This is a genomic window from Candidatus Nanosynbacter sp. HMT-352 (genome assembly GCF_022819385.1).
In the GTDB taxonomy this organism is placed as follows: Bacteria; Patescibacteriota; Saccharimonadia; order Saccharimonadales; family Saccharimonadaceae; genus Nanosynbacter.
In genome coordinates this window covers 628,916-743,851 of record NZ_CP089290.1, presented here as the reverse complement: position 1 = coordinate 743,851, position 114,936 = coordinate 628,916, and the positions used below count along the sequence as shown (strand labels likewise).

The 114,936-nt window shown below is 43.3% G+C and carries 119 protein-coding genes, 11 tRNA genes and 1 pseudogene (2 of these 131 only partly in view); 100 read left to right on the top strand and 31 right to left on the bottom strand.

From position 1 onward, the window contains the following. From LRM44_RS03950 to LRM44_RS03915, 8 genes are all read left to right on the top strand, one after another. Positions 1–1,195, top strand: partial view of a peptidoglycan recognition protein family protein gene (locus tag LRM44_RS03950; protein WP_243803835.1) — the 3' portion only. The gene continues 56 nt to the left of window position 1, outside the view; the window shows 1,195 of its 1,251 coding nt (coding positions 57–1,251); its start codon lies beyond the left edge, outside the window; its stop codon occupies positions 1,193–1,195. A 16-nt stretch (positions 1,196–1,211) separates the two neighbouring features. Further along, positions 1,212–1,394, top strand: coding sequence for a hypothetical protein (locus LRM44_RS03945; protein WP_243803834.1), 183 nt, complete (start codon positions 1,212–1,214; stop codon positions 1,392–1,394). 1 nt (position 1,395) lies between these two features. After that, complete coding sequence (locus tag LRM44_RS03940) at positions 1,396–1,920, top strand: hypothetical protein (protein WP_243803833.1); 525 nt, start codon at positions 1,396–1,398, stop codon at positions 1,918–1,920. Then, positions 1,917–2,462, top strand: coding sequence for a hypothetical protein (locus LRM44_RS03935; RefSeq protein WP_243803832.1), 546 nt, complete (start codon positions 1,917–1,919; stop codon positions 2,460–2,462). Before LRM44_RS03940 ends, LRM44_RS03935 begins: the two co-directional genes overlap by 4 nt. After that, on the top strand, positions 2,459–2,935 hold the full coding sequence (locus LRM44_RS03930; protein WP_243803831.1) for a hypothetical protein: 477 nt from the start codon (positions 2,459–2,461) through the stop codon (positions 2,933–2,935). The genes LRM44_RS03935 and LRM44_RS03930 overlap by 4 nt, the downstream gene beginning before the upstream one ends. 386 nt (positions 2,936–3,321) lie before the next feature. Beyond that, complete coding sequence (locus LRM44_RS03925) at positions 3,322–3,708, top strand: hypothetical protein (RefSeq protein WP_243803830.1); 387 nt, start codon at positions 3,322–3,324, stop codon at positions 3,706–3,708. A 295-nt stretch (positions 3,709–4,003) separates the two neighbouring features. Next, a complete protein-coding gene (locus tag LRM44_RS03920) occupies positions 4,004–4,939 on the top strand; it encodes a tyrosine-type recombinase/integrase (protein WP_243803829.1) in 936 nt (311 codons plus the stop codon). A 152-nt stretch (positions 4,940–5,091) separates the two neighbouring features. Next, complete coding sequence (locus tag LRM44_RS03915) at positions 5,092–5,928, top strand: PH domain-containing protein (RefSeq protein ID WP_243803828.1); 837 nt, start codon at positions 5,092–5,094, stop codon at positions 5,926–5,928. Positions 5,929–5,932: 4 nt separating this feature from the next. Here the strand turns inward: LRM44_RS03915 and LRM44_RS03910 are convergent, their stop codons facing one another. After that, positions 5,933–6,325, bottom strand: a complete 393-nt coding sequence (locus LRM44_RS03910; protein ID WP_129635074.1) for a type II secretion system protein — start codon at positions 6,323–6,325, stop codon at positions 5,933–5,935. Positions 6,326–6,392: 67 nt separating this feature from the next. Between LRM44_RS03910 and recA the strand changes: the two genes are divergently transcribed. The 3 genes from recA to LRM44_RS03895 are packed head-to-tail and all read left to right on the top strand — an operon-like array spanning position 6,393 to position 8,669. Beyond that, positions 6,393–7,448 (top strand): recombinase RecA, encoded by a 1,056-nt coding sequence (gene recA, locus LRM44_RS03905; RefSeq protein ID WP_259373133.1) that lies wholly within the window; start codon positions 6,393–6,395, stop codon positions 7,446–7,448. Then, positions 7,448–7,972 carry a 2'-5' RNA ligase family protein gene (locus tag LRM44_RS03900; protein ID WP_243803827.1) on the top strand — a complete coding sequence of 175 codons (525 nt, stop codon included), beginning with the start codon at positions 7,448–7,450 and terminating at the stop codon, positions 7,970–7,972. Before recA ends, LRM44_RS03900 begins: the two co-directional genes overlap by 1 nt. Positions 7,973–8,015: 43 nt before the next feature. Further along, the gene (locus LRM44_RS03895; RefSeq protein WP_243803826.1) at positions 8,016–8,669 is read left to right on the top strand and encodes a regulatory protein RecX; all 654 of its coding nucleotides are present in this window, start codon (positions 8,016–8,018) and stop codon (positions 8,667–8,669) included. Here the strand turns inward: LRM44_RS03895 and LRM44_RS03890 are convergent. The 7 genes from LRM44_RS03890 to LRM44_RS03860 form a co-directional block, all read right to left on the bottom strand. Beyond that, positions 8,666–9,253 (bottom strand): PRC-barrel domain-containing protein, encoded by a 588-nt coding sequence (locus tag LRM44_RS03890; RefSeq protein ID WP_243803825.1) that lies wholly within the window; start codon positions 9,251–9,253, stop codon positions 8,666–8,668. The two genes, LRM44_RS03895 and LRM44_RS03890, sit on opposite strands and share 4 nt — an antisense overlap. 24 nt (positions 9,254–9,277) lie before the next feature. Continuing rightward, on the bottom strand, positions 9,278–9,490 hold the full coding sequence (locus tag LRM44_RS03885) for a hypothetical protein (RefSeq protein WP_129635067.1): 213 nt from the start codon (positions 9,488–9,490) through the stop codon (positions 9,278–9,280). A gap of 68 nt (positions 9,491–9,558) precedes the next feature. Continuing rightward, positions 9,559–10,152 (bottom strand): hypothetical protein, encoded by a 594-nt coding sequence (locus tag LRM44_RS03880; protein WP_243803824.1) that lies wholly within the window; start codon positions 10,150–10,152, stop codon positions 9,559–9,561. After that, complete coding sequence (locus tag LRM44_RS03875) at positions 10,149–10,724, bottom strand: PilN domain-containing protein (RefSeq protein ID WP_243803823.1); 576 nt, start codon at positions 10,722–10,724, stop codon at positions 10,149–10,151. Before LRM44_RS03875 ends, LRM44_RS03880 begins: the two co-directional genes overlap by 4 nt. Further along, positions 10,717–11,769, bottom strand: coding sequence for a type IV pilus assembly protein PilM (gene pilM / locus LRM44_RS03870; protein WP_259373132.1), 1,053 nt, complete (start codon positions 11,767–11,769; stop codon positions 10,717–10,719). Before pilM ends, LRM44_RS03875 begins: the two co-directional genes overlap by 8 nt. A gap of 57 nt (positions 11,770–11,826) precedes the next feature. Further along, positions 11,827–13,053, bottom strand: a complete 1,227-nt coding sequence (locus tag LRM44_RS03865) for a type II secretion system F family protein (protein ID WP_243803821.1) — start codon at positions 13,051–13,053, stop codon at positions 11,827–11,829. Between the two features lie 4 nt (positions 13,054–13,057). Continuing rightward, positions 13,058–14,836, bottom strand: coding sequence for a GspE/PulE family protein (locus tag LRM44_RS03860; protein WP_243803820.1), 1,779 nt, complete (start codon positions 14,834–14,836; stop codon positions 13,058–13,060). 60 nt (positions 14,837–14,896) lie between these two features. Between LRM44_RS03860 and tsaE the strand changes: the two genes are divergently transcribed. The 5 genes from tsaE (at position 14,897) to LRM44_RS03835 (ending at position 18,532) form a co-directional block, all read left to right on the top strand. Further along, entirely contained in the window at positions 14,897–15,355 is a 459-nt protein-coding gene (gene tsaE, locus LRM44_RS03855; RefSeq protein WP_243803819.1) for a tRNA (adenosine(37)-N6)-threonylcarbamoyltransferase complex ATPase subunit type 1 TsaE, read from the top strand. Next, positions 15,352–15,726 (top strand): tRNA threonylcarbamoyladenosine biosynthesis protein TsaB, encoded by a 375-nt coding sequence (locus tag LRM44_RS03850; RefSeq protein WP_243803818.1) that lies wholly within the window; start codon positions 15,352–15,354, stop codon positions 15,724–15,726. The genes tsaE and LRM44_RS03850 overlap by 4 nt, the downstream gene beginning before the upstream one ends. A gap of 153 nt (positions 15,727–15,879) precedes the next feature. Beyond that, a complete protein-coding gene (gene rny / locus LRM44_RS03845; protein WP_129635283.1) occupies positions 15,880–17,370 on the top strand; it encodes a ribonuclease Y in 1,491 nt (496 codons plus the stop codon). Then, positions 17,370–17,897: an NUDIX domain-containing protein gene (locus LRM44_RS03840; RefSeq protein ID WP_243803817.1), complete on the top strand. Its 528-nt coding sequence runs from the start codon at positions 17,370–17,372 to the stop codon at positions 17,895–17,897. Before rny ends, LRM44_RS03840 begins: the two co-directional genes overlap by 1 nt. Beyond that, positions 17,897–18,532: a 2,3-bisphosphoglycerate-dependent phosphoglycerate mutase gene (locus LRM44_RS03835; protein ID WP_243803816.1), complete on the top strand. Its 636-nt coding sequence runs from the start codon at positions 17,897–17,899 to the stop codon at positions 18,530–18,532. Before LRM44_RS03840 ends, LRM44_RS03835 begins: the two co-directional genes overlap by 1 nt. Here the strand turns inward: LRM44_RS03835 and LRM44_RS03830 are convergent. The 4 genes from LRM44_RS03830 to LRM44_RS03815 form a co-directional block, all read right to left on the bottom strand. After that, positions 18,529–19,860 (bottom strand): NUDIX domain-containing protein, encoded by a 1,332-nt coding sequence (locus LRM44_RS03830; RefSeq protein WP_243803815.1) that lies wholly within the window; start codon positions 19,858–19,860, stop codon positions 18,529–18,531. The genes LRM44_RS03835 and LRM44_RS03830 overlap by 4 nt on opposite strands. A 7-nt stretch (positions 19,861–19,867) precedes the next feature. Next, a complete protein-coding gene (pncB, locus tag LRM44_RS03825) occupies positions 19,868–21,109 on the bottom strand; it encodes a nicotinate phosphoribosyltransferase (protein WP_243803814.1) in 1,242 nt (413 codons plus the stop codon). Then, positions 21,110–21,724, bottom strand: coding sequence for an isochorismatase family protein (locus tag LRM44_RS03820; RefSeq protein WP_243803813.1), 615 nt, complete (start codon positions 21,722–21,724; stop codon positions 21,110–21,112). Between the two features lie 122 nt (positions 21,725–21,846). Beyond that, positions 21,847–22,521 carry an NUDIX hydrolase gene (locus tag LRM44_RS03815; protein ID WP_243803812.1) on the bottom strand — a complete coding sequence of 225 codons (675 nt, stop codon included), beginning with the start codon at positions 22,519–22,521 and terminating at the stop codon, positions 21,847–21,849. 143 nt (positions 22,522–22,664) lie between these two features. On the opposite strand from LRM44_RS03815, the gene LRM44_RS03810 reads away from it, so the two are divergent. Next, positions 22,665–22,741: transfer RNA gene (locus tag LRM44_RS03810), tRNA-Pro, on the top strand. A gap of 43 nt (positions 22,742–22,784) precedes the next feature. Here the strand turns inward: LRM44_RS03810 and LRM44_RS03805 are convergent. Genes LRM44_RS03805 through LRM44_RS03795 form a run of 3 tightly spaced genes read right to left on the bottom strand, consistent with a single transcriptional unit; the run spans position 22,785 to position 26,284 of the window. Then, positions 22,785–24,296, bottom strand: coding sequence for a glycosyltransferase family 39 protein (locus tag LRM44_RS03805; RefSeq protein ID WP_243803811.1), 1,512 nt, complete (start codon positions 24,294–24,296; stop codon positions 22,785–22,787). Between the two features lie 3 nt (positions 24,297–24,299). Continuing rightward, positions 24,300–25,022 (bottom strand): type 1 glutamine amidotransferase, encoded by a 723-nt coding sequence (locus LRM44_RS03800; RefSeq protein WP_243803810.1) that lies wholly within the window; start codon positions 25,020–25,022, stop codon positions 24,300–24,302. Further along, positions 25,022–26,284: a Mur ligase family protein gene (locus LRM44_RS03795; RefSeq protein ID WP_243803809.1), complete on the bottom strand. Its 1,263-nt coding sequence runs from the start codon at positions 26,282–26,284 to the stop codon at positions 25,022–25,024. Before LRM44_RS03795 ends, LRM44_RS03800 begins: the two co-directional genes overlap by 1 nt. 44 nt (positions 26,285–26,328) lie before the next feature. Here LRM44_RS03795 and LRM44_RS03790 point away from each other — a divergent pair, with 44 nt between their 5' ends. Continuing rightward, positions 26,329–26,709 carry a hypothetical protein gene (locus tag LRM44_RS03790; protein ID WP_243803808.1) on the top strand — a complete coding sequence of 127 codons (381 nt, stop codon included), beginning with the start codon at positions 26,329–26,331 and terminating at the stop codon, positions 26,707–26,709. Then, positions 26,700–29,150, top strand: coding sequence for an AAA family ATPase (locus LRM44_RS03785; protein WP_243803807.1), 2,451 nt, complete (start codon positions 26,700–26,702; stop codon positions 29,148–29,150). The genes LRM44_RS03790 and LRM44_RS03785 overlap by 10 nt, the downstream gene beginning before the upstream one ends. A gap of 70 nt (positions 29,151–29,220) precedes the next feature. Here the strand turns inward: LRM44_RS03785 and LRM44_RS03780 are convergent. After that, positions 29,221–29,297: transfer RNA gene (locus LRM44_RS03780), tRNA-Arg, on the bottom strand. 54 nt (positions 29,298–29,351) lie between these two features. Here LRM44_RS03780 and murB point away from each other — a divergent pair. The 6 genes from murB (at position 29,352) to LRM44_RS03750 (ending at position 34,445) form a co-directional block, all read left to right on the top strand. After that, a complete protein-coding gene (murB, locus tag LRM44_RS03775; RefSeq protein WP_243803806.1) occupies positions 29,352–30,380 on the top strand; it encodes a UDP-N-acetylmuramate dehydrogenase in 1,029 nt (342 codons plus the stop codon). A gap of 38 nt (positions 30,381–30,418) precedes the next feature. Beyond that, positions 30,419–30,904, top strand: a complete 486-nt coding sequence (locus tag LRM44_RS03770) for a prepilin-type N-terminal cleavage/methylation domain-containing protein (RefSeq protein ID WP_129635478.1) — start codon at positions 30,419–30,421, stop codon at positions 30,902–30,904. Continuing rightward, the gene (locus tag LRM44_RS03765; protein WP_129635480.1) at positions 30,892–31,341 is read left to right on the top strand and encodes a type IV pilus modification PilV family protein; all 450 of its coding nucleotides are present in this window, start codon (positions 30,892–30,894) and stop codon (positions 31,339–31,341) included. The genes LRM44_RS03770 and LRM44_RS03765 overlap by 13 nt, the downstream gene beginning before the upstream one ends. Then, positions 31,328–32,173 (top strand): hypothetical protein, encoded by an 846-nt coding sequence (locus LRM44_RS03760; protein ID WP_243803805.1) that lies wholly within the window; start codon positions 31,328–31,330, stop codon positions 32,171–32,173. Before LRM44_RS03765 ends, LRM44_RS03760 begins: the two co-directional genes overlap by 14 nt. Then, positions 32,170–33,933 carry an RCC1 domain-containing protein gene (locus LRM44_RS03755; RefSeq protein ID WP_243803804.1) on the top strand — a complete coding sequence of 588 codons (1,764 nt, stop codon included), beginning with the start codon at positions 32,170–32,172 and terminating at the stop codon, positions 33,931–33,933. Before LRM44_RS03760 ends, LRM44_RS03755 begins: the two co-directional genes overlap by 4 nt. A gap of 77 nt (positions 33,934–34,010) precedes the next feature. Further along, positions 34,011–34,445, top strand: coding sequence for a type II secretion system protein (locus tag LRM44_RS03750; RefSeq protein WP_243803803.1), 435 nt, complete (start codon positions 34,011–34,013; stop codon positions 34,443–34,445). A gap of 67 nt (positions 34,446–34,512) precedes the next feature. On the opposite strand, the gene LRM44_RS03745 is transcribed toward LRM44_RS03750, so the two are convergent. Continuing rightward, the gene (locus LRM44_RS03745; protein WP_243803802.1) at positions 34,513–35,781 is read right to left on the bottom strand and encodes a serine hydroxymethyltransferase; all 1,269 of its coding nucleotides are present in this window, start codon (positions 35,779–35,781) and stop codon (positions 34,513–34,515) included. Between the two features lie 69 nt (positions 35,782–35,850). Here LRM44_RS03745 and LRM44_RS03740 point away from each other — a divergent pair, with 69 nt between their 5' ends. Continuing rightward, a complete protein-coding gene (locus tag LRM44_RS03740; protein WP_445083034.1) occupies positions 35,851–37,371 on the top strand; it encodes a helix-turn-helix domain-containing protein in 1,521 nt (506 codons plus the stop codon). Here LRM44_RS03740 and LRM44_RS03735 read toward each other — a convergent pair. Further along, positions 37,361–39,166: a glycogen/starch/alpha-glucan phosphorylase gene (locus LRM44_RS03735; protein WP_243803800.1), complete on the bottom strand. Its 1,806-nt coding sequence runs from the start codon at positions 39,164–39,166 to the stop codon at positions 37,361–37,363. The two genes, LRM44_RS03740 and LRM44_RS03735, sit on opposite strands and share 11 nt — an antisense overlap. A gap of 32 nt (positions 39,167–39,198) precedes the next feature. Continuing rightward, positions 39,199–39,273 (bottom strand) — tRNA-Gly (locus LRM44_RS03730). Positions 39,274–39,316: 43 nt separating this feature from the next. Between LRM44_RS03730 and LRM44_RS03725 the strand changes: the two genes are divergently transcribed. Both LRM44_RS03725 and LRM44_RS03720 read left to right on the top strand, forming a co-directional pair. Further along, positions 39,317–39,393, top strand: a tRNA-Arg gene (locus LRM44_RS03725). 24 nt (positions 39,394–39,417) lie between these two features. Continuing rightward, positions 39,418–39,831: a hypothetical protein gene (locus tag LRM44_RS03720; RefSeq protein WP_243803799.1), complete on the top strand. Its 414-nt coding sequence runs from the start codon at positions 39,418–39,420 to the stop codon at positions 39,829–39,831. Between the two features lie 35 nt (positions 39,832–39,866). Here the strand turns inward: LRM44_RS03720 and LRM44_RS03715 are convergent. Both LRM44_RS03715 and LRM44_RS03710 read right to left on the bottom strand, forming a co-directional pair. Next, positions 39,867–39,943 (bottom strand) — tRNA-Lys (locus tag LRM44_RS03715). A gap of 85 nt (positions 39,944–40,028) precedes the next feature. Then, positions 40,029–40,106, bottom strand: a tRNA-His gene (locus LRM44_RS03710). A gap of 76 nt (positions 40,107–40,182) precedes the next feature. Between LRM44_RS03710 and LRM44_RS03705 the strand changes: the two genes are divergently transcribed. Continuing rightward, complete coding sequence (locus LRM44_RS03705) at positions 40,183–40,995, top strand: bifunctional 5,10-methylenetetrahydrofolate dehydrogenase/5,10-methenyltetrahydrofolate cyclohydrolase (RefSeq protein WP_243803798.1); 813 nt, start codon at positions 40,183–40,185, stop codon at positions 40,993–40,995. Here LRM44_RS03705 and LRM44_RS03700 read toward each other — a convergent pair. After that, positions 40,992–41,363 carry a response regulator gene (locus LRM44_RS03700; protein ID WP_129635371.1) on the bottom strand — a complete coding sequence of 124 codons (372 nt, stop codon included), beginning with the start codon at positions 41,361–41,363 and terminating at the stop codon, positions 40,992–40,994. The two genes, LRM44_RS03705 and LRM44_RS03700, sit on opposite strands and share 4 nt — an antisense overlap. Before the next feature lie 40 nt (positions 41,364–41,403). On the opposite strand from LRM44_RS03700, the gene LRM44_RS03695 reads away from it, so the two are divergent. Together LRM44_RS03695 and LRM44_RS03690 are read left to right on the top strand one after the other, a co-directional pair. Continuing rightward, on the top strand, positions 41,404–42,753 hold the full coding sequence (locus tag LRM44_RS03695; protein ID WP_243803797.1) for a class I SAM-dependent methyltransferase: 1,350 nt from the start codon (positions 41,404–41,406) through the stop codon (positions 42,751–42,753). A 26-nt stretch (positions 42,754–42,779) separates the two neighbouring features. Beyond that, complete coding sequence (locus LRM44_RS03690; protein ID WP_243803796.1) at positions 42,780–44,939, top strand: sensor histidine kinase; 2,160 nt, start codon at positions 42,780–42,782, stop codon at positions 44,937–44,939. Here LRM44_RS03690 and LRM44_RS03685 read toward each other — a convergent pair. Beyond that, positions 44,936–45,151, bottom strand: a complete 216-nt coding sequence (locus LRM44_RS03685; protein WP_243803795.1) for a hypothetical protein — start codon at positions 45,149–45,151, stop codon at positions 44,936–44,938. The two genes, LRM44_RS03690 and LRM44_RS03685, sit on opposite strands and share 4 nt — an antisense overlap. Positions 45,152–45,242: 91 nt before the next feature. On the opposite strand from LRM44_RS03685, the gene LRM44_RS03680 reads away from it, so the two are divergent. The 11 genes from LRM44_RS03680 to rsmA all read left to right on the top strand — a co-directional run bounded on the left by LRM44_RS03680 (position 45,243) and on the right by rsmA (position 56,547). Next, positions 45,243–45,317, top strand: a tRNA-Glu gene (locus tag LRM44_RS03680). 194 nt (positions 45,318–45,511) lie between these two features. After that, entirely contained in the window at positions 45,512–46,240 is a 729-nt protein-coding gene (locus tag LRM44_RS03675) for a hypothetical protein (RefSeq protein ID WP_243803794.1), read from the top strand. Continuing rightward, positions 46,227–46,487, top strand: coding sequence for a hypothetical protein (locus LRM44_RS03670; protein WP_243803793.1), 261 nt, complete (start codon positions 46,227–46,229; stop codon positions 46,485–46,487). Before LRM44_RS03675 ends, LRM44_RS03670 begins: the two co-directional genes overlap by 14 nt. A gap of 125 nt (positions 46,488–46,612) precedes the next feature. Next, entirely contained in the window at positions 46,613–48,034 is a 1,422-nt protein-coding gene (gene pyk / locus LRM44_RS03665) for a pyruvate kinase (protein WP_243803792.1), read from the top strand. 11 nt (positions 48,035–48,045) lie between these two features. Continuing rightward, positions 48,046–49,284 carry a phosphoglycerate kinase gene (locus tag LRM44_RS03660; protein ID WP_129635416.1) on the top strand — a complete coding sequence of 413 codons (1,239 nt, stop codon included), beginning with the start codon at positions 48,046–48,048 and terminating at the stop codon, positions 49,282–49,284. A gap of 24 nt (positions 49,285–49,308) precedes the next feature. After that, positions 49,309–50,067: a triose-phosphate isomerase gene (tpiA, locus tag LRM44_RS03655; protein ID WP_243803791.1), complete on the top strand. Its 759-nt coding sequence runs from the start codon at positions 49,309–49,311 to the stop codon at positions 50,065–50,067. A 14-nt stretch (positions 50,068–50,081) separates the two neighbouring features. Further along, a complete protein-coding gene (locus tag LRM44_RS03650; protein ID WP_243803790.1) occupies positions 50,082–51,320 on the top strand; it encodes a hypothetical protein in 1,239 nt (412 codons plus the stop codon). Between the two features lie 4 nt (positions 51,321–51,324). Next, positions 51,325–53,427, top strand: a complete 2,103-nt coding sequence (locus LRM44_RS03645) for an ATP-dependent helicase (RefSeq protein ID WP_243803789.1) — start codon at positions 51,325–51,327, stop codon at positions 53,425–53,427. Between the two features lie 35 nt (positions 53,428–53,462). Then, on the top strand, positions 53,463–54,653 hold the full coding sequence (locus LRM44_RS03640; protein ID WP_243803788.1) for a resuscitation-promoting factor: 1,191 nt from the start codon (positions 53,463–53,465) through the stop codon (positions 54,651–54,653). A gap of 91 nt (positions 54,654–54,744) precedes the next feature. Further along, positions 54,745–55,770, top strand: a complete 1,026-nt coding sequence (locus tag LRM44_RS03635; RefSeq protein ID WP_243803787.1) for a resuscitation-promoting factor — start codon at positions 54,745–54,747, stop codon at positions 55,768–55,770. Then, a complete protein-coding gene (gene rsmA / locus LRM44_RS03630) occupies positions 55,771–56,547 on the top strand; it encodes a 16S rRNA (adenine(1518)-N(6)/adenine(1519)-N(6))-dimethyltransferase RsmA (protein WP_243803786.1) in 777 nt (258 codons plus the stop codon). Positions 56,548–56,645: 98 nt separating this feature from the next. Here the strand turns inward: rsmA and LRM44_RS03625 are convergent, their stop codons facing one another. After that, positions 56,646–58,067: an N-acetylmuramoyl-L-alanine amidase family protein gene (locus LRM44_RS03625; protein ID WP_243803785.1), complete on the bottom strand. Its 1,422-nt coding sequence runs from the start codon at positions 58,065–58,067 to the stop codon at positions 56,646–56,648. A gap of 101 nt (positions 58,068–58,168) precedes the next feature. Here LRM44_RS03625 and metG point away from each other — a divergent pair, with 101 nt between their 5' ends. The 17 genes from metG (at position 58,169) to LRM44_RS03540 (ending at position 76,439) form a co-directional block, all read left to right on the top strand. Then, positions 58,169–59,680: a methionine--tRNA ligase gene (gene metG, locus LRM44_RS03620; protein WP_243803784.1), complete on the top strand. Its 1,512-nt coding sequence runs from the start codon at positions 58,169–58,171 to the stop codon at positions 59,678–59,680. Between the two features lie 3 nt (positions 59,681–59,683). Then, entirely contained in the window at positions 59,684–60,502 is an 819-nt protein-coding gene (locus tag LRM44_RS03615) for a TatD family hydrolase (protein ID WP_243803783.1), read from the top strand. An 11-nt stretch (positions 60,503–60,513) separates the two neighbouring features. Continuing rightward, positions 60,514–60,834, top strand: coding sequence for a hypothetical protein (locus tag LRM44_RS03610; protein ID WP_243803782.1), 321 nt, complete (start codon positions 60,514–60,516; stop codon positions 60,832–60,834). After that, positions 60,831–61,268, top strand: a complete 438-nt coding sequence (locus LRM44_RS03605) for a hypothetical protein (protein ID WP_129635393.1) — start codon at positions 60,831–60,833, stop codon at positions 61,266–61,268. Before LRM44_RS03610 ends, LRM44_RS03605 begins: the two co-directional genes overlap by 4 nt. 12 nt (positions 61,269–61,280) lie before the next feature. Then, positions 61,281–62,438 (top strand): cysteine desulfurase family protein, encoded by a 1,158-nt coding sequence (locus tag LRM44_RS03600; protein ID WP_243803781.1) that lies wholly within the window; start codon positions 61,281–61,283, stop codon positions 62,436–62,438. Beyond that, positions 62,435–63,031: a YdcF family protein gene (locus LRM44_RS03595; protein ID WP_243803780.1), complete on the top strand. Its 597-nt coding sequence runs from the start codon at positions 62,435–62,437 to the stop codon at positions 63,029–63,031. The genes LRM44_RS03600 and LRM44_RS03595 overlap by 4 nt, the downstream gene beginning before the upstream one ends. Continuing rightward, on the top strand, positions 63,028–64,080 hold the full coding sequence (gene mnmA / locus LRM44_RS03590) for a tRNA 2-thiouridine(34) synthase MnmA (protein ID WP_243803779.1): 1,053 nt from the start codon (positions 63,028–63,030) through the stop codon (positions 64,078–64,080). The genes LRM44_RS03595 and mnmA overlap by 4 nt, the downstream gene beginning before the upstream one ends. Before the next feature lie 76 nt (positions 64,081–64,156). Next, positions 64,157–64,504: a 30S ribosomal protein S16 gene (gene rpsP, locus LRM44_RS03585; protein ID WP_129634821.1), complete on the top strand. Its 348-nt coding sequence runs from the start codon at positions 64,157–64,159 to the stop codon at positions 64,502–64,504. A gap of 73 nt (positions 64,505–64,577) precedes the next feature. Continuing rightward, positions 64,578–66,461 (top strand): alanine--tRNA ligase, encoded by a 1,884-nt coding sequence (locus tag LRM44_RS03580; RefSeq protein WP_129634823.1) that lies wholly within the window; start codon positions 64,578–64,580, stop codon positions 66,459–66,461. A gap of 49 nt (positions 66,462–66,510) precedes the next feature. Then, entirely contained in the window at positions 66,511–67,773 is a 1,263-nt protein-coding gene (locus LRM44_RS03575) for a cell division FtsA domain-containing protein (RefSeq protein ID WP_129743692.1), read from the top strand. Between the two features lies 1 nt (position 67,774). Further along, entirely contained in the window at positions 67,775–69,406 is a 1,632-nt protein-coding gene (locus LRM44_RS03570) for a hypothetical protein (protein WP_243803778.1), read from the top strand. After that, positions 69,396–69,809, top strand: coding sequence for a Holliday junction resolvase RuvX (ruvX, locus tag LRM44_RS03565; RefSeq protein WP_129631399.1), 414 nt, complete (start codon positions 69,396–69,398; stop codon positions 69,807–69,809). Before LRM44_RS03570 ends, ruvX begins: the two co-directional genes overlap by 11 nt. Then, positions 69,796–70,872 (top strand): endolytic transglycosylase MltG, encoded by a 1,077-nt coding sequence (gene mltG / locus LRM44_RS03560; RefSeq protein ID WP_243803777.1) that lies wholly within the window; start codon positions 69,796–69,798, stop codon positions 70,870–70,872. Before ruvX ends, mltG begins: the two co-directional genes overlap by 14 nt. A gap of 189 nt (positions 70,873–71,061) precedes the next feature. Next, positions 71,062–72,249, top strand: a complete 1,188-nt coding sequence (locus LRM44_RS03555) for a CHAP domain-containing protein (RefSeq protein ID WP_243803776.1) — start codon at positions 71,062–71,064, stop codon at positions 72,247–72,249. A gap of 60 nt (positions 72,250–72,309) precedes the next feature. Continuing rightward, positions 72,310–73,632 carry a GTPase ObgE gene (gene obgE, locus LRM44_RS03550; RefSeq protein ID WP_243803775.1) on the top strand — a complete coding sequence of 441 codons (1,323 nt, stop codon included), beginning with the start codon at positions 72,310–72,312 and terminating at the stop codon, positions 73,630–73,632. A gap of 46 nt (positions 73,633–73,678) precedes the next feature. After that, positions 73,679–75,097: an exodeoxyribonuclease I gene (gene sbcB, locus LRM44_RS03545; RefSeq protein ID WP_243803774.1), complete on the top strand. Its 1,419-nt coding sequence runs from the start codon at positions 73,679–73,681 to the stop codon at positions 75,095–75,097. Positions 75,098–75,161: 64 nt separating this feature from the next. Next, positions 75,162–76,439 carry a WD40/YVTN/BNR-like repeat-containing protein gene (locus tag LRM44_RS03540; RefSeq protein ID WP_243803773.1) on the top strand — a complete coding sequence of 426 codons (1,278 nt, stop codon included), beginning with the start codon at positions 75,162–75,164 and terminating at the stop codon, positions 76,437–76,439. A gap of 2 nt (positions 76,440–76,441) precedes the next feature. Here the strand turns inward: LRM44_RS03540 and LRM44_RS03535 are convergent, their stop codons facing one another. Further along, positions 76,442–76,828 carry a hypothetical protein gene (locus LRM44_RS03535; RefSeq protein WP_243803772.1) on the bottom strand — a complete coding sequence of 129 codons (387 nt, stop codon included), beginning with the start codon at positions 76,826–76,828 and terminating at the stop codon, positions 76,442–76,444. A 121-nt stretch (positions 76,829–76,949) separates the two neighbouring features. Between LRM44_RS03535 and uvrA the strand changes: the two genes are divergently transcribed. Beyond that, a complete protein-coding gene (gene uvrA / locus LRM44_RS03530) occupies positions 76,950–79,763 on the top strand; it encodes an excinuclease ABC subunit UvrA (RefSeq protein ID WP_243803771.1) in 2,814 nt (937 codons plus the stop codon). A gap of 2 nt (positions 79,764–79,765) precedes the next feature. On the opposite strand, the gene LRM44_RS03525 is transcribed toward uvrA, so the two are convergent. Together LRM44_RS03525 and LRM44_RS03520 are read right to left on the bottom strand one after the other, a co-directional pair. After that, entirely contained in the window at positions 79,766–80,416 is a 651-nt protein-coding gene (locus tag LRM44_RS03525; protein ID WP_243803770.1) for a DedA family protein, read from the bottom strand. A 37-nt stretch (positions 80,417–80,453) separates the two neighbouring features. Then, entirely contained in the window at positions 80,454–82,226 is a 1,773-nt protein-coding gene (locus LRM44_RS03520) for an ABC transporter ATP-binding protein (RefSeq protein ID WP_243803769.1), read from the bottom strand. 199 nt (positions 82,227–82,425) lie between these two features. On the opposite strand from LRM44_RS03520, the gene LRM44_RS03515 reads away from it, so the two are divergent. From LRM44_RS03515 to leuS, 23 genes and pseudogenes are all read left to right on the top strand, one after another. Next, positions 82,426–82,818 carry a transcriptional repressor gene (locus LRM44_RS03515; protein WP_243803768.1) on the top strand — a complete coding sequence of 131 codons (393 nt, stop codon included), beginning with the start codon at positions 82,426–82,428 and terminating at the stop codon, positions 82,816–82,818. After that, on the top strand, positions 82,818–83,147 hold the full coding sequence (locus LRM44_RS03510) for a thioredoxin family protein (protein ID WP_129637096.1): 330 nt from the start codon (positions 82,818–82,820) through the stop codon (positions 83,145–83,147). The genes LRM44_RS03515 and LRM44_RS03510 overlap by 1 nt, the downstream gene beginning before the upstream one ends. A 19-nt stretch (positions 83,148–83,166) precedes the next feature. Further along, a complete protein-coding gene (locus LRM44_RS03505; RefSeq protein ID WP_243803767.1) occupies positions 83,167–83,562 on the top strand; it encodes a cupin domain-containing protein in 396 nt (131 codons plus the stop codon). A gap of 32 nt (positions 83,563–83,594) precedes the next feature. Next, a complete protein-coding gene (locus tag LRM44_RS03500) occupies positions 83,595–84,059 on the top strand; it encodes an NUDIX hydrolase (protein ID WP_243803766.1) in 465 nt (154 codons plus the stop codon). Positions 84,060–84,075: 16 nt separating this feature from the next. Then, a pseudogene (locus LRM44_RS04220) lies at positions 84,076–84,195 on the top strand (WCX domain-containing protein); the annotation flags it as partial. Positions 84,196–84,258: 63 nt separating this feature from the next. After that, a complete protein-coding gene (locus LRM44_RS03495; RefSeq protein WP_243803765.1) occupies positions 84,259–84,873 on the top strand; it encodes a GyrI-like domain-containing protein in 615 nt (204 codons plus the stop codon). 85 nt (positions 84,874–84,958) lie between these two features. Then, positions 84,959–85,678 carry an HD domain-containing protein gene (locus LRM44_RS03490; protein WP_243803764.1) on the top strand — a complete coding sequence of 240 codons (720 nt, stop codon included), beginning with the start codon at positions 84,959–84,961 and terminating at the stop codon, positions 85,676–85,678. Positions 85,679–85,744: 66 nt separating this feature from the next. Next, complete coding sequence (locus LRM44_RS03485; RefSeq protein ID WP_243803763.1) at positions 85,745–86,092, top strand: DUF488 domain-containing protein; 348 nt, start codon at positions 85,745–85,747, stop codon at positions 86,090–86,092. Positions 86,093–86,148: 56 nt separating this feature from the next. Then, positions 86,149–87,726, top strand: a complete 1,578-nt coding sequence (locus tag LRM44_RS03480) for a helix-hairpin-helix domain-containing protein (RefSeq protein WP_243803762.1) — start codon at positions 86,149–86,151, stop codon at positions 87,724–87,726. Between the two features lie 51 nt (positions 87,727–87,777). Further along, complete coding sequence (locus tag LRM44_RS03475) at positions 87,778–88,152, top strand: phage holin family protein (RefSeq protein WP_129634579.1); 375 nt, start codon at positions 87,778–87,780, stop codon at positions 88,150–88,152. Between the two features lies 1 nt (position 88,153). Then, the gene (gene secG / locus LRM44_RS03470; RefSeq protein WP_129631344.1) at positions 88,154–88,390 is read left to right on the top strand and encodes a preprotein translocase subunit SecG; all 237 of its coding nucleotides are present in this window, start codon (positions 88,154–88,156) and stop codon (positions 88,388–88,390) included. Between the two features lie 10 nt (positions 88,391–88,400). Continuing rightward, complete coding sequence (locus tag LRM44_RS03465) at positions 88,401–90,191, top strand: peptide ABC transporter substrate-binding protein (protein ID WP_243803761.1); 1,791 nt, start codon at positions 88,401–88,403, stop codon at positions 90,189–90,191. Positions 90,192–90,215: 24 nt separating this feature from the next. Further along, positions 90,216–90,303, top strand: a tRNA-Leu gene (locus tag LRM44_RS03460). Positions 90,304–90,371: 68 nt separating this feature from the next. Next, positions 90,372–90,445: transfer RNA gene (locus tag LRM44_RS03455), tRNA-Cys, on the top strand. Between the two features lie 125 nt (positions 90,446–90,570). Beyond that, a tRNA-Leu gene (locus LRM44_RS03450) sits at positions 90,571–90,656 on the top strand. 47 nt (positions 90,657–90,703) lie between these two features. Beyond that, positions 90,704–91,273, top strand: a complete 570-nt coding sequence (locus LRM44_RS03445) for a LemA family protein (RefSeq protein WP_243803760.1) — start codon at positions 90,704–90,706, stop codon at positions 91,271–91,273. A gap of 63 nt (positions 91,274–91,336) precedes the next feature. Further along, positions 91,337–92,212, top strand: coding sequence for a M48 family metalloprotease (locus LRM44_RS03440; RefSeq protein WP_243803759.1), 876 nt, complete (start codon positions 91,337–91,339; stop codon positions 92,210–92,212). A 2-nt stretch (positions 92,213–92,214) separates the two neighbouring features. Further along, positions 92,215–93,312 (top strand): hypothetical protein, encoded by a 1,098-nt coding sequence (locus LRM44_RS03435; protein ID WP_243803758.1) that lies wholly within the window; start codon positions 92,215–92,217, stop codon positions 93,310–93,312. After that, positions 93,287–95,305, top strand: coding sequence for an NAD-dependent DNA ligase LigA (gene ligA / locus LRM44_RS03430; RefSeq protein ID WP_243803757.1), 2,019 nt, complete (start codon positions 93,287–93,289; stop codon positions 95,303–95,305). Before LRM44_RS03435 ends, ligA begins: the two co-directional genes overlap by 26 nt. Positions 95,306–95,324: 19 nt before the next feature. Beyond that, entirely contained in the window at positions 95,325–96,023 is a 699-nt protein-coding gene (locus LRM44_RS03425) for a histidine kinase N-terminal 7TM domain-containing protein (RefSeq protein ID WP_243803756.1), read from the top strand. A 159-nt stretch (positions 96,024–96,182) separates the two neighbouring features. After that, complete coding sequence (locus LRM44_RS03420) at positions 96,183–97,472, top strand: glutamate ligase domain-containing protein (RefSeq protein ID WP_243803755.1); 1,290 nt, start codon at positions 96,183–96,185, stop codon at positions 97,470–97,472. Positions 97,473–97,513: 41 nt separating this feature from the next. Continuing rightward, the gene (locus LRM44_RS03415; protein ID WP_243803754.1) at positions 97,514–98,602 is read left to right on the top strand and encodes a hypothetical protein; all 1,089 of its coding nucleotides are present in this window, start codon (positions 97,514–97,516) and stop codon (positions 98,600–98,602) included. A gap of 65 nt (positions 98,603–98,667) precedes the next feature. Further along, on the top strand, positions 98,668–101,169 hold the full coding sequence (leuS, locus tag LRM44_RS03410) for a leucine--tRNA ligase (RefSeq protein WP_243803753.1): 2,502 nt from the start codon (positions 98,668–98,670) through the stop codon (positions 101,167–101,169). An 8-nt stretch (positions 101,170–101,177) separates the two neighbouring features. On the opposite strand, the gene LRM44_RS03405 is transcribed toward leuS, so the two are convergent. After that, positions 101,178–101,708 (bottom strand): hypothetical protein, encoded by a 531-nt coding sequence (locus tag LRM44_RS03405; RefSeq protein WP_243803752.1) that lies wholly within the window; start codon positions 101,706–101,708, stop codon positions 101,178–101,180. 135 nt (positions 101,709–101,843) lie between these two features. Between LRM44_RS03405 and LRM44_RS03400 the strand changes: the two genes are divergently transcribed. The 7 genes from LRM44_RS03400 (at position 101,844) to LRM44_RS03370 (ending at position 105,951) form a co-directional block, all read left to right on the top strand. Then, complete coding sequence (locus LRM44_RS03400) at positions 101,844–101,990, top strand: hypothetical protein (RefSeq protein WP_164999843.1); 147 nt, start codon at positions 101,844–101,846, stop codon at positions 101,988–101,990. 24 nt (positions 101,991–102,014) lie between these two features. Then, positions 102,015–102,473 carry a transcription antitermination factor NusB gene (nusB, locus tag LRM44_RS03395; RefSeq protein WP_129631319.1) on the top strand — a complete coding sequence of 153 codons (459 nt, stop codon included), beginning with the start codon at positions 102,015–102,017 and terminating at the stop codon, positions 102,471–102,473. Then, positions 102,454–102,951 carry an NUDIX hydrolase gene (locus tag LRM44_RS03390; RefSeq protein WP_164999994.1) on the top strand — a complete coding sequence of 166 codons (498 nt, stop codon included), beginning with the start codon at positions 102,454–102,456 and terminating at the stop codon, positions 102,949–102,951. Before nusB ends, LRM44_RS03390 begins: the two co-directional genes overlap by 20 nt. Continuing rightward, positions 102,952–103,668, top strand: a complete 717-nt coding sequence (gene rnc, locus LRM44_RS03385; RefSeq protein ID WP_146422716.1) for a ribonuclease III — start codon at positions 102,952–102,954, stop codon at positions 103,666–103,668. It begins immediately after the preceding gene. 70 nt (positions 103,669–103,738) lie between these two features. After that, entirely contained in the window at positions 103,739–104,128 is a 390-nt protein-coding gene (locus LRM44_RS03380; protein ID WP_243803751.1) for a KH domain-containing protein, read from the top strand. A 221-nt stretch (positions 104,129–104,349) separates the two neighbouring features. After that, complete coding sequence (locus tag LRM44_RS03375; protein ID WP_243803750.1) at positions 104,350–104,991, top strand: hypothetical protein; 642 nt, start codon at positions 104,350–104,352, stop codon at positions 104,989–104,991. A gap of 156 nt (positions 104,992–105,147) precedes the next feature. Further along, a complete protein-coding gene (locus tag LRM44_RS03370) occupies positions 105,148–105,951 on the top strand; it encodes a hypothetical protein (protein WP_243803749.1) in 804 nt (267 codons plus the stop codon). Between the two features lie 143 nt (positions 105,952–106,094). Here the strand turns inward: LRM44_RS03370 and LRM44_RS03365 are convergent, their stop codons facing one another. Continuing rightward, positions 106,095–106,655, bottom strand: coding sequence for a helix-turn-helix domain-containing protein (locus LRM44_RS03365; protein ID WP_243803748.1), 561 nt, complete (start codon positions 106,653–106,655; stop codon positions 106,095–106,097). 85 nt (positions 106,656–106,740) lie between these two features. Here LRM44_RS03365 and trmD point away from each other — a divergent pair, with 85 nt between their 5' ends. Further along, positions 106,741–107,409 (top strand): tRNA (guanosine(37)-N1)-methyltransferase TrmD, encoded by a 669-nt coding sequence (gene trmD / locus LRM44_RS03360; RefSeq protein ID WP_243803747.1) that lies wholly within the window; start codon positions 106,741–106,743, stop codon positions 107,407–107,409. A gap of 178 nt (positions 107,410–107,587) precedes the next feature. Then, on the top strand, positions 107,588–108,007 hold the full coding sequence (locus LRM44_RS03355) for a hypothetical protein (protein WP_243803746.1): 420 nt from the start codon (positions 107,588–107,590) through the stop codon (positions 108,005–108,007). A gap of 21 nt (positions 108,008–108,028) precedes the next feature. Here the strand turns inward: LRM44_RS03355 and LRM44_RS03350 are convergent. Beyond that, a tRNA-Gln gene (locus LRM44_RS03350) sits at positions 108,029–108,103 on the bottom strand. 79 nt (positions 108,104–108,182) lie between these two features. Between LRM44_RS03350 and LRM44_RS03345 the strand changes: the two genes are divergently transcribed. From LRM44_RS03345 to LRM44_RS03335, 3 genes are read left to right on the top strand one after another with little or no spacing between them, the layout of a single operon-like run. Next, entirely contained in the window at positions 108,183–108,665 is a 483-nt protein-coding gene (locus LRM44_RS03345; RefSeq protein WP_243803745.1) for a phosphatase PAP2 family protein, read from the top strand. Between the two features lie 45 nt (positions 108,666–108,710). Next, positions 108,711–109,205, top strand: coding sequence for a hypothetical protein (locus LRM44_RS03340; RefSeq protein ID WP_243803744.1), 495 nt, complete (start codon positions 108,711–108,713; stop codon positions 109,203–109,205). A gap of 18 nt (positions 109,206–109,223) precedes the next feature. After that, on the top strand, positions 109,224–110,294 hold the full coding sequence (locus tag LRM44_RS03335) for a DNA recombination protein RmuC (RefSeq protein ID WP_129635359.1): 1,071 nt from the start codon (positions 109,224–109,226) through the stop codon (positions 110,292–110,294). A gap of 52 nt (positions 110,295–110,346) precedes the next feature. Here LRM44_RS03335 and LRM44_RS03330 read toward each other — a convergent pair whose 3' ends face one another. Further along, entirely contained in the window at positions 110,347–111,282 is a 936-nt protein-coding gene (locus tag LRM44_RS03330) for an MIP/aquaporin family protein (protein WP_243803743.1), read from the bottom strand. Between the two features lie 57 nt (positions 111,283–111,339). Between LRM44_RS03330 and LRM44_RS03325 the strand changes: the two genes are divergently transcribed. From LRM44_RS03325 to LRM44_RS03305, 5 genes are all read left to right on the top strand, one after another. Continuing rightward, a complete protein-coding gene (locus LRM44_RS03325; RefSeq protein WP_129631287.1) occupies positions 111,340–111,576 on the top strand; it encodes a hypothetical protein in 237 nt (78 codons plus the stop codon). A gap of 1 nt (position 111,577) precedes the next feature. Continuing rightward, on the top strand, positions 111,578–112,621 hold the full coding sequence (gene pheS, locus LRM44_RS03320; protein ID WP_243803742.1) for a phenylalanine--tRNA ligase subunit alpha: 1,044 nt from the start codon (positions 111,578–111,580) through the stop codon (positions 112,619–112,621). Between the two features lie 5 nt (positions 112,622–112,626). Continuing rightward, positions 112,627–113,259, top strand: a complete 633-nt coding sequence (locus tag LRM44_RS03315) for a DUF998 domain-containing protein (protein WP_243803741.1) — start codon at positions 112,627–112,629, stop codon at positions 113,257–113,259. A 216-nt stretch (positions 113,260–113,475) separates the two neighbouring features. Then, positions 113,476–114,798 carry an FAD-dependent oxidoreductase gene (locus LRM44_RS03310; RefSeq protein WP_243803740.1) on the top strand — a complete coding sequence of 441 codons (1,323 nt, stop codon included), beginning with the start codon at positions 113,476–113,478 and terminating at the stop codon, positions 114,796–114,798. Positions 114,799–114,808: 10 nt separating this feature from the next. Next, on the top strand, positions 114,809–114,936 hold the 5' end (the start) of the coding sequence (locus LRM44_RS03305) for an HIT family protein (RefSeq protein ID WP_243803739.1). Its footprint extends 334 nt past the window's final position; the window shows 128 of its 462 coding nt (coding positions 1–128); the start codon lies at positions 114,809–114,811; the stop codon falls past the right edge of the window.

Sequence of the window (114,936 nt, the reverse complement as noted above, 5' to 3'; positions counted from 1 at the left end):
AGTATCAGCGGTGTATGGCATGGCACGAGTCGTAGAGGGTGTAACGTATCACTGGTGGGGCAGTAATTCAGACTTTATGTCGATAGTGAATTATCTATGCCGCGCTAATGGTAATACCTCAGCGCACACTGTCGGCGAGGCGGGCAGAGTGGCATGGATTATAGATGCTGTAAACGCCGCTTGGCACGCTGGTAATGCTAGAGGTAACGCTACAACGGTCGGTTATGAATGTAATACACGCCTTAGCGATGGTGATTATGAGACGATGGGCGAGTTCCACTACGATATGGAGAAAGCTTACGGCCGCCGCCTAAATATTTACGTGCATAAAGAATGGTTCAACACTAGTTGCTCACCAATCGACAAGAACCGTATCCGTGCAATCGCTGATCGCTATCACGCTGGCGGCGGTTCGCGTCCGACAGTCAACGAGACGCAGATTCGCGAAGTGTTCCGCTCAATTTTAGGGCGTGAAGTTGACCCAGAGGGTTTACAACACTACTTGGGGCAAGCTGCTAAGGGATGGTCAATCGACCAAATTCGTGCTGATGTAAATAACTCTCAGGAGGCGCACCAACGACGTGCAGAGCTGGCTCGCCAAGCGGAAGAATTGAAACAAAGCGAGTGGGTGCGTAACCTGAACGATATTGAAGATATAAAACTGGTCGTCGCACCAGTCGCAGGACTACGTGCCGTCAATATGGTAACCATGGAAGCGTTTGGTAACGTGATTCCTAGAGGGACGGTTATCGATATCGCCAAGGAGACGATAGTGCAGGGCAAGAAATACTACCTATCGCAGTACGCCGTTAAGAATAGCAAGCCGTTCGGCATCGCGGCGACAGAGCTAGTTGCGCCAGCTGATCCAAATAAAGATAAGCCGGCATGGCAAAAGAATCTGAAGGATATTGCCGACCAAGACTTCTGGACGCGTTCAGAGTGTGAGGTTACTGACCTAACTACTGGAAAATTAGCAAAGAAATTACCAATGGGAACAAAGGTTCGCGTCACTCATGTTACGAGACTGGTTGATGATGACTTGATGGTGTTAGAGGGCGGTACGCTAGCAATCGATAAGCTGTATCTAAGCGATAAGCCAATCGATAGCCTAGAAAAGCGAGTTTCGGCGCTGGAGGTGCTCGTCAATAAGATCATCGAATTTTTAACCAATTTATTCAAAAATTTTAATAAATAATAAGGAGGACAATGATATGAAATTGACTAAAGAACAATTACTCAAAATATTAAAAGTTGCGCTGTATGTGGGAGTTTCAAACGCGCTGGGCGCGCTAGCGGCGTTCGTGCAGGGTAACCCTGATGCGTTCGGCATTTATGGCCCGATTATTAACGTGTTGCTGGTTACCGCTATACAGTTGTTTAAGACGGAGGAATAAGATGCTGAGACAGGTCGTGCCAGTTCGCGGTTCAATCGTCGGACACTGCTATTACGATGCAACTGAGCGCGACCTGTCTGTCGGAGCAGAAGATAAGGCGGAAGGGTCTCGAGCTGGCGACGTTGCCAAGTATATATCACTAGGCAATCAATCGTCGGCAGTGCTGTATATCCGCATGCTTATGCCTCACTATGCGCAGATAGTTGAGGCTTATTTGGATTTGTGGTGCGTAGTGGCTGGTAACAATGGTGTACGTGCGGTTTTTGCGCCAGTTGATGGTTTAACGCCAGTAGCATTATTAAGTGATCAGATTGACGAGATGTGGCGTAGACTGTATGGTAAGAGCGATTCAATAAAAGCAGAGAACGGCAGGATTCGAATTGCTGGACTTAATATGAAGCCAGTCATTCCTGAGAGAACGCGCGAGAGCGAGCTAATGGCGTTGGTGTTAGCGTTTGACACACCGCCGCATAGCTTTAAGTTGGAGCGATTAAATTTGCTACTGGGAACGGAGATATTGGTATGATTGGCGATAGGCAAGAGAAGGGTTATCGAACTGGGCAAATAAAAGGCAATGATTATATTTATATAACTGGCACGCCTGGTATGGGCGGTAGCGCCGGCAATAAAGGCGGCGCACCTTTTAGATATTTATGGTGGGCGGTAGAAGCTCACAAGTTGGCAGTATTAAACACCAAACTGGAGATCGTCAATGATAACTTTGAACTATTTGACCACTACATCGATCCAAATGCCGGAATCACCACAAATACTGCTCAAGCCTACCGAATATTATTGTCAACGAAAGCGCCCGTTGGCGACGTGGTGGATTATTCGGCGGTTAAAAGTAATACCGATGTAGTAGCTGGATCCGGCATTGGCAAGATGCTGGTAGCTGACGAGACTATGCTACCGCAACCAACAGATGTTGGATACAACGGCAAAATCTATGTAATTATCGATATGATTAGCACTGGTAAGGCGCCATTAGGAGATAAACTGCTAAACAATAGCCCTGAATATGAAGCTATGCGAACTAAAGTGTATGATTACGAGGCGCGTCTATGATTGGTAGCAGAAATCAGGAATATCCTTACCAGTGCAAGACCGTGTCGCTGGCGGATGCGCAGTGCAGATGGCTGGAGGCACATACGCTGGTGGTATTTTTACCAAGGGATTTGATAGAGATAAAAAACCTGTTTGTTTATCTGGCAATTGGTTTTGACAAAATTGAACAGCTGGGACAAATGATAGAGAACACTACGCCGCCAGAGCTGCGTAAAATTGGCTGGATAGGCGGTAGCGGCGGACGTAAGATATTTAATACTGGATTGGAGGGTGATGCCGCTAGTGTAAAATATGATTTCTCAAATGAACTGGAACTATTTGGACTAGTAAAGGGCAAGCCAACAGAAGTTAACGGCACAAAAACACTTAGATTGGAGTTTGGCTGCGGTAATTCAAGTAGCAATGGAATGTTGTATGGAAAGGTAAGATTATGGAAAGTGGACATGGTTTATACTACGCAAGGAATACGGTAGAGCCGCCACGTCCGAGCCAGAAGCGATTGAAAAAGAATGCCATGGCGGAGATGGGTGAAGTTATCATGACTGACAGGCAGATCGAGCACAGCCCAAAGGTGTGTGCGACGTATCAATGTGTGTGGTGCGGCATCACAAGTGAAACACCGACGATTATTTGCAGGCACTGTCATAATTGTCAATATTGCGGACAGTATCAGGGCGGCGGATATGATCATGAGTGTATTCGTTGCGGTAATCATCTTTCTTGATTTCGCTATCATAATTTGCTATATTAATAGAGAACAACAATCGAGCAAGGGAGACCTCAGTAAAATAGTAATGTTTTTTGCTGGGGTTTTCTCTTTTTTGACCTCAAACTTATATCAAAAATAAGTGAGGGTAATATGTTCGTTGTAGACAATAAACGAATCGCCACGATGCGCAAACACCTCGGCAAAGCGTCAGAACTAATCAAAGACGACGCATATTTGCCAATGTTTCGTAATCGGCAAAAGAAATATAAACAAGAGTTCGACGAATCAGTTGAAGTAGCAAAAACTAAACGCGACCCTGAGAGGTACCTCGCGTCAATTTGGTCGCTAAAAAATCTGGAGAAGTCGCTATTGTGGATGCGCGGTCGAATTGCCAGAGCGATCAATGAACTGGCGCGGCAGCGGCAAGAGAAGAAACAACGGAAAATGGAGGAAAGAGCCAGACGAGATATGAATTATAGCGGTAGAGCGAAGATATCGCAGATGTATGGCGATATGGGTATTTGTCTAAAAAGCTAGCTTGGCTTGAAAAATGGAGGGTAGCGCCCGGAGAAATCTAGCGGCGTGATTTTTGCGTGTCTACTGCTAGATATTAGATAACCAATAACACTATTTGTAAAGCAAATAACATCAGCTGGCACGAATTAGGTGAATAATTTTGCCTAAAAAGCTAGCTTGGCTTGAAAAATGGAGGGTATAGTGGGTGATTTTTCATAATAATTAACCAGAAACGGTCTATATAGACTTGGAATAAATATTCCAATGATTATAACGATCTATATAGACACGAGGTGGGAGATTTAGGAGTTTTACGATGAAGATAAAGCGAACGCCAGCAGAGAATCAGTTGCGAGTTTACTTGAAGTGGTGTATGAATGTGAAGCAACTAACCCCTTCAACTATGGCAACAAAACGTAGTGTCTTAAGTAGATTTATTGCCCAGACAAATATTGAAGATATGTCGCAATTAACTAATAAAAAGCTTGATCGATGGATTGAGAAAAAGGCATTGGGACAGCTCGGTTCGAGGTGTAATTCTACAACGATACGCACTAATGTTGCTACGGTGATATCGTGGATAGCTTGGCTGCGAGACATGAACTATCCGATGAAAATCAAAACCCGGATGGTAGTAAAGCCAAAGCCTGCACCATGCCGCCGAAAATGGTATACATCGGAGCAGATTGCAATGGTGCTGAGTGGTTGCGATGATTTGCTTACTGAGGTGATGATTCGTGTACTGTTTGATACGGGGATGCGCGCACAGGAGTTTGCGAACTTACGCCTGAACGACTTGAATGGACGAACGATCTATACAGTGGGCAAAGGACGAAAGGACGGCTGGGTGTACATTTCTGACACGACCCGCGAGCGGCTAGACACATGGATCAGGGCGGCTGGCGTGATCGACTACATGTGGATTAAGACGACAAGGCGCAACTACTTTGAGCCGCTAACGGTTGACGGTATCCGCAAGAAAATACAGCGGCAATTTCGCGAGGCGGGGCTGGAGGGGTTTCAGCTACACGAACTGCGCCATAGTTTCGCCACTGACGTGCGCAAGCGTGGTGCTGACGTCGATGTAGTGCGGAGATTATTGCGGCATTCGAGCCTACAAGTAACGCAGCGGTATTTACATAATTTGGACGGCGATATGTGTGAGATTTGGGACGAAATCAAGAATTATAAGTTGGCGGCAAATGCGCATGCTGGGACGGCTTGTATAAGAGGCGAGATTGTGAATGTTTAGCCGACATATTGACAAAACGCTTTAGGTTTGCTACAATGAAAACATCAAGGTAAGGACAGCAAGGATTGCCGCCATGAACCTTTCACTTTAACAATCTGGAAATTACGATTTATGAAGTAATTAACAGATTGTTTCTATGGTATAATATAGGCATGAATCCGCAAACATCCTCGTCAGAAGATTTAACGCAGCCTGTTGCGTACGATGCTGATGGTCGACCACTATATCATCATCCACCGCAGACTGGTCGTCCAGCTCCGGTTGTGGCGCAGACGAATTCTTATGTGACGGCAAAACCGGAAATTATTGATGGGGAGAATTTTGATCCGCGATTGCGTAGTCAATATGCTAATGAACCGCAAGTCGTACATGTTGCGCGAGATATTGACCCGAAGCCGTTTACTATTAGCGATGACCTGAGGCAAAAGCATGAAAAATCAGTTCAACAATACCCGAATCTCAATTTGAGCGAAGGCGAATATATCATTTTGGATATTAAACGCCATCCAATTGGTATGCTAATTCCGACGGGAATCTCGGTTTTCTTGGTGGTGATGATCATGGTGTTTGTGATGTTTTATCCGTCAATTGCTCGTGACGCAATTATCTCGCCGATGCCTTCGCTGACCGATGTATTTGGCGTGGCGATGTTGCTTATCGGGCTGGTTGCGCTTGGTGGTGCGGTGTCTTTGTGGATATATTTGCAAAATCATTTTTACATGACCAACGAAAGTGTAATTCAGGAAATCCAGGGTAGCTTATTTTATAGGCACGAGCAAACGGTGAGCTTAGGCAGTATTGAAGATGCAAGCTTCCTCCAATCTGGAATTATTCAGACTCTTTTCAATTATGGCACGATTCGCCTCAGCACTGAGGGTGAAGAAACGACATATATATTCCATTTTGTGGCAAATCCACGCAAGCAGATTGCGATAATCAATAATGCCATTGAAGACTTCAAGAATGGCCGCCCTGTTTGTGATGATTAGCTAATTATTTATGGCGACTTTCTTTTATGTAGTCATCTTCATCGACAAGCGTCGCGACAAGTTTGTATGACTTACATTTTCCGTCATTACAATTTGAAGATTCATAACGATAACTGCTGTCTTTTTCGCCAATTTTCTTACCTTGTGGATCTTTTAATAATGCGGGATCCATAGTCGAAAGCGTACCTTCTTCTAACTTTTCTGGGTAATAGCCATTTTTAACGTAAAAACCTTCTTCCAGGCTATAATGCATAGCGTTAATCGCGGTGCGTTTTTTGGCGTTGTTTGATTCGTTGGTCAATTTTGTATATTGTGAGAAACCTAAGATTGCAATGATAATCAAGAAAGTTGCTACAACCAAAAGTTCAATAATAGTGAAACCGTTTCGCTTATTCATGAATGTAATTATAGCAAATCTTGCGACAAATCGGTATAATAAAGGAAGTAACTAAGGAGGGAGTGCTATGGCAAAATCAGACAGTAAAACAGTAAATCCAGAAAAGTCAAGTCAGGCATCGGATAAAAAAGTTGATGAAGGCAAACTTAAGGCGCTTGGTCTAGCGATGGATCAAATCACCAAGCAATTTGGTGACGGATCAATTATGAAATTGGGCGAGGCTCATAAAGTCGATGTTGAAGTAATTCCTTCTGGTGCTTTGAGCTTGGATTTGGCGCTCGGTGGCGGATATCCAAAAGGTCGTATCATAGAAATTTATGGGCCAGAAAGCTCGGGTAAGACAACATTGACGCTTCACGCTATTGCAGAAATTCAGAAGCAGGGTGGAACGGCAGCGTTTATTGATGCCGAGCACGCGCTTGATCCAGCATACGCTAAGCGTCTGGGTGTGGACACGGAAAATTTGTTGGTTTCTCAGCCAGATAACGGCGAGCAAGCATTGGAAATTACGGAGACGTTGGTCCGTTCTAACGCGGTGGATTTGGTGATAGTTGACTCGGTGGCTGCCTTGACGCCACAGGCTGAAATTGATGGCGATATGGGTGATTCTCATATGGGTCTTCAGGCTCGATTGATGAGCCAGGCTCTACGTAAATTGACAGGAATTATCAATAAATCAAAAGCTACGGTTATCTTTATCAATCAGATCCGTATGAAAATTGGCGTGATGTTTGGTAATCCTGAAACGACAACTGGCGGTAATGCGTTGAAATTTTACGCGTCGCAGCGAATTGATATTCGTCGAATTGGTCAGATTAAAGTTGGCGATGATATTATTGGTAACCGCACGAAAATTAAGGTCGTGAAAAATAAGATTGCGCCGCCGTTCCGTGTGGCTGAATTTGATATTATGTACAACGAGGGAATTAGTAAAACTGGCGATATCCTGGATTTGGCGGCAACGCACGGTATAGTTGAAAAGTCGGGTGCGTTTTATAAATATAACGGCGAAACGATTGGTCAGGGGCGCGATAAAACGAAGACTTATTTGAAAGAAAATCCTGAAGTCCTGGCAGAAATTGACCAGAAGGTACGTGATAAGGTAAAAGAAGTAGAAAACTAATGCGCGCAGCAGATACTGCATATCCAGTCGAAAAACATATGGCGTCAGTCAGTCTCGTCTTTGATGATGAGCAAAATGCGTATCTTCGCGAGTTGTCAGAAACAATGAACCTTGACTTTGGTGAGTTTATCCCACACGTGACACTGATTAATGTAACTGAGCAGGATATACCGCGTCTCAAGTTAGCTGCCGCCGCGCTGCCGTCTCTAGACAAACTGGTACTTGACGGTGTCAACTTCTTGCCAGATGAAGCTGGTAACTGTGTTTGGGTTGAACTGCGCGTACAGAAAACCTCCTGGATGATTGAAGTACGTCGGAAGTTGCTTGAAATGCTGGATGATATTCATCCGGGGCTGGATATCGATGGATTTCGCCCACACATTACGCTTGGCATTGTTGAGGCTGGTACGCTTGGCGATGTCGATATGAGCGCTATTCCGCGCCAACTGCCGGCTATTACTAAGCCGCGTGCCGCTGCTTGTTATAACGGCGTACATGGCAAAGTGGTTGAGGTGATCGAATAGTCCACCAGTAGCTAGCGTATAATTTTAGCGTTATAATAGTTTTATGAAAATCACCGATATTTCTCTTCAGGCTCGTGATAAAAATCGTGTCAATGTAAGCGTTGACGGGAAATATCGTTTTAGCTTGGACGTATTTCAGGTCGGCGAGCTGGGTATTAAGATTGGTCGCGAATATACGGAAGAGGAAATTTCGAAACTAGAAGACGATAGCCAGTTTGGCAAGTTGTATGCTAGGTCTATAGAATACTGCTTAATGCGTCCGCGAGCCATCAAAGAAGTGCGCGATTATCTGCGCAAGAAGACACTAACCACTCGTCGACGTTCAGCGAAAACTGGAAAAATTATTGAACGCCCCGGAGTGAAGCCGGAGATTACTGAGCGCGTCTTGGATCGTCTTATTGAGAAAAAATATTTGGACGATGAAAAATTTGCTCGATTTTGGTTTGAGCAGCGGTTCATGAAAAAAGGCGCCAGTATTCGCCGTTTGAAATTGGAACTGGCGCAAAAGGGAATTGATAATACAACGATTGAGTCGTTAGTTAAAGAGAATATTCGCTCTGATGACGAGGAATTGCGGAAGATTATTACTAAAAAACGTTATCGATATAGCAACCAACAGAAGTTTATGCAATATTTGGCTAGGCAGGGTTTTTCTTACGACGACATTAAGAAGGCTCTTGAAAACCCAAATGATTAATCGACTTTTGTAGATTCTGGTTGCGGACGAGGCTGCTTGCGAAATGGATTTTCGTATGAATTTATCTGCGGAATAGGTGTTTTTTCGGCTATGTGCGAGATGGTTGCTGATTTTACAACAATTTTATCGTCGGTTACTTTTACAATCTGAGAATGATGAATAAGCAATTCTGTGTCGCCAAAACTTTTCAAGAACGGTCGCCGAACTCGGAGTTGTTGTATAATAAAATTCCCAGCCGCCAACGTATATCCGATAACTTTTCCGATTTTCTTATTTTTTTCATCAATAACCAACTTGTCTTTTAATGTAAAATTGATGTCATAAATTTCTTTTATAGCAATCACGTCATCAATGCCAATGATCTCATCGGTTGAATCGATAATCATACCGAGCGGCCCAATTTCTCTGACGTCGTCAATACGAAGCAGGCTAGGATGTTGGTCCAAAAGTCGCCCCTCGAGCTCATATGCGATTATGGACAAATTCTTCGGATTGATAATTTCCCGCGATGTTCGCGCCAGTTCGGAGCCCGTCTGAAGACTCATGACGGGAATATCAAGGAAGCGATCTGCGGATATAAGCATAACTATATTATAAACGGTTACGTTCTATTCGGCAAATGGATTGGAGCGACCAGCTGGCAGACTAAATGAGTCGTTTGCTGAAGTTGACGGTCGGAAGTCTTTAATAATTTGCATGGTTTTTTTATCGAAGCTTATTGATGCGGTTTGTGGTTCTTCGGTAGGAACCGCTAAAAGTCCGCTTAAAAGAAATATCGCGATTGCTACGCCTCCGATTACGACAACGCTATATATTATCACATGAAATCGCCACAGGAATTTAGATAGTGATTTTACGATTGGTTCGAGCTGTTCTGATATTGATGGACTCATCGTGTATAAACCTTTACTTCAAGTGATTGGATTGATATTTCATGATTATTTGCACCTCTGGAAATTGACACGCCTAAAAGCTGCATTCGGGTGACATTTTTTTCAATAAGACTAAGGAAATGTAGGAATTTCGTGTAATCTATATGATCTCCCAATTGAATTGATACGAAGGTGCTTTTCACCCCAGCAGGGCTGGCGGGTGTCCGCTTGCTAGATTTCGCTGTCTTAGCAGAAGTTGTTGGTTCGTTTTGGAAAGAGAAAGCTTTAATCGGAATGCCGGCGCGGTCGGCGTAGGTATTTAGATCTTGGATGATCTGATTTTGATATTGATAAAGTTTCGATTCTGAGACGATATTCTTTGCTTTTTTAACCGTGTCGGAATTGCGATTGAGCTGAGATTTCGACGCTAGCAAACTTTGTATTTTTGCATCAACTGCAGTTGCTTCTGTTTGCATTTTCCCAACTTCTTCTGATGTTTTGCTTAGGAATGAGTAGGCGAAAATAACTAGTCCTACCATTGCTGACAATATTATGAGCAATAATAACGACAGGACAATTCGCGCGATACTGGCATTTAGAACTTTTTTCATTGTTTTAAGACCTCTGGCTTTGGTGTAACGCTAATTGTTATAGTGATTGGATAATCCGCAGGTTTGTCTGACGATTGGTTGCCGCCGCTGTAAACAACGGTCTCCAGGTGAACGTCGCTAAATATCTCTGATTTTTCTAAACTAGTTTTTATTCGAATAGCATCATCCTTATTTTTTCCAAGAGCTGTTAATGACAATGGTTTATCTAACGCTGAAGTGTCTAGTGTTAGAGAATCCAAAACCATGCCTGATGGTATATATTGTGCAATTTTTGGAATAATTGTAGAGTAATGGGCCTCGCTGCTAATGATCGCCTTAGCTGAGTCGAGGTCTTTCTTAAACTCGCTAACTTCTTTTTGTGTCGATTGGTATTGAGCAAGCTTAGCGTTTCCTTCGTCGATGTTAGCTTGAGCTGAGGTGCGACTATTTTCTAAGAACAGATAAAATCCGCCAATAGTTAAGAATAGCAAGCCCGCAAATATCAATGATATGATGCAGTACCGTCTTAAGATGACATTTACTCGTCCGGCGCTGATTTGCTTTTTTTCTTGAGGAGGGAGAAGGTTAATCATAAATATCCTCCTGCTTGATTAAGGCTAGTCCTGCGACTGGTGATAGCTGAGAACGGAGCTGTTTTGCCGGCTGCTCTAGTCCATCGAAATTCAGCATTTGCCACGGACTTGCCACGCGTGCTGGCATTAATAATTCGTTTGTGAAAAAATCACCGATTCCTGGTAAGTTGCCGCCACCGCCAACGATGAGAACTTGTTCAATTTTTTTCTCATCAGGGAAGCGGTCTGTGTAATATCGCATAACGCGCTTAACTTCATTGGTCATTTTTTCCAAACTTGGGCGCAAGGCTCCTGCGATTCTGGCTTGCCTTGGGCCGGGATTTAATCCGTTTAATACCTTAAATTGATGAGCTGTCTCAATTGGTACATTCATTTTTTTAGCTAAATTTAAGGTGAGCGAATAGCCGCCAACATTTAGGCCGCCAGTCACTCGTATGTCAGAATCTAGAATCGCGATATCTGTAGTTGATGTGCCTATGTCGACGATAATAGTGGGGAGCATTCCCTCTTCCGTGCGCTTCAGAAGCCTAGCGATCGCACTGATGTTTGGCTCAATTATTGCAACTTCCAGGCCGCATTGTTTTGTGGCATCCAGCATACTGTCGATCATTTTCTTCGGTGCGGCACACATTAGCACACTAAGTTCATCTTTCGTGCGATTGATGATTCGATAGTCCAAATAAAGAGAGTCTAATGGAGCTGGAATGTATTGTTCGGCTTCCAAATTTACCGCACTGCGAATATTACTTTCTTCTTTCACAGGCAGGCTAAATGTCCGCGAAAATGTTCGGTTAGTTGGTATACCCAGCGCTACGCGATTGCTGTTAATTTGTCCTACGACGTTTTTCTTCAATAATGTTTTGATATTCTGCGCCAAATATTCAGTGTTGTCTGCAGAATTTCCGTCGCTTTTTTGAGAATCGAGGTTGATCGATCCATATCCATGAACCAGCATCCGATTTCTATCAATCGACATTACTTTTATGCTTGTTCGGCTGATATCTAGGCCGATGATTGGTTTTTTTCTATAAAATATGCTCGACACGTTATTATTTTCCCACCTATATATCGGTATTATAGCATAAGCTTTTTTGAAAAACTATTATTCCTTAACTTGACCCGCCATACTTGTAATTGGACCCATAACACTAACCGCCACCAGGGCAATAACAATACCCATAGCAACGATCATCACCGGCTCAATAATAGAGCTAACGCCGTCAATCGCGGTATCGACCTCTTCCTCGTAAAAGTCAGCGACTTTAACCAGAACCTTGTCTGTTTGTCCAGTTTCTTCACCGACAGACAACATCTGTGCTACGATTGGCGGATATAAATCGTCCTGCTCTGCGATAATTTTTGATAAAACTTCACCGTTTTGGACTCGCCTGGTGGCTTCTTTTAGGGACTTTTCGTAGGCGACATTTCCGACAGCGCGCGAAGTTACATCCAGCGCTTCAAGTACAGCCACACCCGCACCAATAAGAGCGGAGAAGGTTCGAGTAAAGCGGGCGATTGCCACCTTCTTAACAATTGGACCGACAGCTGGAACTTTGATGATAATATTGTGAAATTTTACGCGACCTTTTGGAGTTTTAATATAGCGAATCAATAGCCAAATGCTTCCGGCAAATATTGGAATGATTATATACCAAAACGACACTACAAAATCGCTAATTCCGAGCATAATCTCAGTAAGAAGTGGCAATTTGGCGTCAGGTCCGCCCATGTCTTTAATGGTTTTACCGATGACTGGAATAATGAAGATCATCAGGATAAAGAAGGCAATAATCGTAATGATTAAAAGTACGATCGGGTACGTCATGGCGCCTTTAATTTTTTTCTTCATGGATGAGTTTTTTTCTTGTTGTAGGGCCAGGCGCTTTAAGATGTCATCCAAAATACCTCCAGTTTCACCCGCAGCAACCATGTTCACGTAAATATCATTGAAGGTTTCTGGGTGTTTGCTCAGGGCATCCGCAAAAGACATACCACCTTCAATGTCTTTAATCACGGCGTTGATCGTGTCTCGGAAATTGGCGCTTTCGGCGTGTTTTGCCATAGAGTTAAGGGAACGAAGAATAGGAACGCCAGCTGAAACCATGGCGCTTAATTGGCGAGTAAACATCACCAATTCTTCGGTCTTGGCGCCTTTCTTTTTCTTGCCGAAAGAAAAACTAAGCTCTTTTTTTGCGCCTTTTTCTTCAATTTTTATCAATTGTCCGCGTGACCTCAAATTGTTAATAGCAGACAGTTTGTCGGCCGCTTCAATCGTTGAAGAGACGGTCTCTTTCTTTTTATTGACAAGCAAATATTCAAAAATTGGCATAATGTTACTCCCTTGTTGCCCTCAAAACTTCGTCCACGGTGGTGATCCCGCGCAGTGATTTAATAAGTCCGTCCATCTGCATTGTCACCATGCCTTCGGAAATCGCTTGGTCTTGAATATCGTTGCTGGTGGCATTGGCGGTAATCATTTTTTGGATAGGGATGGATATTCCCAGAACCTCATAAATACCAACACGCCCCTTGAATCCATTATGTCCACATTCATCGCAGCCTTCTGGGTTCGGCCTCCATAATCGTTCAATTCCTGAATCGGTTGACCCCATAGGCGTGTCGCCACCAATTTTATCCTCAAAAGCCTGTTCTTCGAGATTGTGGATTTTCTTAATTGACTTGTCGTCTATCTTAAACATCTCGGTGATATACTTTATTTCTTCTTCGTTTGGAGTATATTCTTGGCGGCAATTCATACACAGGCGCCTAACTAGTCGCTGTCCAATCACCGCCTTCACGGTTGAAGCGATCAAAAATGGTTCAATTCCCATATCCAGCAGACGTGGCAAACATGTTGCAGCGTTATTTGTGTGTAGAGTGGAGAACACTAAGTGTCCAGTCAGCGCCGCCTGAACACCAAGGTTTGCGGTTTCGCCATCGCGAATTTCTCCGACCATAATGATATTTGGGTCTTGGCGAAGTAGTGCCCTTAGTCCTGAGGCGAAAGTCATCCCGGCTTTGGCATTGGTCTGGGTTTGATTTACGCCAGGAATTTTATATTCTACTGGGTCTTCAATTGTGGAAATATTGACATCTGGAGTATTGAGTTCAGACAAGACGCTAAACAAGCTGGTTGATTTTCCCGATCCAGTCGGCCCAGTCACCAGGATCATTCCGTTCGGCTGGGCCATTGCATCCTTTACCGTTGCGAGCGACAGACCCCAATAGCCAAGCTGATCCAGTTTAACAGCCTGGTTCGATTCGTCCAAGATACGCATGACCACTTTTTCGCCGTCAGCGATTGGCAATGTCGAAACGCGAAGCGCGTATTGTTTTCCTGAAACTTTTATCTTAAATCGACCGTCCTGCGGCACGCGGCGTTCGTCAATTTTCAGATTGGAGAGGATTTTAATGCGGCTCACCAAAGCGCCGTGAACGTTTCGTGGCAATTTATTAACTTCCTTCAAAACACCGTCAATTCGATAACGAACCTGAACATAATCTTCGCGCGGCTCAATGTGAATGTCGGAAGCGTTGGATTTTATGGCATATTCCAGCAACAAATTAACAGTTTGGGCAATTGGTGAATTTTCCGCAAAATCATCTTGGCTAACGTTTTGGTCTTCGGCGGAAGCGTCTTTTTGCACTGCAATAACTTCGTCGAGCTCGGCATTGATATTGCCGCGATAATTTTCCAAACAGTCCAAAATGTTGCTTTTTGTCGCTAGGAAAACCTTAGTGTTGTAGACAATTTCTTTCTGAATAAAGTTAAGCGCCTGTACGTCGTCTGGGTCTTCCATCGCAAGCGACAAACTATCGTCCTCGTTTTTTTCAAAAAGCACAACATTATACTGGCGCGCGATATGTTCAGGAATTCGTTTCAATACATCTTCGGGAATATCCTTTGGCTCAATTCGCACGAAAGGCACACCGATATAATCGCCGATCAACTTTGTCAAATCTTCCTCAGAAATGACTTTTTGTTCAATAGCGGTCTCTTGCAATGTTTGCTTCGACCGTTCAGCGATCAATTTCAAATCAGCAAGCTGCGGCTCATCAACAACCCCACCTTGTTTCAGAATACTCTCAATTGTCTGGTCTGAAACACGCATAACTCTTATGGTTATTGTACTATCATCGCCAAAAAAAAGCTAGCATAGTATAATAAAAGAGTGAATATTTCTAGTGAAGAGAAAATGCGAGAATTGGGCGCGGCAATTGGTCGGGCTGTTTCTGGTGGAGAAGTTTTGGAATTGGTTGGTGATATTGGCGCAGGGAAAACCACGTTGACGAAGGGAATTGCGCAAGCTTTAGAGATCAACGAGCCAGTTCAGAGTCCAACTTTCACGATTTCGCGTGTGTACGATTCGCCTCGCGGTTTGAGTTTGGCGCATTACGATTTTTATAGATTGGGAAATGCTGGAATTATGAGCGAGGAGATTCGCGAAGTGGCGGCTTCTAATTCGGTGGTTGTAGTTGAATGGGCTGGCGCTGTCGATGATGCATTACCGAGTGATCGGTTGGTGATAAAAATTACTGCGACTAGCGAAGAAGGGCGGCTTGTGGAATTTCATCCTGGCGGCAAAAAATCTGATGAACTTTTTGGAAAAATAAAGGAGAATATGGCGTGATAATTTTATTGGACACTTCAACATCAACATGTTTTTTGACAATAGTCAATGGAGAAAATCGTCAGGATTTTGAATGGGAAGCTGGGCGAACGTTGGCGCGGAATTTGTTGAAATTTTTGGAAGAAAAGACTGGCGATTTGCACCTGATAAGCGGCATTGGCGTGATGAAAGGACCAGGAAGTTTTACGGGGCTGAGAATTGGTTTGACGGTTGTGAATACCTTGGCGGACAGCTTGGATATTCCTATTGTTAGTGCGATGGGCGACAATTGGCGTGATTTGGCTTTGGATAAATTGAGTTCTGGTGAGAATGAAAAAATTGTTATGCCAGAGTACGGTGCTGCTGCGAATATCACTGCGCCGCGAAAATAATTTTTATCGCCCAAACCGTCAAAACCGTGTATAATTAAATTACGGCGGTTTGTGATTTTTGATTCGCCGAATTAGATAGTTTGAAGTTGATTGGCTGTTGATATTTTTCCTTGAGACGAATACTCAGGGGCGGCTGATCGGAAAGGAATGATAATGATAGAAGTAATTATTGCCGCGGCTGTTGGAGCTGGCGCGGGTGCTGCTGGTCTTGTTGGATACCAGAGAACTCGCCAAATTAACGGTAAAAATCAGATTGAGCGAGATCTGGCAGATGCGAAAACTAAGGCGAGCGACATCGTCCTTAAGGCTAAGGATGAGGCGCTTAAGATTGAAAATGAACGTCGCAAGGAGTGGCAAAAGACCGAAAATCGTTTGGCGGATCGCGAGAAGACTCTGGACAATAAGCTGGAAGAGCTTGATCGACGAGCAGAAAAATTGCGCGCGCATGAGGATGAAGTTGATAATCTTAAAAATGAAATTCGCGACATCCGCTCCAGGCAGCAGGAAAAGCTTGAAAAAATCGCTGGCCTGAAAAAGAAGGATGCCGCAGATAAATTGATGCAGATGACCGAGCGCGACATTAAGCAAGACTTGGTCGGTTTGGTGTCGAAACTACAACATGACGCAATGGATGACGCTGAAGAACGGGCGCAAATGATCCTCGTGACCGCAATGGAGCGAATGAGTAGTGAAGTGACTGCTGAGCGCACGGTGACTGCGGTCAAGTTGACTGATGACGAGATGAAGGGTCGAATTATTGGTAAGGAAGGGCGTAATATTCAGGCGCTGCAGCGCGAAACTGGCGTCGATATTTTAGTTGACGATACACCTGGCATGATTATTTTGTCGAGTTTTGATCCTGTTCGCCGACAAGTGGCTCGCTTGAGTCTTGAGATGTTGATGAAGGATGGTCGTATTCATCCTGCGCGCATTGAAGAGGTGGTTGCTAAAGCTAAAAAACAGATTGAAAAAGAGGTTCGACAAGCCGGTGAAGATGCTATGCGCGAAACTGGTGTAGTTGGAATTCCGAAGGAAATGCTGCTATTGCTTGGTGAATTGAAGTTTCGTACTAGCTTCGGTCAGAACGTTTTGAAGCATTCGACTGAGATGGCGCAAATTGCTGGAATGATTGCTGAGGAAATTGGTGCGGACGTGCGCATTACGAAAATTGCTACACTTCTTCATGATGTCGGTAAGGCGGTGTCGCATAAAATTGAGGGCAAGCATCATCACATTGGGGCGGAATTGGCTCGTAAATATGGCATGGATGAGAGAATTGTCCACGCAATCGAAGCGCACCACGATGATATCGAAGCGACGACTCCAGAGGCAATTATTGTTCGAGTTTGTGACGCGGCTTCGGCTGCGCGTCCAGGTGCGCGTAACGTTTCTGCTGAGAATTTTGCAGAGAGAATGCGCGATTTGGAAAATGTCGCTACCAGCTTTGAGGGAATTGATAAAGCCTATGCAATTTCTGCTGGTCGTGAAGTTCGTGTGATCGTGAAGCCTCAGACGATTGATGATTTGTCGGCGATTAAATTGGCGCGAGATATTGCGACGAAAATTGAGTCGACAATGCAATATCCTGGCACAATTAAGGTTAACGTGATTCGCGAAACGCGAGCAATTGAGTTTGCTAAATAATGAAATTTACAGATGAAGAGCGACGGGCTTGGCTGGCAAGTTTGGACAGACGTTTTTCCAGTGCGGCGGTGTTAATTGAAAATGAGCAGGGCGAACTATTGATCGTCAAGGCTGGCTATAAAGACCATTGGTCGCTGCCTGGTGGCATTGTTGATGCTGGAGAATCTCCGTTGGAAGCAGCAGTGCGCGAGGTAAAAGAAGAAGTTGATATTCAAGTCGATCCTAAGGATCTAAGTCTTGCGATGGTCGCTTCGCGTCATTCTGATGAGTTTTTGACACATCAATTTGTGTTTTTTACGAAGCTAGAAAACGATGCTTTTTCTGAGATAAAATTGCAGGAATCGGAAATTGTGGCTAGTAAGTTTATTGCCAAAAATGAGGTTGATTTTGAAGATATGTCACTGCTCTGGGCAATCAGATTTTGGGCAATTGATAAATTCGGTTACGTAAATACGAAAATTATTGATAATGACGGCGTGAAAAAAGAAGTTGTAGATTTTTTTGCGCCGATGATTGGAGGTAAATAATGGGAATATTAGTTATTAGTCGGCACGGTGAGAGCGAGTGGAATCTGCTTGGTAAATGGACTGGCTGGACGGATGTTAATTTGACGGAAAAAGGTCACGATGACACCGTGCGATTAGGTGCTTTATTGAAAGGTCTGTCGTTTAATGAGGCTTACACTTCGTCATTAAAACGTACACAACAAACTTTGGCGGCGCTACTCGAAGGGTGCGGTGTTGAAAATCTACCGACAACGCATGCAACTGAACTAAACGAGCGTGATTATGGTGATTTGACTGGAAAAAATAAATGGGAAGTTAAAGCGGAGATTGGCGAAGAGGCTTTTAATGGTATTCGACGCGGTTGGGATTATCCAGTGCCGGGCGGCGAAACTTTGAAAGATGTTTATGCACGGGTTGTTCCATATTTTGAGCAAGAGATTTTGCCGAAATTGCAGAATGGTGAGAATATTCTATTGGTGGCTCACGGCAATTCTATTCGGGCTTTAATTAAACATCTTGACCAAGTTCCAGAAGCCGAGATGGCGAATGTAGAGATGCCATTTGGTCAATTACTGGTTTATACGTTCGAGCCTGGTCAATCTTTGCCAATCAAAAAAGAAGTGCTGTCGGTTGAGATTGAAGCCGTGAATGCTTAAACAGTTGTATATATTTCGTATGCACTTAACGCCGATAAAAATTGTTGAAATCTAAGAGTGTCGTCGCCATGATATGGCCACGTCGCATGGTTTAGCCAGAAACCCATTAAGGTTAGGCAATGATCTAAATTTATTTCTTTGTAATAGTTTGAAATATTATAACCGCTTTTATGTAGGTCAATTAATAGGCTAGTGATATCACTGCCAGATTCTCCAGGTCCAGACCAACTCCAGTCGATTAACTTAGTGCCGCGTTTGGGATGCCAAGCCATATTTGATTGTCGAATGTCGTGATGACAAAAAACTAATTTTTTTATATCGCTATGTCGACCTCCGGCATTTAGTAAGGCGGGTAAGTCTGCCAATAATTTCTTAGTTATATTTTGGCTATGGGGCGTTAATCTATCCAAGAATCCTAATGACAACTCTCTCAATTTAGCTATTTTCTGCTCGTCTAACGAAGCCCACCCCTCCTTAATAAAGCTATCGCGTGACGATTCGATATCAAAAGTATCAGGCGGCAATGGTATATTTTCCAACTCGTTAAATTTTTCCTTCGCTGATTTGATATAAGCGTCTAGCGTTTCTTTCTTTGCTCGCCATAGCCAACCTTCATCTGGCGTCATTGCCTCCATGATGAAAGTGTCATCGTCTCGCAGTATTGATCTGGATGGGATTCCACTATATCCATGACAGCGCAGATAGGATATCGTGAACGCTTCTTTTCTTAGATATTGGCGCAGTCTATTTCGTTTTACGTCGCCATATTTAGTAGATGTTTGTTTAATAAATACCGAATGACCATTTTTTGTGGCGATAATTTTGTCGTATTGCATATGACCGCCGTTAATATTGCGATAATTTTCGGAAAACTCTGCTATCTTAATTAGCGACCGACAAGACAAATAATCAATAGCCCTGGTTACTATTTCATCATGCGATGCGTATAATTTAGGCAAATTATTGAGGGGTAGCCAGGCTGCGTCGATAGCATCGTCTCGTCCTGACACCTCTGATAGTTCGTTGACTATGAACAGATACGCGCTGGTTTCGATCCATGACGCCTGACTGTTGCGTGGATCGTTAACCAGTCCTTTATATATTAATATTGGATTGCCACCAATTATTGTTCCAGTTTCTTCTTTTGTTTCGCGAATTGCTGCGGTAAAAGAATCTTCTTTGGAATTGATGAACCCTCCAGGCAATGCCCATTCACCACTGGATCGTTTTATCAAAAGAATTTTTTGTGCGATTGGGTTGATTATTACACTGTCTGCAGTGTAATTTGGACCGTTATACCATAATTTACGATTTATAGATATTGGCATTGTTTTTTCATACAGCAACTAGAGTGTTATTCAGTGCATTTTCCGCCAAAGCTGCTTTTACACGTTCACTATACTCTCTAATTTTATCACCTGAACCTGTATGTTTGCCAGGGGTGTCGCTCAATTTGACCGTAGATACCCCATCAACCTCTGTAGCTTTCATAACAAAGTTATTTGGTGTAATTCCAAGGTCGTTAGTCAAAGTTGTACCCCAGCCAAATGTTACATTTATCTTTCCCTTAAAGTAATCAGCTATCCTAATAATTTCGCCCACATCAAGTCCGTCACTAAAGACGATAGTTTTCTCCAAAGGATCAATTCCGTTCTTTTTGTAAATTTCAATAGCCTTATTTCCAAATTCTATTGGGTCGCCAGAATCGTGTCGTAGTCCTTTCCATGAAGTCATTTGTTCGGGCGTAAAGTCAGCAAAGAAGAAGTCGGTTGTAAATGTGTCTGTTAGGGCAATTGATAGCTCGTCGCCGTATGTGTCTTGCCAGTCTCTTAGTGTCTGATTGTGACCACTTAGTGGGTTGTTTCCGGCTTTATCTGCCAGTGCAGCGTAAACCATTGGCATTTCGTGTGCAAAAGTTCCAATTGGTTTTAATCCTAGTTTATGCGCCAAGTATATATTTGAAGTTCCGACAAAATTATTGGGGAGTTCATTTGCAACTCGTTCAATTACGTGCCTATGCCAATCATAGCTAAAACGTCGCCTTGTGCCGAAATCAGAAAATTTAATATCTGGGCGGCTTTTTAATAATTTGATCTTTTCGTCTAATCGGCGATCTCCTTCGGCATATACTTCTTCCAAAGAGCGACCTTCACATGCGAGTTTATTACGAAAATATATTTCATTTATCTCGCTCATGATAACGGTTTCCCAGAATGTAACTAGGGGCCATTTTCCCGTAGCCTCAACCGCTAGATCACCGCGCTTATCATGTCCGATCTTGACCGGAGGCAAGGGGTTACTCATTAGAAAATCAAGGTATTCTTGCGAAAACGTCGCTTTACCATCTTGGTTTTGCAGTCCGGCTAAGTAGGCTATTTCATCAGGCCGCCATCCTTCAGCTAGCTTATTTAGTCTATCCTGTAATTCTACTGGGGATACAAATTCGGATAATAGATTAGGGGAGCGATTTTTCAATGTGAAAGTAACTTCTACTTCAGGATGTTTTAAGAACTCGTTCATCCCCATAGTTATTTTGTAATAATCTAATCCTTGTGATATTTTTGAGCCCTTCTCCATTTAAATTGTCTCCTGAATCATCTTCTTTGCTTCTTCGGTTGATATTGCTAATATTCCAGCCTCCTTCATTGCGGACAATGCTTCTTCTTCGGCTGTTGGAGTTAATCCTACAGCGCGGATGGCATCTATAAGTAGGTATGTAGTAACACGTCTGTCATCTTTGAAATGTTCGGCGATATCTCGGGCGGTAGATTTTACACAAAAATCTGTTGCTAATCCGCCGAGAAATACTTTAACTTTTTCATGGGGTGTTTTTGGCTCTATGATAGATTCTAGTGTTTCGCCCTTGTCGCTTCTACCTTCCCACCCAGAGTATCCGTCTGTCTGACCGGTGCCTTTATTGATGATGATGTCATCAGGCTGAATATTTAGGTCTTCGTGAAAATTAGCTCCTCTAGTGTTGGCTACGCAGTGAACTGGCCATTTGTCAAAATGCGGTGTTTTTTCGGGGTGCCAGTCTCGGGTGAATACAACCGTGCCGTCGTGTTTTCGTATCTCGTCGGCAATGGAGTTGATAGGTTTGATGATTTGCTCTGCTTCGGCAACGGCAAGACTCCCATCGATAAAATCATTTTGTGGGTCAACCCCGACAAATATATAGTTAGACTTTTCCATAATGTTAAGATCCTCCTTACTTAATGTATAGCTTACACTTACTATCTAGTCTAATAGCCAGTTATTGTATTGTCAACACTAATTTATGAAAAATATAAATTTTTTAGATTTTTACAGGGAGGTTAGTCTAAACTACGATCTAAATTCTCGAGCTTGCTTGAATTGAACTCATATAATTTTGCTGGACGATGTGCGCCGTCTCGCCACAACTCATTAGTTTCATGAATTAAGTTTAAGCTGAGGAATTTTTTTCGAAAATTACGCTTGTCAAATTCACGACCAAAAACTATCTCGTAAACTGTTTGCAGTTGCGTTAAGGTAAATCTTCGATCCAGAAAAGCAAATGCCGAATTGGTGTATGTCATTTTTGCAATTAGGCGTTCTTTGGCGTATTTAATGATGTTGGTGTGATCGTATGCCAGCTTTGGTATTTTATTTACATCAAAAAATGCCACTTCTAAATCTTCATTGTATGTAATATTGCGTCCACAACCCATGTAGGTTACAGACACTGCATGTCCTCGTGGATCACGATTGATCGTATCGAAAGTGTAAAGCTGTTCAATATATCGTAGGTCGTCTTTAATTTTTACGCCTGTCTTTTGGAAAACTACACGTTCGAGCGCATCTGTAGTCGTCTCTCCTTCGGCATTATATCCTCCAGGAAGAGCCCATTCTCCTTTAAAAGGTTCGTTTGGTCGTTTTAATAATAACACTTCCAGGGTATTGTTGTTTACTTGAAAAATTACTGCGTCTACAGTTAGAGTTGGAGGTGTATACGGTTTTGTGTAATTCATACAATATATCTTATCCTGAAGTAGGCTACTTGCCAAGTTATTTTTATGATTCGCAAAGTATAGAAATTTGTTTGCAAATTTATTCTGTACTTATTTAGTGATATATGTTAAGATAGATCAGAGCGAATGATAGAGATATCTTTCGGGGTGTGGCGCAGTTGGCTAGCGCGCGCGGTTTGGGACCGTGAGGTCGAAGGTTCGAGTCCTTTCACCCCGACCAATTGAAATCATTCAGTGTATTAAAATAACTGGCATTCGACCAGTTATTTTTTATTTTCGTACAGTCCGATAATCAAGTCGCCGTCATGGAATTCTTGCTTTAATTGCCAATAGGGTGGAACTTGTTTTTTATATTCGTCATATGTTTTTTCGCGAAGAATAAGCCAGATTCTTGGAGATTTTACCGACTCTAAAGAACTAATTTCTGGAGTATTCAATTTTTTAATTAATCCCCATTCGCCAACCCAGCCCAGCTCTTCTTTCGGCTTCAGAAGTATAATTTCTTTATTTGTGCAGTTGTAATAGGAAGTGTGAAAATAAGTATAGATCTCGCCAGAGATAATAGCATCACTACTCCGGATATTTCCATTTATATGATTCATGGCTGTGTTGGTGTTATTCCAAGACGATTCTGCAATGTTTTTACTGCCGATATGCCACATGTAATGACCGATAAATAATGTCAGGACGATAGATATTCCAATAGGCCACCATTTTTTATTAGAAAAAATAAGCCCGATGAATATCGCAATCAAGCCGTAAAACGCCGGCGCTGAATAAGTGAAATATCGATCTAAGTAAACTGGTCGACCCTGGCTGAGTATGTAAACGATGATCATCGGCAGCAGCAGCCAAATTGTTAAAATCCAAATTGCTGCTTGGTATTTTGGGCATTTTTTGGCTAGGATGAATGAAATTGCGATTATAATTGGCAGCAGTAGCAACCCAAAATAGCAGACAATTCTGTCGTCATAAGTTAAGAACATCGATAGTGTTGTCGGGATGGTGAATTTGGTGACTTCGGGGATCCAGAAGCCGCCACTTACTCGGCTGGTTTGGGAGATCATAACTGGTAACCAGGGAAGGAATAGTAAAAAGCATGTTCCTGCGGCCAGCCAAACGTTTTTATCCTTAAATATATTTTTTATGGCAGTGTGATTTCCGCCAAGTTTTAGCCAAATATATACGAAATGCGCGGGTAGTATTAATGCTAGAAAATATTGTGTATAAAGACCGAGCGCTACTAAAATTCCATATAGCGCCCACCAAAACTTCTTATTTTTGTGCTCGACTGCCACGACAAATGCGTATGTCATTGCTACGACCAAAAGTGCCGCCAGTGCATACATTCGGGCTTCGTCGCTATAGCGAATTAAGAACGGTCCTAGCGCTGCTAAAAAACTTCCAAATACGGCGATTCTTTTAGAAAAAAGTTTTTGGAGTAATAGAAATAATAGAGCAATCGTCAGAACTCCACACGTAACGCTAAATCCTCTGAGCGAAGCTACGGAATTGCCGAAAATCAATTGCCAAACGTGCATAATAACGTAATAAAGCGGCGGGTGGACGTCCGTGGTCGTAATGGCGATAATTTCTCTGATTGGCTGCTGAATGATGGCCGCCGTATATCCTTCGTCATGCCAAATGTCGGCTTTTGTTAAATAGGTAAGTCGAACGTTGATGGCTAAGATTAAGATTGGAATTAGCCAAATCCAACCGGGCATTTTATGAAGAAATGCATATAGCTTTTTAAGATATACACGGATTTTTTTCATGAATTATCTGGATAATTTTAACGCTATCTCTCTCGCTTTATCCGCCAAAGTATCGTCAATTTTTTCCAGCCCCGAATCTGCGCTTACACCACGTCGCTCTAGTGCTTCGCCGATAAGAAAGTCTGCAATTTGCGGGTTTTTGGGTAGAATCGGGCCGTGGAGGTAAGTGGCAATGATGTTGTTATAGCGAACACCCTCATTTGCGTCAGTCATATTATTGCCGGCGCCTTTAATAACTTGCCCAAGAGGTTTGGCGGTCTTATCTAAGAAAGTTTGTCCGCTGTGATTTTCATAGCCAACGATATCTCTAAATTCCTGACTTTTGATGACAATGTTACCAATCATCCGCTCGTCGCCAGCAATTGTTTCAATTGGCAGTATGTTAGCGCCAACAATTTCCTCGCCCTTGAGCGTTCGGAAAAACCGACCAAATAATTGGTACATTCCGCAAATCATCAGCATCGGCACGCCGTCTTTTGCTAATTGTCGCAGTTCATCGGCTCGCGCCAGAAGATCGTTTTGGATAATCGTCTGCCCAGAATCTTGTCCGCCGCCGCCAACAAAAATATCAATTTTAGAAAAATCCGTTGAATCGCCCGGATTGTGATCGATAATCTCAACATCGAAGCCGCGTCGCTCTAGTCGTTTTCTCAGGACTAGCGTATTACCCCAGTCGCCATAAAGATTCATATCTCGCGGGTAAAGTTGCGCAATTGTTATTTTCATTATGATATTTCCTCCACGTCGGTTTTTTCGCTCAGCAGGCGACGAATCGCTGTCATGGCCGTGTAGCTACAAAAAATCTGTTTCGGCTCATCGGGATTAGTATTAATGAAATCCTCCAGGGCTTTCGAAATATTGGTGTCAATTTTCCCAATTAAAATGTCGTCATATTGAAGTCGCAAAGCCATATCGTAAGCACGCGCACCGCTGATCATCGCTACGTTTTTTAATAGCGAAAAATCGACGTCCCAGAACCAACTTACATCTCGTCCGTCGGCGTAATTGTCATTAACAGCGATCATCGTAGCACTATTATTTTTGGCAAACGACAGAAGCGCCAACCGAAAGCCACTTGGATTTTTCACTAAAATAAGCTCAATTGGCGTGCCATTCAGGTAGATCGTTTCGCCACGACCAAACGCCGGCTTTATGTTTTTCAACGCAGATAAAATCGTATCGGTAATTTCCGGTCCCGCTATTTGTCGAGCCAGGGCAACCGCTGCCGCCGCATTGAGAAGATTGTAAACTCCAGTGAGTTGCAGATCTACGTCAATTTCTTTATTGTCAATTTGAAAAGTAGCCTGTTGAGCGTTAATCTTTTTCAATAAAACATCGGCCGTCACGCTTTGATTTGCGACTGCGTTTCCGTATTTTAGGGTGTCGTCCGTTGGCATCAATTGAAGTAATTCGCTGGTTGTACCGAAGAAAACTTTTTTAGCCTGAATATGTTCGCTAATCTTAAAAATTCGCGGATCGTCGCGGTTGAGAACGACAGTGTCGCTAGTGGCTTCAGCTATTTTTTGGAGCAGTGCGGCTGTATTGTCGATTTCTCCAAATCTGTCCAATTGATCGCGCATAACATTCAGAAGCAGGGAAAAGCGCGGACGAACAATCTGCACGAATTTAACCGCCCAAGCCTCGTCCAGTTCCAGAACTGCAATGTCGGCGTCCAGCTTGCCGCGGATATTGACCTCATCGAGCAGCGCCGCTGCCACACCTCGGGAAAAATTGCTACCAGTGCGATTCGTGAAGACTTTCAATCCGACTGATTCCAACAATTCTACGACGATTTTTGTCGTCGTCGTTTTCCCATTCGTTCCGCTGATAATCACCACGCCTTGCGGTAAATCTGCCAACGTTCTCTGAATAAATTTTGGGTCAATTTTTTCAATCACCAAACCCGGCAAGGCTGAACCGCCACCGCGTAATTTAGCGACTTTCTTGACGCTTTTGCCAATAATAGTACTAATCATCTGTCTTGCCATACTGTCTATTATACTCTGCCGGGTCGATGTGCTACAATATCAATATGTTTTTGGTGGGTATCTTTCAGTGGTGGTATGGCAATGGCTTGTTGCAATATATCCGACAAAGTTTTCTGGGAGTTTTACGAACCGCGGATTTTTTCTCAGTCGGGCTACTTTTGAAAACCTTATTCAATCCGTTCCGCCAGATTTCAGCCGCTCCGGTTGGTGGCGATTTATCCGTGCAACTATCTGCGTTTTTTGACAAAATGTTTTCGCGAGTAATTGGCGCGGTGGTGCGCTCTATGGTGATAATTATTGGAATATTGATGATATTGCTACGATTTTTGTGGATGATTTTAGGAATTATTATGTGGCTGGCGCTGCCGCTGATGCCGCTTATCGGAATTATTTTATGGCAAATGGGAGTTTCTGTATGGAAATAGAGCCGAGATTTAATTACGACAGTTTACGAGCCCAGAAAGCGCGATTTTCTGTAAGGTTTGGCAATGCCTGGCATATCGTGGCGATAGCTGTCGGCATTATGTTAGTTTTGCTTGGCGTGTGGTCGTTGATCGAACACGGGGCAATTGGCTGGCTATTATTTGGTCTGAGCGGTCCAATGATTATGGTGTCGATTTGGTGGGAAAAAGATCTTAAGACGGCAGAAATTAGTAAAAATCCTAAGACAATTGACGATGTGATGGCGGCGGACGTTTTGGGTAAATTGCCGCGCAGACCGACGCCGATTGATATTGCTGAGGCGATTACAGGCACGCGAGCTGGGCAATTTTTGGCAGTGCGGCTGGGTTTGACGCCGAATTTCTTGCGTAATATTTCCGTCGACGATCCGAACCGAACGGAGCAGATTTGGAAGGCGGCGATTGAAATCTGGCAGAGCACGGAAAGTCCGAAGATTACTAGCGCGGTTTTGGCGGCGGCGATAGTAAAGCAATTGCCACAGCACGATTCTTTGCTGGCGAATATGAAGATCGATTTTCATGATATCGAGGAGGCTATTCGATGGTACGAGCGAATAAAGGCGCTGATTGATCAATATAAAGAGAAGCCGCTAAATACGGGCGGAATTGCTAGGGATTGGTCTTTTGGTTATACGCCACTGCTGAGTCGATTTGCTCAGAATGTTAGCGTCAGTGTATCTGGCGGCGCGTTTACAACTAAGTTGGCTGCACACGAGGAAGCGTTGGGACAGATGCTTAAAACGTTTAGTTCTGGCGGGCGGCAGAATATTACGCTAGTTGGAGCTGATGGTGCAGGAAAAAGTACTGTCGTGTCGGCGTTTGCGGAAATGCTGATTGACGGACATCGAGGCGTTCCTGGTTCTCTGATGTATCAGCAAGTTTTTATGCTTGACGCGTCGTCGTTGATTAGTGTGGCGTCGGGTCGCGGGGAATTGGAAAATCTAGTCACGATGATTTTGAACGAAGCTTTCTTGTCGAAAAACGTGATTTTATGCTTGGACAATGCGCAATTATTCTTCGAAGAAGGCGTTGGTTCGGTTGACTTGAGTAATGTGTTATTGCCAATTCTGGAGGCCGGTAGACTTAGGACGATTTTAACGATGGACGATCAGCGATTTTTGCAAATTTCTCAGACTAAGCCGCAGCTTGCTCACGCTTTGAACACAATTGCAATTCAGCCGTCAAACGAACCTGAAACTATGAAAATTATGCGCGATCAATTGGTTTTATTTGAGGCACAGCACAAAGTGACATATATGTATCAGGCGCTGGCGGAGGCATATCGTGTTGGTGATCGTTATGTTCAAGATTTGGTGATGCCAGGTAAGGCGTTGAAAATTTTGGAAGCGGCGGCAAGTTACGCCAGCGGCGGGCTAGTGACTGCGCAATCTGTGGACGATGCGATCGAAAAAACTCTTGGTATAAAAATTTCGGTAGCATCTTTGAGTGACGAAAAGGAAAAATTGTTAAACTTGGAGTCATTAATTCATCAGCGAATGATCAATCAAACGCGAGCCGTGACAGTTGTTTCTGATGCTATTCGCCGCGCGCGCACAGGTGTTAGAAATCAGAATCGACCGATTGGCGCATTCCTGTTTCTCGGTCCGACTGGTGTTGGTAAGACGGAGCTTTCTAAAGCTTTGGCGGATGTTTATTTTGGCGGTGAGGGCAATATGATTCGCTTGGATTTGAACGAATTTGTCAGGCCGGATGACGTGGCTAGGTTAATTGCGGATGGCGCGCGAGATCCAGGGAGTTTGACTGCTCAAGTTCAGAAGCGCCCGTTCTCTGTCGTGCTTTTGGACGAAATTGAAAAGGCTCATCCGCAGGTTCTGACGACGCTTTTGCAGCTTTTGGATGAGGGAATACTTCGCGATGAAAATAACCGAGAAATTAGTTTTCGCGATACGATTGTGATTGCGACGTCAAATGCTGGCGCGGATAGAATTCGTGAATATATTGAGCGGGGCTATCAATTGGAACAATTCGAGCAGACATTTATTAACGAGTTGATTAACGCCAATTTATTCCGCCCAGAGTTTTTGAACCGTTTTGATGAAATCGTTTTGTTCCGTCCGCTAGGAAAAGATGAGTTGCTGCAGGTTGTCAATTTGATTTTGGCAGGAGTTAATAAGACTTTGGCGCCGCAAAAAATTCAAGTTGCGGTCGAGGAAGAAGGTAAGAAATTGCTGGTCGAGGCTGGCTATGATCCAAGATTGGGAGCTCGTCCGATGCGCCGCGTCGTCCAGCGAGCTGTCGAGAATACCGTCGCCAAGCAAATGCTGGCGGGAACTGTCGCGCCCGGTTCGACCACAATTATCACCGCTGATCAGATTCGCCAGATTTTAGGTTCGCAATCTGCGCAAATGCCGTCAGGAATTCAGAATCCGCCACTGAATAGCTAGCTCAGCCGCTCGACTAGCGTTTTTTATGATGTCATCATAAATAAAAACCCGTCATAATGACGAGCTATTTTGGTACACCCGGCAAGATTCGAACTTGCGACCCCTTGGTTCGAAGCCAAGTACTCTAATCCGCTGAGCTACGGGTGCGTATGAAGTTATTATATCATAGATGACGGTCGAGTAAAATGATATACTATATGCATGGACGTCATGACTAATATATCACTGAAACAATACACGACTATGAAATTGGGAGGTGAGGCTCGCTATATGGCGACAGCGGATTCTGCTAGTGATGTTGTGTCGCTATATCGTAATGCCCGAAAGGAAAATCTGCCGATTTTTGTGTTGGGTGGCGGCAGCAATGTGATTACGCATGACGAGGTTTTTGAAGGAATCGTACTGTTGAATAAGATTAAAGGTTTTGAGGTTATTTCTGAAACTGACGAAACAACTGATGTGAAAATTGGTGCGGGCGAAGTCTGGGATGAGGTTGTTGAGAAGGCTATTGAGCTTGGACTTCAGGGAATTGAAGCTATGTCGGGGATTCCTGGAACGGCTGGAGCTGCGCCAGTCCAGAATGTTGGGGCGTACGGGCAAGAAATTGCCGACACGTTGATTAGTCTGGAAGCTTACGATTCAAAAACCGACACAATTGTAACTATTTCTGCCGATGAATGTGACTTTTCTTATCGAAATAGCATTTTTCGCGATAAGGAAAAAGGACGATATTGCATTCTGAATATTACTTTGCGCCTAAATAAAGCAGAGCCGAAACCGCCGTATTACGCTTCTTTACAGAGATATATTGACAAGAATGACATTCGTGAGGTTAATTTGTCAGTGATTCGCGTGGCAGTTCTTAATATTCGTTCGGAAAAATTGCCAGACCCAGCGGAATTGCCAAGTGCAGGTTCTTTCTTCAAAAACGCGCTGGTTGAAAAATGGAAATTGGAAGAATTGCAAAAAGAATACAGCGACATTCCAAATTATGCAATGTCTGACGGAAGATATAAAATCCCGACAGGTTGGTTGATAGATAAGGCTGGCTTAAGGGGTTATCGCAGTCACGGCATGCGAGTTTACGAAAAGAATGCGTTGGTGCTCGTGAACGATTCGGCAACGGGATATGATGATTTGGCGGCGATTCGTGAGGAAATTGTGCAAATTGTCTTTGACAAGTTCGGTATAAAAATTGAGCAAGAGCCGCTAGAACTTTCCCGACAATAAGCATATGCTTTTTTGTAGATTTGCGCTACAATATTGATATGAATCGTGGGACGGGTGGCTATACGATAGTTGAAGTGGCAGTAGTTATTGTGGTTGTGTCGATTTTGGCTAGTATTGCGTTTGTTGGTGGCGGAAGATTTTTGAACTTGACTAGAGATCAGGAGCAAAAAGCTGATGTATCTGAGCTGTCCTTGAGGTTGGAGCGATATTACAAATATAAAAATGTAAGCTCTATTGGGCACGAGTATCCTTCCTGCGCTGACCTTATTAAGAGTTTTTCGTCAATTGTAGGAAGTGATTCTCTGAAAAAGGAGATGATCAAGTGCAATCGTAGTGATTGGTCTGGCGGTAGTAATGGCGAATTGTTGTACGAGGCGGCAAACATAGACGATGGAGATTGTACGAAGCCGACTTCTGGTCCTATAACTGACGTGGCGGCGGTAACTTGTGTGAAATATAACATTATATATAAGGAATTTTCGACGGGGTCGGAAAAAAAGGTGAATAGCATATGGCGCGATTAACAGGGAAAAGTGATGGATTTACTATTGTCGAAGTTGCGGTTACTCTGGTTGTTATTGGTATTTTCATGGTCGTTATATTAAGTATGCAAGCGCAGGTCAGCCAGATATCGGTTTTAAGCGCTCAGCATAATAAAGCAAGTCTTCTGGCGTATAATAATATGCGTCGTTACGCGAATGACTCCGCTCCGTCGTGGTTTAAGTGTAACACGGCGTCGTCGAATACTAGGTATGAAGTTACGAGAACTATTGGTAGTGTCGATGGGCTGCCTGGAATGGTTAGGCAGCAAGTATATGCATCAGCGCCATACGGATGTAAGAGTGGAACAGTTAGCCTGGGGATGCCGATTAAAGTGGAATCTATCGTAGAATATGGATTGCCAAGCTCTGGCATAGGTAGCGGAAAGAAGGTGGTACATGCGACGTATGTGGCGTTCTAATGAGGGCGGTTTTACTGTGGTCGAATTGGCAATGGTGATGGTCATCATCGCAATGGTTGTCGGCGTGTTTAGTCAGATGTTAATTTCGGCGAACCAAAGTGCGTCTATCAGTAAGGCGAAGGTTGAGATTAGTCGAAATATGCATAATTCCATGGATGCAATTGAAACTGACGTTCGCCAAGCTTCGCGCTTTAAGGTGAGCAGTTATGATGGAGAGGATACGTTTGCTACCGATAAAAATTTCCCTAGTGCGACGCCTAGAGAATGGAGATATAGAAGTAATCCGTATTCAAGTAGTGCCGTTACTGATCCCGAAAAGAACTCACTTATATTGCTTCAATATGCTACAAATATGGGACGAGGCGCCGATTCTAGGGAGATTGTATATCTAAGAACTCCAAAGTTTGACTGTAATGCAAATAAGACTCAGCAGCCGAAGTATAAAAAAATAGTCATATATTTTTTGAAGAATGGAGAGCTGCATCGACGAACTATCTATAATGATTTAGTTGATTTCTCCAGTTACCCTCCAGCGCCATATTCAGGTTCTGCTGCGGGATATTTCTGTATGAATAGCCTGGATGCTGATAAGTTTAAGGATCGAGCCATGAAGCTTCGTGAAGATTCGATTTTGGCAACTGGAGTTTCGGAATTTAAGATTAATTACTATGATGGAAAAACGCTAATAAGCAAAAATAGCGACGCTCCAGATAGCGATAAGAAAGCTCTTGATGGCGCGGATAGTGTAGAAATTACTCTGACAATTCAATCACCTAGCAAGCAAGTTTCTGATTCGCAAACCTTAACAATACGAAAGATAAATAACCTATGATTCAACGAAAAAACGGCTATTCCTTGGTGCTGATTATCCTTATGAGCACTTTTATATTGGCGCTTTTGGCTGGTGCTATGAGGGTCGTGACTCAATCGTATATTTACTCTCAGGAGGAGTACTATTATAAATTAGCCCAGGAGGCTGGTGAGGCGGGTACAGCTTACGCTAATGCTTGTTTGGACGCCAATGGAGCTGAGCAATCATGGAGTTCGGTTCCTGGTGGAATTGGACCGCTTCGTCCGGAAACTAATTGTAAGGGGGCTGTAAATCCGAGTTATGAGAAATATGTATTTGATGAAGGCAATAAATTTAGGACGACTTTTGAGGTCGGTGATTTGGAGGCTTCGACTAGAAGCACAGCCCTGTCGGCTGCTACTGCTCAGATTTCATCTGTGGGTCGAGTTGAAATAACAAATGGTAGCGGTGTTGTTCTAAAGACTTATGTCGCTGTTGTAAAAAAATCAGTTACTTGGCCGGCTGACATTGATGCAACACGTACGGTGAGTGGTACTAATCGTACGTGTGCGATTTTATCAAATAATGTATGGTGCTGGGGAAAAAATGATATGGGTCAATTAGGAGATGGAACTACTCACAGCTCCAATATCCCAGTGAAAGTTCGCTCTATTGGCGATATGAGGAATGGTAAGATTATTGATATTTTTACAGCACAGCATCATAGCTGTGTTTTAACCCAGCTGGGCAGTAATAAAAAAGTATATTGTTGGGGCGATAATAGGTTTGGTCAGCTAGGCAACGGGTCGTCTGGGGCTGGTAATTACTCTAGCGTTCCGGTTGAGGTTGGTGGCGATCTCGCAGGTAAAGACGTTACATCAATTGGCGGAACTGGTGACGTCTCCTGTGCTGTTGCGTCTGGTAAAATTTACTGCTGGGGTCGGAACAATATGGGTCAATTGGGCTTCGGAAATCCTGAAAACCCCGGACTTCGTGCCACGCCAGTGCAGATTAACTCAGGCGGCTATAATAGACTCCCTATCAATTATTTTGCGACTAAGTTGGCGACCGGTGGATCACGCTCGCAAACGATGTGTACTATAACTACTGAAAAAAAGGCTTATTGTTGGGGGTTAGCTAGGTTTGGGCAGATGGGTATTGGTCCAATATCTGGTAATCACTACAGCCATGCTACCCTAGTTAAGGGTTTAGAAGGTGTAACTGACATATCTCAAGATGGTTATACTTGGGCATCGGATCATAGCTACGTATCGCACACCTGTGCTATTGCTTTAACTCGTACTCCAACTGGTACTACAACTGATGTGTATTGCTGGGGTGGTGCTGGTCGTGGGCAGTCCGGGTCTCCGGGGACCGGTCCCTTTGGTGTGCATTTCCAGCCAGCAAAAGTTGATGGTCTACCGGGAGTTCCGCTACGAATTGAGGTTGGGATTGCTCACTCTTGCGCCTTAGTGAATAATGGCGGAAATAAGGAAGTGTATTGCTGGGGTGATAATAAGCTTGGTCAGCTGGGTAAGGGTAATGATAATGCTTCTAAGGCAATACAAAAATCTAGCAACCCGGTGCTTGTACATTCTGGTGATGATGGATTGCCATTAACAGAGTCGGTGGTGGATATTGCGGCTGGAGCGAATCGTGGCTGTGTGATTATGTCAAATAAGCGTTCGTACTGTTGGGGGTTAAATGATGAAGGGCAAATCGGCGACGGTACAAATGAGAATAGATTTAGTCCAACAGAATCATTATTCCTTCGTCCAGTGCAAAATCGATATATATATTAAAAAACGCTTGCGCTTTTAAAAACGTTGTAGTATTATCAAGTTACAAATCAAACTAACAATTTAGGGGGCACATTATCGTGACTACAAAGAATATCAAAAATCAAGGTTTTACACTAGTTGAGCTTTTGATCGTTATCGTGATCATTGCAATTTTGACAGTCGTTTCTTTGGTTGCATACAACGGTTTGCAAAACCAGGCAAAGACATCTGCTGCTAAATCAACAGTTGACGCAGTTGCTAAGAAAGCTGAACTATACAACACTGAAGAGGGTAAGTATCCAGAGGATATCACAAAATTAACTGGCGCAGACACAAAGAAGTCTTACTACATTGCTCCAGCCAATGTTACTGAATTAGGTACTGGTACTTTTGGTTCAAGCACTCCAACTACAACAGTTAAATACGAAAAATGTCCTACTACCGGTACTGGCGACCCAACAGGCGCAAAGATTTCATACTACAACTACAGTAGTAATACTGTCGAGAACCGCGTAGTTGGTACTGGCTGTTAATTAGCTAAGAATCGTATAAATAAGAAACTCCGGCGTTAGTCGGAGTTTTTTTATGTGCGGGTTTACATTAAATATCGCGTAGAGTATGGCAGAATTCTACGACTTCTTTACGTAGTTCAGCCAACATTTTGTCATTGTCGCGATTATCTATTGACCGCCTCATCCATCCTGCGATTTTTTCCATGTCGTCTTCTTTGGCGCCTCGCGTCGTGACGGCTGGAGTGCCTAAGCGAATGCCGCTTGGTCTGAACCTTGGTAGTGGGTCATCTGGAATCGCATTAGCATTCAGTGTCAGACCGATTTTATCCATGGCGATTTCCGCTTCCTTGCCGTCAATACCGAAGCTGCTGTGAATATCTGCCAGAATCAAATGGTTGCTGGTGCCGCCAGTTACTAGCTTAAATCCACGCTTTTGCAACTCTTCCGCCAATCTTTTCGCATTTTTAACAATTTGCTCGGCGTAATCTTTGAATTCTGGCTGTAAAGCTTCACCGAACGCTACGGCTTTTGCAGCGATGGTGTGCATGTGCGGTCCACCTTGCGTGCCAGGGAAGACTGCTCGATCAATCAACGTAGGTAAATTTTCGAGAGTTTTCTCTGGTTTTTTCAATGGATTGCCAACTATTCCTCGACTAAGAATCAGCCCGCCTCGTGGTCCACGTAGAGTTTTATGAGTTGTTGTGGTAATTACATGAAAGCCATAGTCGAACGGGTTTTTAGCAACGCCACTAACGATTAGTCCCGCAATATGGCTCATGTCTGCCATTAGCATAGCGCCGACCTCATTACCAATTTTAGCAAATTTTTCGTAATCTAACTCTCGTGGATATGCCGAAAATCCCGCCAAAATGATCTTTGGTTTGTGTTTTAAGGCCAATTGACGGATTTCTTCATAGTCAATTTCGCCAGTGTCGATATTTTTTATACCATAGCGAATGAAGTTGTATTCTCTGGCGCTACGAGTGACCGGAGCGCCGTGAGTAAGATGTCCGCCGTGAGCTAGATCCATAGCCAGAATAGTATCGCCAGGCTCGCACCAAGCGTAATACACCGCCTCATTAGCCTGCGCGCCAGAATGTGGCTGGACGTTAGCGTGATCTGCTTTGAAAAGTTTTTTAGCACGGTCAATTGCCAACTGCTCGACTTGATCAGTGTTTTCTTGTCCGCCGTAATAACGTCGACCAGGGTAGCCTTCTGAATATTTATTAGTGAAAACACTACCGAGCGCCTGAAGCACGTCTGACGAAACGTAATTCTCGCTAGGAATTAGTTCCAGGCCGTCCGTTTGGCGCTTTTTTTCTGCTTTTATAAGTTCTTCAATTTGCTTGTCTTTCATGACTAAACCTCCGTTAATACTTATTATATCATTGCTTATATATATCATTAGTGATATAATTTACGCATGATAAAAGACAAGTATCTTCAAAAAATCGGCAATTTAATCGCTGAAAATCGTCAAAAACAAGGTCTGACGCAGACGCAATTAGCTGAGGCGATTGGCACGTCGCAAAGCGCTATTAATCGCATTGAAAACGGGGGTCAGAATATTAGTATTGAGATGATTGCCCGAATTAGTGAAGTGCTTAATAACAATATTGTGACTGTAAATCATTCCGGAAAAATGAATTTTAAGGTAACTGGCGGCAAAAAATTGTCTGGTGAGATACAAGTTAAGACTAGTAAAAACGCTGCAGTGGGTCTTCTCTGTGCAAGTTTGTTGAATAAGGGAAAGACGACGCTTAGGAAAGTGGCGCGAATTGAAGAGGTTAACCGAATTATCGAGGTTCTGAATTCGATTGGCGTTAAAACTCGTTGGTTGGATGGCAGTGATCTTGAGATTGTGCCGCCAGCGCGCTTGAAACTTGAAGATATGGATATTGCTGCGGCGAAGAGAACTAGGACTGTGATTATGTTTCTTGGTCCGCTGCTACATCAATATGACGATTTCAAATTGCCGTTTGCTGGCGGCTGTAATTTAGGCAAGCGCACGGTTGAGCCACATCTTAGTGGTTTGAGGCATTTTGGAATGAACGTCACGGCGGAGACTGATTATTATCACGCAAAAACTGATATCAATTCTGGTGATCGAACGATTTTATTGACAGAGCGTGGCGATACGGTGACGGAAAATATAATTATGGCTGCGGCGTTGTCGCCAAACACTACCATCATCCGTAATGCTAGCCCAAATTACATGGTTCAAGACGTCTGCTTCTTCTTGAAGAAATTGGGCGTGAAAATTGAGGGAATTGGTACGACGACCTTGAAAATTACGGGCCGTAAACGAATTAGTAAAAATCTGGACTATTATCCGAGCGAAGATCCGATTGAAGCGATGAGTTTTATTGCAGCGGCTGCAGTGACGGATTCGGAAATTACTGTTCGTCGTGCGCCGATTGAATTCTTGGAAATTGAACTAGCGACATTGGCGGAAATGGGTCTTAAGTTTGAACTCAGCAAGGAATATTTTGCTAATAATGGACAAACTCGTTTGGTTGATATTAAATTGCAGCGTTCCAAACTCCAGGCAGCAAAGGATAAACTTCACGCCTTGCCGTTTCCTGGAATTAATATGGACAATTTGCCGTTCTTGGGGCTTATCGCGACGGTGGCTAAGGGGCGCACGTTGGTCCACGACTGGAGCTACGAAAACCGAGCAATTTACTTTACAGAGCTAAGCAAGCTGAATGCGCAAATCGAGTTGGTTGATCCACACCGTGTTTATATCACTGGTCCAACAAAATGGAAGCCAGCCGACGTTGTTGCTCCGCCAGCGCTTCGTCCGTCCGTTGTGATACTTTTGGCAATGCTTGCTGCTCCAGGTGTATCGATTCTTCGCGATGTATATTCAATTAATCGCGGATACGAGGAATTGGCGGCACGCTTAAATTCGCTAGGCGCTGAGATTGAAGTGATTATTGAATAGGAATTCGCTTAATTTGCGGTTCTTTTTTAGGCTGGATTTGCGGTTTTGGAAAAATAAATTTGAGATAATCTTTCATCATTCGGGCGCCAGAAATAATTGGCAAATAGTTGCTTAATTGGTGGCGGATATGTTTTTCTAACAATTGGTCATTTTTCAAAATAGCGGCAGCTTTATGCATGTTGACGTACAAAGATGAAACTTCGGCTTCGTAGTTTCTCCCGGTAACCTCAAGGCAAGCAATTGGCTGGACATCGGCAACACCGCCGTCACTGGTGGAAATGAGGAGCTTCAGGTTGGCGACGTCTTTCTCCCATGAAGTGCCGCACGCTTCTAATCCGACGATAGGAATGTTTATTGAGACATCTGAGCCGATTGCTAACGCTCGCCCCAACTCTTCGTCGTAATCTTGTATATAATGAACGCGCTCCTTGAGGACTGGATCGTTGTCAATCAATTTTAATACTTCGAGCAATTTCTGATACATCGTCACGTCACCTTGGTGAACTTTTCCTGTCAGAATATAATGCGCGTTGTGGCTAATGAGAATTTGGCGCAACGAATTTGGGTTTTCAAATGGCATATAAGGTCGTTTGTAATTGGCGAATCTTCGCTTGAAATCGAATAATATTGCATTTTCTGGGATTTGTATGGATTTTCCGTACTGATCTTGGCGATTCAATAGGACTCGATTCAATTCCTTTCGACCGAGTTTTTTCAAATACCTCAAATCCGCGCTACTCAGCGAGTCTAATTTTTCAGAAAAATCATTTGTGGGCAATCCAAATTTATCGATAATGCCATGATTGCGATATGTTTGCAACGTTTCAGGCAGCACCCACGTTTCAAGATCTATTCCATTAGTAATGGCTTGAAATTTAACTTTGTCGTTGTTGCGGTCGCGGAAATTTGCTACACGGGCGTGTAGTTTACTTACGCCATTCTTCGCTTCAGTAAGTTCAATTGCCAAAAGATTCGGTCTCAGTCTGTCGTTGCGGAATTGCTCCATTAGCCAGCAACGCACAGCATTACTTTTTATATTTGGCAGAACTAATTTTTCAAATTGTGAACGATGGAATTCCGGTTCGGCTGCTTGAAGAAGCGTGTGGTTCGTGTAAAGTGTGTGCTTACGAACGTAAACGATGGCTTCGTATAAATTCATTCCGTTAGCGCACAGTTCGTCTAGTCGTGCCAATGCGGCAAAAATCGTTGCGGTTTCATTAAGCTGAACGACGGCTGGCTTGATACCGAGGAGTTTTAATGCTTTATAGCCACCAAATCCCAGCGCTACTTCTTGGTATAGTCTATGATCGCCAGATCCGTCGCCTTCGTACAATTGCCCAAAGTTCGGTTCTGAAATTGTAACAAATTGCGTTGAACCGAGCGTCTTCTTAAAAATGCTTAAGCTTGCATCTGGGAATCCATTTGAACTTACGAAAACTTCGTCAATATATTCAAATCCGTAATCTTGAGGTGAAACGGATTCCGAAAACTCTTCTTGTGCGAGGTTGGTGATTTTCTGGTGTGATTCGCTACGATAAAACGGTGTCACCACTACGAATGGAACTTCTAATTTTTCAGCTACACGTCGCGTGTCCGCCGCAAGAACTCCGAGTCCGCCGCCACCTTTAATACCATTGGATTTATCATAAATTTCCATCGTCCAATAGACGTATGGTCGGTTTTCAGATAATTGATGCGTTAAGCTGCTTCGTTCAATTACATCATAAAATTCGGACGCATCTTCAATATCATGCGGCTGGTATTTTGGTTTTTCTGTATAAATATATGGATCCATCGATGCCCTTTATGGATTGAAATTGTCTAACTTGGTGCGGGTGGGGAGAATCGAACTCCCATCTCAAGTTTGGAAAACTTGCATACTAACCGCTGTACTACACCCGCAAGCTTTTACTATTGTAGCAGAAAGATGTTATAATGTGAATACGCCCTGATAGCTCAGTTGGATAGAGCAGAGGACTTCTAAGCCTAAGGTCGTAGGTTCGAATCCTACTCGGGGCGCCATTTCATATAACTAATGGGGGATATATGGACGCGAATCAGAAGCCGCAAATGACGCGAGAAATGATGGAAAGGCTATATGGTCGTATGAATACGTTGAGCGACAACGGCTCTAAAGCGTATGGAGATACGGGCAGAATGCTGACCGCTAATCGTAGCGTGAATTCAGGGCGTCGATATATTAAAGGATACGAATCTTCGATATCTGCCAATAATTCTGACAATCGAAGACGATTTGGTACGGAAATAGGTGTAGCGCCTCGGTCGAGAGTCGCTAACAATAATCCTGATGATGCTGGTCTGTCTGGCGGAAATCGACGGGCTAATAGTTTACAGAATAATAATGCTTCGTCGGGCGCGAACAATTCTCGTCAATCGTTTAATGCTAATCGAACTACTTTTCGTGAGCCGCCTTCTCGCGGATATAATCCATTTGGATAAATAAAAAATTCTCACTTCAATGTGAGGTTATTTTTTGGAGGGCCAGGAGGGGCTCGAACCCTCGACACCCTGCTTAAGAGGCAGGTGCTCTAACCAGCTGAGCTACTGGCCCACAATTTCATTATACAACAATCAACAAAAATGTCTACCGTTTTATTGAAAATAATTTATCGGTGTGAATAAATTGTCGTAAAACTTGGGGCGAATGATGGGGTTCGAACCCACGGCCTCCGGAGCCACAATCCAGCGCTCTAACCAAACTGAGCTACATCCGCCATAAACCAAGCTTTTCAAATTATAGCACACACTATATCTGTACTCAAGATGGTAAAATTGCTATACTTAATGACAATGAGAGAACTAAATGGCTCAGAATTAGCTGGATTTATCAAGGAGCGCCAGGCGAAACAGGTGCGAGCTTTAAGACAGGCTTGGCATATTAATCCTCGTTTGGCAATTGTTACTGATGTCGAAAATCCAGTTATTGAAACGTACATGCGTTTGAAACAGAGATATGGCGCTGATATTTTGATTGACGTGGAGATTCATCGAGTCCCTGCGGGCGGTGCTTTGGAGGTGATTCAAGAATTGAACAATCGAGACGATGTTCAAGGAATAATTCTGCAATTGCCGATTAGTAATCCTGAGCAGACCGAGGAATTGCTCGAGAGTATTCGAGAAGATAAAGACGTTGACGGTTTGCGTAAAAAGGCGATTTTTCAGGCGGCCACACCAACGGCTATCAATTGGCTGCTAGCTGGATATGGCGTTGATTTGAAGGGTAAGAAAGTTGCAATTGTCGGGCGAGGTCGTTTGGTTGGCGCCCCTCTTGAGAAGATATGGCTAAAGTCTGATGTCGATGTGACGGTTTTTGAAAAAGGTGACGATTTATCTCAATTGATAAATTACGATATTATCGTGTCGGCAACTGGAGTTCCGGGGCTGATTAAAAGCCAGATGATTAAGACTAAGGCGGTCGTTGTTGACGCGGGAACTGCTTCGGAAAATGGAAAAATTGTTGGCGATGTATCTGAAGAAGTGCGTCAGCGTAATGATGTAATTATTACACCAAAAAAAGGCGGAGTTGGTCCATTAACGGTTTCTGCGCTGTTTGATAATGTAATTACGGCTTGTCTAAAAATTGCGAATCAATCAAAAAGTTAAGCGGCTTTTATGGCAGTTTTGACTTGCTCGACAACTTGGCGCGGTGTGAGATTTGCTTTTACGATATAGCTATGAATTCCTAATTTCTTCAAATCGTGCGGAGCTTCTTCTTCGCCGAGATTAGTGAGGACGATAACGGGAATAGTTTTTCCCCAATCTTTAGATCTAATTCGTTTCAAAGCCTCCGCGCCGTCCATTTCCGGCATTTGTAAATCTAGCAAAATAATATCTGGCTGAAACTTTTCGACTACTTCTATGCCAATTTGTCCGTTGGCGGCCAAGCGAACGTCAAATCCGTCCGACTCGAACTTCATTCGGTACATTTGGCTGATAGTTGGGTCGTCTTCAATGATAGCGATTTTTATCATGCTCTAAGTATATCATATAAACTATGTTATAATTTTTGGCATGGAAAACTTTAGGAACGAATGGTGTATTGCAGAAGCGGGTGATTTTCTTAATGGAGTTGATCATGAAGCTAATGAAAAATTAAATAAGGAAATTGCGGATCTTAGGAGTGAGGATTGCAGGGTTGAAATTGGAGAAAAGACCGATCTTGCATATAACAACCCCGATGGTATTAAAGATACATATAACTATTTGAAGCGGGGCGATGCAGAATTAAAAGAGATTCGTAAATATTTTATTCATAAAAATCTAGCCACCGCGGCAATTGCGAATGTTTTAGATAAAACTCCTTTTGTGAAGATGGGCAAGTGGAGTGAAAAGATAGATTCGTATCTGGAGTTTTTCCGCGACAATTTATTGTACGGTAAAAATCAGACTAATTCGAAGCCGTGGCACAATCAACGAGGTTCCGCACTGACGTTTTTGACAATTTCTGAAGCTTATAGATTAAGAGTTTCTGGTGAAAATGGCAAAATATTGGCAGAAGGTGAATATCCGAGCATGAGTGGCCCACTGGATGAGTCGGTATTTGATGAGAAGATTAATGGCTTGCCGCTGACAGAAGTTATGATTCAAGATAAAATCAACAACGGCGTGGATAAAGCGACGGCTATTGAAGAAGTAGAGAAGAGAATTGGTGAAGTTCGAGAGTTTATTCAGGCGCCGGTGACGGAGAAGTTTTCTAACGTCATTCGACATTGTGCGGATTCGCTTGGTATTCGTGAGCGAGTGGAAACAGTGAATGGTTTGTCGATTGATCATTTGAAGAAAGTGGCAGAAAAAGAGAATCGTTCAATTGACGATATGTTGGTGATGAGTTTTGGCTGCGGAACGGGACTGGCGACTTTGAAGATGCTGAAAAAACTTAAGGATGAAACGGGTGAGACACCAACGGTTATCCTGCTAGATCAAGATCCGTTGTCTCTGGCGGCGGCGCAGAGCTTGGCTAAGAAATGGAATTTGGAAGATAAGATTGAAGTTCATTGTGAACGATTATTCAGTAAGCTTGGCAAGCCTTTGAGCTTGAAGGGAGTTCTGGGTGATCGTAAGCTGGATATTGCGGAAGATTCTGGCTTGCGAGAATATTTGCCAGATGGTGTCTACAAGCAATTGACACGAGAATCATTGAAATTTTTACGAACCGGTGGACTAATGATTACTGGCAATATGAACGTAAATCGCCCACAAAAAGAATTTTTGCATGGACTAATGGGGTGGGTTCCAAAGGTTAGGATGCGTTCAATTAAAGAAGGTTTTAAATTGCTCCAAAAATCTGGCATACCAAAAAAATCTATTGAAGCTACAGTTACCGCAAGCGGTGTTTACACAGTTTTTGCGATTGAAACGTAGAATAAAATGCTATAATAAGCATTAGTATGATGATACGAGCATTAGTGCTAGGATTGGTTGCGTTGATGGCGCTAATTTTGGGCGTGCTCGTACTTAAAAAGTCGAAGCATCGTCATGATGCGAAGCATTGGTTTTTTCTGGTTTGTCTATGTTTGGCCGTGTGGTCAGCTGGACTTGAGGTGTTTTCTCTGGCGGACAATGGGGTAGTATTAGACACTGCGTCCAGATGGTTTTATGTAGCTTCGGCTGTTTTTTGTCCTGCGTTAGCTATTTTTACTACAAAGTCGTTTCTTCCATCGACAAAATCAACGAAGAGTTTTATTTGCGCATCTAGTATATTGATAACGATTTTTTCGCTATACATTATTTTGGTGCCTGAATTTATTATCAATACATCAGAAATTGTCACTCCAGTAGATTTTTCTCGAATTCCGATTCATGCAGTCAACTATGTCATTTTTGCAACTTTTTTCTCAGTATTCTTCTTAATTTCTATGTGTTTTGGCCATATAGCGTGGCGCAAATCAGATCCCGTTCGACGCAAGCAAGTCGCGATTTACATGATTGGTCTGTTGATATGTAGCATTCCTGGCTTTGTAGTGGATCTGTTTCTTCCGGCGCTTGGTGATTATCGATATATATGGATTGGTCCAATTGCTACGATTATTTTCTTATTTGCAATTATGTATAGCATTGTCAGATACCGATTGATGGACGTAAAAATGGCGGTGGCTCGAAGCGTTTCGTATATGTTGCTATTAATCGCACTAGCTGTCGTTTACGTGATTTCTGCATATGTCATTTCAATTTTGGTTTTCCAACGCAGCCTGACGGTTGATAGTCACGTAAATCTCATGAATATGATTTTGGCTATGGTTTTGGCGGTCGTATATCAACCAGTGAAGAAAATCTTTGATAAATTTACTGATAGAGTTTTTTATTACGGAGAATATGATGCTGATACGTTTACGCGTGAGATTAGCAAGATATTAACCTATACAGCAGATCTGCAATTGCTAACTCGACGTGTTGGCAATTATATAGCGACTTCTCTTAAGGCAGAAAAAGTGGCGTTTTGTATTCCAGAAAAAGGAATATACGGTCGGGCGGGTCGGCGACGAATATCTGTTGTTGAGGAAGATGTTCACAGGATTATGGATTACTATTATAAGAATTGTAGTTTTCCGGAAGTTATTTTGGCAAATCAAGTAAAAGATCCAGAACTGAAGAAACTTTTGGATATTCATCGCACGAAAATTGTTATGCCGCTGCTGCATCAAAATCAAGAAACAGGAATTCTATTTCTGGGCGAGCATAAGAGTTTGGAGTATAGTTCTCGCGATATTGAAATGCTGGAATCGATTGCTGGGGAATTGGCGGTGTCGATTCGAAATTCTTTGTCATTGGAAGAAATTAATGAGCTGAATAAGAGTTTGCAGCGTAAAATTGACGAGGCGACGAAAGAGTTGAGGTTCAGTAATCGACAGCTTCAGCGACTGGATGAGGCGAAGAACGAATTTATTTCTATGGCATCACATCAGTTAAGAACGCCGTTGACTAGTATTAAAGGTTATCTGGATATGATGTTGGAGGGCGATTTGGGAAAGATTACGCCGACGCAGCGTGCGGTTCTTAGAGAGGCGTTTTCTTCGAGTGAGCGTATGGTGAGGCTGATAAACGACTTTCTTAATGTTTCTAGGCTTCAGACTGGTAAATTTAACATTGATAAACAGGAGACAGACGTTGCTCAAATTCTTCGGGATGAAGTTGCTTTGCTTAAGGTTGTGGCGGATCAGAGATCTGTCGAAATGGACCTAAAGATTGATAAAAAAGTTCCATTGATTACGGCTGACGCTGAGAAGATTCGTCAAGTTATGCTGAATATGATTGACAATGCCATTTACTATTCAAATCCACATAAAAAGGTAATAATTTCTCTAAAGAGTGGCGCTAATGAGATTGAGTTTACGGTGAAAGATTCGGGAATTGGTGTACCGAAATCAGAGCAAGCAAATCTGTTTGGTAAATTCTTCCGCGGCACAAATGCCAGAAAAAAGCGACCAGACGGCACTGGCGTTGGCTTATTTTTGGCGAGGAAAGTTATCTTGTCGCACGACGGCGAAATGATCTTTGAATCAGAAGAGGGAAAAGGTAGTACCTTTGGATTTAAGCTGCCGGTTCGTTAACGAAATAAACTCAGTATTCCAGAAATAACGATAATTAAAGCAATTGCAACGAGTCCCGCCATACCAATGGTGCGAATGAGCTTTTTTCGATCAAAAAACCATTGAGATAATTTGGAGCGATTCGTTGCTGTAATCCTTGTTACTTTTGGTCGCCGAGGTGTCGCGTCCATTCCAGAATATTTTTTATTGCGCTTTTTCTTCTGCTTTGTCATGGAAATATTATACATTAATAGATAACGGCGGAGAAGTGGTTGATTTGCTATAGACAATTCGACGGTAATTTGTTATGATATCTGGAGTCGTGGCCTTATCGTCTAACGGTTAGGACACCAGGTTTTCATCCTGGCAATCCGGGTTCGATTCCCGGTAAGGTCACCATGTAACAGACAGAAGACCTTACTGGTCTTTTTTATTTGTTTTTAATCTTGCAAGGAACTTATGCTTACTATAAAATGATGCTAAGATAGTAGTAGCAAGATAGGGATCTAGTGATAAAGAGTAGCGCGATAAAAACAAAACACGCAAACGTTAGAAAGGTCCAGGGCGGTAAAAGATCGCCTAAAAACACTCCTGTGCAAAAAGTACACTCTAAACTAAAATCCACCCGAAAGCGTATATTAAAATTCTGGATTATAGCTGGAGCTGCTATATTAATAGCTGCTATCTACTTGCTCATCAATGGCGGTGCCTTGGTAGAGCAACATAAAATGGCGCAATACCTTAAGGAAAAGTATGGGAAAGAGTTTGTAGTAGAAAATTATCGCATTGAGGGTGGTGGTATTGGAGTTGAGGGCGATCCGTATGTGGATGCTTATTCGGTTGATGATAGTAGTCTTAGGTTTGAAGTGTGGAATAGAGCTGACTATAGAAAAGGCGAGAGTGCTTACTCTGATACCTATCCAGATCGTATTTGGGAAAGAGAGTCTAGGAATGATATAGCTAACCTAGTTAGCAAGCAGTTTGGCGGTAGAGTTAGACTCAAATCAATAAGAATAAACAGCAATATAGAGGTTGGTAGAGCTATTACGAAAAACATACCCTCCTATAAAGATGCATTTAATAAATTTGGCAGAAAAATATATATGACAATATCTTTAGAGAATGACGTTAATTTTGATGATTTGTCAGAGCATATATATAGAGTGACTTCTGAAATAAGAAAGCAAATGGGCGTAATGCTGGCTATAGACTATCATGATTCACTACATGAGCTATGGCTGGAGGATCAGGACATTAGTAATATGAAATCTTCGAGTGACGTAGATAAATATATAAAGAGGGGGTGGAGTGAACATAACTAATGAGCAGTATTTGGCCTTAAGTGCGCTGGCGTATTCGGATATAAGCACATATTACAATAAGAAACAGACAACAATAGGCTATCTTATAGGTAATAATAGAATCAAGGACTATTTAGGTAAAGATGGTTCTGTCTCTCCGGAATTTTCTGCTTTATCTACTATTAAGGACTGGATTATTATTGATACCTATTCAAATAGTTCATCAGGTTTTTATGGTATCGCTATTCAAGATCCCGCATCAAAATAATAGGCTTCACCAATTAAAATTTTGTCTTGAGGGTTTTGCAAGCTTATTTCCTGTTAATGATTATTGTCATATTATATTATATCAAGCGTTTTTCATCACTGTTATTTCGTGATATAATTTTAAAAATGAGTGATAATATATTTAAACGAACAAAAATATTAGCAACAATTGGGCCAGCAACGTTCAGCCAAGAAAAGGTTTACCAATTGTTGGAGGCCGGCGTTAACGGCATCCGTATGAACTTTAGCCACGGCGCTAATGAGGAGCGAATTGAACAGATCGATTGGGTGCGCACAGCTAGTAAGCAGTTGGGCAAGCCTGTCGCAATCCTACAAGATTTGCAAGGTCCGAAGATTCGCTTGGGCGTTTTGAAAGATAACATGCTGAATGTTAAGGTTGGCGATATGCTGGTCTTGGATTCAGAAATTACTGAGCATGACGGCAGCTTCAATTTGCCAGTGCAGTACAATTTGGCGGAGAAGATGAAAGTCGGTGAGCCACTTTACATGTTTGACGGCAAGATCAGGACGGTTGTGCGAGAAATTGTTAGCCCAACTGCAATTCGCGTAGAAGTTCAGAACGACGGTTTTTTGATGAGCCGTAAGGGTTTGAATTTGCCAGACACAGATTTTGGTGGCGATATTCTTACTCAGAAAGATATTAACGATTTGGAATGGGGCGCAAGCCAAGATTTTGATTACGTTGCATTGAGCTTTATTCAAAAAGCTGATGATATTATTGATTTGCGTCGTCGATTGACAGACCTGGGCTCGACAGCCAATATTATTGCCAAGATTGAGACTAAGTCTGCCGTTGATCCAGAGAATTTGGAGGAAATCGTTAAGGCTAGTGACGGTATTATGGTCGCTCGTGGTGACTTGGCAGTGGAAGCTGGCGCAGAAATTGTCCCAGTTGTACAGCGTCGAATTATTGCCTTGTGTCGTAAATATTGCAAGCTAGTGATCGTTGCGACACAAATGATGGGCAGTATGGTTGACAATCCAGAGCCAAGTCGCGCTGAAGTTAGCGACGTTGCAAATGCCGTAATCCAAGGCGCTGACGTGGTTATGTTGTCTGACGAAACTGCCAATGGTAAATATCCTGTTGAGACCGTTCGTGCGATGCGCAAGACTATTATCTACACTCAAGAACACAGTGAAGTAATGTTGGTAGAAAAGGCTGAAATGCGTGAAAAAACTGACGCGATTTTAAGCTACACAGCAGCTCAATTGGCAAGGAGAATTAAGGCTCGAGCTATTATTGCGGAAACGCACACTGGTGCTACTGCAATTAACGTTGCCGCATATCGTCCGAACCTACCAATTGTTTGTGTAACCGAAGATGTGAAGACTGCGCAAAAATTAGCACTAAGGTACGCTTCTCGCCCATATGTTCGACCAAATGACCCAAATGCAGCAACTAAGCTAGCTGATGAGTTGAAACAAGAAGGCTATTTTGGTGCAGACCCAGTTACGGTTGTGCTTGTTAGTGGCCACAATCCAGAGCCAGGCAAAACTGACAATATTCAAGTCAAGACGCTGTCATAAGGAGAATTTGGGTGGGCAGAAAATTTCCGAAGCAAACAATTCGCGATGTTGATCTACGTGGAAAAACTATTCTTCTGCGAGCAGATTATAATGTGCCGCTAACAAAGCGCGGTCAGATTTCTGATGATCTAAGAGTTCGTGCTTCGCTGCCCACACTCCGATATTTGCTGGAGCAGAATTGCAAGATTGTTATCATGTCTCATCTGGGGCGACCAAAAGGTAAGGATCTTAAGTTTAGCTTGAAAGTTGTCGCAGATCACCTATCCAAGTTGCTGGGCTGTCCGGTAGAATTACTGGATGATTGCGTGGGTGAAGCCGTTCACCAAGCTGTTCGTCGCGCGCCACGAGGCAGTATTCTCATGTTGGAGAATTTGCGCTTTTATGATGAGGAGGAGGCTGATGATTTAACATTTGCCAAGTCAATTCAGCGCGCTGTCCGAGCGGATTATTTTGTGCAAGACGGATTTGCAGTTGCACACAGGGCACATGCCGGCACTCATGCGATTGCATTGTGTGTTCCAGGGCTAGCGGGATTACTATTAGAAAAAGAATATGTAACTATCACCGAGGCGATGAATAAGCCAAAACGTCCGTTGGTTGCGGTTATTGGCGGCGCGAAAGTTAGCGATAAAATATTACTGATTAAGCGTCTGATTAAAAAGGCGGATCGGATTTTAATTGGCGGCGCCATGTCAAACACGTTTTTACATTGTCGTGGATTTAATGTCGGCAAGAGCGTGTTCGAGTCGGGAATGGAAAAGGTTGTCGCGGAAATTTATGATTTGGCGGCGGCTAAGGTTGGCGCAGAGAACGTTGACGATTTTTTGGTATTGCCGATTGACGTGGCGGTTGCGTCAGAGATTTCTAAGGATTTTCCTCGTCAAGAAGTTAATATTGATAAAATAAAAAACTCAGATATGGCGCTGGATATCGGAAGTCAGACAATTGAGAAATTCACGAAAATACTGGCCGGCGCGAAGATGGTTATTTGGAACGGTCCGCTGGGTTATGCTGAAATTGATAATTTTGCAATCGGTTCAGCGCGAGTAGCGCTAGCTATTGCCCAAAATAAAGGGGTTGTTTCAATAGTTGGCGGCGGAGATACGGCTGATTTTATATTGAAATGGGACGGACATGACGGCGCCAATTTTACTCATGTTTCCACTGGCGGCGGAGCTAGTATGGCCTTGATGGCTGGTAAAAAATTGCCTGGAATTGAAAGTTTACTAGACGCATACGGTTTGAGGTGATAAACTAAGCATAAGGATTATCTCATGAGAAAAAAGTTAATCATCGGTAACTGGAAAATGAACTTCAATATGCAAGAGGCTAGCTTATATTTGCATAAGCTGATGAATACGCTGCCCTCGCATAGAGATGTTGAAGTGGTGCTGGCGCCTACTATTTTGACGCTGCAGAGTTTGAGTTTGCAAATTAATCGTCGAATCGCTAAGTTGGCAGCCCAGAATTGCTATTGGCGAGATTCGGGGGCGTACACGGGAGAAATTCCAGCGGCGCATCTTCGTGGAATTGCTGATTATGTGATAATTGGACATTCGGAGCGTCGCTATATTTTCATTGAAAGCGAAAAAGACATTCGACTGAAAGTTCAGGCGGCAATTCGAAATCGTATTCATCCGATTCTGTGTGTCGGTGAGACGATTCAAGAGAAGACTCTTGGTGAAACGAAGGATGTTCTGGCTGATCAATTGACTAGCGGTCTGGCCAACGTGACGGCGGACGAGCTGGATGAAGTAGTTATTGCATACGAGCCGGTTTGGGCGATCGGTACTGGCGACAGCGCTAAAGCGTCTGATGTAAAAAAAGCTACACAGATGATTCGACGACATATTTCTCATTTGTATGGTAAAAAAGCGGCGGAATCAGTTCGAGTTGTTTATGGTGGAAGTATTACTTCAATAAACGCCGCGGATTATTTGGCAATTGATGAACTTGATGGTTTATTGGTTGGGACAGCCAGTTTGGATGCATATCAATTTAAGGAGATAATCTCGAAAGCACATAAAGGTTAAAAAATAGGGGGCATATGACAGATATTGATTTTGATGAGTTGGATAGAGCGGTAAGCTCTCTTATGGATAAGCAGCGAGAAAAGGAAGCTCCAGTGGTGGCTAATGAAAATAATAGCGAGGTTTCTATGCCTGCGTCCGTAGAGGAAAAACCTGCATCAGAGAACTCTATTGGCACTAGCTTTGCACCTCCAGTAACTCCATTTACGCCTTCGTCTGTTGCTTCTACTCCTTTATCATCGATCTCTCAGCCTGAAGCAAAAAAAGAGCCTTCTAGCGATAATGCGACTCCTAAAGAGGTTGATAGCCCTACGAGCGAGAAAGTTACTGACGACTCAATAGCCAACAGGGCTCCTGGCATGGCTGCTAGCGAAGTCAAAGCTGTGCCAGTAATCGCGAGACGCTCGACTGGTCGTTTCATGGATGTTGTTAGACCTTCATCTGTTAGCGCTATCCAAAAACCTACCACTCCCGCTCCATCTCGAACTGGCACGACAATTCAGCCTTCACCTGATTTGGTGGACGTGATTAGCACAAATAATAGGCATTCTGCGGTAAGGAAAGAAATGTCTGATATAGTTTCTCAATCAGATGATTTTAGCGACACCCCTGATCTTAAGGACGTGCATAATGAATCTACTTTTGCGGAGATTGAAGATGTGCCTGCTGAGGAATTGTCGTTGACTGATAAGATAGCTCAATCATTAGCTGTAAGTAATAGCGAAGCTCCTGCTATACCGATGACTGCGCCGCTGGAGTCTCCGTTTATTGCTAATGTTGAAGTGGAGAAGCGACCGCTTGGTTCTGTTAACCAAACTATGACTAATTCTGAGATGAATGGCGATGAAGATGCGTCTATGTCTGCTGATTCTGAGGATATAAAATTGGAACATCAATATAATACCAATTTATCTAATTACAGCATGAGTGAAAATTCTTTGGGCGATGCACCCGACTCGCCAATGGATTTGAGTCCAGAAATTATAGCAATTGAGGAGGCTGGCGTTCCTGAAGATTCAGACGATAAAATATCTACCGATATTGACAGTTCTTTGATCGAGTCTTCCGAATTATCCGAAAAAGAAACTATGGATTCTGAGCCGGCACCGATGTTTGCCGCTGTATCTACGGAGGTCAAACCTTCAGCTGACAAAGAAAAGAAAAAATCTGGATTATTAATAGCGTTGCTTATTGTTCTATTTTTGGCAATTGGTATGGCTGGCGGCGCTGTTTCGTACTTTTTGCTGATAAAATAGATATATGTCTAAATTTACTGACGGATTAAATAGCGAGCAGGCTCGAGCGGTGACGCACGCTGATGGGTCACTGTTGATTTTGGCCGGAGCTGGATCTGGAAAGACTAAAACTCTAACTCATAGAATCGCTTATTTGATTGGCGAGTTGAAAATATTTCCTAGTCGAATATTGGCAGTTACATTTACTAATAAAGCTGCGAAGGAAATGCGTCAGCGATTGGCACAAATATTGGGTGAAGATCCTGAAAATCGGCAATTTATGCCGTGGATGGGAACTTTTCACAGTATTTGCGTGCGAATGTTGCGGATGGATGGTGAAAATATTGGTCTGAATAAGCGATTCTTAATTTACGATACCGATGATCAAATAAGCTTGATGAAGCAAATTATGAAGGCTCGCGGCTTGACTGATAAAGACATTAAACCTCGAGCTGTACTTTCGACTATTTCGAACGCTAAAAATGAGATGAGAAATGCTGAGGATTTTTCTGCTTCGACTCGCGGCCCAAGAGAGCAAAAAATAGCTGAATTGTTTTTTGCTTATGAAAAAGCCCTGAAAGATGCTTCGGCGTTGGATTTTGACGATTTATTGATAAAAACCGTGGAATTATTGAGAAATAAGCCGGACATTCGTCATAAATGGCAGCAGCAATTCGAGCATATTCTGATTGACGAGTATCAGGACACGAATGCGGTGCAGTATGCGCTAATTAAGTTGCTGGTGAATTCGCGTCGTGATTTATGCGTGGTTGGTGATGATGCCCAGTCGATTTATAGTTTTCGCGGGGCTGATTATACTAACATTCTCAATTTTGAGCGTGATTTTCCAGGTACGACAGTAGTTAAGTTGGAGCAAAATTATCGTTCGACTGGCGCGATTTTGAATATGGCAAATGCGCTGATTAGCCATAATATTCATAGAACTGATAAAAATTTATGGACGGCGAATGGCGACGGTGTTGAGCCGAAATTATGGCAATTATACAATGAATCTGAGGAGGCTTTGGCGATTGCGAATGAGATTCAGGCGCAAATTGCGAACGGTCGTCAATATGGCGACGTGGCGGTGTTGTACCGAACGAACGCACAAAGTTACGCAATTGAGCGAGCCTTGCGTCAGAGTTATATTCCGTATAAAATCGTCGGTGGTCTGCGATTTTTGGATCGAGCGGTCGTTAAGGATCTATTGGCATATCTGCGATTGTTGTATCAGCCGAGTGATCGAGTTAGTTTTTTGCGAATTGTGAATACGCCAAAACGTGGCGTTGGCGCAGTGAGTATTTCTAAGTTTTTGGACTGGAATGACGCGTCAGGGAAGGACATAATTAGCGGGTTGCTGGCGGTTGAGGAGGCGGATACTTTGACGGCGCGTGCAAAACGTCCGTTGCTAGAGTTTGGTCAAAAACTGCACGATTTGCAGCAGGAAATTGACGGATCTCCAGCCGAACTGATTGAAAAAATCATGAAAAGTACTGGCTATGAAGATTTTATAAACGATGGAACGCCGCAAGCTGAGGAGCGAATGGAAAATATCGGCGTGCTTTTGTCAGAGGCGAAGACTTACGTTGACGTGGCGACGTTTTTGGAAGAGATGGCTTTGATGTCTTCGACGGACACAACTGCCGATCAGCAAGTAACGCTCATGACGCTTCATGCGGCTAAAGGTTTGGAGTTCCCGGTGGTTTTTCTGGCGGGACTGGAAGAGGGGATTTTGCCGCACGCAAGAGTGTTTGATAGCGGCAACGCTGATGACGTAGAAGAAGAGCGCAGGTTGTGTTATGTTGGCGTAACTCGGGCGAGGGAAGAATTGTTCGTTAGTTGTGCCAGCTCTCGGACGCAATTTGGTCAGATTGGCTATAACATGCCATCGAGGTTTTTGGACGAAATGGGCTTGATGGCTGGTGGTGTTGATAGACCAGCTCAGCCGATGATAGAGCCTGATTTTTATTCGGAAGATATTGGTTTGGAAGTTGGCGATCGAGTTCGCAGTCCGAGTTTTGGTTCGGGAGAAATTATTGATAGCGAAGGGCTGAGTGTTACGGTTCAGTTTGACAATGGAAATATTAAGAAATTGAACGTTGAGTTCGCGCGCTTGGAGAAAATTTGATATAATAAGAATACCTACATTGTGGGTGTGAACTTATGGGTATAAGATTACAAGCAAAACACTATTCTAAGAAAATTACGTTCGTTTCTGGCGCGATATTGATGCTGGTTGGCGGTTTATTTTTTGTCAATCAAGCGTTGGCTGACGCTACTAAGCCGGCAACTAAGGCTGGCGAAAAGTTGGTGACGATTTACGACAGAGGCGCAGAAAAGACGATTGTTACAAAAGCGAGGACGATTCGCGAGGCTTTGAAATTGGCTAAGTTTTCTATTGATGAACGCCAAGACGTAGTCGAGCCGAGCCTTGATTCGGAGATGGTGGCAGAGAAGTACAATATTAACATTTTTCGCGCTCGCCCAATAACAATTGTCGATGGAAATAAGCGTCTAAAGGTAACTACTGCCGAGCAGACGCCGGCTTTGATTGCGAAGGTTGCTGGAATCGAAGTTTTTGAAGAGGACAAAACTACTCTATCCAATTCCGATAATATGGCGGTTGATGGCGCAAACATGGTGATGAAAATTGACAGAGCTTCGATAGTTAATTTTGTACTTTATGGTAAAGAATCTGTCATTCGTACACATGCTAAGACGGTTGGCGAGCTATTAAAAGAGAAAAATATCGACCCAAAGAAAGATGATACGCTGTCCGTGGATCGTTCGGTGAAAATTATTCCTGGAATGAAAATTGAGCTTTGGCGTAATGGCAAGCAAACTATAACCGCAGAAGAAGATGTGAAATTTGAGGTTGAAAAAGTTCAAGACGCGAATCGAGATTCGGGATATCGCGAAGTAAAACAAGCGGGCGAGAACGGTAAGAAAAATGTCACTTATGAAGTTGAGATGAAGAACGGTGTGGAGGTGAGCCGCAAGGAAATCGCTAGCGTTGTGACAAAAGAGTCAAAGAAGCAGATTGAGATTGTGGGGACGAAAGTTAGCCTACCTTCTGGATCTCATTCGGATTGGATGTCTGCGGCTGGTATTAGCCCTGATGATTATGGCTATGTGAACTTCATTTTTACGAAAGAGTCAACTTGGCGAACGACGGCTAGGTATGGGCAATATGCTGGGCTCGGTCAGACGAATATAGATAAGCTTTCTCAGGCTTGTCCAAACTGGCAAAGTGATCCAGTCTGTCAGATTAGAGTTTTCAATGATTATGCCGTGAGTAGATATGGTAGTTGGGCTGGAGCTTACGACGCGTGGAATCGCCAAAAATGGTGGTAGACTAATGCTGGTGGCGTAAGTTGGCTGTAGTCTATAGATAAAAAGTGCTTAATTTGGTATAATTTATTTGACTAGGTTTACAAGTCATTATATGATTATGCGCGCAAAAGGTTTATTTTTTGGAAAAATTATTGGATTAGCCGTGTTAGTTGCGATTGCGACTCCAATGATTTCGTTTGCTGACGGAAAGACTTCTGGTGAACATTTGGTTCGTATTTATGATCGCGGTGAAGAAAAGACCATTATCACAAATGCATTGACCGTTCGGCAGGCCTTGCGTGCGGCTAAGATTACGATTGACGAAAAGATTGACGCGGTTGAGCCAAATATTGATATGGAATTGACGGGTGCAAAATACCAGGTCAATATTTTCCGCGCTCGCCCAATAACAATCGTCGATGGAAATAAACGTCTAAAAATAACTACCGCCGAGCAGACGCCGGCTTTAATTGCGAAGGCTGCCGGACTGACTTTGTACCGCGAAGATAAGACGCATTTTACGAATTCCGACGATCTTTTGGTGAACGGTGTGGGTCTGGTAATGAAGATTGATCGATCAAAACAGCGAACGATAACTGAAGAAGTTGATATTAATTTTGAGATTGAGCAGATTAAGGACGATTCTCAGCCGATTGGATTTAAGAGTGTTAAGCAGCTTGGGGAAAAAGGTGTGCGGAAGGTGACTTATCAGATTGAAGTAGAGAATGAGCGCGAGATTAGTCGTAAGGAAGTTGCTAGCGAAATCACAAAGCAGCCAAAGAAGCAGATTGAAATAATTGGCACGAAGCCTAAAAATCCATTGACGAAAAGTAAGGGCGCGCAGATATTTACCGACTCCAAGGGCGTAGCGCATCGTGAAACGTATTATGACTTGCCGATGAATATTGTGATAAAAGCTTGCGGTAGCGGCGGTACTTATACAGTGCGGGCGGATGGTGCGAAGGTCGATAAGGACGGCTATATTTTGGTGGCGGCCAATTATGGCAATTATCCACGATGTTCGGTGGTTGAGACCAGCATGGGCCCGGGCAAGGTTTATGATACCGGTGGATTTGCAGCCAAACATCCGCACGGATTCGACTTAGCGACCGACTGGACGAATGGAGATGGGCGCTAAATGACTTCTTCTCGTGGACCAAAAAAATCGCTTGGACAGCATTGGCTGAAGGATCCGGAGATTTTAGCGGATATTGCTGAAGCGGCCGAATTGACGGGTGATGATGTCGTATTGGAGATCGGCCCGGGGCTGGGTACTTTGACTAGTCGCTTGTTGGCTCGGGCTAATTCGGTGACCGCTGTGGAGTTTGACGCGGATTTGGCGCGAAAATTACCAGGGCAATTTCCTGGGAAAAAATTAACTGTCGTAAATCAAGATATATTGCAATTTGACCTGAACCAATTGCCAAAAAATTACAAAGTCGTAGCTAACGTCCCGTATTACATTACCAGCAAAATTGTTGAGAAATTGATGACTGCGGAAAATAAGCCGAGCATTGCGGTACTATTGGTGCAAAAAGAAGTTGCCGAGCGAATTGCGGCAGAGGCTGGAAATATGAGTATTCTGTCTGTGAGCGTTCAGATTTTCGCCGAAGTGGAGTTGGATATTGAAGTTCCTAGGCAGTTTTTTACGCCACCGCCGAAAGTTGACTCGCAGGTTGTAGTTTTGAGGACTCGCGACAATCCGTTAATCACCTCAGAAGATCAGAGAGATTTTTTCCGCATTGTTAAGGCTGGATTTTCTGCTAAGCGTAAGAAATTACGCTCTAGCTTGAGTGGTGGTTTGGGGATTGATAAAAGTGTGGCGGAAGAATTGCTGAAAAATGCAGGAATTTCACCAGATGCTCGCGCTGAAGATTTGGCGATTGAAGATTGGAAGAGACTACTGAAAGGGTGACGGAATTTATAATTATTTAAAGACAGGTGACAATATCAAAAAAATAAGAACGACTCAGAGGTTTTAAACTGAGTCGTTCTTTACGCTAAAAGACTGAATTAATCTATCAAATTATCGTGCTTTAAATCTTTAACAGCGTTGGTAGCTTCTTCTTTGGTGAACCCCCATCCGTCGACAAGAGATTTTATTAAATCGCTTCTGCTGTATTTTATATTTTTTAGAGTATCTATAGCACGCAGCTTTGCTCGCTCGGTGTAATTAATATCATATTCTTCTAATACTTCACGGATGTATGATTCTGAATCCTTCATCTCTTGATCGCGGGCTATACTGATTATTATGGATTTTTTTGAAAGCATACCATTATAGTTACTGCTTGTGGTGTAATTTTTCTCAATAAGATTACGTATGCTGATCTTGAAGTCATAATTCAGACGCTGTAAACCTTCTTCTGCCTCTTCCTTAGTGAATTTATCGGTCCCTTGTAAGTGTCTTAGGATGAAATTTCTTGAGATGGTGGGTTTCTGTCCTGATAGCATATCGCTGGCTTTTAGTTGAGCGTTATGTGCAAAGTCAATCTTTACTGTATTAAGGGCATTGTCTATTTCTTCTTTAGTAAATCCTTGCAAGGTGAGAAGATCTTCATAGTTTACTTTTGATGTATGGTTGTAGGAATCTAGGGCTTTTAGAGCCTTTATAGCCTGCATCTGGAACATCTTAGCAACGTCGATTTCATGGTTTAGCTCATCAAGCGCTTTTTCAACCTCTTCCTTTGAGAATCTAAAATCACCTTTAGGTCCCGTATTGGTAAATCTTTCCATTAATCGACTTTTGGAAGTCCATGCGTGAGGGTCTTTATTTATATCGGCTGATGGCATGAAAAATTTTATTGCTCTTTTTGCGTTATTGATGGGATTGTAATTTGGATATATTATCTCTAGTAATTGGAGTGCTGCAGTGTAGTCTAGTTTGTAGTAGGTTGAAATGAAGTGTGCAGCTGCAAACTTAGAGTATATGGCGTTATCTAGGTTTTGATATTTAGCTTTCTCTGCTAATTCTCTTGAAAACCTCTTGTCCCATTTTCCGTCGCTTCCAACTACATAGTTGTCTGGTGTGACGGTATTCTTTAACATATCGCCATTTTTACCGACGTAGTAGTCGCCGACCCACTGGTCGTGTAGCATGTGACCTTTAGTGTCGAAGTAGTACCACTTGTCTCCGATCATCTTCCAGGTGTTTTCTGTCATATGACCGCTGGTATTAAAGTAATACCAATGTCCGTTTATATATTCCCATTTACTGTGAATGATATATCCGCGCCCATCGAAGTAGTACCATTTGTCGCCAATCCTCTCCCATTTGCTCTTTGGGTAGCTGCCGTCCGAATTTCTATACCACCATCCGATTGAGTCTTTGCGCCAATCTCCGCCTGCTGCATGGGTTATTGTAGGTGTGCTTGCTGTGACTATGGTGGCGCTTACGATCATTGCCGCCACTAAGCTTTTTAAAATTTTCTTCACAATCTCCTCCTATTAAGTATTGTTTCAATTTTTATTATAACATACTATGATTGACATTTACGCCAGTGGCGGCGCTCTGTTGAATCTGTTATAATTTCTTTATGACTAAGAAACACGCTTACATCACTACTGCTATTCCTTACGTAAACGGCTTGCCGCACATTGGGCATGCTATGGATTATATGTTGGCAGACGTGTGGGCGCGATATTCCAGACAGAACGGGCGTGAAGTTCGTTTTCAAGCTGGTGTAGATGAGCATGGCAATAAAATTGCCGCCAAAGCTGCCAGCCAAAATCAAACCCCTCAAGAATACGTCGATCAAACGCACGTCAATTTTAAGAAGATGATTAATGAGCTGAATATCTCAGTGACGGATTTTATTCGAACAACTGACGCGCATCACGTTGCTGCGGTGCAATATATTTGGCAGAAACTCGTTGAGGCTGGTTACATTTACAAAGGTTCGTATGAAGGCTGGTATTGTCAGGGGTGCGAAGCTTTCGTTACGGATAAAGAAGCTGCCGATAATAATGGGGTTTGTCCAGATCACCAAACTCCGTATCAGCGCTTGAGTGAGGAAAATTATTATTTTAAAACCAGTGCTTTTTCGGACAATATTCGTCAGGCGATTGAGTCAAATAAAATGAGAATCGTGCCTGAATTCCGTAAAAAAGAGTTTTTGGAATTGATGAAAGATGGCTTGAAAGATGTGTCGGTTTCTCGTCCGCGTAAAAATCTTAGCTGGGGCGTGCCGGTTCCTGGTGATGATAATCAAGTCATGTACGTTTGGTTGGATGCTCTGAGTAATTACATTACGGTTATTGGTTATCCTGATCGTCCAGAAGAGTGGCAATCTTTTTGGCCGGCTGACGTGCAAGTCATCGGTAAGGATATTCTCCGTTTCCACGCTGGTATTTGGCCAGCAATGCTCATGGCGCTAGATTTACCGCTTCCGAAGGTTCTGCTTGTTCATGGATTTATCAATTCTGGCGGAATGAAAATGGCAAAGAGTCTCGGAAATGGTGTTGGTCCGACTGACATTATTCCAGATTACGGCGCTGAGGCGTTTCGATATTATTTCTTGCGCCACGTACCGACGCAAGATGACGGCGACTTTACTTGGGAAAAGTTTGAAGCTGCGTATAATGGTGAGCTTGGCAATGATTTGGGCAATTTGGTTCAGCGAGTCGCTAAAATGGTGCAGAGTTATCAAGCGGGCGTTATTGGTGACGCTCCACAATCAGAGCACGACATGGGGCCGTATCGTCAGGCAATGGAAAGTTATATGTTCGATCAAGCAATGGACGAAATTTGGCTAATTGTTCGCTCTTTGAATCAATATATTGAGCGAGTTCAGCCTTGGCAAGTTGCTAAAAATCGCGATAAAGATCCAGAAGCAGAGTCACATTTGAGTGAGATTTTGGCGCACGCTTGTGGCACATTATTGCAAGTGTCTGACATGCTTCGTCCATTTATGCCGCAAACTGCCGAAAAAATTCATGATATGTTTGCTAGTGGTGTTGTGCCATCAGAATTGATGCCTTTGTTCCCGCGCAAATATATTCACACGCCAGATCTACGCGCTCCGAAAACAGAATCTCAGGTTAAATAGTTTATGATTGAGGCTGATAAGAAAAGTGCGACTGATGGTTTACGTCTGATAGATTCGCATTGTCATTTGCACGATACGGAATTTTTTACGGACAATCGCGAGCAATTTTACAAAGAAACGGTCGAGGCGAATATTGGCATGATTTGTGTCGGTACTGACCAGCGAAGTAGCCGCCAAGCTGTGGAATTTGCCGCGAATCATGAGTTTACTTGGGCGGCAATTGGTGTTCATCCGCACGATACGAAAGATGGCTGGGAAGATGTCAAAACTTTGCTGGAAAATAAGACGGAAAATTCTCCGATTGTGGCAATTGGTGAGATTGGACTTGATTATTATTACAATAACAGTCCGCGGGAAATGCAAATTGAAGGCTTGGAAGCGCAGCTTCAAATGGCGATTGATTACAATTTGCCAGTAAGTTTTCATGTTCGCGATGGTGCGAAGGATCAGCCATCAGTTTGGGGTGATTTTTGGCCAATTTTTGACAATTTTCACGGGCTTCGCGGCGTGTTGCATAGTTTTACAGATACGCGTGAAAATTTGGAAAAAGGTTTTTCGCGAAATTTGTACGTTGGACTTAATGGAATTAGTACATTCACAAAGGATCAATTGCAGAAAGAATTGTTCGCTTCAATTCCGCTGGAGCGATTATTGCTAGAAACTGACGCGCCATTCTTGACACCAGCGCCGTTTCGTGGTAATATAAACAAGCCAGAATATGTGAGATTGGTGGCTGAACATTGGGCAAAGCAGCGAAATATTGATTTTGATGTTTTAAGCCAAGCTACTCTTCACAACACAAAAGAACTTTTTGGCATTTGAAAGTGGAGAAAATGAATAGTACGCCGGAATGTGTTACAAAAACACCTGAAATTGAATCTCGCAAAAAAGAAGCTCGCGAAAAACTTGCCGCTATTTTTTCTGACGCCGAGCAACGCGATAACTCTAAGGTGAACCCTGAATTGGGGAAGACTGCGATTGATATTAAGATGGACTTTGCTGATAATGGGGCGGTTGATTTCTGTAATCAAGCACTTGGTAGCTATGGAAAAAGTCTTGACTACATTAACAACAGTCCGCTTGAAACTGTGCAGGCAATCGGTAATTCACTCCAACGCTTACGTGAATATAAAACCAAGGAGATCTGCGAGTGACTAAGCTTTTGAAAAAAGTACGGAGTTTGGTTTTTGCTGATGATAGTGACGCGGTGTCTTTGTTGAAATTCCGTAAAAAAGATCGTCCATTAAAGAAATTTACCGAGCGCGAACTAATCCAATTGGAAAGTGAAATTGGCGCAACAATTTTTGGCGAGAAGCCGGCGTATGTTGCGCGACGAGAATTTTTTAATTTAGATAAAGATACCTGGATTTGGTATGAAGAAGTTGCTGACGGTAAGGGTGGTCGGCAAGAATTGACGACGCGTTATGAAGTGCAACCAAAGGGAATTTTGAAGATTCAGCCGAATTATAGATATAGCTATTTGGAGGGCGACGAGCTTCAGAATTTTGTCTTGGCAACTAAGGAATATTACGAGCGAGTTTCTCGACAATTGTATAAGAAAGATCCGCAAACCGGTCGGCCGCTTTGATATAATAAAAAAGTGAATAAAGACTATATCTATCTTGATCATGCTGCTGCTACGCCAATGGATCCGTTGGTGATTGATGCGATGTTGCCATATTTTTCTGAAAAGTTTTTCAATCCGTCTAGTCCGTACGCTCCAGCAATATTTACAAAGCGTGAATATCAAGACGCGAAGGCTCGGCTGGCGCGCTGCTTGGGTGTGATGGCTGATGAATTGATAATGACGGCTGGAGCAACTGAGTCTGTCAATTTGGCGTTTAATGCAGCAAATGGCGTAAGTTTAATTTCGGCAATTGAGCATGATTCGGTGATTAATTCCGCAAAAGCGCGTTCGGAAGTGAAGCTAATTCCGCCAATGAAAAATGGACGAATAGACCCGAATGTGGTTAAAAAAATGTTAACGCCAGACATTGGATTTGTTAGTGTTGCGCTGGTGAATCATGAGCTGGGCTACATCCAGCCAATTGAAGAAATTGCGGAAATCGTAAAAGCCGAGCGACTTAGGCGCCAAGAAAATAATGAATCTTTGCCGTTGATTTTTCATACAGACGCTTCGCAGGCGGCGGCTTTAATTGACGTGAAGATTAAAAGGCTGTGCGTTGATTTATTGACATTATCTGCGGCGAAAGTTTACGGTCCAAAGCAAGTTGGTTTATTGTGGGTGCGACCTGGCGTTACGTTGAAAGCGAATATTTTTGGTGGCGGTCAAGAATTGGGGTTGCGCAGCGGAACTGAAAATGTTGCTGGCGTGGTTGGGTTTGCGACTGCTTTGGAATTGGCACAAAAACGACGTTCTGCTGAAGTGAAGCGACTGCGAAAGTTGCGGGAAAATTTGGTAAAAGATTTGAGGCAAGCTTTTCCTGATGTGTTGATATCATCAGATATGAAAAAAAGTTTGGTGAGTTTTTTGAATATATCATTTCCTGGAGTTGATGCTGAAAGATTGGTGTTTTTGTTAGAATCTCGTGGAGTTCTAGTGGCTACGGGTAGTGCTTGCGCGGCTAATTCTGGAACGCGTTCTCATGTACTAGCGAGTGTTGGTCTGAGCGAATCAGAGATTGACGGAAGTCTAAGGCTTACCTTAGGCAAGTTGAACAATGATGAGAATATAAAGCGAGCTGGCGAATTTATCATCGAAGCTGTGCAAGCGGAAATGAAGAGGACTCGTCGATGATCCATAAACTAGTTGGCTTGATGATTTTTGCTGCTTTGGTGATTTTTGGACTTAGCACATATTTGTCGCCGAATGATTTGGGAAAATGTCAAGGCGTGGGCGAAGGCGATTGCCGTAGGGCTGATGCAATAGTTGTTGTCAGCGGTGGTGATACGAATGCGCGAACCGACGAGGCTATTAAACTATATAAAGAAGGCTGGGCGCCGTTGATTGTTGTGTCGGGTGCGGCGGCCGATAAGACTGGTCCGTCCAACGCTAAAGCTATGTACCAGCGAGCGATTAATAGCGGCGTTCCTGAGAAAGCCATTGTTATGGACGAGTCTTCCGAGACGACCAGGCAAAACGCCACTGAAGTGAAGAAAATTGTCGATTCGCGAAAAATTGAAGATGTGATTTTGGTGACGAGTGGTTATCATATGCGTCGTGCGCAACTCGAATTTTCAGCGCAGTTTAATAACGTCAAAATCCGTAGTCATCCTGTTGCTTCTGATAAAAACTGGAGCTCGTGGTGGTGGTTAACGCCGTGGGGCTGGTGGTTGGCAATGGGTGAATTAATGAGAATTGGGCTATTCGCCCTGGGGCTGTCCAGATGAGTAAGAAAGTTTTTGTTGGAATGTCGGGCGGCGTAGATTCTTCTGTGGCTGCGGCACTTTTAGTTGAGCAGGGCTATGACGTAACGGGTGTTTATATGAAAAACTGGTCGGAAGATCTTCCTGGAATGCATTGTCCGTGGGCGGAAGATGTTGCTGACGCCAAGCGTGTGGCGGTTGGCTTGGGCATTGATTTTCGAGTTTTTGATTTCCAGAAAGAATATAAGCAAAACGTTGTCGATTATATGATTCGCGAATATCAAGCAGGTCGCACGCCAAACCCAGATATTATGTGTAATCAAGAAGTGAAGTTTAAGATATTTTTGAAGGCTTCGTTGGCGGCTGGAGCGGATTATATCGCGACAGGGCATTATGCGCGCGTTGCCCATGAATCGTCTTCGTCAGCCAAATTATTACGCGCTCGTGATGATAATAAAGACCAAACATATTTCTTATATCGAGTGACTTCGGAGGCTTTGTCAAAAACCATATTTCCGCTGGGCGATTTTACTAAGGCGGAAGTTCGCGAAATGGCAAAAGAGCGCGGTTTGTGGACGGCTAGCAAAAAGGAATCAATGGGAATCTGTTTTGTTGGGCAAGTTGGAATTCGTGAGTTTTTGTCGGAATATGTTAAAACTGCGCCAGGAAATATTATTGATCAGCAGACGGGATTTGTCGTCGGTAAACATGACGGCGCAATTTTTTATACGCTTGGTCAGCGTCATGGGCTGAACGTCGGCGGTGGATTACCTTATTATGTTGTAGGCAAGGATATGGAGAAAAATGAAGTTTACGTGTCGCGCTCAATTGACAATGAAAGCTTGTGGCGAAAAGAACTTAGATTGGCGGATATTCATTGGATTAATCAAGTACCACACAAAGATAAAAATGTGCAGGTTCGGTTGCGTCATCGAGGCACTTTATTCGACGCGAAAATTGACGGAGATATTGTGCACCTTTCTGCTCCGGAGCGTGCCGTAGCCGCGGGTCAATCGGCGGTAATATATGACGGCGATGAATGTTTGGGTGGCGGAATCGTGAAAACAGATTGACGTTATAGGAAAAATAGTGTAAACTGTTCTAAAGTAAGGAATAATAAAACGTAGAGTTAAAGGAAGAATTAATTTTATGCTAGCAATTCGTTTGCAACGTTTGGGTCGCAAAGGTTATCCAGTATATCGCTTGGCGGTACAAGAAGCACATCGTCATCCATCAAGCGGTCGTGTAGTCGCTTATGTCGGTAGCTACAACCCACACACTAAAGAATCAAATATCCAAGTTGAATTGGCTCAGAAATATTTGGACAATGGCGCACAGCCAACACCACGCGTAGTTAAATTATTGAAAGAAGCTGGCGTTAAATTGCCAAAGTGGGTTAAGGAAGTCTCAGCTGACAAGCACAAAGCCATCCGCAATCCAGAAAAGCTTCGCAAGAATCAACCAAAAGAAGAGCCAGCTGAAGAAGTAGCTGAATAATCTGTTGAGATTGGCGATTTGGCCTATAAACCCCATCTGTAAGGTGGGGTTATTTTATGGTATAATAACACTCATGAATGCCCAAAAAATACGTAGTAAATATCTTGAATTTTATAAAAAACAAGGTCACGCCGTTGTTGAGCGTGCGCCGTTGATTTTAACTAATGACCCGACGACTTTATTTACGGGCGCCGGAATGCAGCCGATGATTCCGTACTTGCTTGGTGAGGCGCACCCCGAAGGTAAGAGAATTGCCGATTCTCAAACGTGTTTGCGAGCGCAGGACATTGACGACATTGGCGATAATCGCCATACAACGTTTTTTGAGATGCTTGGAAACTGGAGTTTGGGCGACTATTTTAAGGAAGAGCAAATTGGCTGGATGTGGACGTTTTTGACTGAGGAAATTGGTCTTGATCCGCAGAGATTGTATGTAACGTGTTTTATTGGTGCGCCGGAATATAATATTGAGAAAGATGTTGAAGCGGCTAAATTGTGGCAGAAAAAGTTTGCAGAAAAGGGCATCGATGCAAAAATGGCGGACATCGGTAGCGAAGAGCAGGGCGCGGCACGTGGTGTAAATCCAGGTGAAAGAATTTTCTTTTATGACGGCAGTAAAAACTGGTGGAGTCGTAATGGCGGTCCAGAAACTACTCCGATTGGTGATCCGTGTGGTCCAGATAGTGAGATGTTTTATGAGTTTGATTTCATTGAGCACGATCCAAAATTTGGTGAAAATTGTCATCCGAACTGTGATTGTGGTCGATTTATGGAGATCGGCAATAACGTATTTATGGCGTATAAAAAAGTTGCCGAGGGAAAATTTGAGCCACTTGATAAGCCAAATATTGACCATGGATCTGGACTTGAGCGAATTGCGGCTGCAGTAAATAATGATCCTGACGTCTTTAAGATTAGCTTGCTCTGGCCGATTATTGAAAAGCTGCAAGATCTGAGTGGCAAGGATTACACTTCACACACCGAAAGTATGCGAGTGATCGCTGACCATTTGAGGGCTGCGACGTTTATGGCTGTTGATGGGTGTGCACCAAGTAATAAAGAGCAGGGCTATGTAATGCGTCGTCTGCTCCGTCGGGCAATTCGCTATAGTTTTGACTTGGGTATCGAGCAGAATTTCCTGCAAGAAGTTGTGCCGACGATTGCTGATTTGTACGAAGCTGATTTTCCAGAGGTGAAGAATAATCGCGATAATATAATTGCTGTTCTCGTTAAGGAAGAAAAAGCTTTTCGTCAGACTTTGAGAAAAGGTTTGCGACAAATGCAGCGCTACATTGACGATGGCTTGACTGGTGAAGAATTGTTCACTTTGTACGATACTTTCGGTTTCCCGGTGGAGCTCAGTACGGAAGAGGCGTATAAACAAGGAATTAAACTTTCGGACAATTGGCGCGATGAATTTACCGCGAAAATGAATGAGCAGAGGCAGCGCTCTAAGACGGCTCGCAAGGGGCAATTTAGCGGCGGTTTGGAAGGTCATGACTCTATTCATCTGAAATATCACACGGCGACACATTTGTTGGGTGCGGCGTTGCGTAAGGTTTTGAATGCGCCAGATTTACAGCAGCACGGAAGCAATATTACTGCCGATCGATTGCGCTTTGATTTTAATCACGATAAATTGACGCCAGAAGAAAAACAGGCGGTCGAAGATCAGATTAATGCTTGGATTGATGAAGATTTGCCAGTTAGTTTTGCTGTTTATCCAACAGGCGAGGCATTGAGCATGGGTGCAATTGGCGCGTTTGGTGAGCGTTACGGCGACGAAGTTAAGGTGTATTCTATTGGCAAGGATGATAACATTGTTAGCTTTGAAGTTTGCGGCGGTCCGCACGTCGAGCACACTGGAGTTTTGGCTGAAGATGGCAAGCGATTCAAAATCACCAAAGAAGAATCTAGTTCGGCTGGAATTCGTCGAATCAAGGCTGTCTTAAGATAGATAATTAACTGTTGCTCTAAAATCACAAGCGTTATATAATATTTATTATATGGCATTGAAAGACATGTTGAAGAAGTCTGATAAAGATAGTCGCGAACTATTGGTTAGCTTAGATATTGGTACGGAGGTGGTTAAGGCGTTAATCGCTGAAGTTAAAGACGACGAGCTGAAGATTATTGGCGTTGGTCGAAAACAGCAGGAAATGGGCGATATGCACAGCGGTGCGATTGCTGATATTGCTGGGGTTGTGGCGAATTGCGAGGAGGCTCTGTCTGAAGCTGAAGATCAAGCTGGCGTTCAGGGTAAGCGGGTTGTTATTGGTATTGCGGGTGAACTGGTCAAAGGTGTTACGAATACTATTCGCTATCGCAGACCACAGCCAAATAAGCCACTAGACATTGCCGAGATGGAATTTATCATTGAGAAAGTCCAGGAGCGAGCTCAGGGAAAAGCTCAGGCTCAAATTGCACTAGAAACTGGCAATGAAGATGTTGAGGTGAAATTGGTCAACTCGGCGCTGGTGAGTATTCATATTGATGGCTATAAAGTTTCGAACCCGATTAGTTTTCAGGGGCGAGATGTGGCGGTGCAGATTTACACGGCGTTTGCTCCGATGGTTCATATTGGCGCGCTGGAGAAGGTTGCGGACGAGCTTGCTCTGGATCTGGTGGCTGTGGCTGCCGAGCCATTTGCGGTGAGTAGGAGCGTTTTGGGATCGGACACGGATAGCAATTTCACGGCGATTCTAGCGGACATTGGTGGCGGTACGACGGATATTGCAGTTGTTAATGACGGCGGAGTCGAAGGTACAAAAATGTTTGGCATTGGTGGACGAAGTTTCACTAGAACTATTGCGGCCGACCTGGATTTGAGCTTCAAAGATGCAGAAAAACTGAAGTTGAATATTGATAATGAGAATTTGAAGCCTAGCGTAAAGAAAAAAGTTGACGCGGCGATCGACAAGACTTTGGAAGTTTGGCTATCAGGCGTTGAATTGGCGCTGAGCGATTTTGATAATGTCGATTATTTGCCGAATAGGATTTTACTGTGTGGTGGCGGATCGAGCCTAAAGAAAATTACTGAAGCTCTGAAAACTCGACGCTGGCCAGAGGATTTGCCTTTTACTAAGAAACCAGTAGTTCAATATATCAATCCTAGTGATATTACAGGAATAGTTGACGAAACCGGAGACATTAGCGATCACACATTTGTAACCGCAATGGGCTTGTTGCGAGTTGGATATGATACAATTATCGGTAGTCAAGACGGTAATAGTTTAGTTGAAAAAGTAAATAGGTTGTTAAAGATTTAAAATGAATAAAGACGTTATTTATATCGATGTAGAAGACGACATTACGACGATAATTAGTAAGATTAAGGCGTCGAAAGAGAGAATTATTGCGTTAGTACCGCCTCGAAGAATTGGCGTTTTACAGAGTGCAGTCAATATTCGATTACTAGCTCGAGCGGCAACTTCGGCAGATAAGAGAATTGTATTAATCACGAATGATTCGGTTTTGGCTGGATTGGCGGCAACGGCGAAAATTCCTATTGCAAAAACACTTCAGAGTAAGCCAGAAATTGCGGAGATTCCAGTTCTGAAAGTTGATGACGACAATGATGTGATTGATGGCGGCAAACTGGCGGTTGGGGATATGGCGGATTCTGCGAAAAGATCAAAGAAATCCGATGAAGACTCTGCTGTAGATAATGTTATAGCTGACGCAAACAAGAAGGAGTCTAAGGGGTTGGATTCTCTGAAAAAGATGGTTAAAAAACCAAAAGTCCCTGATTTTAATACATTCCGTAAGAAGTTCTTATTGATAGGCAGCAGTACCTTACTTTTGATTATATTTTTGGTTTGGGCAATTTGGTTTGCTCCACATGCCACGGTCATTATTTCAGCAAAGACTACTAGTATGACAGTCAGTGATACCGTCAGCTTGAATGAAACAGCCACTACAAGCGCGAAATCTAATGTCATTAAGTCTGTGAAAAAGGAGCTGGCTAAAGAGGTTAGTGTTGAATTTTCTGCTACGGGCAAGAAGAATGTCGGAGAAAAAGCTACCGGAGTGGTTGTCTTCAGTAATTCGTCGTCAAGTAGTGTGACTATTTCAGCTGGCACAATCTTGAAAAATAGTGGGCTATCTTATACTTTGAATTCTTCTGTGACTATCCCAGGTGCTACGTTGAGTTGGAGCTGTCCAGGATATAAATGTCCGGGATCTGCTTCTGGGTCTATTACCGCCAGTGAGGGCGGGGCTCAGTATAATGCAGCAACTGGCAGTATGAGTATTTCGGTTGATGATATTTCTGCGTCGCTACGGTCTGCTACTAGCGGCGGCACTGATAAAACTGCGACGGTTGTGACGGCTAGTGATATAGAATCGGCAAAAAGCAAGCTGAGCGAAAAGAAGATTGATGGATTAAAAGAGCAGTTGTTGTCATCATTCGGCGATTCGGCAACGGTTATAACAGAAAGCTATGTTGAAAATCGATCAGATCCTAGCTCGAGCGTGGCCGTGGATGGCGAGGCGACTGGAGCTGTAACTCTGAAATCTACAATTACCGCCAGCGCGTTGGCTATTGATAAGAGTGAGCTAAAGAACTTTGTGGAAGCAAAGCTTAAAGAGGAGATTTCTGGCAAGAAGTCGCAGAGAATTTATGACAATGGAGTAAGCAAGGTTGCGTTCTCGCAATTTTCTAGGGCGCATAATACACAGACTGTGCGCTTAACTACGAATGGCAAGGTTGGCCCAGATATTAAAGAAGCGAACGTAAAGGATCAAGCCAAAGGCAAGAGTTACGGAGAGGTTCAGTCTGCTATTGAATCTATCGAAGGTGTTGAGGATGTCGATGTTAAATTCTCTCCATTCTGGGTTAAATCTGTTCCAAAAGATATCAATAAAATTAATGTCGAGTTTAAGATAAAAGATGTCAAGTAAAAACTTTTTAGCGCTGGATGTTGGGTCGCGGCGAATTGGCTTGGCTATGGCGGATTCGCAAGTGAAGATCGCTGTGCCGTTTGGTTGGTTGGAGAATAATGAAAATATCGTCCAGGAAATAACAGAACTAGTATTGAGGCACGATATTGATACGATCGTAGTGGGCTATCCGCGAAATCAATCTGGTGAACCAACGAAGCAGACGGAATTCGTGGAAGAATTTGTTAAGCAATTTGAAGACATTGAGCTTGATACAGAGATTGTTTTTCAAGATGAATCTTTAACGAGCGTGCAGGCCGAGCAGAGATTGGGGAATAAAATTAAAGATAAGGGCGAGATTGATGCGGAGGCTGCTAGCATAATTTTGCAAGATTTTTTGGAGGAGAATTATGAAAATTCGTAAACGACGTATTTGGCTATTAGTGTTGTCAATAGTTGTGGCTATCGCTGGAATCGGCGCCCTTGGGGCAACGGTGTGGTATAAGCAGATGCTTGCTCCTGCCGACGTAAATAGTCAGCAGACCTTAAGAATTAATATTAAAGAAGGCATGGGATCTAGTGATATAGCTAAAACTTTAGAGGATAATAAAATTATCAAAAACTCTTTAGCGTTTTTTATTTATACAAGGCTCCACAATTCAGCAAGCAAGTTTAAGGCTGGCGTCTATTCTGTAAAAGCTTCACAGTCTGTCGATGAAATAATTAATCATTTGACCAGCGGTAAAACTGATGAGATCGCTATAACATTTTATCCTGGATCGACTTTGAATAAAAAAATAAAGAATTCTGACGGTAGAGAAGTTGAATCCGTGTTGCTTAAGGCGGGATTCTCGGACGATCAGATAAAAAAGGCATTTGCCGCTAAGTATGACAGTCCAGTTTTTGCAGGTAGACCGGAAAATGCTGGGCTTGAGGGGTATATTTACGGTGAAACATTCTATATTTCTCCGGATGAAACCGTAGAACAGGTTCTGCAGCGCTCAGTTGATCATTTGGAGAAAATTGTTAAGGAATATAATCTGGAGGAGAAATTTAAAGCTCGTGGGCTGACCTTATATCAAGGGATAACACTAGCGTCGATTATTCAGCGCGAATCGATTGGCTGTGGGTCTGGCGCGGAAACTTGCGAGGATCAGCGTAAGATTGCTAGCGTATTTTACAATCGCCTGAAAGCCAATATGCCGTTGGGCTCCGATGTAACATATCAATATATTGCTGACAAAACAGGTGTAGAGCGCTCGCCAAACCTTAAGTCGCCATATAATGCACGTATTCAAAAAGGCTTAACTCCTGGACCAATCGCTTCGCCTAGTTTGAGTGCGTTGAATGCCGCCGCCGATCCGATAAACTCTGATTATCTATATTTCCTGAGTGGCGACGATGATATTACGTATTTTGCAAAGACCAACGAAGAGCACGAGGCTAATGTCAAGGCTCACTGTCAAAAGAAGTGCCAGATTTCTTGACAAAAACGCATTTTATAAAATTTATTGACTTTATTGTCAATATTGTGTAAAATAGATGTTAGATCATTTGTCTAATTTATCAACAGGGGTGAATTACGATAAATGACCTGCCAAAATTGTCGCTACGGATATAGCAAAACTAATGTAGAATAATAATAATCAATTAGGTCGACAACATATCCTGTTCTGTTGCGAGAAGAAAGACAATTTGGTAGAGGTGCTAGTGGTAACATTGGCGCAAGGAGAACGATTATTCGTAACCATTTTACATCTCTTCGGAGTAAAAAACGTAAACTGCAATCATTTGCAATCTACGGTGGAATATTTTTATTGACTATATCATTTTTGATCTACGGTAATAGTGGTAGTAACGTATCCGCTGAAAGATCAAAAACTTTGGCATCATCTGAAACTACTGGTGTTTCATCGGTATCTAAGTCTGCTAAGTCTAAAACAGCTTCAGTAGATGAATTAACGGCAGCTAATGCCGTAACTAACTTGGCGGAAACGGCGGAATTGCCTTCGGCTGGTGATTTACGCGAGTCTGAAACTTCACTAACAATTAAGAAGAGTCTTTCTCAGAATGATGCAGAAGTTATAACAAAACCTGACATTGTTAAGCCAGATACTTCGGCTGCGCGTGGTATTTCATCTTACGTAACCAAAGAGGGTGACACAATGGAGTCTATTGCTAAGAAGTTTAAGATTTCATCTCAGACGCTTCGTTGGGCTAATAATACAACCTCGGACGCTGTGGAGCCGAATAAGACTCTAGTTGTGCCTCTTGTTGACGGTGTTGTTTATACTATTAAAGACGGCGATACTGCCCAATCTCTGGCAGAAAAGTATAAGACGAGCGCTGAGCGTGTTGTCCTATATAATGACATTGATGACGGTGCTAAACTGTCTACTGGTTCTAGGATTGTGTTGCCTGGAGGTGAACTTCCAGAAAATGAGCGACCTGGTTATGTTGCTCCGCGAAGTAGGTCGTACGGAAATCGATACTCTTCGGCATCATCTACTACTACGAGTGCGAGTCGAAGTTGGTTGACTGCTTCTGTCGGTAACCGATATGCGGCCGGTAACTGTACATGGTATGCATACGAGCGTCGTTTACAGCTTGGTCGTCCGATTGGTAGTTTCTGGGGCAATGCTAATACTTGGGCCACAAGTGCTCGTGCCGCTGGATTCGTAGTTAATAATACGCCAGCACCTGGTGCAATATTCCAGACTACTGCCGGATATTATGGTCACGTTGGTATTGTCGAGCGAGTTGAAAACGGTGTGGTTTACGTTAGCGATATGAACTACGCAGGTTATGGAATAATTACTCACCGCACACTCAACGGCGCAGGCGGTTATCTATATATCCACTAGAACTAGTTAATATTAGCACCTCCGCTATCTCTCGGGGGTGCTTTTTGGTATACTAAAGATATGTTTGTAGATATTGCAAAAGTTTTAGTGCGCGCCGGTAGAGGCGGTAATGGTGTAGTCAGTTTTCGTCATGAGAAATATGTCGATAAGGGAGGTCCCGATGGCGGTGATGGCGGTCGTGGTGGTGATATTGTTTTCTTGGCGACGAAGGATCTTAATACACTTTTGAATTTTAGATATAAGCCGGATCTTAAAGCTGAAAAGGGTGGTGATGGCGGAAAACGTAATAAACGAGGAAAAAGTGGTGCGCCGCTAATCGTTAAAGTGCCGATGGGTACCCTAGTGAAGCGCGATGGTATGATAATTGCGGATTTGACCGAAGATCAACAGCGGGCAGTGGTGGCTCGTGGGGGAGATGGTGGATTTGGAAATGCACACTTTACGTCTAGTACGCGCCAAACACCTAAAATTGCTGAACTTGGCGAGGCTGGCGAGGAATTCGAGGCAGAGTTGGAATTGAAATTATTGGCCGACGTTGGTTTGGTCGGCTTTCCGAACGCTGGTAAGTCGACGTTCTTAAGTGTGGTTTCTAATGCGTGTCCGGAGATTGCTAATTACGAATTTACGACTTTGACGCCGAATTTGGGGGTTGCCGATGTTGACGATGGGTCGATTTTGATCGCTGATATCCCGGGGCTGATTGAGGGCGCATCAGAAGGTAAAGGTTTGGGCGATCAGTTTTTGCGCCATGTTGAGCGAACGGCCGTACTGCTTCATATGATTGATGTATATAGTGATGATCCAGCGGAGAAATATCAGGCAATTCGTCGCGAGCTGGAAAAATATTCTGAATCATTGGCGAAGCGTCCAGAGATAATAGCGCTGACCAAATGCGAAGGTTTGGGTGATGAGATTATTGCTATGCAGTCGACTACCCTTCAAAAAGTAGCTAATGGCGCGCCGGTCGTGGCGATTTCTTCCCAGACGCACGACGGAGTGACTGAGCTTTTACGAATGTTGCGTGATGAAGCTACTAAATATCGAGAGCGTGAAGCTGAAATTGTTGATGAAAAAGAGGAAGATTTGCCGACAATTTCGTTGGACGATCAGGTTATTTCTGATGCTTGGTCTGTAAGGCGAGTTTCTGATACTGAGCCTAATGAGACTGACGATGAAGATGAGAAGATTGAGTTTATTGTTACGGGCGCTAAGATTGAAAAATTTGCTCGTCGGACTAACTTTGATCAGTTTGAATCTGTTAATCGCTTGCGAGATATTATGCGAAAAATGGGAATTACTCACGAATTATTGCGTCAGGGGGCGATTGGTGAAAGTTTGATTCAGATTGGCGAATCTATGCCGTTTACACTGGTCGAGCAATAGATTCTGCTGGTGTAAATTAGCGTGAGCTTGATGATATAATATGAATATGGCGCAAACATTTTTCTTCTATGACCTTGAAACTAGCGGTCTTAATCCCAGGCAAGATCGAATTATGCAATTTGCCGGTCAGCGAACCGATATGGATTTGCAGCCGATTGGTGAACCGTATAATATTCTCGTGACACTAAATGACGATACACTGCCGAGTCCTGATGCGTTGATGGTGACGGGCATAACGCCGCAAAAAACTGTCGAAGAGGGTTACACTGAGGCTCAATTTGCGCGTATTCTCAGTGAGGAAATATTTACGACTGATACGATTGCTGTTGGATTTAATAATATCCGTTTTGATGACGAGTTTATTCGTCATTTGTTTTGGCGGAATTTTTACGATCCATACGAGTGGACTTGGAAAGACGGTCGATCCAGATGGGATTTATTGGATGTGGTGCGCTTAACCAGGGCGCTTCGACCTGAGGGAATTGAGTGGCCAATTGACGATAAAGGTGAGCCGAGCAATCGCTTGGAGCTCATCACGAAAGCTAACGGAATAGAGCATGAAAACGCCCATGATGCGCTGGCTGACGTGACCGCGTTGATTGCTGTAACTAAATTGATTAAGCAGAATCAGCCACAAATGTACGACTATTTGCTGAAAATGCGCGACAAGAAATTGGTCCAGAAACTGGTGAATATCGATGATAAAAAACCTTTTGTTTATGCGAGTGGTCGTTATGACAAAGAATTCGCCAAAACGACCGTGGCTTTTCCACTAACTACGAGCCGAAACGGCGGCGTGATTGTTTATGATTTGCGCTATGATCCGACGCCGTTTGTTGATCTGAGCGTTGAGGAATTATCGGCGAAGATATTTGCAACATGGGAAGAAAGGCAAGCCGAAGATTTCGTTAAATTGCCAGTTAAGGAATTGCAATATAATCGTTGCCCGGCAGTTTCGCCACTTGGTGTGTTGACTCAGGGTGATGGCTGGAAGAAGATTTCTCTGGATGCAGAAACCGTACAGAAACACCAAGATATTTTACTTTCTCATCCAGATTTTGCTGAAAGGTTGCGCAGTATATTTGAAAACAAGCCAGAGTTTAAGAAAATGACCGATCCAGAAGCGCAATTATACGATGGGTTTTTGGACAATAGTGATCGAGTTCGCGTTGAAGCCGTGCGTAATGCTGGCGAGCGCGAATTGGCTGATTTTCATCCGGATTTTCAGGATGAGCGATTGTCGCCACTATTGTTGCATTATAAAGCGCGAAGTTTTCCTAATTTGCTTAGTGAAGATGAATTGCGACAATGGGAAGAATGGCGAACTGAGCATTTACAGGCGCAACTGCCGCAATTTATGAAATCTCTGCAACGATTAGCGCCTAGCGCGACTGACGAACAGCAGTTTATTTTGCAAGAATTGCAGTTATGGCTGGAATCGGTTCTACCTTCTGTTGACGCCTGAAACGCGGTTATGCTAAAATACTGGTAATAGCTTTATGTAGTGAAAAAAGCAAATTGGGGGAGTGATGTTAATTAAGAACAGAAAACGCGCAGTATACAGAGGGGTGCTGTCCTTGGTATTTGTATTTGCATTATCAGCATTGGCAGTTCTGTCGCCTTTGGTTAGAGCAGAGGAATCGCCTAAGTATACGTGGAAGGATGTAACTGTACCGGGAGATGATGAATTTAGAGAAGCAATTATTAGTCCAGACGGATCAAAGCTTTTTATACTGCGAGAAGATGCTAATACTGGCGATATAAAATTGTTAATTTCCGCAGATAATGGTGTAAGTTGGAATAGTTTTGCGATGCCAGATTCCGCGAATAGATTGCTAGTAAACACAGACGGGTCTAAGATGATTGTGAATGGTCGGCATGGAGAAAAATCTTTTTATATGTCAACTGACGGTGGGCACAATTGGGTGAAGTCTAACAATATAGACCCCAGTAATAACCATTTATTTATGAGCCCAGACGGCTCCACTCTGGCTAGGTGTGGAGATGACGGTGAAACCCCTCCGCTTTATGTTTCTATTGACGATGGTCAAACTTGGACGCAAAAAGGTAATATTTGTCCCGAGCGCGTGCTTGATGGCGGAAAGATGATTGCGATAGATGGAACCCCTAGTATAGTAAAGAGGTCTGATGATTACGGATTGACCTGGACGGACGCTGGAACTCGTGTCATCCATGATACAACCCTCATGTCCATCAGTACTAATGGTAACAGCCTATTTGATGGTCACAAAATTTCATTAGATGGTGGTGTCAGCTGGTCATCCATTCCTGCTGAGGTTCCGATGCGGGGGGCGGATGACTATATTGTACAGACAGGGATTAGCGATGATGGCAAGAGATTGCTTGTTTATGTTCGACCAGTCGCCATGAATGCTTCAAATTTACCGTATATTGTAATGTCAGTAGATGGCGGTAAAACCTGGACGTCGCAGGGTGATAATGAGGCTGGTTTTGGCAGCGTTTATTCGTCTTCGTCGGCGTCCAGAATATTCGCAATGTTCTACGATATGACAACGGGCGCGGCTTATTATCGCCTAGCAACTCTACCAACGCCCCCACCCGTAACTCCTGGCGGTACCGGCTCAGGTACGAGCGGAGCTGCCACTCCATCCACAGGCTCTTCATCCTCAGGCGCTTCAACTACTGCGGCATCGTCATCCACTTCCAATAAGAAACCAGGAAAATCATCAAACCTTGCTGAAACAGGAGTTTCTGTTTGGCTAGTTAGTGGGTTAGCTGTTATCGCCGTTGTAGCTGGCGGATTAGCGCTTAGAAAACGACCGTAAAATTAACTCATAGACGGAGCGAGCTTTTGAGATTCAATCTCATCATGAGGCTCGCTCTTTTTCATGCTGGAAAGTAGATAAATTGATAATAAAATAAGTTCGCTTTTTTGATTTGGTGTAAAATAACGGATTTTTCTGTTGATTCGTCGTTGTGCGATTTCGCTGGCAACGTCAATGGACTTCCAAAACAGGACAGAAAGTGATTCTCTGAGGATTATTGCCAATGGTACGATAATTGCCCAGAAAATAACCATTAAAATTGCGGGCAGGCTGATGTTCGTGAATGGGATTTTTCCTAGGAAAAAGAAGAAAAATAGCTGGTCGATCACAAAAGGCGCGAGTAGTATCGCTCCGATGATCATAATTAAGTAAATGCCCAGCTTTCTCATAGATCTAACTGTAGCAAATAAGATATTGACTTGCAATCATAAGCGTAATGTGTTTTAACTCTGATTTGCGTCGATATTTGGACTGGAAAAAATTGTCAAAAACCTGTATAATATAGCGGTTATGGCAGAGGTAATTCGTGTTAAAGGTGCTCGTGAGCACAATCTGAAAAATGTAGATATTGAGATTCCGCGAGATCAGCTGGTGGTGATTACGGGTCTTAGTGGGTCTGGGAAATCCAGTTTGGCATTTGACACGATTTATGCCGAGGGTCAGCGTCGTTATATGGAGAGTCTTAATTCGTATGCGCGTCAATTTTTGGGTACGATGGATAAGCCTGATGTTGATTCGATTGAAGGACTCAGCCCAGCGATTTCAATTGACCAGAAATCGACCAGCCGCAACCCGCGTTCGACCGTGGCTACGGTTACGGAAATTTATGATTATCTGAGGCTTTTGTTTGCACGAATTGGCGTGCCGCATTGTCCGATTTGTGGCAATGAAGTGACGCGTCGCACAACCGAGGTGATTATTGATGAGATTCTGCGACAATTTGTCGATAAGCGAATTTTGCTATTGGCGCCAATTGTTAAGAATAAAAAAGGTGAGTTTGCGCACATTCCGGAGCAATATCAGCGACTTGGTTATGCCAGGGTTCGTGTGGATGGCGTGGTGTACGCGCTGGATGAATTTCCAGAGCTGCAAAAAAGTTACAAGCATAATATCGAGTTGGTTGTTGATAGGTTGGCGTTGACGGCGGAAATGCGATCTCGACTAAGTCAGAGCGTTGAGCAAGCGCTGGATCTGGGTCAGGGAGTTATCGAGGTTTTGGATGCGGACAGTGATGAAGTGAAGACATTTTCGCAGAGATATGCTTGTGTTGATCATCCTGATGTCGATATCCCAGAGCTGGAGCCGCGATTGTTTAGTTTTAACGCGCCGCAGGGAGCTTGTCCTGTATGTACGGGTTTGGGGTCGAGGCTGGAGGTTGATTCAGAATTGGTCTTTAATAATAATTTGACAATTTCCGAAGGCGCAATTCGACCGTATAATCGAATGAATTCTGACGCTTGGAATATGAAGCGATTGGCATCTGTTGCTGAAGCTCACGAATTTAGCTTGAAAGTTCCCGTAGGTAAGCTTTCTGATGATGCTAAACATAAAATATTATACGGAACTGGCGACCAAAAATATCGCGTTGATTTGGGCGGCGGTCGACATTACGATACAACTTACGAGGGTGTTATTCCTAATCTGGAGCGACGCTGGAAAGAAACTGATAGCGATTTTATGCGACGAGATATTGAGCGATTTATGCGCGAGAGAGATTGTTATGCCTGTAAAGGTGCGCGCCTGAAACCTGTGGTTTTGGCGGTGACGGTTCATGAATTGAATATCGTTGACGTGTGTGATTTGAGTGTTGATGATGCGTTGGATTTGTTTGACAATAAGCTTCAATTGACCGAACAAGAAATGACGATTGCTCGCTTGATTGTGAAGGAAATTAAATCTCGTTTGGCATTTATGAGTAATGTTGGGCTGAATTATTTGGAACTAAGTCGAGCGGCTAACACACTTAGTGGCGGTGAGGCGCAGCGAATTCGCTTGGCGACGCAAATTGGCGCTGGACTTCAGGGCGTGCTTTATGTGCTGGACGAGCCGTCAATTGGACTTCATCAACGTGACAACGACAAGCTGATTGATATGTTGAAGCGCCTTCGTGATTTGGGCAATTCTGTGCTGGTGGTTGAGCATGACGAGGATACGATTCGCCAGAGTGATTTTCTGGTTGATATGGGACCGGGAGCTGGTGTGAATGGCGGTCAAGTAGTGGCAATGGGGACGCCTGAAATTGTTGCGAAAAATGAGAATAGTATAACGGGTCGCTATTTATCTGGGGCGGAAAAAATTGCCGTTCCGAAAAAGCGTCGCAAAGTCGTGAAAGATAGAAAGTTGATTGTTCGTGGCGCTCGCGAAAATAATCTTAAGAACATTGACGTGGAGTTTCCTTTGGGGTTGATGACTGTGGTGTCTGGCGTTTCTGGTAGCGGAAAGTCGACGCTTGTGAATGACATTGTGGCGCGGGAATTAGCGGCGGAACTTAATCGCGCAACGACAGCGCCAGGATTGCACGATGCCATAGAAGGTGTGAATTTGCTTGATAAGACGATTGTCATAGATCAGTCGCCAATTGGTCGAACGCCGCGCTCCAATCCAGCGACTTACACTGGGATTTTTACGCCGATTCGCGAACTTTTTGCTAGTACGCCCGAGGCTAATGTTCGAGGCTACAAATCTGGGCGATTTAGCTTTAATGTCAAAGGCGGTCGCTGTGAAAATTGTCAGGGTGATGGTGTGATAAAGATTGAAATGCACTTTTTGCCGGACGTTTACGTTCAATGTGATGAATGTCACGGCAAGCGTTATAATCGCGAGGCATTGGAAATTAAGTATAAGGACAAGACGATTGCTGATGTTTTGGATATGACAATTGATCAAGCGGCGGAGTTTTTTGATAGTGTGCCGAATATTGCACGTAAACTTCAGACGTTGGTTGAGGTTGGGCTTGGCTATTTTAAACTTGGTCAGCCAGCAACTACTTTTTCAGGCGGTGAGGCGCAGCGAATTAAATTGGCAACGGAGCTCTCCAAGCGTTCCACTGGAAAAACTATGTACATTCTGGATGAGCCGACCACTGGACTTCATTCTGCTGACGTAAAACGACTGTTGGGGATTTTACAGCAATTGGTTGAGGGCGGTAATAGCATGATTATCATTGAGCATAATTTGGATGTCATAAAGTCAGCCGACTGGATAATTGATATGGGTCCAGAAGGCGGAATTGGTGGCGGTACCGTTGTGATTTGCGGTACGCCTGAAGATATCGCCAAAGTGCCAAATTCGTTCACTGGCAAATATCTGAAAAAGATGCTTTAAGACTACTTTTTACGCTTGGTTTTCGAGAGGAGAACCGACAATTGTTTTCTTAACAAAGCGCGAGTATTTGGTTGTTTCAAAGCATGAATAACCATTGGTGAGACAGACAGGAAAATAATGAGGATTGCTGCAACTTCAATATTTACGCCCGCTTTGGTTAGGAATTCTCCGGCGTAGAAGCCTAGATAAACGAATGCTGACGACCAAAGAAATCCACCGATAAGATTGAAAGTTAAGAATGTTTTATAGTGCATTTTACTGGCGCCGGCAACGATTGGGGCGAAGGTTCTGACAATTGGTACAAATCGAGCCAGGACGATTGTCGCTGAGCCGTGCTTGTCGTAAAACTTTTCTGTTTGCTCCAAATATTTTTTCTTGAAGAATCGGGAATTTTCTTTTTCAAACAATTTACGCCCCACTTTGTGTCCAAAGCTATAGCCAACACTGTCGCCCAGCACTGCCGCTGCAAAAACCAAAAGTGCAAAAATGTGGATATCAATGTGTAGGATATTCTGCTGAACCATATATCCAGCAGTGAAAAGCAGACTGTCGCCAGGTAGGACGAAGCCGATTAATAAGCCAGATTCTGCGAAAACTACTAATAAAATTGCGAATACACCGAAGCTGGTTATCAAGTGAATAAAGGATTCCATGCCTCAATTATAGCATGATTGGCATGTGTAGAATCAGCTATTCTTCAATAAATCCGCCAGATTGCCGCGCCCATAATTTTGCGTAAACACCGCGTTTTTTATTGATGAGCTCATCATGCGATCCGTCCTCGACAATTTTTCCATCCTTCAAAACAATTATACGGTCCAACTTGGCAATTGTAGATAAGCGATGGGCAATGACAATTGAGGTTCGATTCTCCATTAACGTCTCCAGAGATTTTTGAATCAACGCTTCTGACTCAGAATCTAGTGCTGAAGTCGCCTCGTCGAGGACTAGAATTGGCGCATCTTTTAGGATTGCCCTGGCAATTGCAACTCGTTGTCGCTGTCCGCCAGATAATTTAATTCCGCGCTCGCCAACCATTGTGTCAAAACCGTCTTTAAGTCCAACGATAAAATCGTAAGCGCCAGCTTTTTTGGCGGCTTCTTCAATTTCTGCGTCAGTTGCATCAGGTCGGCCGTAAGCAATGTTTTCACGCACGGAGCGGTGGAATAGCAATGGTTCTTGCGGTACGTAAGCGATTTTGGCGCGCAAACTTGCCTGGGTGACTTCGGAAATATCTTGTCCATCGATGGTAATTTTTCCTGAGTCAATATCAGCAAAACGTAATAGCAATTTGGTGAGTGTAGTTTTTCCAGAACCGCTCGCTCCAACCAAACCTATTTTTTCGCCTGGTTTAATCTCCAGAGAAAAGTCGTGGAATAGGGTGTCGCCTTGACCCTCGTCGTGCGTGAAAATTATTTTATCCATGGAAATTTCGCCGTTTGTAACTTTTAGCTTTGAATCGCTTTTATCAATCAATGTTGTTGGCGTTTGTAAGATTTCTACCATATCGTTTGCGTTACCGATAATTCGGTTGTAATTGCGCATAATTCCGTTCATGTTCCACAATTCATGTGCGACACTTCCAGTGTAGGTGATTATAAGATAAACAGACGCCACTGATACCAAATTATTTTGAGCTGCGTACACTGCGAAGGCGATTGCCCCAATTTTAATAACCATGTTGATTGACGAATATATAGTGCTGACTTTTAAGAATCCGCGCATTACGTCGAGGCTTGAATCTCGCCAAGAGTTGACGGTTTTTGTGAAAAATTTCTGTTCCGTAGCTTCGGCACCAGACGACTTGACCGCCAGAACGTTTGAGATTACGTCGGCTAATTGACCGTTCAATTTATTGCTGGATTTGGCTTCTTTTTTTGTCAATTTCGCCATTGGCTTGGATCCGTAATAAACGACGATGCTGAAAACGATTGAGAAAATGAGTAAAAATAGCGCGTATTGCCAGAGGAGAGTTGATAGGACAATTATTGAACCGACCAGTGAAATAACTAGTGGCAAAACTGACCAAATTATCGTGTCCCAAAAACTTTCTACCGCGCCAACTAATTTATTTGTTTGACTAACGAGCGACCCGCCGAATTTATTTGAATGGAAGAATAATGTTTGGTTGGTTAGTTTGCTGAAGCATCGAGCGTACAAATCTCGTTGCATGGCGGTTTCGAATGTCCAGACGAGATATAAAACTAATCGCCAGCCGATGACGCTCGACCATAATTCACTGACGCCGTATAAAGCAATTAGTGTCCATAGATTTTTTGCGTCGTGCAGTTGATTGTGTTGGACGATACTAAGAAGTTGGGCAATTATGAGCGGTCCGACAAAAATGGTAACCACGAGTGTGAGCATTGCAAAAAATATTGCCAAGTTTCGACGGTGTTTGTATGGCTCTGATGTCTTCCAAAATAGACGAAATATTTCTTTGCTGTTCGGTTTGTTTTTCAAATCAATTCCTTTCGATGATAAATTAATATTTATAAACTGCGCAGAAAACTGAGCGTTCTTAATTATTCAAAAATGTATATTAGAGGAACTCGCCGTCGAGAGTTCATAGACTTTGATTATTATAGGGAATATATAGATATAAGTCAATTTGTGGAGCAAAAGCCTTGTTTATTTATTGTAAATACTTTACAATAGGAACATGACGCAAATTGTTAGGCGATCAACAAAATACACGAATGATGTGATGGCGATTTTAAAGAGCAATCATCACGCGACGAATGCGGAAATTGCTCAGGAATTGCGGAATATTCATCCTGAAGTCAGCGACACTACGGTGCATCGAATAACTCAGCGCCTGTGTGGCGACGGGACGATTGGTTTGGCGCCGCCGACTAAAAAGGGTTGCTTGCGATATGATATTCGTAAGGACGATCACGATCATTTTGTATGCAGTGACTGCGATGGTCTGATGGATATTAAAATTGCCGATGAGATGAGAAAACAGATTGCGCATGAAATTAGCGATTGTTATATTGACGGCCCGTTGGTTGTGACGGGAGTTTGTAAAAAATGCCAGAAAAGGAGGAAATAATGGCTTTATATGAAATTACAACAAAGCAAGAGTTCGAAGATAAGGTGTTAAAAAGCGACGGTCCTGTACTAGTTGATTTTTGGGCGCCGTGGTGTCCGCCATGCCGCGCAATGGCTCCGCTTTTGCATCAAATTGCTGAAGAAACAGAGTTTGATATTGTTAAGGTTGACACTGAAGCAAGTCAGGAAAATGCGCAATTGGCTATGGAATATCGCGTGCAGGGAATTCCAAACATGAAGATTTTTGTTGGCGGCGAGGAAGTTGCTGAAATGATCGGCATGAAGCCAAAGCAGACGTTGATTGACGCTTTGGAAAAAGCTGCGAAATAGAAAAATAGAAGGGGGATTTATGAAGGGTTTTAGTGAAAATATCGAAGAGCTTACGTTAGAAAATGATAATTTTCGTCAGGTTTTATATACTGCGAAGCATTGCCAATTGGTGTTGATGAGCCTGCCTGTTGGCGGGGAAATTGGTTCGGAGATTCACGAGGAGAATGATCAATTTTTCAGATTTGAGTCTGGCGAAGGTAAGGTTTTGATTGATGGCAATGAGTATATTGTTTCCGACGGTAGTGCGATTATTGTGCCGGCGGGAGCTGAGCATAATGTGATAAATATCGGCAAGGAGCCACTTAAGCTTTATACTATTTATAGTCCGGCACACCATAAAGATGGAATCGTTCGGGCAACTCGCGAAGAAGCAGATGCTAACGAAGAAGATTTTGACGGTGTAACCACAGAATAAACTGTCGCCAAAGGAGAAAGTTTCTACTAATTATGTCTCGCAAAGGATCGATAGTTGGCGAGATGTTTAGTTCATTCGTGCGGGCAATTTTTCGTGGAACTGCATGTGTCATATTGCTAATTTTTAGGATTGTACCGAAGAAGGACCGCGTGCGGGTGATTATTTATCATGATGATGGTGATATTTTGCTGGTCAAAAATCGTTTTAGCCGTCAAAAGTGGGCTCTACCGGGAGGCGGGGCGAAGCATAATGAGAGTTATGAACAGGCTGCCGTGAGAGAAGTCTTGGAAGAAATTGGATTAAAAATACATAATCTGCGATATCTCGGAAAAGCTAATTCTCATGAATCATATGCCAAATTTTCAGTTCAAGTTTTTGCGGCGCACGCGTCTGATTATGACATAAAATGCAACTTTGAAATAATGGAAGCCCGGTGGCTTAATATAAATTATCTTCCTGAAGAATATTACGCTTTGTATGCTAACATGCGTCAGTAGGCGACGCTGTTTTATGTATAATCTATACAATTATATTTTTTCATTTGGAGATGAAGCAGAAGTATTGGAACCTGAAGAAGTTAGAATGCAAATTAAAAAAATGATAAATAAAATGGCAGAAAAATATATAATATGACAAATGGTGTCAAGTATTCTCTTGTATAATAAAATTAACCAAATGTAAAGGGAGGACCGGATAATGAAATATGAGTGGAGAAAACAAGAAAAGAATCTTTATGGTGTAAAGCAAACACCTATCATTGTAGAAGTACCAAAGCAAAAATTTATTTTGGTAAAAGGTAAAGGAAATCCGAATGAGGTAGATTTTTCAGATAGAATATCCGCATTATATTCTCTTGCCTATGCCATTAAAATGTTGTTTAAAAATGCAATGAAAAATAAAACTGATAACGAGATTACAGATTTTACGGTATATCCATTAGAAGGCTTTTGGAAAAAAGTAAATGGAGAAGAGCTTGATAAAAATAAACTGGAATACACATTGATGATTAAACAACCTGATTTTATTACACAAGAGATATTCACAAAGGCACTTGAAAATGTAAAAAAGAAAAAGCCCAACGTATTGTATGATGAGATAAGTTTTAGAGAAATAGAAGAGGGTAAATCTATTCATATTTTACATGTTGGAAGTTATGATAACGAGCCAAAGTCATTTGAATTGATGAATGAATTTGCAAGAAAATTTGATCTTACAAGAATAGGTGATTTTCATAAAGAAATATACCTAAGTAATAAAAACAGGACATCAGAAGAAAAACAAAAAACTATATTAAGATATTCAGTGAAATAGGAGGAATTTGTTGTGCCGGTTTTACAGTCTATAGTTAGGGAATCGTTGTTGTGATGCGACCCTGCTTTTATGCTATCATATGAGTATGAACGATCGACAAATTGCCCAGCTTGAAGTAGTAAAGACTAAAGTTCGGCAGTTATTGGGCGGTGATAATTCGGGACATGCTGACGATCATGTCGAGCGAGTAGCGTTGTTGGCAGAGCGTTTTGCTAACGAATGCAGCGAATCAGTGAACCTGCAAGAAGTGCTATTGACGGCTTGGCTGCATGATGTCGATGATTATAAATTAGTCGGTAAAACGCAGGCGGAAAAATTGACGAACGCAGTAGATATTATGGCGCAGGCAGAGATAGCTGATGATTTAAGTCAGGTTGTGCTGGAAAATATTGCGGCGATTGGTTATAGCAAACGGCTGAACGGCAAGCAGCCGCAGCGGCTGGCGGGGAAATTGGCGTCTGACGCTGATATGTGTGATGCTATTGGTGCGGTCGGCATTGAGCGGGCGTTGGCTTATGCTTGTCATCACGGCGGTCGGATTTTTGATCCTAAAGTCTGGCCGAATGTCAATCTGGCGGCGCACGAATATAACGCTGATGGCAATACGCATGATACTGACGGATTTATCAATCACTTCTTTGAGAAACTGCTGAAATTGAAAGGTTTGATGTTGACTGAGCCAGGACGAATAGAAGCAGAAAATCGTCATCAAATTATGGTTGATTTTCTTCGCGCCTATTTCCGCGAGAAGAATGCGTCTGACTGGAGTGAGTTTTTGGAGGAATATTTACGCAGCGTCGATTAAATATTGAAGAATGGCTAGCTTTCGCCTTTTATTGATCTGATCAATGATTTGTAGTTATATGAAATTATGACAAAGTATAAAATTGAACGGATTTATGAGTCGACCGCGTCAGACGATAGTTATCGTGTGCTGGTCGATCGACTGTGGCCGCGCGGAATTAGCAAAGAGCGAGCCGTATTGGACGAGTGGAATAAAGAAATTGCCCCGACCGATGAATTACGTAAATGGTTTAACCATGATCCAGAAAAATTCCTGGAATTTTCTCGCCGTTATATGAAGGAGCTAGATAATAATCCTGCGGCTGCCGAAGCAAAGAATAATTGGAACGAACAATCTGCAGTTACGCTGTTATATGGCGCCAAAGATACGGAGCATAATCAGGCGGTAGTTCTCAAAAAGTGGTTGGAAGATTAGGTCAATCGTTAAAAGAATGCTTGCATAATTGCCGTGTTTAGATTGTAATGTATTTAATGAATCAAGCATTGCAAGCTAAGCTGAAAACTTTGCCGCGAACGCCCGGCGTTTATTTTCATAAGTCGGCGAGCGGCGAGGTAATTTATGTTGGCAAGGCGGCGGTTCTTAAAAATCGCGTACGTCAGTATTTTCAAGATTCGCGCGGGCGAGACAATAAAACTATGGCACTGGTGGCGGAGATTTTTGATACTGATTGGATTGAAACTGAGAGTGAGGTTGACGCGCTATTCTTGGAAAGCGAGATGATCAAGCGGTATATGCCGCGATACAACGTTCTGCTGCGTGATGACAAATCTCAGATGTATGTTCGGATTGATATGAAAAGCGATTGGCCGACAGTCAGTTTTACGCGGAATCCTGCCGATGATGGCGCGGATTATTTTGGTCCGTTTTACAATGGTTTTGCACTAAAAAAAGCGTTGCGCTATTTGAGGCGAATTTTTCCGTATCTCACTCACCAAAGACGCCCTGGGCAATCAAAGTTGGATGAAGATTTGGGCTTAAGTCCAAAAATAAGTGATGGCTCGGACGCGTATAAAACTAGTTTGCGTAAATTGATAAGTTATATCAAGGGAAATCGCAAGGCTATTGCTGTGGAATTGGAGCGTGATATGAAAACGGCTGCGGGACTTCATGATTTTGAGCGGGCGGCAAGTCTGAGAAATAAGTTGCGCGCCATGCAAGAGCTTCAGCGACGCGTTATGTTTGGCGATAAGGAATTTTTGGATATTTCAAAAGACAAGGCACTGGCCGATTTGGCAAAACTACTTGGCTTGAAAAATATTCCAGTGCGAATTGAGGGCTATGATATTTCGCATATGAACGGACGCCAAGTTGTAGCGAGTATGGTGGTCTTTACGAATGGTGTGAGCGATCGTGCGGGATATCGCAAATTTAAGGTGGGTGAAAAAAACGACGACACTGGAAATATGTACGAGGTGATTTTTAGGCGACTTGGCGAGCGAAATGTCAAAAGTTGGGGTCGTCCGGATTTGTTGTTGATTGACGGCGGAAAAGGTCAACTCTCGGCGGCGATTAAGGCGAGGGATGAGCGCGGAATAAAATTGCCGATTATTAGCATCGCCAAACGCGAGGAAGAAATTATTATTCATAAAACTGGCTCGCAAATTGACATGTCATATATCGAGGAACTGCAAAAATCTATTCATCAGGACATCGCTATCTACGAAGATAATGATGTGTATGTAGTGAATTTACATCCTGCTCAGCGCAACGCCGGATCTCATTCAAAGAATCTACGAGGCTCTGCTATTGATGACGATTCCAGCCGGGACAATTTTACAAAAAGTTCTATTGCGACGACAGATATTGTCAAGCTTTTCCAGCGGATTCGTGACGAATCACACCGATTTGCTGTGAGTTATCATACAGCGCTGAAGCGTCAAAATCAGACGAAAAACCAACTGGAAGAAATTCCGGGAATTGGCCCAAAGACACGTGCGAAATTGCTAAGGAAGTTTGGTAGTGTGAAAAAAATTATCGAGGCGGATTATACGGAATTGCAGGCGGAAGTTGGCACGAAAAAGGCGAATTTGATTAAACGCTTGTCTTAAGTTTTGGGCGACCAATCGACAATAAAGCATAAATTATATATAATAAGACTAATGAAAAGACAATTTGCGACGTTTTTGATTCGGCTAATTCTTAACTCGGTAGGTATTTGGGTTGCAGTGCGGCTGCTTGGAAACGAAACTCCAGGCGCAACTTCTGCGTGGACGTTTATGATGGCGGGGTTGATATTTTCGGTAGTGAATAGCGTGTTGAAGCCAATCGTTACGATTTTAGCTCTGCCAGCAATTCTATTGACCTTAGGACTGTTTACTTTAATTGTGAACGGATTTATGGTTTACATTTCATTAGCTTTGGCGCCAGGAATTTCTATGACTTTTGCGCATTCAATTATTGCCGGGATTATATTGAGTTTGGTAAACTATATTATAAGTAGCGCGCTGGTTTTGCAGCGGGAAGAAAAGGAGTAATATGTCAATTGATACAATTTTACCGTACGTGACACTTGGATCTGCCGTACTGATGATTATCGCAATTTTGTTGCAGCAACGAGGCGCAAGTTTGGGCGCAGGATTCGGCTCGTCTGGGGAATTATTCACTACTCGTCGCGGATTTGATAAAAACTTGTTTGATGTAACTATTGTTTTTGCGGTGATTTTTGTGCTATCGATTTTGGCAAGTATGATTTTGCCGGGATTGCAAAAATAGGAGAATAGATTTGAGCTCGGATAATTCGTCATGGAATCGTTTTGCGCGGCTAAAAGTTTCCAGTAAAGATGTCAATAAGCGTCTGCGCAAGATTGAAAAGGGAAGTTTGCGTCATGCGCATAAATTCGTGACATCCAGGTTGGATCGTTTGTCTAATGTGCGACGTCGGGTTTCTGTCTGGATTATCTTAGTATTGGTGATGATTGGCGCCAGCGCGGTGCAGTGGAATATTTCTCGCAATTCTTTCACGACAATGGCATACACTTCTGGCGGATCGTATTCTGAGGGTGTGCTGGGTCCTTTGGAAAACTTAAATCCGATTTTCGCAAAAACCAATGCTGAAAAATCCGCCGCGAAATTGCTATTTTCAAGTTTGTATCGATATGACTCAACGGGCAATATAAAGGCTGACATGGCGGATAGCGTCAGCGTGAACGATAAAGAAACTGAATATACGGTTAAGTTGAAGAAGGGCTTGAAGTGGTCAGACGGGCAAGATTTAACTGTGGACGATGTAATTTTTACGTTGAAGCTATTAGCGAATCCAGAAGTTGGAGCTGAGATATCTGGCTGGAAATCCATAAAATTCGAGAAAGTGTCTGACGATTCGGTGAAATTTATCTTGCCGTCGTCATATTCGCCGTTTGTCCACGCTTTGACATTTCCGATTATCCCTAAGCATATATTAAAAGACGTTAAGCCGTCGAATTTACGTGAACATGATTTTAATAAATCGCCTATATCCAGCGGTCCATTCGCCTTTAGGCTGCTGCAGAATGTAACGAGCGATGGTAGTAAAAAAGTGCTATATTTGCAGTCGAATAGCAATTATTATGGCGGCACGCCTAAGTTAGAGCGATTCCAGTTGTACGCGTATCCGACGCAGGATGATATTGCGAAAAGTTTGCGTACGCGAGAAATTACAGGAACTCCAGAATTGATCTATAACGATCAATCCGCCGAGGTAAAATCTATGTATGCCGCAGAAGCGCATTCTTTGAATAACGGAGTTTACGCGCTGTTTAATAACAACAGTCAGTTTTTGCGATCAAAAGCAGTTCGCCAAGCTTTGTCGCTCAGTGTCGACACATCCAAGCTGCGCCAATCTTTGTCATTGTCTACAGAGGAATTATCTGGTCCAACACTTAACAAATTCCTGGGAAAGAATTCGAATTCGTCTAGTTATGACGTCAAGAAAGCGAAATCTCTACTGGACGCTGAGGGCTGGAAGAGTGTGAATAATGTTCGTCAGAAGGGAAATGATAAGTTAAAACTCAACGTGGTTGTTTTGAAGAATAGCAATTACGAAAAGGTCGCCAGATATTTGGCTCAAGTTTGGTATGACGAGCTGAACATAGAATCGGATATTAAAGTTGTCGATCCGAACGACGCCACTCAAAATATTCTTCAGACAGTTTTGCAGCCGCGCAATTTTGACGTGCTGGTTTATGAGCTCTCCTTGGGTGGCGACCCTGATGTTTACGCCTATTGGCATTCTTCGCAGGCAACCAATAATGGTTTAAATTTCTCCAATTACAATAACGCGATAGCGGACGATGCTCTGGAGAGCGGTCGATCTAAAATCTCGGCAAAGCAACGCGCTGATCGTTACGCGAAGTTCACTGCCATTTGGCAAGCGGACGCTCCAGCGATTGCCTTGTATCAGCCAAAGTTTGACTATATTCATATTCGGAATGTTAAGGCTCTCGACGCAAGCACCGAAGTCGTCAATCCCGTCGATCGCTATGTCGATGTTCAATATTGGGCGACAGAGAAAAAGTCCGTTTACAAAACCCCGTAATCGGGTATAATGGTAAGTGGTTATGCGGGCGTGGCGGAATTGGTAGACGCGCTAGCTTGAGGGGCTAGTGAGCATTGCGCTCGTGGAAGTTCAAGTCTTCTCGCTCGCACCAAACATATTGCAATTATTGGATGAGTTGTTTGTGATATGTTTTATAAAATCTGATATAATAAAGGCGGTGGCGCGTTGGCGGAGCGGTTACGCAGAGGTCTGCAAAACCTTTTAGACGAGTTCGACTCTCGTACGTGCCTCCAATTTTTTGATAAATAGTCCTGAGCATTGGGCTATTTTTTATTTTGCGAAATTGTACAATTTGCTTAGAGAATATAGTATAATATAAGTAGTCTGGCGCGCGGGCGTCTAGATTGTATATAAATAAGCGCGAGTGGCGGAATTGGTAGACGCGAGGGACTTAAAATCCCTTGACCAAAAGTCGTGCGGGTTCGATTCCCGCCTTGCGCACCAAAGTTGTAAAGAAAGTAATATTGAATAGGAAAGGGACAAGGTAAGAAATGAGTCCATTGGTAATTGTACTTATTGTTACAGTAGTAGTTTTATTAGTGCTCGTAGGAGTTGTAATTGGTGCATACAACGGTTTGGTTGTATTGCGTAACCGCGTAGAAGAAGCGTGGAGTGATATTACTGTCCAGTTAAAGCGCCGAACTGATCTAATTCCAAATTTGGTAAACTCAGTAAAAGGCTATGCTACACACGAAAAAGAAGTGTTTGAGAAGGTTGCAGAAGCTCGTTCGGCAATTATGAATGCCGGCAGCGTGGCTGAAACCGCCAAGGCTGAAAATGCTTTGGAAGGCGCTTTGAAGAGCTTGTTCGCCGTATCTGAGGCTTACCCAGAATTGAAAGCAAACCAGAACTTCTTGCAATTGCAGCAGGAATTGGTTGACACTGAGGATAAAATCCAAGCAGCTCGCCGATTCTACAACGGTGGCGTTCGCGACCTGAACACGAAGATCCAGACTTTCCCAACAAACATCATCGCGGGAATGTTTGGCTTCCAAGCTAAGGAATTCTTCGACGTTGAGGATCGCGCAAGCATCGAAAATCCAGTTGAAGTAAAGTTCTAATTGAACCCTGAAATGAAAATCGCTCGTCTATTTTTAGCGGGCGATTTTTGATATAATTAACATATGTACAATGCAGTTTTTCAAAACAAACGCAACACAATATTAATTATGTCTGTGTTTGTGATAATTATTGGAGTCATCGGTCTGTTTATTGGAGTGGCAACTGACAGCTATTCGCTAGCGCTCATCATTTTCATATGTGCGATATTGTATGCTTGGTTGCAATATTTTATAGCTGGCAAGTTGGCTATGATGATGACCGGCGCTCAGGAAATTAGCAAAAATGATGCTCCTGAACTTTGGCGAGTGGTGGAAAATTTGTCTATCGCTTCTGGCATGCCGATGCCGAAAGTTTATGTTATCGACGATCCAGCTCCAAATGCTTTTGCGACTGGTCGCGACCCAAATCATGCTATTGTTGGCGCGACTACTGGGCTTTTGGATATTATGGACAAGCGTGAGCTGGAAGCGGTTATGGCGCATGAAATGAGTCACGTGCGAAATTACGACATCCGTGTGAGTATGATTGCTTTTGGTTTGGTTAGCGCAATTGGGCTGTTTGCAGATTTGGCGCTTAGGATGATGTTTTATAGTGATGACCGTGACAGAGATGTTAATCCTATCATCTACGCTTTCGGGTTGATTGTGGGTATATTGGCGCCGCTTTTAGCAACGATAACCCAATTGGCGGTTAGTCGACAGCGTGAATATCTGGCGGATGCTTCGGGTGTATTATTGACACGAGATACTGAAGGGTTAGCAAGCGCGCTGGAAAAATTGCGCCAATACGGCAGACCAATGCAAAAACAAAGTTCTTCTACTGCCAATTTGTTCATGAATAATCCTTTGAAACCCGGATTTTTCTCAAAATTATTTAGTACTCATCCACCGCTAGAAGACAGAATTGCAAGGTTGAGAAATAACGCAACAAAGATGTAATTATGGCAACGAAAACCTCCAAAAAACGAGTAGTCAAGAATCCTAAGAAGTCAAATACTGATCATAAAAAAGGTGTATGGCCTGGTATTAAACGGGACTTTAGCAAATTAAATCAGCAGCGGCGTAATTTTCTGCAGCGCCGACCTCATCGTAGTTTTCGGCTAACTAAGCGACGAGATTACCAACGAGATCTTAAAATTCCAGGATATTGGTCGCTGACTAGTGAGGCTTGTCGTCTGGTATGGCGAAATAAGAAAACTTTTTTGGCGTTAATCATCGTTATGTCGATATTGACGTTTGCTTTAGCCAGCGTCATGTCGCAAGATACATACCAACAACTTAAAGACGTGATGAATCAGGCTGAGTCGAATGGATTCGGCGGAATTTATACAACAATTAGCCTATTCTCTGGCGTTGCAGTTAGCTATATTTCCGGTAGCGGAACGGCTGGTGGAAATGTGCAGCAAGCGGCGGGAATCTTTCTGGGGCTGCTCACTTGGCTGTCGTCTGTTTGGCTAACGCGAGCTATTTTAATTGGTAAAAAACCGAAAATGCGCGATGGTTTGTATAGCTCTGGGTCGCCTATAATTGCGCTGATAATTGTTATCGGGGTTTTCTTGATTCAAATGGTGCCGGCGGCAGTGGCGGTGATTATTTATAGCGCGCTTAATGCTTCGGGAGTGTTAAATCAAACGCCGATTCTGATGGCGGCTGGCGGTGCGGCGATTCTGATAGTGGCGATGTCCGTCTATTGGGCGACTTCTACGGTTTTTGCGATGATCATCGTAACATTGCCGGGAATGTATCCGTTTCACGCGCTGCGTTTGTCGGGTGATATTGTGACGGGGCGAAGACTAAGAATTTTGCTGAGATTCGCGTGGGCTGTTGTTTTGGCTGTGCTTTTGTGGGCGGTCGTTCTGATTCCGGTAATTCTGCTTGACGGCGCGCTGAAGGGATGGATTAGTGGCATCGACTGGCTGCCAATTGTCCCAACAACTGGCTTAATTTTACTTTACGTAACGATAATTATGATTTCCGTGTATGTCTATTTGTTCTACAGAAAGGTGGTTGAAAGTGACACCAAAAAAACCAAGAATTGACGAAATTAAAGACCTGTTAAATCGTTATAGCTACGAATACTACACCTTGAACAAACCGAGTGTGAGCGATGCGGTTTATGACAGCCTGATGGATGAACTGAAGAAAATTGAATCGGATCACCCAGAACTGATTACTGTCGATAGTCCTACGCAGCGAGTTGGAAATAAGCTGCTCGACGGTTTTCAAAAAGTAAAGCACGCGCGCCGAATGGTCAGTTTGAATGACGTTTTCGATAAAAGTGAAGTTGAGGCGTGGATTGAGCGAACTGGTAAATTGATACCGGGTCAGCGACATGAATTTTTTACGGATATAAAAATGGACGGATTGGCGTGTGCGTTGATTTATGTCGACGGCGTACTATTCCAAGCTGTGACGCGTGGCGATAGTTTTGTTGGCGAAGATGTAACGAATAATGTTCGGACTATTAAAAACGTACCGCTTCGTCTGCGTGAAGCGGCGGGTTTTGAGAATTTTTTGCATGGTCGGACAGAGATTCGTGGCGAAATTGTTATGCTGAAACGGGATTTTGAGGAGCTTAATAAAAAGCAGAAATCTCTAGGGCTGCCTACATTTGCCAATCCGCGCAATTTGGCTGCGGGGACGATTCGTCAATTAGATCCTGCGCTGGTGGCGGCGCGTCCGTTGCATTTTCGCGGATATGATGTGATTCGCGATGATAGTTCGGAAGTTCCGACGAATAGTTTTGCTTACGAGGGCTTGACGGCGCTGGGGATTTCTCGCAATCAGCAAGCCAGTGTCTTTGATAATTTATCCGACGTGATGAAATTTGTTGATGAGTGGAGCGACAAGCGTCATGATTTGCCGTTTAATACGGACGGGCTGGTTATTAAGATTAACGATCGAGAGATATACGACAATCTCGGGATGGTGGGTAAAAATCCGCGTGGGGCGGTGGCTTATAAGTATGCGGCCGAAGAAGCTACGACGATCGTTCGGGACATAGTCATTTCTATCGGGCGAACCGGTGCGGCGACTCCAGTGGCTGTGTTTGATCCAGTAGTGGTGGCGGGAACTACGGTGCAGCACGCCAGCTTGCATAACGCCGATGAAATTGAGCGTTTGGATATTCGACGAGGCGACACTGTGGTGATTTTTAAGGCTGGCGATATTATTCCGCAAGTTGAGAATGTTTTGAAGGAATTGCGACCCGCAGATTCTGAGCCAATTGATTATGAAGCAGAGCTAAAACGGCAATATCCGGAGTTGGAATTTGTGCGACCGGAAGGTGAAGCTGTTTACCGAGTTAAGGGCTCTAGTGGTCCGCTGATTTTGAAGCGAGCTTTGGCGCATTTCGCGTCTAAGGGCGCGCTTGACATTGATACGCTTGGCGAAAAGAACGTGGAAGTTTTGATTGACAATGGTTTGGTCAGAGATTTGGCGGATATTTTCACGCTTACTAAAGACGATTTGTTGAAGTTGGATCGGTTTGCTGATATTTCTGCGCAAAAGTTAATTTCTGCAATTGCTGATAAAAAACGCCCAGAATTAGAGCGATTTTTGTACGGTCTGGGAATCCGTCATATTGGCGCGCAAACGGCGATTGATTTGACGAATCATTTTGAGAGTATGGAAAATTTGGCGAAAGCGACGATTGATGATTTGCGACAAGTTGATGGCGTGGGTGAAATTGTTGCTGAGTCTGTAGTGGCGTGGTTTGCTGATGAGGATAATGTAAAATTGCTCAATAAATTCACCGAGCTAGGCGTCGTTCCTCGGTTTAATAAAAAATCTGGCGGGTTGAGCGGAAAAAGTTTTGTCATCACGGGTACTCTGAAATCTATGGGACGCGACGCTGTTGCGGATAAAATTCGTAATCTCGGTGGAGTTTTTCAAACTGCAGTTTCTAAAGACACGACATATTTGGTGGCTGGTGGTAAGGTTGGTGCTAGCAAATTGAAAAAGGCTGAGCAATACGGCACGAAAATCATTGACGAGCAAGAACTGTTGAGGATGATAGAAAACGCGGGATGAATTAATGTATAATTTACGCATGGATAAGATTAAAAAACCGAGACTCTATTGTTTCTCTCCAGCGGTAATGTTGGCGACGTTGACAATTGAAATTATTCTGGCAATATATACTTTTTGGAAATATAAATTGAATGCTGTGACGAAGATTGTGATCATGCTGTTGATCTGTTTGGCGCTGTTTCAATGGGCTGAATATAATGTTTGTGAAGGTGCAATTTTTCTGGATAATCTCGGCTGGGCTAAACTTGGCTATATTGCAATTACTATGCTTCCGCCTCTGGGTATTCATTTGATATATAAAATTTCTGGCGATAAGAGGCGGTGGATTCCTGTGCTTGGTTATACTTTTGCCGCAATGTTTATTAGTTATTTTCTATTGGAGGCTAACGGAATTAAGTCTGGGGCTTGCCTGGGTAATTATGTGATTTTTGAAAATCAGCCGGGTGTCGGAATGTGGTATGGTTTGTATTATTACGGCCTATTATTTGCGGCAATTGCTTATGCGTGTGTTAGGAGTAAAACATCCAGCAAACACATTCGGCGCTCTCTAGGTTCGTTGATTGTGGGATATGTTCTATTTATGGCGCCTACGACGTTTGTCAATATCATCGATCCATCGACTATTATCGGAATTCCGTCAATTATGTGTGGATTTGCAGTTTTGATGGCGGTAGTTTTAGCTGGGAAAGTTTTGCCAGAATATGTAAATGAGAAATGATGCTTGTGTTTTTTTGGACGATAATGCATAATTAAACATGAGCTGGTACGCATAGGGGCATTCTCCTATGCTTGCCAATTGAAAGACAAACACATATTCAAATATGCCCCGGGTGGGCGCGTAGCAGCTCTTCTATAATGCTTATGGTATGATATAGTTATGGTTACTGTTTCAAAAAAGAGGGAAGAAAAACTAGCAAAATTAGTGCGAGAATTTTTTGCTGTTCATCCAGAAGTGAAGCTTGTGGCGATAACTGGTAGCGCTGGAAAGGCTAGTGCGAAAATAGCTATCGGTACTGTTTTGGCGCAGCAATTTGATATTCAACTTCGCAATGAAGAGCCGAAAACGAAAGCTGATGTTTTCCTTCAAATGATGGGCGTGAAGATGCCTGAAAAAGGTCTTTTCAAATGGTGGAAGGTGATGCGCGCCGTAAAGAAGAGGATTAAGGCTGAAAAACCGGAAGTTCAAGTGATTGTTCAGGAATTTAATCCAAAGGAACTTGGCTATAACGATTGGTTTAAGGCTTACGTTGTGCCGGATATTACGGTTGTAACTTCTGTGACAAATGGTCGAATGCAGGTTGAATATTCCTTGGAGGAAGTGGCGAATGAGATGATTTCGCTGGCGAATTTCTCACGAATGGCGATGATAAATCGTGATGATATTGACGGGCGTTTTGCTAGTTTTTTGACGAATCCTAATATCACTACGTACGGAAGTGATCCAGTGGCGGAGTATAATTTTGACGATCGTAATTTTTCTCTGAAAGATGGACATCACGGCTTTATTATGTCGCCAGAAAATCCTAACGGATTAGAGGTCAATGTTAAGCTAATTGGCGAGCATAATATTCGTCCAGCGATTGTGGCGGCGGCTATTGGTTATGCGTTTGGTGAAACTGAGGAGAATATAAAAAAGGGTATAGAGAATTTACGTCCACTGCCTGGCAGGATGAATTTGCTGAAGGGCGCGGACAATACTTGGTTGATTGATGATAGCTATAGTTCGACGCCGTTGACTGCCTTGGCGGCTTTACAGTCTTTGTATCGAATTGAGACTCCGCAGCGAATTGCTGTACTTGGCAACATGAATGGCTTAAAGGGAATTTTCGAACAAGCTCACGCTGAACTTGGTTCTCATTGTAGTCCGGATTTGTTGGATTGGGTTGTGACGGTTGGTGAGAAAGCTAATCAATATTTGGCGCCGGCCGCACGCCAAAGAGGTTGTCAGGTGAAGGAATGTAAGAATGCCATCGAGGCTGGGTCTTTCGTGCGCGACAAATTGAAGTCTGAAGGCGTCGCGTTATTTAAGGGTTCAAGTGGCGGCGTATGGCTAGAGGAATCTATAAAAATCAACCTTCATAGCACTGAGGACGATAAATACTTGGTCAGGCAAACGCCGGAGTGGATTGCTAGGAAAAACCAATTTTTCTCACAGTTTAAAGATTAATGTGATATATTAAATTCAAGGTATATAAAACAAGGGGGAATATGGATCAAGGCAATCAACCTGCACCGCAGCCGCAATATAACAGCGTGCCGATGCAACCAAAAAAGAAGAAAACTGGATTGATAATTGGCATAGTGCTGGGAGTTATAGCTCTTATTGCTATTATTTCTGCTGTGCTAGTTTATTTCTTGTGGTGGCAGAATCCAGAAAAGATGGTTACGGACGCTGTGTCTAATGCTATTATGGCAAAGAAGATGACTGCCGACGGTAAGGTGGTTATTGACATGCGCGACCAAGGAAAAATAGAACTAAACGTAAAGACTGCTACTGAGTCGGGAAAGTCAAAGGCTAGTATTGACGCTAAGCTTAATGTTAAGGGAGTTGAGAAAAATATCCCTCTTAAGGGTGATGCGGTTCTTGATAGTGACGGAATGATATATGTGAAGATAAATAACTTTAAGGATTTGTATGGTACTTTGCTTGAGATAGTTATGGAGTCTTCGTCTGGCGGAAACCTATCAAGATCTCAAATAGAAACTTACCGTGATCAGACATTGGAGAAGATGGGTTCTGAGATAGATAAAATGAGTGACACGTGGATGAAGATTTCTCCAGATGAAATCGGTAGCGAATACAAGTGTGGAATTAACGCTCTGAAGAAAATCCAAAGTGACGAAAGTGCACGTAAGGAATTGGCTCAGATTTATCAAAAGAATAGTTTATTCACTATAAAAGATTCAAAGATTAGTGATCGTAACGGCGGACGCGGCTTTGAATTGCAAGGTAATAATAAATCTAATTCGTCAAAATTTGAGGAAGAGTTTAAGAATTCATCAGTCGGTAAGGCGCTCGGTAAGTGTGGAAAATCGAATGGCTACGATAGTAATGACGAATCGACATCTATTGACGAATCTTCATTGAAGGTGTGGGTTGATAGGTCATCTCATGAACTGAAGGCTGTAGAGCTTAAGGGTAATGATAAGAAGGCTTCTGTAGAAATTTCATTTGACATCAATGTGAATAAATCTGAAGAAATCAAGGTTCCTTCGAGTGCTGAGAGCTTGAAAGAGTTTATAGAAGGTTTTATGGAAGGGTATTCGAGCGGATTGTCATCAACCTCGACTAGGTAAATAGCTTAATTGACTAATAATAATCCCGTTCGTAATGAGCGGGATTATTTGCTATAATTACGGATATGAGACGCTATAATCCGACAGAAATTGAACAAAAATGGCAAAACAGATGGGAGGCTGACGGTACTTACGCGGTTGATTTTAATGGCACGACTCGGCCGAAATATTACAGTTTGAGCATGCTTCCGGGGATTACAGGGGCGGGAATTCACATTGGTCACGGTCGTACTTTTCAATTTGCCGACATCAAAGCACGATTTAAGCGTCAGCAGGGCTATAATGTCTATCATCCAATCGGCTGGGACAGCTTTGGTCTGCCGGTTGAAAACTACGCTATTAAAGTCGGAAAAACGCCGCGTGTGGCGCACGATGAGGCGAAAGTTCACTTTAAGGAGCAATTGAAGCGACTTGGGTTTAGTTATGATTGGACAAAAGAAATTTCTACAGCTGATCCAGAATATTACAAATGGACTCAGTGGATTTTTGCGCAATTATACAAGCACGATTTGGCATATCAAAAAGAGCAGCCGCAATGGTGGTGCGAAACTGATAACACAGTGCTTGCTAACGAACAGGTTGAAGGTGGCAAATGTTGGCGCTGTGGTAATCCTGTAACCAAGCGAAATCTCAAGCAGTGGTTTTTCCGAATTACGGCGTATGCAGATGAAATTTTAGAGGCAACCGATGCGCTTGATTGGACGGAAATGGTTAAAACCATGCAGAAAAATTGGATTGGTCGATCAGTTGGCGCGGAAGTTGAATTTGCGGTTAGTGGTCAAGATTCCAAGATTACAGTTTTTACAACTCGTCCTGACACGTTATTTGGCGCGACGTATGTAGCTTTGGCGCCGGAGCATCCTCTGATTTCTCAGTTGGTCAATTCTGATACGCGCGAAAAGGTTGAAGCGTATATCCAAGCTTCGCAACAAAAATCGGATGTTGAGCGCCAAGAGAATAAAGAGAAAACGGGCGTATTTACTGGCAGTTATGTCATAAACCCAGTTAATGGTCAAAAATTGCCAATCTGGGTGGCGGATTATGTTTTGGGTGGCTATGGAACCGGCGCAGTCATGGCGGTGCCAGCGCACGACGAGCGCGATTTTGCGTTTGCCGAGAAGTTTGATTTGCCGATTATCCAGGTTATTGATAAGCCTGAGCATTCAGCCGATGCTGGCTGTTATTCTGGTGAAGGTGAGTTGATAAATTCTGGTCAATTCAATGGGACTAGGAGTGAGGATGCTCGCGAGCAAATTGTTGCGTGGCTGGAGCAGCAGAATTCTGGGCGAAGCAAAACCACGTATAAAATGCGCGATTGGTTGATTTCTCGTCAGCGCTATTGGGGTGCTCCGATTCCAATTGTTCATGTTGATGGCCGTGCGCCAATTGCCGTGGCTGATGAATGCTTGCCGGTGATTTTGCCAGAGGTGGAGAACTTTAAGCCAACGGGCGGTAATACTTCCGTTTTGGCCCAGGTTGATGATTGGGTGCGAGTTTGGGTGGATGTTGAAACTGGAAAAACTGTACCGATTACAGAAAATAAGCCTGACGGCGACAATTGGGTAGAAGGTCGGCGCGAGACTGACACTTTGGATGGCTATGCTTGTTCTAGTTGGTATTTCTTACGATATCTCGACCCACACAACGATAATGAAGCATGGAATCCTGAGAGAATTAACCATTGGATGCCGGTTGATTATTACAATGGTGCTGATCACGCCGTGGCTCACTTGCTATACAGTCGTTTCTGGATGCGATTTTTCTATAAGCTCGGTCTCGTTCCGACTCCAGAACCTTTTAAGCGAATGATGTACAATGCCTACATTATGGCACCAGACGGTCAGAAAATGTCCAAGTCTAAGGGCAACGTTATTGATCCAATGGAGATTATGGACAGTGGATATGGCGCTGATGCGCTGCGAGTTTACGAAATGTTCATCGCGCCTTATGATATGGATGCGCCATGGGATCCTCGTGGCGTTCCGGGAACTTATCGATTCTTAAACCGAGCATGGAATTTGGTTCAGGAGTTCGTTGATAAGGATCCAAACGACTCTCTTGACGCGAATGAAAAAACAGCTCAAGAATTATTGCGATTAACTCACTCGACAATTAAAAAAGTTACTCGCGACATTGAAGATGAGAAGTTTAACACGGCTGTGGCTTCGATGATGGAAATGGTCAATGGCCTGTATAAGATAAAAGAATCGCATGGAATTGACATGTCGGACGAGTGGCGATTTGCGTTAGAAAGTTTGATTCAGATTTTGGCGCCTTTTGCTCCGCATATCACAGAGGAATTGTGGCGTGAAATGGGTCATGATGATACGGTTCATGTTAGTCACTGGCCGAAGTGGGATGAAAAATATCTAAAGAGCGATACGATGACTATTATAGTTCAAGTGAACGGCAAGCTTCGTGCAAAACTTGAACTGCCGAGTGATATGGACAATCAGGGTGTTGAAGAAGCGGCTCTAGCTGACGAAAATGTCCAGAAATTCACAAACAATAAACCACCTAAAAAGATGGTTTATGTTCCAGGTAAGTTGGTGAATATCGTGGTTTAGAAGACGGTCTATTTAGATTTGTCTTCTATTTTCGTTATGGCTATGCTTGGCTTTCCGTCACCGTTTATGTCACCTATGGCAATGTTGACAGTAGATCCTGGTTGGACCTCTGAGTCGCCAGTCTTGTTTTTGTAGAGATCTTTCATGTAGACAGCAGTTTCGTATATGGAGCTTCTTGCCTCATTAGGATCTATCTTATTCTCAGGATTTTCTTCGTTGTATTCTTTCATGGCTGTTTCGGCTACCGAAGTCGGATTTTCTCCTTCTTCAAGCGTGACAGTGTGAATTTCTGTGTCTTCTGGCAGCTCCGTGATGACTCCATTGCTGTAATTCTCTACAACTTGAGCTACTTGGTGTGCAGGGCTTGGTCCTTTTTCTGGTGATTTAGGACTATGAAATAAGCCTAGGGCGTTTGCAGCTCCAGCCAATCCTAACGCGGCTAATGCTACTGCACCGATTTTAACTACAGATTTTGGTATTTCTATTACAGATCTGTCGTCTTCATTGTTGTTTTGTGATGTAAATCGTTCCGTGTTCATGTTTGCTATATTACCATAAACGACATAAAAAGTCAATATTATTATCTAATTTGCAGACAGGCTCTTGAGATTGTCTAATAAAAAAGGTATAATGGTACGTAAGTTTTATGACAACCTAAAAGAGGAGAATAAATTATGGCACAACCTAAGAAACAGAGTAGCCCACGTAAAACTGGTCTTCGTCGCAGCCACTTGGTATTAAAATTGGCACGTCGTGTTAACGCAACTTCACCAGTTAAAGTGAAGACGACCAAGCGTGAAACCGGTAAAACAACAAAATAATAATTACGAACAGGACGCTTAATAATGGCATCAAACCGTCATTTGGGACGAATTGTCGCACTGCAAACACTTTATGAACATGAATTTCGCAAAGAGGTTGGTGATAGCGATGTTGATTATAAGACTATTTTAAAGCGTAATTTGGCTGAATATAAATCATCGGTTGACGATATTGAATTTATCGATAATTTGATCAGTGGCGTGCTTTCGACGCAGAGTCAATTGGACGAGAAATTGCAGCCATTGGCGCCAGAATGGCCTATTAGTCAGTTGCCGCGAATTGATCGGGCAGTACTTAGAATTGGTTTATATGAATTGCTATATTGTGCAGATACCGTTCCACCAAAAGTGGTGATTAACGAAGCAGTAGAGTTAGCAAAAGCGTTCGGTTCGGATAACTCGGGTAAGTTTGTGAATGGCGTGCTTGGCACGGCACTCCGTACTCTCGTGGAGGAGTCCGACAGTGAGAACAAGCAACTTTGATAAGATAAAAAAATATTTTGGTGGCAGCAAGAAGCCATTGATTCAGGAAATTGTGCGCGAGCCAACTGCCGGTGGCGTGATTTTTCGTCGTAATAAAAAGGGCGAGGCAGAATTTTTGCTTTATCAGGACGCTCGCGATCGCTGGACAATTCCCAAAGGGCACATTGAGCCAGGTGAAACAGCTCAAGTGACGGCTCGTAGGGAAATCGGCGAGGAAACTGGGCTGAAGAAAATTGAACTGCACGGCTGGCTAGGAAAGGTGAATTTTCGTTATCGTCGAATCGATAAATTGGTATTGATGACAACGCAAGTTTATCTAGTTAAGGCGCTGGATCCTAATGAGAAACTCCAAAAGGAAGAGTGGATGAATGGTCTTAAATGGTTTAGTTTTCATGAGGCGCTGGATGAAGTTGAATATGAAGATATTGGCAAGCTGATTCTTTTGGCAATGAAACGAATTAGACAGGAGAACTTATAAATGAACGGAATGAACACTGCGCCGTATCAAGATTTTGCGCGCGAAAAATTAGGTTTTGAATTTACGAATTTGGATTTGCTGATTACAGCTTTGACTCACCGTAGCTATGTGAATGAGCATCGAAAATCCGTTCATCACCACAATGAGCGCTTGGAATTCTTAGGTGATGCGGTTTTGGAATTGGCAGTAACAGAATATTTGTTTACGCATTTTTCTGAGCCAGAGGGAATTTTGACTGCTTGGCGGGCAGCTTTGGTACGAACGGAAAGTATTGGTGACGCTGGTGATAAGTTGGGTTATGGTCCGCTGATTCGTATGTCAAAGGGCGAGAAAAACGGCTCAGAGCGAGCGCATTTACAGATTTTAGCCAATGCATTTGAGGCGGTAATCGGCGCAATTTATTTGGAGCGTGGCTTTGATGATGCTCGCGATTTTATTCACAAGCATATAATTGTTAAGTTGGATGGAATTTTGGAGTCTGGCAGTTGGCGTGATCCGAAGTCATATTTGCAGGAGATTTCTCAGCGAGTTGACAATCAAACGCCGGTATATAAAGTCCTGAGCGAAGAAGGTCCAGATCACGATAAAGTCTTTACTCTTGGGGTTTTTGTTGGCGATAATATGATGGGGCGAGGCATTGGTCCGTCAAAGCAAGTCGCCCAACAGCAAGCTGCTCGCGCTGCAATTGCTAAATATAAAGAATCTGGCGAGAAATAATTAAAGTTTGCACGGCGTAAACCGCTCGTGTATAATGAAAATACAGTTTAATTCCAGGAGGAGGGGCAGAATGTCAACAATAGATCAGCAGTTTGTAGAATATACTGTAAAGGCGTTGGTCGGACATCCAGAAGACGTCGTAGTAGACCGAACAATTGATGAAAAGGGCGTTTTACTAACATTGACAGTTAATCCAGCAGATTTGGGTCGAGTTATTGGTAAGCGCGGCAGTACGGCACAGAGTTTGCGCACGCTTCTGCGAGCTTTGGGCGCAAAGAATGATGCTCGATATAACTTGAAGATCGTTAACAATGATGGTTTTTCTGGTGAGCGTGAGGGTAATAGCTATAACGATCATGCTTCTGTGGATAACTCAACAGATGAAGCTGTGGAAAATGGATCTTCTTACGCAGAAAACACCAGAAAAGAGCTTGCAGAACTCGATGACCTTGATATATAATTAGAACCAGTTCAAGCACAGACATTATGCGAGAACAGCTCTATGCGAGACAATGGGAAACCATTGAGAGCCTTATTTGTGCTAAAAAACCGTCCTTATTGGGGCGGTTTTTTGGTGGGGTAAAATTCTCGGGTGTTGACATGACTGCCTAGGTGTGGTATATATTTATCAGCTTCTGCTCAGCCGAGTAGAGGTAGATCCATCCAGAAGAGGAGAGCAAGATGCTCACTGAAGAAGAACTCCGCGAATGCTTTGGCGGGATGGCGTTGATCCCGCACGAACTTACGCAGTTCGATATCGAGAACAGCTACCGCCGCTGGCGCTACAAGTCTTCAAGCCGTGGAGTTTCCCTCGGGGAATACACCCGAGTTGACACCGACGGTGAAACCGTTTTTGTAAAGATTCGAGGATCCCTCAATCTTTACGAGGGGTATGAAGTACCCCTGTCCGGGGGTGCTTCCCCCGTTGCATGGAAAGTGGGCGATGCGGTCACCTCGGTGACGCTAACCCGCGAAGATCTTACTCTCCGAGGAGAAGGGCTTAGTATTCACATAAGCCCCAACGTACACCTAGGAGGAAGCGGGAACTTCCGAGGAGATGTATTACCCCTCAATGCGATGGCTGCTCTGATTGCATTCTCGAATGTGAACGAGTGTGTGATCTATTCCCTTATTGACCTGGTGAGCGGCAGGGGTGAAGGAAAAGCTTCATACCTTTATAGCAGTGAGGAGTGGAGGTCGCTCTTTCCGGGGAGAGATGAAGCTGAGTTCTGGAGCTGGGATTTGACATTGGGATACCCAAATGCCAAAGATACCAGACACCTAGAAGAGACGAACGGTTGGATTTTATCTCTTCCTTCCTAGTCCACTGAGAGAAAATAGCTCGCCTTGAGACGTCAGATCTCGGCTGAGCCTCTTGGTGGGCTATTTTCATGTCTTTTTATTTATAATATCCGTGAGTTTATGATATAGTATGGTTTAATATCAAGTGAGTAATAGTTTTTATAAAGGAGATTTATTATGTACGGAAGTCGCGAATATTACTGGATACCCTTTAATAATAATCATGCTCTCTCAGACCCAAATCCTAATCCAAAAGGTCTGCAAGGGGTGTGGAGACTAAGAACGAGTCAAGCAATGATGATAGCCTACGAGAGAGGCTTAAATAAGATAGCCAGAAGAGAGAAGGCGCTCGGACGCCCTCTAACCGAAGACGAAAAAGAAAAAATATGGTATGTAACAAGAGATTCTCCCCAGGAACAGACTAAAATGTTACAAATAGCTAATAGAATATACGATCTTCCGGGTGGCGACAAGCACGAACACCCGTTCTCAGAAAAAAATCCTCCCATGTCTTCAGACCAATGTAAAGCTACTCCGTATACGTATATAGTGAAGAAAATAATAGGATACAGTGTATGTGAAGACGATGGAGACGTATTTTCACCGTGTGGGGCATGTTTTGTATCTGAGATGCGTATAGCCAAACGATTCGAAAGTCTACTTTCCGACAAAAACAACAAGGAATATGAGGAATATGTGGATCTTATACATAATATGCGCGATGAAACCCTAGCATACATAAAAGAAAGAAAAGCAGACAAGACATACGCACCAGAGCCATATATACATTATTACGACATTTTGGATGATGAAGGAACTGTTCGTGAGTTTGCTAAAGCTGTATCTGATCTTGATACAGACACAGTTTGTGAAATACTTGAGCAACTGCTTCGTAAGACAATGATGGAGCAGCAGAGCGAACAGAATCCAATATTAAAAATTGCAGCTGAAGCGATCGACAAATGTATGAAAAACATATAACGGTTTCTGTTGTCTGCTAAAAAACCGTCCTTACTGGGGCGGTTTTTTGGTGAGGAATAATTTCTATAAAAAGACATGAAAATAGCCCGCCAAGAGCTTCGGCCGAGGCTTAAGCCTCAAGGCGAGCTATTTTCGGCGGGCGGTTAAGCCCTTTGGGAGAGCATCCACTCATCGCGGGGATGAGTGAGGTGAATCTTATCCTCATTTCCTCGAGCGATTCTTTTGAGTGCTCTGGAAGTCGTGTCCTTGTCAACTTGCAACGCTTCCATGAGCGTGCAAATAGTAAGGGGTGGAGCGCCCTTCACGTTGTAAATGATCAAACAGTCATTCCTGGAGCGTACTTCAACTTTATCAATGACATTCGGTCTTTTGAATGTTATTGATATAGATTTGGTAGCGTCAGGTGCGAGAATGTCTATGAAATCTATCATCATCTCTGACTGCTTGTCTGTGTGAGGCGGGGTGTGTCCTATCCTTACGGATAGGACAACGTGAATAGTAGCCTCTCTATCAATCGAGATGCGGACAGGCTGAGACAGCCAGTCCATCGCTCTTGCTATGCGCTTGATCGTCTTGTAGATTTTCGCGTAGGTCTTCGCGTAGGTCTTCTCGTCGACACTCTCGTCGATTAGTCTACGGGTAATCCTGTCGATTATCTTGGTGCTCTCATCGTAGATCGTTTCCACGACAATTCCTTCCTGCATAAGGGCTACCTTCACTCGGTTGAGTAAAAGCTGATATATATATCATACCTGGACAAAAAAGTCAACACTTGCTACACTGTAACAGATGAGAAAGTTTCAAGTAATTACGCTTTTCCCAGAAATGACGACGGGAGTTTTTAATAATTCCATGATGTGGAAGGCACAAAAAGACGGTATCGTAGAGCTTACGACGGTGAATCTGCGGGAGTTTGGTTTGGGTCCTCGTCGTCAGGTTGATGATACTCCTTATGGCGGCGGCGACGGGATGCTTCTTATGGTTGAGCCGTTATGGAAAGCGGTAGAATTTGCGAAATCTCAAGATGAAACAGCGAAAGTGGTATTAATGAGTCCGCGCGGGCAGCGCTGGAAGCAGGCTAAAGCTCAGGAAGAAGCCGATGATGACAGTGGTGTGATATTTATTTGCGGGCGATACGAGGGTGTTGATGAGCGAATTTTAGAACTAGTTGATGAGCAATGGAGTATTGGCGATTTTGTGCTGACGGGCGGAGAGCTGGCGGCAATGATGATGATTGATTCTATTGTTAGGTTGATTCCTGGAGTTTTGGGCGGTGAAAAATCTGCGGAAATTGAAAGTTTTTCAGATGGAGAAACGTTGGAATTTCCACAATATACACGACCTGAGGAGTTTAAAGGTTTACGTGTGCCGGATGTTTTATTGAGCGGACACCACGGAAAAATTGCCGAGTGGCGCGCTGAACAATCGCGGATATTGACCAATAAAAATACCCCATAGAGACGGGGTATTTTAAGTTGTGGTGGATTTGTCGTAGAGCGAAAGATACGATTTTGTGGTGTTTATTTTTGTAACGTTCGCTGATTTAACTTTATGACGTTTTTATAAAAAGTGCAAGTGCTTTCGTAAAAAATACAACAAGCTTGAGCTTTTTTGACGCGCAAGCTATACTGAAATTATGTCTAGAAAAGTGAATAAAATTGTTAAATTGATTGCAGGAATATTAATAATGGTGCCGTTATTATGTCAATTATTTACGTTTGAGAAGTTTTCTGCGGTCCTTACTTCTGCGGGGGTTCCGTCATCTTTAAATCTTCCGATTGCGATAATATTGGTGGTTGTTGAGCTAACGTCGTTGCCGTTTTTAATTGATATGAATATGACAAAAAGAATTACTCTGACGAGCAGAGTGACTGGTTTTTTAAGTTTGGGGATTATGACGGTAATTAGTTTTTTGGCGTTTGCGAATGGGCATGCGGCGGTGATATTTGGTGCAACGATAAAGAATGTGAATAATGTGGCTGCGATTTTTCTGGTATTCATGATGTGGATTTTGTTGATTTGCGTAAATTTATCGACGAAAAAAACAGCCAAATAATTGGCTGCTAAATCTCAAACTTGGCTGGGATGGAGGGATTCGAACCCCCGAATGGCGGGACCAGAACCCGCTGCCTTACCACTTGGCGACATCCCAACGGCAAACATAATTGTACTATAGAAAAATGATTTCCGCAAGCGTTTACTGGTCAGCGTTGACGCGATATACTTATAGTATGGATTTGCAATGGATCGTGAAGTTAATTGCCGATGGGCTGGTAATACCGGTCGTGCTAATTGGTGCGTACGCACTGATAAAATTGGTTCCAAATAAAGAGAAGTATCAAGTTTATAGCCAAGTGTTGATGGCTGGTTTGACTGCTTACGTGTCGGCAAAAATTATCGGGTCAATTTATCAACCAGATCAAATGCGCCCGTTCGAGATTCTGGGCGTATCTGCCGGCGCGTCATTCCTTAATAATCCGGGTTTTCCGTCTGATCACGCGCTATTTACAATGGCGATTACTTTGGCGGTATTTTTCGGAGCAAAGAGTTGGCGGCTGGCTGTTATTTGTTTAGTTATGACGATCTTAATATGTGTCGGTCGAGTTATTGCTCTGGTGCATACACCACTTGACGTTGTTGGCGGATTATTGATTGCTTGCGTAGGGATTATTTGGTATAAACCGATGAATATCCTGAAAAAGCATAATATTTAAGCATATACATTTGCAATATTGACAAGTTTACGTTACAATTTATGTATGAAATTATTGTCAGCTATTTTCCGTGAAGAAATATCAGATTACACATATCCATTTTCAAGGCGAGTTTTCTTGAGGATTTTGGCGATTTTAGTTGCTAGCGGCGTGGCTATCTGGTTGCTGGCGCTTGCGTTTGATAAATTTATGATCACGCCTGTATTTTGCGCGAACGCTGAACATATTTCTATTTGCGCAAACAGCACGAACATTGCATCTTACGTTGCGTTGGTTCTGGCGGGAATTATGTTGGTGCCGGTGTTGGCGGTATTTGGCATTAAGCGACCTCTGTTGGTAGTGATCGCGGCAACTGTGTCGTTGTGGGGCGCTACATTATGGGCTGGCGGATCTTGGATTTTGTCATTGCTATGGGTAGTTTTGGCGACAGTTTTGGTATATTTGTCGTTAATTTGGTTGAATAGAATTCGTGGCAATGGCGCGGCAATTTTATTTATGACTTTATTTGCGATCTTAGCACGAGTTGTCTTAGTATTGTAATCACTGTACACTAAGTGTATGGAAATCATTATCATTATTCTCTTAATTGTTATTACTATTGGTTTGGGCGCGACTTTATTTGTCTTGCAATCAAAAATCAGCGAGCTAAAAAATCAATCATCCGTCGAGCTAATTAAAACCGATGTCGTGGAATTGGGGCGGACGATTGCGAAACTGAATGAATCCGTTAGCGATAAATTGGAGCGAAGTAACGCGCAAGTTCAGACTTCCGTGCAGAAACAATTATCAGAAAGCGCAAAGTTGGTGGCTGACGTGACACAGCGATTGGCAAAATTGGATGAGACCAATAAACGCGTGGTCGATGTGGCGACCGATCTGAAAACCTTGCAAAACGTGTTGCAAAATCCAAAGCAGCGTGGCGTTTTTGGGGAGTTTTATCTGGAGAGTGTGCTGGATAATGTTTTGCCAGCCAAGCAATATCAAATGCAATATCGCTTCAAGGACGGTGAAATTGTTGACGCGGTTATTTTTCTGGACAAGGGTCAAATACTGCCGGTGGACAGTAAGTTTTCTTTGGAGAATTACAATCGCATGATTAACGCCGAGACAAAATCTGAGCGCGAAATGTGGCTGAATAAGGTGAAGGCTGACCTTAAGGGGCGAATCGACGAAACTAGTAAATACATTCGTCCGCGTGAAAACACTATGGACTTTGCTTTTATGTTTATCCCTAGCGAATCTTTGTATTACGATCTTCTGATTAACAATGTCGGTCAGGGCGGTTCGAGTCGCGATCTGATTGAATATGCATTCCGAGATAAACGAGTGATTATTGTGAGTCCGACTAGTTTTTTGGCGTACCTGCAGACCGTTCTTCAGGGGCTTCGTAGTCTGCAGATTGAAGAGCAGGCCAAAGATATTCAAGTTCGAGTTGGGCAATTGGGCGTTCACATTAAAAAGTTTGACGAGTTGATGACGAAAATGGGCAAGAGTCTTAGCACGACCGTTGGTCATTATAACAATACATACAAGGAGCTAGGGAAGATCGATAAGGACGTCGTGCGAATTTCTGGTGGCGATAACCAAGCGCAGCCAGAGCTGATTGATCGGCCGACTCAGGAAGATTGACATAAAAAATACCCCGCCGATTAAGCGGGATATTTTATTGTGAAGTTATAATCTATTCTTCGTCTTTGTTTCGGTAATTGACGAGTAGAAATAGGTTGCCGCCTAATGCTGCGCCGATTAGGGTAGCGGCAATTACTTCCAAGCTAAAGCGTGAATAGCTCTTTTCACCTTCAGCTGGCAATACTCCGTTGCTGCGTAGTTGAGAGTCGGTTTTCTCTGTAACAGCCAAAGAAACTGCTGGGTTCAAAGTTGCGCCTGAGATGTAGATCTCGCGTGGGTAAGTGCGGCCGTTTTTCTCAGTTTGAGTAGTGCTTTGATCTTTTTGGATTTTTGCAATGGCAGTACTTTTAATGTATGAAGAGATTGAGCCAGATACGACAAGACCAATCATCAACGCCAAGCCAATTCCAAAAGCTTGACCAGCTGCTTTGATTTCTTTGCGCTGCAAAACTGCGGCAATACCAAATACAAATACAGCGGTACCGACTAACTCCATCGCGAAGATGTTCCAAGAGAACGCGGTGAATTGGTCAAAGCTTAGAGCAAATCCGCCGTTTGTTAATGAGCCGACAAGTACGATAGCTGCCATTGCACCGAGGAATTGTGCGCCCCAGTAAAATGGTACAAGTACGGTCTTTAGCTTACGCATCGTCCATAGACCAAATGTGACAGCTGGGTTTACGTGTGCGCCAGAAATGTTGCCGATAATTGCAACGATGAACATCAACGCAAAACCGACATACATCGATGACAAAATATCTGATGCGAATAATGCGGCAAGTGTCAAAATGAACGTACCGATAACTTCCGCAATAACGATGTTAATTAAGTTGTTTGGTAATTTAGAATCTAGTTCGACACGCTTGCTTTTAGCGGTAGATTCAGCAACGACGCGCTTGACGGTCGTTTTGGTTTCAGTCTTAGCGGCAGCGGTTTTCTTTTCTGCGGCTTTAACTGGGGCTTTCTTTGAAGTTTTCTTCGTAGCCATATTCCCTCCTTAAAGTAATATCACGACTATTATAACATAATTTGCTATACTGTAGTTATGGGATTATTTGTAAATCAACAAGATCAGCGTAGTGAATTGCAAGAGCGAATTGCGGCGGAATTAAGAGAGAAGGCAAAAGCTTCGAGTTTGCAAGAAAAGGCAACTATGGACGGCGTCGACGACATAAGATATTTGGAAGGCACGAAACAGACGACGACTTTGGCGTGGGCGTGGATTTTAATTGCTATTATGGCTGGTGCGGTGATTGTAATGTTTTTAATGCAAGGACGATAAAATGGTTGACTTAGACGAATTGAGAAAAGAAATAGTTTTGGCGGTTTCGCAATCCAAATCTCCGCGTGAGTTTTTGCGCGATCGACGACTTAGGGAATTGTACGAGCAAATCAAGTCATTGCCGCCAGTTGAGCGTGGTCCGTTCGGTAAGCAGATTAACGAGCTGAAACAAGCTGTTGAACAGGCTATTGCTGTGCGACTGGAAGAGCTGGAAAAAGTTGACTTGAAACCGATTGACGTTACGGCGCCGATGGATGTAAATTCTCCAAAACCTGAACTTTTGCCGAGCGAACAAGGCACGATTCATCCGCTGAGCGCTGAAATTGAGCGCATCTCTGAGATTTTTAATCGCATGGGATTTGTCACGGAAGAGTCCAGAGAGATTGATGATCAATTCCATATGTTTGAGAGTTTGAATTTTCCAAAAGGCCATCCAGCGCGCGACGATTACGATACGTTTATGACCGAGGAAACTGATTCTAATGGCGATCGTTTGATTGCTCCGGCACATACGTCGACTATGCAAAATCGCGTGTTGACGAAATATCGCGACAATTTGGAAAAGGGCGAGGCTATTGCCGCTATCGTTCCTGATCGCGTTTTTCGTAACGAAGATTTGGACGCGCGCCACGAGCATACGTTTTATCAAGTCGAAGGCGTGTACGTTTCGCGTCGGGTTAATGTTGGCAATTTGATTGCTACGTTGCAAGAATTTTTGCAGGAATATTACGGCAAGAAACTTGACGTTCGCGTTAATCCATTTTACTTTCCGTTCACTGAGCCTAGCTTCGAGTTTGCGTTAAGCTGTCCGTTTTGTGAAGGAAAAAATCCTGAATGTAAAGTTTGCTCTGGTGAAGGTTGGATTGAGCTATTGGGTTGCGGAATGATCCATCCAAATGTTCTTCGGGCTGCGCAAATTGACCCGAATGAATATACGGGATTTGCTTTTGGTTGCGGAATCGACCGCTTGGTTATGATGAAGTATGGAATCGAAGATGTCCGTCATTTTGAAAGTGGCAAATTGGACTTTTTGGAACAATTTTAAGCAATATGAAACTTCGACAGATTAAGGATTTTTTATACAAGAATCGCCTTCAGGCGCTCTGTATTCTTAATGGTGTCGTTTTGGCTGTGGGCTTGGTTGTGGCGATGCTGCTTTCTGATGATACTCGGTGGACGAACTGGAGTTTGAGTAGATTGGGCGAAACCACCTCGAACCGTTTGTCTGCATTTTCGTTCAATTCGGGAGTGTTTTTATCTGGTTTGATTATGGCGACGATTGGGTTTTTTATGAATCGTGGTTATCTTAAGCTTGGTCAAATTCGCTCTGCTCGAATATCTGGCTGGATACTTTCATTGTTTGCGATTTGTATGATAGGAGTGGCGCTTTGTCCGAACGATACAATGCACGCGGCGCATTTTGTTTTCTCGCGTGGCATCGTGATATTGATGGTGCTTTTGATGTTTCTTTTGCCGTCAAGCTTGAGCTATTTAACTCATCGCGAGCGAATCTCATCCTTCAGTTTTCCGATTTTTGCGGCAATTATAGCGGCGCAAGGTTACGCAATGGGCAAGTTTTGGTTTGTGATAGTAGAAGTTTTATTGGGAATTTTTGCGACGATGTGGCTGGCTCTGGTTTGTCGTCGAATGGAGCTTAAATTGTCCGACTTGAAAACTTCGTAAAATGCTATAATTACTTCAAAAGGAGTAATTATGAATCACGCAATTTTTGACAACATCGTATAGCGGTAAGTTGGACTTTTTGGAACAGTTTTAAGGAGCTATTACACACGATAATAGTAGTAGCTCAAAAACTTGTAATAAAAGAGGCAGTTCTGTGTGCCGATAGAGAATTTGTTGCAGCGAGAGAGATCGCTAAAAAAGATAGGAGGAGGTAAAATGGATACACAACAATTTGACGCACTCATCATTGGTTTTGGCAAAGCTGGCAAAACATTGGCGGTAGCGCTGGCAAATGCGGAAAAAAAGGTAGCGCTAGTGGAGCGGTCGCCAAAGATGTATGGCGGCACCTGTATTAATATTGCTTGTATTCCTACTAAGGTGCTAGTCAATGCAGCCGAACATCATCAAAGTTTTGATGAGGCGATGGCACATAAGACAACAGTGGTAGCGCGGTTGAATGAGAAGAACTATCACATGCTTGCGGATCGTGAGACAGTGAGCGTCATTGAGGGTGAGGCATCGTTCGTAGATGATCGTACTGTGAAGGTTGTGGCGGGTAGCGACGAGCTAGTAGTTAGTGCACCGCAGATTTTTATTAACACCGGTGCGGAATCAATCATCCCAGATATTCCAGGTGTTGATAAGCCGTTTGTGTATACCAGTACTGAATTGCTGGATAGAATGACGCAGCCAAAACAGCTAGCTATCATTGGTGGCGGTTATATTGGGTTAGAATTTGCCTCAACTTATGCCAAACTTGGTACAAAAGTAACAGTATTTGAGAGGGGCGATGCTCTGCTTGCACGTGAAGATCCAGCAATTGCTCGGGCTGCTACTGAAGCATTGCAGGCACAGGGTATTGAGATTGTGTTTAGTGTGGATGTGACGGCTATTGAGGGTGAGTCTACTGCGACGATTCGCACAGTAAATCATGATGATTACGCTGGTTATGATGCGGTTTTGATGGCTACGGGCCGTCGCCCGGCAACGATGAGCTTGAATTTACCAGCTGCTGGTGTAGCGACGGATGAGCGCGGGGCAATTGTGGTTGATGAAACACTTCGCACTAGTCGGTCGCATATTTGGGCAATGGGCGATGTAACGGGCGGGCCACAATTTACCTATGCGTCGCTGGACGATTTTCGGATTGTGAGAAGCCAGTTGCTGGGTGACGGTCTGTACACTCGCGCCAAACAAAAAACCTTGCCGTACACGGTCTTTATGCAAACGCCGCTAGGTCGGGTGGGTATGACAGAGGCTGAGGCGCGTGCGACGGGGTGCGAAATTATCGTAAAAGAGCTGCCTGCTATGGCTATTCCACGCCTGCATGTTGATAATGCTACAACAGGATTGCTGCGTGCGGTGATTGATGCAAACACTGAACAAATTTTGGGTGCTAGTTTATTGTGTCGTAATTCACCAGAAGTCATTAATATTATCAAAACTGTAATGGATAATGGTCTGCCATATACTGTGCTGCGTGACCAAATATTCACTCATCCAACGGTGAGTGAGGCATTAAACGATTTATTTGCATAAAGGAGCAATTATGAATCACACAATTTTTGACGACATCGTATCTGGAAAAATGAAATCTTGGAAGATTTGGGAAGATGAGAAATTCCTAGCATTTTTAACACCGTTTCCGAACACACCAGGTTTTACTGTGGTGATTCC

Coding starts and splice junctions, on each gene's coding strand:
- LRM44_RS03945 (WP_243803834.1), top strand. CDS start 1,212: ATGAAATTGACTAAAGAACAATTACTCAAAATATTAAAAGTTGCGCTG.
- LRM44_RS03940 (WP_243803833.1), top strand. CDS start 1,396: ATGCTGAGACAGGTCGTGCCAGTTCGCGGTTCAATCGTCGGACACTGC.
- LRM44_RS03935 (WP_243803832.1), top strand. CDS start 1,917: ATGATTGGCGATAGGCAAGAGAAGGGTTATCGAACTGGGCAAATAAAA.
- LRM44_RS03930 (WP_243803831.1), top strand. CDS start 2,459: ATGATTGGTAGCAGAAATCAGGAATATCCTTACCAGTGCAAGACCGTG.
- LRM44_RS03925 (WP_243803830.1), top strand. CDS start 3,322: ATGTTCGTTGTAGACAATAAACGAATCGCCACGATGCGCAAACACCTC.
- LRM44_RS03920 (WP_243803829.1), top strand. CDS start 4,004: ATGAAGATAAAGCGAACGCCAGCAGAGAATCAGTTGCGAGTTTACTTG.
- LRM44_RS03915 (WP_243803828.1), top strand. CDS start 5,092: ATGAATCCGCAAACATCCTCGTCAGAAGATTTAACGCAGCCTGTTGCG.
- LRM44_RS03910 (WP_129635074.1), bottom strand. CDS start 6,325: ATGAATAAGCGAAACGGTTTCACTATTATTGAACTTTTGGTTGTAGCA.
- recA (WP_259373133.1), top strand. CDS start 6,393: ATGGCAAAATCAGACAGTAAAACAGTAAATCCAGAAAAGTCAAGTCAG.
- LRM44_RS03900 (WP_243803827.1), top strand. CDS start 7,448: ATGCGCGCAGCAGATACTGCATATCCAGTCGAAAAACATATGGCGTCA.
- LRM44_RS03895 (WP_243803826.1), top strand. CDS start 8,016: ATGAAAATCACCGATATTTCTCTTCAGGCTCGTGATAAAAATCGTGTC.
- LRM44_RS03890 (WP_243803825.1), bottom strand. CDS start 9,253: ATGCTTATATCCGCAGATCGCTTCCTTGATATTCCCGTCATGAGTCTT.
- LRM44_RS03880 (WP_243803824.1), bottom strand. CDS start 10,152: ATGAAAAAAGTTCTAAATGCCAGTATCGCGCGAATTGTCCTGTCGTTA.
- LRM44_RS03875 (WP_243803823.1), bottom strand. CDS start 10,724: ATGATTAACCTTCTCCCTCCTCAAGAAAAAAAGCAAATCAGCGCCGGA.
- LRM44_RS03865 (WP_243803821.1), bottom strand. CDS start 13,053: ATGCCAATTTTTGAATATTTGCTTGTCAATAAAAAGAAAGAGACCGTC.
- LRM44_RS03860 (WP_243803820.1), bottom strand. CDS start 14,836: ATGCGTGTTTCAGACCAGACAATTGAGAGTATTCTGAAACAAGGTGGG.
- rny (WP_129635283.1), top strand. CDS start 15,880: ATGATAGAAGTAATTATTGCCGCGGCTGTTGGAGCTGGCGCGGGTGCT.
- LRM44_RS03840 (WP_243803817.1), top strand. CDS start 17,370: ATGAAATTTACAGATGAAGAGCGACGGGCTTGGCTGGCAAGTTTGGAC.
- LRM44_RS03835 (WP_243803816.1), top strand. CDS start 17,897: ATGGGAATATTAGTTATTAGTCGGCACGGTGAGAGCGAGTGGAATCTG.
- LRM44_RS03830 (WP_243803815.1), bottom strand. CDS start 19,860: ATGCCAATATCTATAAATCGTAAATTATGGTATAACGGTCCAAATTAC.
- pncB (WP_243803814.1), bottom strand. CDS start 21,109: ATGGAGAAGGGCTCAAAAATATCACAAGGATTAGATTATTACAAAATA.
- LRM44_RS03820 (WP_243803813.1), bottom strand. CDS start 21,724: ATGGAAAAGTCTAACTATATATTTGTCGGGGTTGACCCACAAAATGAT.
- LRM44_RS03815 (WP_243803812.1), bottom strand. CDS start 22,521: ATGAATTACACAAAACCGTATACACCTCCAACTCTAACTGTAGACGCA.
- LRM44_RS03805 (WP_243803811.1), bottom strand. CDS start 24,296: ATGAAAAAAATCCGTGTATATCTTAAAAAGCTATATGCATTTCTTCAT.
- LRM44_RS03800 (WP_243803810.1), bottom strand. CDS start 25,022: ATGAAAATAACAATTGCGCAACTTTACCCGCGAGATATGAATCTTTAT.
- LRM44_RS03795 (WP_243803809.1), bottom strand. CDS start 26,284: ATGGCAAGACAGATGATTAGTACTATTATTGGCAAAAGCGTCAAGAAA.
- LRM44_RS03790 (WP_243803808.1), top strand. CDS start 26,329: ATGTTTTTGGTGGGTATCTTTCAGTGGTGGTATGGCAATGGCTTGTTG.
- LRM44_RS03785 (WP_243803807.1), top strand. CDS start 26,700: ATGGAAATAGAGCCGAGATTTAATTACGACAGTTTACGAGCCCAGAAA.
- murB (WP_243803806.1), top strand. CDS start 29,352: ATGGACGTCATGACTAATATATCACTGAAACAATACACGACTATGAAA.
- LRM44_RS03770 (WP_129635478.1), top strand. CDS start 30,419: ATGAATCGTGGGACGGGTGGCTATACGATAGTTGAAGTGGCAGTAGTT.
- LRM44_RS03765 (WP_129635480.1), top strand. CDS start 30,892: ATGGCGCGATTAACAGGGAAAAGTGATGGATTTACTATTGTCGAAGTT.
- LRM44_RS03760 (WP_243803805.1), top strand. CDS start 31,328: ATGTGGCGTTCTAATGAGGGCGGTTTTACTGTGGTCGAATTGGCAATG.
- LRM44_RS03755 (WP_243803804.1), top strand. CDS start 32,170: ATGATTCAACGAAAAAACGGCTATTCCTTGGTGCTGATTATCCTTATG.
- LRM44_RS03745 (WP_243803802.1), bottom strand. CDS start 35,781: ATGAAAGACAAGCAAATTGAAGAACTTATAAAAGCAGAAAAAAAGCGC.
- LRM44_RS03735 (WP_243803800.1), bottom strand. CDS start 39,166: ATGGATCCATATATTTATACAGAAAAACCAAAATACCAGCCGCATGAT.
- LRM44_RS03720 (WP_243803799.1), top strand. CDS start 39,418: ATGGACGCGAATCAGAAGCCGCAAATGACGCGAGAAATGATGGAAAGG.
- LRM44_RS03705 (WP_243803798.1), top strand. CDS start 40,183: ATGAGAGAACTAAATGGCTCAGAATTAGCTGGATTTATCAAGGAGCGC.
- LRM44_RS03700 (WP_129635371.1), bottom strand. CDS start 41,363: ATGATAAAAATCGCTATCATTGAAGACGACCCAACTATCAGCCAAATG.
- LRM44_RS03695 (WP_243803797.1), top strand. CDS start 41,404: ATGGAAAACTTTAGGAACGAATGGTGTATTGCAGAAGCGGGTGATTTT.
- LRM44_RS03690 (WP_243803796.1), top strand. CDS start 42,780: ATGATGATACGAGCATTAGTGCTAGGATTGGTTGCGTTGATGGCGCTA.
- LRM44_RS03685 (WP_243803795.1), bottom strand. CDS start 45,151: ATGACAAAGCAGAAGAAAAAGCGCAATAAAAAATATTCTGGAATGGAC.
- pyk (WP_243803792.1), top strand. CDS start 46,613: ATGAGTGATAATATATTTAAACGAACAAAAATATTAGCAACAATTGGG.
- tpiA (WP_243803791.1), top strand. CDS start 49,309: ATGAGAAAAAAGTTAATCATCGGTAACTGGAAAATGAACTTCAATATG.
- LRM44_RS03650 (WP_243803790.1), top strand. CDS start 50,082: ATGACAGATATTGATTTTGATGAGTTGGATAGAGCGGTAAGCTCTCTT.
- LRM44_RS03645 (WP_243803789.1), top strand. CDS start 51,325: ATGTCTAAATTTACTGACGGATTAAATAGCGAGCAGGCTCGAGCGGTG.
- LRM44_RS03640 (WP_243803788.1), top strand. CDS start 53,463: ATGGGTATAAGATTACAAGCAAAACACTATTCTAAGAAAATTACGTTC.
- LRM44_RS03635 (WP_243803787.1), top strand. CDS start 54,745: ATGATTATGCGCGCAAAAGGTTTATTTTTTGGAAAAATTATTGGATTA.
- rsmA (WP_243803786.1), top strand. CDS start 55,771: ATGACTTCTTCTCGTGGACCAAAAAAATCGCTTGGACAGCATTGGCTG.
- metG (WP_243803784.1), top strand. CDS start 58,169: ATGACTAAGAAACACGCTTACATCACTACTGCTATTCCTTACGTAAAC.
- LRM44_RS03615 (WP_243803783.1), top strand. CDS start 59,684: ATGATTGAGGCTGATAAGAAAAGTGCGACTGATGGTTTACGTCTGATA.
- LRM44_RS03610 (WP_243803782.1), top strand. CDS start 60,514: ATGAATAGTACGCCGGAATGTGTTACAAAAACACCTGAAATTGAATCT.
- LRM44_RS03595 (WP_243803780.1), top strand. CDS start 62,435: ATGATCCATAAACTAGTTGGCTTGATGATTTTTGCTGCTTTGGTGATT.
- mnmA (WP_243803779.1), top strand. CDS start 63,028: ATGAGTAAGAAAGTTTTTGTTGGAATGTCGGGCGGCGTAGATTCTTCT.
- rpsP (WP_129634821.1), top strand. CDS start 64,157: ATGCTAGCAATTCGTTTGCAACGTTTGGGTCGCAAAGGTTATCCAGTA.
- LRM44_RS03580 (WP_129634823.1), top strand. CDS start 64,578: ATGAATGCCCAAAAAATACGTAGTAAATATCTTGAATTTTATAAAAAA.
- LRM44_RS03575 (WP_129743692.1), top strand. CDS start 66,511: ATGGCATTGAAAGACATGTTGAAGAAGTCTGATAAAGATAGTCGCGAA.
- LRM44_RS03570 (WP_243803778.1), top strand. CDS start 67,775: ATGAATAAAGACGTTATTTATATCGATGTAGAAGACGACATTACGACG.
- ruvX (WP_129631399.1), top strand. CDS start 69,396: ATGTCAAGTAAAAACTTTTTAGCGCTGGATGTTGGGTCGCGGCGAATT.
- mltG (WP_243803777.1), top strand. CDS start 69,796: ATGAAAATTCGTAAACGACGTATTTGGCTATTAGTGTTGTCAATAGTT.
- obgE (WP_243803775.1), top strand. CDS start 72,310: ATGTTTGTAGATATTGCAAAAGTTTTAGTGCGCGCCGGTAGAGGCGGT.
- sbcB (WP_243803774.1), top strand. CDS start 73,679: ATGGCGCAAACATTTTTCTTCTATGACCTTGAAACTAGCGGTCTTAAT.
- LRM44_RS03540 (WP_243803773.1), top strand. CDS start 75,162: ATGTTAATTAAGAACAGAAAACGCGCAGTATACAGAGGGGTGCTGTCC.
- LRM44_RS03535 (WP_243803772.1), bottom strand. CDS start 76,828: ATGAGAAAGCTGGGCATTTACTTAATTATGATCATCGGAGCGATACTA.
- uvrA (WP_243803771.1), top strand. CDS start 76,950: ATGGCAGAGGTAATTCGTGTTAAAGGTGCTCGTGAGCACAATCTGAAA.
- LRM44_RS03525 (WP_243803770.1), bottom strand. CDS start 80,416: ATGGAATCCTTTATTCACTTGATAACCAGCTTCGGTGTATTCGCAATT.
- LRM44_RS03515 (WP_243803768.1), top strand. CDS start 82,426: ATGACGCAAATTGTTAGGCGATCAACAAAATACACGAATGATGTGATG.
- LRM44_RS03510 (WP_129637096.1), top strand. CDS start 82,818: ATGGCTTTATATGAAATTACAACAAAGCAAGAGTTCGAAGATAAGGTG.
- LRM44_RS03505 (WP_243803767.1), top strand. CDS start 83,167: ATGAAGGGTTTTAGTGAAAATATCGAAGAGCTTACGTTAGAAAATGAT.
- LRM44_RS03500 (WP_243803766.1), top strand. CDS start 83,595: ATGTCTCGCAAAGGATCGATAGTTGGCGAGATGTTTAGTTCATTCGTG.
- LRM44_RS03495 (WP_243803765.1), top strand. CDS start 84,259: ATGAAATATGAGTGGAGAAAACAAGAAAAGAATCTTTATGGTGTAAAG.
- LRM44_RS03490 (WP_243803764.1), top strand. CDS start 84,959: ATGAACGATCGACAAATTGCCCAGCTTGAAGTAGTAAAGACTAAAGTT.
- LRM44_RS03485 (WP_243803763.1), top strand. CDS start 85,745: ATGACAAAGTATAAAATTGAACGGATTTATGAGTCGACCGCGTCAGAC.
- LRM44_RS03480 (WP_243803762.1), top strand. CDS start 86,149: ATGAATCAAGCATTGCAAGCTAAGCTGAAAACTTTGCCGCGAACGCCC.
- LRM44_RS03475 (WP_129634579.1), top strand. CDS start 87,778: ATGAAAAGACAATTTGCGACGTTTTTGATTCGGCTAATTCTTAACTCG.
- secG (WP_129631344.1), top strand. CDS start 88,154: ATGTCAATTGATACAATTTTACCGTACGTGACACTTGGATCTGCCGTA.
- LRM44_RS03445 (WP_243803760.1), top strand. CDS start 90,704: ATGAGTCCATTGGTAATTGTACTTATTGTTACAGTAGTAGTTTTATTA.
- LRM44_RS03440 (WP_243803759.1), top strand. CDS start 91,337: ATGTACAATGCAGTTTTTCAAAACAAACGCAACACAATATTAATTATG.
- LRM44_RS03435 (WP_243803758.1), top strand. CDS start 92,215: ATGGCAACGAAAACCTCCAAAAAACGAGTAGTCAAGAATCCTAAGAAG.
- LRM44_RS03425 (WP_243803756.1), top strand. CDS start 95,325: ATGGATAAGATTAAAAAACCGAGACTCTATTGTTTCTCTCCAGCGGTA.
- LRM44_RS03420 (WP_243803755.1), top strand. CDS start 96,183: ATGGTTACTGTTTCAAAAAAGAGGGAAGAAAAACTAGCAAAATTAGTG.
- LRM44_RS03415 (WP_243803754.1), top strand. CDS start 97,514: ATGGATCAAGGCAATCAACCTGCACCGCAGCCGCAATATAACAGCGTG.
- leuS (WP_243803753.1), top strand. CDS start 98,668: ATGAGACGCTATAATCCGACAGAAATTGAACAAAAATGGCAAAACAGA.
- LRM44_RS03405 (WP_243803752.1), bottom strand. CDS start 101,708: ATGAACACGGAACGATTTACATCACAAAACAACAATGAAGACGACAGA.
- LRM44_RS03400 (WP_164999843.1), top strand. CDS start 101,844: ATGGCACAACCTAAGAAACAGAGTAGCCCACGTAAAACTGGTCTTCGT.
- nusB (WP_129631319.1), top strand. CDS start 102,015: ATGGCATCAAACCGTCATTTGGGACGAATTGTCGCACTGCAAACACTT.
- rnc (WP_146422716.1), top strand. CDS start 102,952: ATGAACGGAATGAACACTGCGCCGTATCAAGATTTTGCGCGCGAAAAA.
- LRM44_RS03380 (WP_243803751.1), top strand. CDS start 103,739: ATGTCAACAATAGATCAGCAGTTTGTAGAATATACTGTAAAGGCGTTG.
- LRM44_RS03375 (WP_243803750.1), top strand. CDS start 104,350: ATGCTCACTGAAGAAGAACTCCGCGAATGCTTTGGCGGGATGGCGTTG.
- LRM44_RS03370 (WP_243803749.1), top strand. CDS start 105,148: ATGTACGGAAGTCGCGAATATTACTGGATACCCTTTAATAATAATCAT.
- LRM44_RS03365 (WP_243803748.1), bottom strand. CDS start 106,655: ATGCAGGAAGGAATTGTCGTGGAAACGATCTACGATGAGAGCACCAAG.
- trmD (WP_243803747.1), top strand. CDS start 106,741: ATGAGAAAGTTTCAAGTAATTACGCTTTTCCCAGAAATGACGACGGGA.
- LRM44_RS03355 (WP_243803746.1), top strand. CDS start 107,588: ATGTCTAGAAAAGTGAATAAAATTGTTAAATTGATTGCAGGAATATTA.
- LRM44_RS03345 (WP_243803745.1), top strand. CDS start 108,183: ATGGATTTGCAATGGATCGTGAAGTTAATTGCCGATGGGCTGGTAATA.
- LRM44_RS03340 (WP_243803744.1), top strand. CDS start 108,711: ATGAAATTATTGTCAGCTATTTTCCGTGAAGAAATATCAGATTACACA.
- LRM44_RS03335 (WP_129635359.1), top strand. CDS start 109,224: ATGGAAATCATTATCATTATTCTCTTAATTGTTATTACTATTGGTTTG.
- LRM44_RS03330 (WP_243803743.1), bottom strand. CDS start 111,282: ATGGCTACGAAGAAAACTTCAAAGAAAGCCCCAGTTAAAGCCGCAGAA.
- LRM44_RS03325 (WP_129631287.1), top strand. CDS start 111,340: ATGGGATTATTTGTAAATCAACAAGATCAGCGTAGTGAATTGCAAGAG.
- pheS (WP_243803742.1), top strand. CDS start 111,578: ATGGTTGACTTAGACGAATTGAGAAAAGAAATAGTTTTGGCGGTTTCG.
- LRM44_RS03315 (WP_243803741.1), top strand. CDS start 112,627: ATGAAACTTCGACAGATTAAGGATTTTTTATACAAGAATCGCCTTCAG.
- LRM44_RS03310 (WP_243803740.1), top strand. CDS start 113,476: ATGGATACACAACAATTTGACGCACTCATCATTGGTTTTGGCAAAGCT.